The organism is Micromonospora sp. NPDC093244 (genome assembly GCF_040683695.1).
Lineage (GTDB): Bacteria > Actinomycetota > Actinomycetes > Mycobacteriales > Micromonosporaceae > Micromonospora.
Map to the genome: position 1 here is coordinate 933,525 of NZ_JBFBEO010000001.1, position 115,343 is coordinate 1,048,867.

At 71.0% G+C, this 115,343-nt stretch carries 91 protein-coding genes and 1 pseudogene (1 of these 92 only partly in view); 48 read left to right on the forward strand and 44 right to left on the reverse strand.

Annotated features, from left to right (window positions below):
• The 3 genes in view from AB0N27_RS04225 to AB0N27_RS04235 are tightly spaced (at most 31 nt apart) and all read left to right on the forward strand, a layout consistent with a single transcriptional unit that may run on beyond the window.
• A protein-coding gene (locus AB0N27_RS04225) for a hypothetical protein (RefSeq protein ID WP_364362918.1) crosses the window boundary here: on the forward strand, window positions 1–187 show its end. The gene continues 569 nt to the left of window position 1, outside the view; only the last 187 of its 756 coding nucleotides appear in the window; its start codon lies off the left edge, out of view; the stop codon is at window positions 185–187.
• A 30-nt stretch (window positions 188–217) separates the two neighbouring features.
• The gene (locus AB0N27_RS04230) at window positions 218–1,318 is read left to right on the forward strand and encodes a nucleotidyltransferase family protein (RefSeq protein ID WP_364362920.1); all 1,101 of its coding nucleotides are present in this window, start codon (window positions 218–220) and stop codon (window positions 1,316–1,318) included.
• A gap of 31 nt (window positions 1,319–1,349) precedes the next feature.
• Complete coding sequence (locus AB0N27_RS04235; RefSeq protein WP_364362922.1) at window positions 1,350–1,613, forward strand: phosphopantetheine-binding protein; 264 nt, start codon at window positions 1,350–1,352, stop codon at window positions 1,611–1,613.
• A 186-nt stretch (window positions 1,614–1,799) separates the two neighbouring features.
• Here the strand turns inward: AB0N27_RS04235 and AB0N27_RS04240 are convergent, their stop codons facing one another.
• Window positions 1,800–2,969 carry a DICT sensory domain-containing protein gene (locus tag AB0N27_RS04240; RefSeq protein WP_364362924.1) on the reverse strand — a complete coding sequence of 390 codons (1,170 nt, stop codon included), beginning with the start codon at window positions 2,967–2,969 and terminating at the stop codon, window positions 1,800–1,802.
• 380 nt (window positions 2,970–3,349) lie between these two features.
• Here AB0N27_RS04240 and AB0N27_RS04245 point away from each other — a divergent pair, with 380 nt between their 5' ends.
• Entirely contained in the window at window positions 3,350–4,390 is a 1,041-nt protein-coding gene (locus tag AB0N27_RS04245) for a serine hydrolase (protein ID WP_364362926.1), read from the forward strand.
• Between the two features lie 191 nt (window positions 4,391–4,581).
• Here the strand turns inward: AB0N27_RS04245 and AB0N27_RS04250 are convergent.
• A pseudogene (locus AB0N27_RS04250) lies at window positions 4,582–5,165 on the reverse strand (citrate synthase); the annotation flags it as partial.
• A 277-nt stretch (window positions 5,166–5,442) separates the two neighbouring features.
• On the opposite strand from AB0N27_RS04250, the gene AB0N27_RS04255 reads away from it, so the two are divergent.
• The 10 genes from AB0N27_RS04255 (at window position 5,443) to AB0N27_RS04300 (ending at window position 14,243) form a co-directional block, all read left to right on the forward strand.
• Entirely contained in the window at window positions 5,443–6,204 is a 762-nt protein-coding gene (locus AB0N27_RS04255; protein ID WP_364362928.1) for a DeoR/GlpR family DNA-binding transcription regulator, read from the forward strand.
• Window positions 6,201–7,109, forward strand: coding sequence for a 1-phosphofructokinase (gene pfkB / locus AB0N27_RS04260; RefSeq protein WP_364362930.1), 909 nt, complete (start codon window positions 6,201–6,203; stop codon window positions 7,107–7,109). The genes AB0N27_RS04255 and pfkB overlap by 4 nt, the downstream gene beginning before the upstream one ends.
• 58 nt (window positions 7,110–7,167) lie before the next feature.
• Window positions 7,168–8,352, forward strand: coding sequence for a PTS mannitol transporter subunit IICB (locus tag AB0N27_RS04265; RefSeq protein ID WP_364362932.1), 1,185 nt, complete (start codon window positions 7,168–7,170; stop codon window positions 8,350–8,352).
• 5 nt (window positions 8,353–8,357) lie between these two features.
• Entirely contained in the window at window positions 8,358–8,666 is a 309-nt protein-coding gene (locus AB0N27_RS04270; protein ID WP_364362934.1) for a PTS lactose transporter subunit IIB, read from the forward strand.
• On the forward strand, window positions 8,659–9,093 hold the full coding sequence (locus tag AB0N27_RS04275) for a PTS sugar transporter subunit IIA (RefSeq protein ID WP_357983593.1): 435 nt from the start codon (window positions 8,659–8,661) through the stop codon (window positions 9,091–9,093). Before AB0N27_RS04270 ends, AB0N27_RS04275 begins: the two co-directional genes overlap by 8 nt.
• Window positions 9,090–10,130: a zinc-dependent dehydrogenase gene (locus tag AB0N27_RS04280; protein WP_364362937.1), complete on the forward strand. Its 1,041-nt coding sequence runs from the start codon at window positions 9,090–9,092 to the stop codon at window positions 10,128–10,130. Before AB0N27_RS04275 ends, AB0N27_RS04280 begins: the two co-directional genes overlap by 4 nt.
• Window positions 10,131–10,139: 9 nt before the next feature.
• Window positions 10,140–10,415 (forward strand): HPr family phosphocarrier protein, encoded by a 276-nt coding sequence (locus AB0N27_RS04285; protein ID WP_222957770.1) that lies wholly within the window; start codon window positions 10,140–10,142, stop codon window positions 10,413–10,415.
• A complete protein-coding gene (ptsP, locus tag AB0N27_RS04290; RefSeq protein WP_364362939.1) occupies window positions 10,408–12,081 on the forward strand; it encodes a phosphoenolpyruvate--protein phosphotransferase in 1,674 nt (557 codons plus the stop codon). Before AB0N27_RS04285 ends, ptsP begins: the two co-directional genes overlap by 8 nt.
• A 406-nt stretch (window positions 12,082–12,487) precedes the next feature.
• On the forward strand, window positions 12,488–13,456 hold the full coding sequence (locus AB0N27_RS04295; protein WP_364362942.1) for a mechanosensitive ion channel domain-containing protein: 969 nt from the start codon (window positions 12,488–12,490) through the stop codon (window positions 13,454–13,456).
• Window positions 13,457–13,586: 130 nt separating this feature from the next.
• Window positions 13,587–14,243 (forward strand): DUF1345 domain-containing protein, encoded by a 657-nt coding sequence (locus AB0N27_RS04300; protein WP_364362944.1) that lies wholly within the window; start codon window positions 13,587–13,589, stop codon window positions 14,241–14,243.
• 71 nt (window positions 14,244–14,314) lie between these two features.
• Here AB0N27_RS04300 and AB0N27_RS04305 read toward each other — a convergent pair whose 3' ends face one another.
• The 5 genes from AB0N27_RS04305 to AB0N27_RS04325 form a co-directional block, all read right to left on the reverse strand.
• Complete coding sequence (locus AB0N27_RS04305) at window positions 14,315–14,722, reverse strand: DUF2267 domain-containing protein (protein WP_364362946.1); 408 nt, start codon at window positions 14,720–14,722, stop codon at window positions 14,315–14,317.
• A 186-nt stretch (window positions 14,723–14,908) separates the two neighbouring features.
• Window positions 14,909–15,478, reverse strand: a complete 570-nt coding sequence (locus AB0N27_RS04310; RefSeq protein WP_364362948.1) for a TMEM175 family protein — start codon at window positions 15,476–15,478, stop codon at window positions 14,909–14,911.
• A 144-nt stretch (window positions 15,479–15,622) separates the two neighbouring features.
• Entirely contained in the window at window positions 15,623–16,798 is a 1,176-nt protein-coding gene (locus tag AB0N27_RS04315; protein WP_364362950.1) for a zinc-dependent alcohol dehydrogenase, read from the reverse strand.
• On the reverse strand, window positions 16,795–17,697 hold the full coding sequence (locus tag AB0N27_RS04320; protein ID WP_364362952.1) for an SRPBCC family protein: 903 nt from the start codon (window positions 17,695–17,697) through the stop codon (window positions 16,795–16,797). Before AB0N27_RS04320 ends, AB0N27_RS04315 begins: the two co-directional genes overlap by 4 nt.
• Window positions 17,698–18,008: 311 nt before the next feature.
• Window positions 18,009–18,590, reverse strand: a complete 582-nt coding sequence (locus AB0N27_RS04325) for a type 1 glutamine amidotransferase domain-containing protein (RefSeq protein WP_364362954.1) — start codon at window positions 18,588–18,590, stop codon at window positions 18,009–18,011.
• A gap of 241 nt (window positions 18,591–18,831) precedes the next feature.
• Here AB0N27_RS04325 and AB0N27_RS04330 point away from each other — a divergent pair, with 241 nt between their 5' ends.
• Window positions 18,832–19,674 carry an aldo/keto reductase gene (locus AB0N27_RS04330; RefSeq protein WP_364362956.1) on the forward strand — a complete coding sequence of 281 codons (843 nt, stop codon included), beginning with the start codon at window positions 18,832–18,834 and terminating at the stop codon, window positions 19,672–19,674.
• 13 nt (window positions 19,675–19,687) lie between these two features.
• Here the strand turns inward: AB0N27_RS04330 and AB0N27_RS04335 are convergent, their stop codons facing one another.
• The 8 genes from AB0N27_RS04335 to AB0N27_RS04370 all read right to left on the reverse strand — a co-directional run bounded on the left by AB0N27_RS04335 (window position 19,688) and on the right by AB0N27_RS04370 (window position 29,401).
• Window positions 19,688–20,812 carry a hypothetical protein gene (locus tag AB0N27_RS04335; RefSeq protein ID WP_364362958.1) on the reverse strand — a complete coding sequence of 375 codons (1,125 nt, stop codon included), beginning with the start codon at window positions 20,810–20,812 and terminating at the stop codon, window positions 19,688–19,690.
• A gap of 250 nt (window positions 20,813–21,062) precedes the next feature.
• Window positions 21,063–22,322, reverse strand: coding sequence for an iron-containing alcohol dehydrogenase (locus tag AB0N27_RS04340; protein ID WP_364362960.1), 1,260 nt, complete (start codon window positions 22,320–22,322; stop codon window positions 21,063–21,065).
• 81 nt (window positions 22,323–22,403) lie between these two features.
• Entirely contained in the window at window positions 22,404–23,864 is a 1,461-nt protein-coding gene (locus tag AB0N27_RS04345) for an NAD-dependent succinate-semialdehyde dehydrogenase (RefSeq protein WP_364362962.1), read from the reverse strand.
• Between the two features lie 135 nt (window positions 23,865–23,999).
• Window positions 24,000–25,076, reverse strand: a complete 1,077-nt coding sequence (locus tag AB0N27_RS04350; RefSeq protein ID WP_364362965.1) for an ABC transporter ATP-binding protein — start codon at window positions 25,074–25,076, stop codon at window positions 24,000–24,002.
• On the reverse strand, window positions 25,076–26,143 hold the full coding sequence (locus tag AB0N27_RS04355) for an ABC transporter ATP-binding protein (protein WP_364362967.1): 1,068 nt from the start codon (window positions 26,141–26,143) through the stop codon (window positions 25,076–25,078). Before AB0N27_RS04355 ends, AB0N27_RS04350 begins: the two co-directional genes overlap by 1 nt.
• Window positions 26,143–27,054 carry a carbohydrate ABC transporter permease gene (locus tag AB0N27_RS04360; RefSeq protein WP_364362969.1) on the reverse strand — a complete coding sequence of 304 codons (912 nt, stop codon included), beginning with the start codon at window positions 27,052–27,054 and terminating at the stop codon, window positions 26,143–26,145. The genes AB0N27_RS04355 and AB0N27_RS04360 overlap by 1 nt, the downstream gene beginning before the upstream one ends.
• A complete protein-coding gene (locus AB0N27_RS04365; protein ID WP_364362971.1) occupies window positions 27,054–27,899 on the reverse strand; it encodes a sugar ABC transporter permease in 846 nt (281 codons plus the stop codon). The genes AB0N27_RS04360 and AB0N27_RS04365 overlap by 1 nt, the downstream gene beginning before the upstream one ends.
• Before the next feature lie 98 nt (window positions 27,900–27,997).
• The gene (locus tag AB0N27_RS04370) at window positions 27,998–29,401 is read right to left on the reverse strand and encodes an extracellular solute-binding protein (protein ID WP_364362973.1); all 1,404 of its coding nucleotides are present in this window, start codon (window positions 29,399–29,401) and stop codon (window positions 27,998–28,000) included.
• A gap of 355 nt (window positions 29,402–29,756) precedes the next feature.
• On the opposite strand from AB0N27_RS04370, the gene AB0N27_RS04375 reads away from it, so the two are divergent.
• From AB0N27_RS04375 to AB0N27_RS04395, 5 genes are all read left to right on the forward strand, one after another.
• On the forward strand, window positions 29,757–30,500 hold the full coding sequence (locus AB0N27_RS04375) for a GntR family transcriptional regulator (protein ID WP_364362975.1): 744 nt from the start codon (window positions 29,757–29,759) through the stop codon (window positions 30,498–30,500).
• A gap of 87 nt (window positions 30,501–30,587) precedes the next feature.
• Window positions 30,588–31,157: a DJ-1/PfpI family protein gene (locus AB0N27_RS04380; protein ID WP_364362977.1), complete on the forward strand. Its 570-nt coding sequence runs from the start codon at window positions 30,588–30,590 to the stop codon at window positions 31,155–31,157.
• On the forward strand, window positions 31,154–31,975 hold the full coding sequence (locus AB0N27_RS04385; protein ID WP_364362979.1) for an alpha/beta hydrolase: 822 nt from the start codon (window positions 31,154–31,156) through the stop codon (window positions 31,973–31,975). The genes AB0N27_RS04380 and AB0N27_RS04385 overlap by 4 nt, the downstream gene beginning before the upstream one ends.
• Window positions 31,976–32,255: 280 nt before the next feature.
• Window positions 32,256–33,491 carry an MFS transporter gene (locus AB0N27_RS04390; RefSeq protein WP_364362981.1) on the forward strand — a complete coding sequence of 412 codons (1,236 nt, stop codon included), beginning with the start codon at window positions 32,256–32,258 and terminating at the stop codon, window positions 33,489–33,491.
• 304 nt (window positions 33,492–33,795) lie between these two features.
• The gene (locus tag AB0N27_RS04395; protein ID WP_364362983.1) at window positions 33,796–34,944 is read left to right on the forward strand and encodes a glutathione-independent formaldehyde dehydrogenase; all 1,149 of its coding nucleotides are present in this window, start codon (window positions 33,796–33,798) and stop codon (window positions 34,942–34,944) included.
• 30 nt (window positions 34,945–34,974) lie between these two features.
• Here AB0N27_RS04395 and AB0N27_RS04400 read toward each other — a convergent pair whose 3' ends face one another.
• The 3 genes from AB0N27_RS04400 to AB0N27_RS04410 all read right to left on the reverse strand — a co-directional run bounded on the left by AB0N27_RS04400 (window position 34,975) and on the right by AB0N27_RS04410 (window position 39,042).
• Entirely contained in the window at window positions 34,975–35,205 is a 231-nt protein-coding gene (locus tag AB0N27_RS04400; protein ID WP_364362985.1) for a lysylphosphatidylglycerol synthase domain-containing protein, read from the reverse strand.
• 19 nt (window positions 35,206–35,224) lie between these two features.
• On the reverse strand, window positions 35,225–36,613 hold the full coding sequence (locus AB0N27_RS04405) for a ricin-type beta-trefoil lectin domain protein (RefSeq protein WP_364362987.1): 1,389 nt from the start codon (window positions 36,611–36,613) through the stop codon (window positions 35,225–35,227).
• An 83-nt stretch (window positions 36,614–36,696) separates the two neighbouring features.
• Window positions 36,697–39,042: a non-reducing end alpha-L-arabinofuranosidase family hydrolase gene (locus tag AB0N27_RS04410; RefSeq protein WP_364366059.1), complete on the reverse strand. Its 2,346-nt coding sequence runs from the start codon at window positions 39,040–39,042 to the stop codon at window positions 36,697–36,699.
• Window positions 39,043–39,779: 737 nt separating this feature from the next.
• Here AB0N27_RS04410 and AB0N27_RS04415 point away from each other — a divergent pair.
• Window positions 39,780–42,965, forward strand: a complete 3,186-nt coding sequence (locus AB0N27_RS04415; RefSeq protein ID WP_364362989.1) for a penicillin acylase family protein — start codon at window positions 39,780–39,782, stop codon at window positions 42,963–42,965.
• Between the two features lie 155 nt (window positions 42,966–43,120).
• On the opposite strand, the gene AB0N27_RS04420 is transcribed toward AB0N27_RS04415, so the two are convergent.
• The 3 genes from AB0N27_RS04420 to AB0N27_RS04430 form a co-directional block, all read right to left on the reverse strand.
• Window positions 43,121–44,623: an FAD-dependent monooxygenase gene (locus AB0N27_RS04420; RefSeq protein WP_364362991.1), complete on the reverse strand. Its 1,503-nt coding sequence runs from the start codon at window positions 44,621–44,623 to the stop codon at window positions 43,121–43,123.
• 116 nt (window positions 44,624–44,739) lie between these two features.
• A complete protein-coding gene (locus AB0N27_RS04425; RefSeq protein WP_364362994.1) occupies window positions 44,740–45,357 on the reverse strand; it encodes a TetR family transcriptional regulator in 618 nt (205 codons plus the stop codon).
• 127 nt (window positions 45,358–45,484) lie between these two features.
• Window positions 45,485–46,312 (reverse strand): SAM-dependent methyltransferase, encoded by an 828-nt coding sequence (locus AB0N27_RS04430; protein WP_364362996.1) that lies wholly within the window; start codon window positions 46,310–46,312, stop codon window positions 45,485–45,487.
• A 280-nt stretch (window positions 46,313–46,592) separates the two neighbouring features.
• On the opposite strand from AB0N27_RS04430, the gene AB0N27_RS04435 reads away from it, so the two are divergent.
• The 13 genes from AB0N27_RS04435 to AB0N27_RS04495 all read left to right on the forward strand — a co-directional run bounded on the left by AB0N27_RS04435 (window position 46,593) and on the right by AB0N27_RS04495 (window position 71,395).
• Window positions 46,593–47,795 (forward strand): low temperature requirement protein A, encoded by a 1,203-nt coding sequence (locus AB0N27_RS04435; RefSeq protein ID WP_364362998.1) that lies wholly within the window; start codon window positions 46,593–46,595, stop codon window positions 47,793–47,795.
• A gap of 141 nt (window positions 47,796–47,936) precedes the next feature.
• Complete coding sequence (locus AB0N27_RS04440; RefSeq protein ID WP_364363000.1) at window positions 47,937–48,644, forward strand: ThuA domain-containing protein; 708 nt, start codon at window positions 47,937–47,939, stop codon at window positions 48,642–48,644.
• Window positions 48,617–49,717, forward strand: coding sequence for a Gfo/Idh/MocA family oxidoreductase (locus AB0N27_RS04445; protein ID WP_364363002.1), 1,101 nt, complete (start codon window positions 48,617–48,619; stop codon window positions 49,715–49,717). Before AB0N27_RS04440 ends, AB0N27_RS04445 begins: the two co-directional genes overlap by 28 nt.
• Before the next feature lie 100 nt (window positions 49,718–49,817).
• Window positions 49,818–50,003, forward strand: a complete 186-nt coding sequence (locus tag AB0N27_RS04450; protein ID WP_364363004.1) for a hypothetical protein — start codon at window positions 49,818–49,820, stop codon at window positions 50,001–50,003.
• A 143-nt stretch (window positions 50,004–50,146) separates the two neighbouring features.
• Window positions 50,147–51,475: an MFS transporter gene (locus tag AB0N27_RS04455; RefSeq protein ID WP_364363006.1), complete on the forward strand. Its 1,329-nt coding sequence runs from the start codon at window positions 50,147–50,149 to the stop codon at window positions 51,473–51,475.
• Window positions 51,472–51,723 (forward strand): MbtH family protein, encoded by a 252-nt coding sequence (locus AB0N27_RS04460; RefSeq protein WP_364363008.1) that lies wholly within the window; start codon window positions 51,472–51,474, stop codon window positions 51,721–51,723. The genes AB0N27_RS04455 and AB0N27_RS04460 overlap by 4 nt, the downstream gene beginning before the upstream one ends.
• A gap of 1 nt (window position 51,724) precedes the next feature.
• Complete coding sequence (locus AB0N27_RS04465) at window positions 51,725–55,243, forward strand: amino acid adenylation domain-containing protein (protein WP_364363010.1); 3,519 nt, start codon at window positions 51,725–51,727, stop codon at window positions 55,241–55,243.
• Between the two features lie 9 nt (window positions 55,244–55,252).
• A complete protein-coding gene (locus AB0N27_RS04470) occupies window positions 55,253–56,308 on the forward strand; it encodes a MupA/Atu3671 family FMN-dependent luciferase-like monooxygenase (RefSeq protein ID WP_364363012.1) in 1,056 nt (351 codons plus the stop codon).
• Complete coding sequence (locus tag AB0N27_RS04475; protein ID WP_364363014.1) at window positions 56,305–60,987, forward strand: amino acid adenylation domain-containing protein; 4,683 nt, start codon at window positions 56,305–56,307, stop codon at window positions 60,985–60,987. Before AB0N27_RS04470 ends, AB0N27_RS04475 begins: the two co-directional genes overlap by 4 nt.
• Window positions 60,981–64,883 (forward strand): amino acid adenylation domain-containing protein, encoded by a 3,903-nt coding sequence (locus AB0N27_RS04480; protein WP_364363016.1) that lies wholly within the window; start codon window positions 60,981–60,983, stop codon window positions 64,881–64,883. The genes AB0N27_RS04475 and AB0N27_RS04480 overlap by 7 nt, the downstream gene beginning before the upstream one ends.
• On the forward strand, window positions 64,870–68,142 hold the full coding sequence (locus AB0N27_RS04485; RefSeq protein ID WP_364363018.1) for an amino acid adenylation domain-containing protein: 3,273 nt from the start codon (window positions 64,870–64,872) through the stop codon (window positions 68,140–68,142). Before AB0N27_RS04480 ends, AB0N27_RS04485 begins: the two co-directional genes overlap by 14 nt.
• Entirely contained in the window at window positions 68,139–70,196 is a 2,058-nt protein-coding gene (locus tag AB0N27_RS04490; RefSeq protein ID WP_364363020.1) for a beta-ketoacyl synthase N-terminal-like domain-containing protein, read from the forward strand. Before AB0N27_RS04485 ends, AB0N27_RS04490 begins: the two co-directional genes overlap by 4 nt.
• The gene (locus AB0N27_RS04495) at window positions 70,193–71,395 is read left to right on the forward strand and encodes a cytochrome P450 (protein ID WP_364363022.1); all 1,203 of its coding nucleotides are present in this window, start codon (window positions 70,193–70,195) and stop codon (window positions 71,393–71,395) included. The genes AB0N27_RS04490 and AB0N27_RS04495 overlap by 4 nt, the downstream gene beginning before the upstream one ends.
• Before the next feature lie 2 nt (window positions 71,396–71,397).
• Here AB0N27_RS04495 and AB0N27_RS04500 read toward each other — a convergent pair whose 3' ends face one another.
• From AB0N27_RS04500 to AB0N27_RS04560, 13 genes are all read right to left on the reverse strand, one after another.
• Complete coding sequence (locus AB0N27_RS04500) at window positions 71,398–73,416, reverse strand: acyl-CoA dehydrogenase (RefSeq protein ID WP_364363024.1); 2,019 nt, start codon at window positions 73,414–73,416, stop codon at window positions 71,398–71,400.
• Between the two features lie 152 nt (window positions 73,417–73,568).
• Window positions 73,569–73,985 (reverse strand): RidA family protein, encoded by a 417-nt coding sequence (locus tag AB0N27_RS04505; RefSeq protein WP_364363026.1) that lies wholly within the window; start codon window positions 73,983–73,985, stop codon window positions 73,569–73,571.
• Window positions 73,982–74,695 (reverse strand): fumarylacetoacetate hydrolase family protein, encoded by a 714-nt coding sequence (locus AB0N27_RS04510; protein ID WP_364363028.1) that lies wholly within the window; start codon window positions 74,693–74,695, stop codon window positions 73,982–73,984. The genes AB0N27_RS04505 and AB0N27_RS04510 overlap by 4 nt, the downstream gene beginning before the upstream one ends.
• Window positions 74,692–75,714 carry a 4-hydroxy-2-oxovalerate aldolase gene (gene dmpG, locus AB0N27_RS04515; RefSeq protein ID WP_364363030.1) on the reverse strand — a complete coding sequence of 341 codons (1,023 nt, stop codon included), beginning with the start codon at window positions 75,712–75,714 and terminating at the stop codon, window positions 74,692–74,694. Before dmpG ends, AB0N27_RS04510 begins: the two co-directional genes overlap by 4 nt.
• Window positions 75,711–76,622: an acetaldehyde dehydrogenase (acetylating) gene (locus AB0N27_RS04520; RefSeq protein WP_364363032.1), complete on the reverse strand. Its 912-nt coding sequence runs from the start codon at window positions 76,620–76,622 to the stop codon at window positions 75,711–75,713. The genes dmpG and AB0N27_RS04520 overlap by 4 nt, the downstream gene beginning before the upstream one ends.
• A complete protein-coding gene (locus AB0N27_RS04525) occupies window positions 76,619–77,413 on the reverse strand; it encodes a fumarylacetoacetate hydrolase family protein (protein WP_364363034.1) in 795 nt (264 codons plus the stop codon). Before AB0N27_RS04525 ends, AB0N27_RS04520 begins: the two co-directional genes overlap by 4 nt.
• Entirely contained in the window at window positions 77,410–78,927 is a 1,518-nt protein-coding gene (locus AB0N27_RS04530) for a 2-hydroxymuconic semialdehyde dehydrogenase (protein ID WP_364363037.1), read from the reverse strand. The genes AB0N27_RS04525 and AB0N27_RS04530 overlap by 4 nt, the downstream gene beginning before the upstream one ends.
• 19 nt (window positions 78,928–78,946) lie before the next feature.
• The gene (locus tag AB0N27_RS04535) at window positions 78,947–79,195 is read right to left on the reverse strand and encodes a EutN/CcmL family microcompartment protein (protein WP_364363039.1); all 249 of its coding nucleotides are present in this window, start codon (window positions 79,193–79,195) and stop codon (window positions 78,947–78,949) included.
• On the reverse strand, window positions 79,195–79,521 hold the full coding sequence (locus AB0N27_RS04540; RefSeq protein WP_357980863.1) for a BMC domain-containing protein: 327 nt from the start codon (window positions 79,519–79,521) through the stop codon (window positions 79,195–79,197). The genes AB0N27_RS04535 and AB0N27_RS04540 overlap by 1 nt, the downstream gene beginning before the upstream one ends.
• A 20-nt stretch (window positions 79,522–79,541) precedes the next feature.
• On the reverse strand, window positions 79,542–79,832 hold the full coding sequence (locus AB0N27_RS04545) for a BMC domain-containing protein (RefSeq protein ID WP_354824231.1): 291 nt from the start codon (window positions 79,830–79,832) through the stop codon (window positions 79,542–79,544).
• Window positions 79,833–79,852: 20 nt separating this feature from the next.
• Window positions 79,853–80,680, reverse strand: a complete 828-nt coding sequence (locus tag AB0N27_RS04550; protein WP_364363042.1) for a 2-amino-5-chlorophenol 1,6-dioxygenase subunit alpha — start codon at window positions 80,678–80,680, stop codon at window positions 79,853–79,855.
• Window positions 80,673–81,659, reverse strand: coding sequence for a tRNA U-34 5-methylaminomethyl-2-thiouridine biosynthesis protein (locus AB0N27_RS04555; RefSeq protein ID WP_364363044.1), 987 nt, complete (start codon window positions 81,657–81,659; stop codon window positions 80,673–80,675). Before AB0N27_RS04555 ends, AB0N27_RS04550 begins: the two co-directional genes overlap by 8 nt.
• Window positions 81,656–83,695, reverse strand: a complete 2,040-nt coding sequence (locus AB0N27_RS04560; RefSeq protein ID WP_364363046.1) for a hydantoinase B/oxoprolinase family protein — start codon at window positions 83,693–83,695, stop codon at window positions 81,656–81,658. The genes AB0N27_RS04555 and AB0N27_RS04560 overlap by 4 nt, the downstream gene beginning before the upstream one ends.
• Window positions 83,696–83,816: 121 nt before the next feature.
• Between AB0N27_RS04560 and AB0N27_RS04565 the strand changes: the two genes are divergently transcribed.
• Window positions 83,817–84,644 carry an IclR family transcriptional regulator gene (locus AB0N27_RS04565; protein WP_357980875.1) on the forward strand — a complete coding sequence of 276 codons (828 nt, stop codon included), beginning with the start codon at window positions 83,817–83,819 and terminating at the stop codon, window positions 84,642–84,644.
• Window positions 84,645–84,649: 5 nt separating this feature from the next.
• Here AB0N27_RS04565 and AB0N27_RS04570 read toward each other — a convergent pair whose 3' ends face one another.
• The 8 genes from AB0N27_RS04570 to AB0N27_RS04605 are packed head-to-tail and all read right to left on the reverse strand — an operon-like array spanning window position 84,650 to window position 94,686.
• Window positions 84,650–86,272 carry a thiamine pyrophosphate-binding protein gene (locus tag AB0N27_RS04570; RefSeq protein WP_364363048.1) on the reverse strand — a complete coding sequence of 541 codons (1,623 nt, stop codon included), beginning with the start codon at window positions 86,270–86,272 and terminating at the stop codon, window positions 84,650–84,652.
• Window positions 86,269–87,030 carry an enoyl-CoA hydratase/isomerase family protein gene (locus tag AB0N27_RS04575; RefSeq protein WP_364363050.1) on the reverse strand — a complete coding sequence of 254 codons (762 nt, stop codon included), beginning with the start codon at window positions 87,028–87,030 and terminating at the stop codon, window positions 86,269–86,271. Before AB0N27_RS04575 ends, AB0N27_RS04570 begins: the two co-directional genes overlap by 4 nt.
• Window positions 87,027–88,385: an adenylosuccinate lyase gene (gene purB / locus AB0N27_RS04580; RefSeq protein WP_364363052.1), complete on the reverse strand. Its 1,359-nt coding sequence runs from the start codon at window positions 88,383–88,385 to the stop codon at window positions 87,027–87,029. The genes AB0N27_RS04575 and purB overlap by 4 nt, the downstream gene beginning before the upstream one ends.
• Entirely contained in the window at window positions 88,385–89,950 is a 1,566-nt protein-coding gene (locus tag AB0N27_RS04585) for a class I adenylate-forming enzyme family protein (RefSeq protein WP_364363054.1), read from the reverse strand. The genes purB and AB0N27_RS04585 overlap by 1 nt, the downstream gene beginning before the upstream one ends.
• Before the next feature lie 2 nt (window positions 89,951–89,952).
• A complete protein-coding gene (locus tag AB0N27_RS04590) occupies window positions 89,953–91,962 on the reverse strand; it encodes a hydantoinase/oxoprolinase family protein (protein ID WP_364363056.1) in 2,010 nt (669 codons plus the stop codon).
• A gap of 53 nt (window positions 91,963–92,015) precedes the next feature.
• Entirely contained in the window at window positions 92,016–92,846 is an 831-nt protein-coding gene (locus AB0N27_RS04595) for an ABC transporter permease (protein ID WP_357980893.1), read from the reverse strand.
• Complete coding sequence (locus AB0N27_RS04600; RefSeq protein ID WP_364363059.1) at window positions 92,843–93,727, reverse strand: ABC transporter ATP-binding protein; 885 nt, start codon at window positions 93,725–93,727, stop codon at window positions 92,843–92,845. The genes AB0N27_RS04595 and AB0N27_RS04600 overlap by 4 nt, the downstream gene beginning before the upstream one ends.
• On the reverse strand, window positions 93,724–94,686 hold the full coding sequence (locus AB0N27_RS04605) for an ABC transporter substrate-binding protein (RefSeq protein WP_354824267.1): 963 nt from the start codon (window positions 94,684–94,686) through the stop codon (window positions 93,724–93,726). Before AB0N27_RS04605 ends, AB0N27_RS04600 begins: the two co-directional genes overlap by 4 nt.
• Before the next feature lie 145 nt (window positions 94,687–94,831).
• Between AB0N27_RS04605 and AB0N27_RS04610 the strand changes: the two genes are divergently transcribed.
• Window positions 94,832–95,749 (forward strand): MaoC/PaaZ C-terminal domain-containing protein, encoded by a 918-nt coding sequence (locus AB0N27_RS04610; RefSeq protein ID WP_364363061.1) that lies wholly within the window; start codon window positions 94,832–94,834, stop codon window positions 95,747–95,749.
• A 58-nt stretch (window positions 95,750–95,807) separates the two neighbouring features.
• Window positions 95,808–97,847 (forward strand): hypothetical protein, encoded by a 2,040-nt coding sequence (locus tag AB0N27_RS04615; RefSeq protein ID WP_364363063.1) that lies wholly within the window; start codon window positions 95,808–95,810, stop codon window positions 97,845–97,847.
• 56 nt (window positions 97,848–97,903) lie between these two features.
• Here the strand turns inward: AB0N27_RS04615 and AB0N27_RS04620 are convergent, their stop codons facing one another.
• Window positions 97,904–98,968, reverse strand: coding sequence for a carboxymuconolactone decarboxylase family protein (locus AB0N27_RS04620; protein ID WP_364363065.1), 1,065 nt, complete (start codon window positions 98,966–98,968; stop codon window positions 97,904–97,906).
• 350 nt (window positions 98,969–99,318) lie between these two features.
• Between AB0N27_RS04620 and AB0N27_RS04625 the strand changes: the two genes are divergently transcribed.
• Window positions 99,319–100,176: a maleylpyruvate isomerase N-terminal domain-containing protein gene (locus tag AB0N27_RS04625; RefSeq protein WP_364363067.1), complete on the forward strand. Its 858-nt coding sequence runs from the start codon at window positions 99,319–99,321 to the stop codon at window positions 100,174–100,176.
• Between the two features lie 45 nt (window positions 100,177–100,221).
• Here AB0N27_RS04625 and AB0N27_RS04630 read toward each other — a convergent pair whose 3' ends face one another.
• Window positions 100,222–101,157 (reverse strand): hypothetical protein, encoded by a 936-nt coding sequence (locus AB0N27_RS04630; protein WP_364363069.1) that lies wholly within the window; start codon window positions 101,155–101,157, stop codon window positions 100,222–100,224.
• 420 nt (window positions 101,158–101,577) lie between these two features.
• Between AB0N27_RS04630 and AB0N27_RS04635 the strand changes: the two genes are divergently transcribed.
• The 10 genes from AB0N27_RS04635 (at window position 101,578) to AB0N27_RS04680 (ending at window position 115,319) form a co-directional block, all read left to right on the forward strand.
• On the forward strand, window positions 101,578–102,057 hold the full coding sequence (locus AB0N27_RS04635; protein WP_364363071.1) for a hypothetical protein: 480 nt from the start codon (window positions 101,578–101,580) through the stop codon (window positions 102,055–102,057).
• Window positions 102,058–102,062: 5 nt separating this feature from the next.
• Window positions 102,063–102,608, forward strand: a complete 546-nt coding sequence (locus AB0N27_RS04640) for a copper resistance CopC family protein (protein ID WP_364363073.1) — start codon at window positions 102,063–102,065, stop codon at window positions 102,606–102,608.
• A 259-nt stretch (window positions 102,609–102,867) separates the two neighbouring features.
• Entirely contained in the window at window positions 102,868–103,860 is a 993-nt protein-coding gene (locus AB0N27_RS04645; protein ID WP_364363076.1) for a DUF1702 family protein, read from the forward strand.
• Window positions 103,857–109,625, forward strand: coding sequence for a type I polyketide synthase (locus AB0N27_RS04650; protein ID WP_364363079.1), 5,769 nt, complete (start codon window positions 103,857–103,859; stop codon window positions 109,623–109,625). Before AB0N27_RS04645 ends, AB0N27_RS04650 begins: the two co-directional genes overlap by 4 nt.
• Before the next feature lie 3 nt (window positions 109,626–109,628).
• A complete protein-coding gene (locus tag AB0N27_RS04655; protein WP_364363082.1) occupies window positions 109,629–110,051 on the forward strand; it encodes an acyl-CoA thioesterase in 423 nt (140 codons plus the stop codon).
• A 46-nt stretch (window positions 110,052–110,097) separates the two neighbouring features.
• On the forward strand, window positions 110,098–110,631 hold the full coding sequence (locus AB0N27_RS04660) for a flavin reductase family protein (protein WP_364366062.1): 534 nt from the start codon (window positions 110,098–110,100) through the stop codon (window positions 110,629–110,631).
• Between the two features lie 245 nt (window positions 110,632–110,876).
• Entirely contained in the window at window positions 110,877–112,835 is a 1,959-nt protein-coding gene (locus tag AB0N27_RS04665) for a CRTAC1 family protein (RefSeq protein ID WP_364363085.1), read from the forward strand.
• Entirely contained in the window at window positions 112,832–113,881 is a 1,050-nt protein-coding gene (locus AB0N27_RS04670) for an enediyne biosynthesis protein (RefSeq protein ID WP_364363088.1), read from the forward strand. The genes AB0N27_RS04665 and AB0N27_RS04670 overlap by 4 nt, the downstream gene beginning before the upstream one ends.
• Before the next feature lies 1 nt (window position 113,882).
• Complete coding sequence (locus AB0N27_RS04675) at window positions 113,883–114,677, forward strand: 4'-phosphopantetheinyl transferase superfamily protein (RefSeq protein ID WP_364363090.1); 795 nt, start codon at window positions 113,883–113,885, stop codon at window positions 114,675–114,677.
• Between the two features lie 195 nt (window positions 114,678–114,872).
• Window positions 114,873–115,319, forward strand: a complete 447-nt coding sequence (locus AB0N27_RS04680; RefSeq protein WP_364363093.1) for an SCP2 sterol-binding domain-containing protein — start codon at window positions 114,873–114,875, stop codon at window positions 115,317–115,319.
• Window positions 115,320–115,343 lie beyond the last annotated feature (24 nt).

Here is a 115,343-nt window from a genome sequence, read left to right on the forward strand (position 1 = left end):
CAACGCATTCGGGCCGAACGCGATCATCGACTCGGTTCATCCGGAGGAGTCGATCGAGACACTGCGCGAGAAGATGTCTGGTTTCCGCATGATGGCTCAGACCATCTTCTTGGGTGCGGACAATCCCAGTGCGGACCTGTGCGGGTCAATGTTGGAGACTTGGAACAGTCAGCCGACAAACGATTAATCCCCTGGCGACGACTGCGTAGACGGTTGGATGATCATGGCTATTTCAAATGAGGCCCGGCTGCTGATCGACCTGTGCCGGCGCCTGCTTCAGCCCGACTATCAGGCAAGCGAACAAGTAAAACTATCGGGAGACGAGTGGGCGCGGCTGAGCTATCTGGCCGCCTACCACCGGGTGGGTGCGGTCCTCGGTTCCTTCGCTCGATCCCTGAATGCGCCGCTGTTCGTCACGACGCTCCTCGAGACCTATTATCTCTACAATCGCGAACGCAGCTGGCTGTTCGCGCAGGAGATCGCGAGCATCACGAAGCGGATGGCTGCTCACGATCTGGAGGTGTTGGTCCGAAAAGGTGGCTATCTTGCCTACTCCATCTACCCGGAAGCCGCGGTCAGGGAGTTCAACGATCTCGATCTTCTCATTCATGAATCCGATCGAGAGCGGGCTTCGGCAGTTCTCACCGAGCTGGGCTACGCCCAAGGCACGTTGACGAAGGATGCCCGCGTCGTCAAACCCATCGCCCGTCGGACCGAGGTGTTCTGGCGATTGAACGCGTCGTCGGTTCCCATCTTCATCCGCCCGGCGGCCAATGATTACGTCAACCATTACCGCGTCGATCTCCGCTTCGGACTGCTTGAACCGGTCACGGGAAAGAGTCTCCCCATGGAGCACTGGTTCAGCGGGGCCGAAGCCGTCCACGCGTACGGCATGTCGTTCCGCGTGGCGTCTCGCGAGCACTTCTTGATCGATGTGGCCGTCCATCTTTATCGCGAAGCGATAACCCTCGCGTCGATCGACGCGAACAAAGACCTACGCCTGATGCGGTTCCTGGATATCGCGGCGATTTTCGCCAGTGGTGATTCACGGCCCGACGAGGCACGGTTGGGCTCGCTCGTGGAGTCGTACGACCTGTGCCGTGAGGTGTACTACGCACTCCACTTCACCGATATCCTCTTCCCCTCGATCATTCCGCAGGAGCTGCTCGCGCGGCTTCGTCCGGACGATGTGGCCTACCTCGATCAGTATGGCGAGATGGACCATGCCAAAGCCACCTGGCCGATCGACTTCGTCACGAGGCTTTTCGACCCGGAGCGAAACCGATTTGTCCAGTCTCGGAGCGAGCTGCCCAGATGATTTTCTGCGACGCGACTGAGGGGAGAGGGCGATGACGTCCACGGCAAGCGAAAAGGATGCTGCCATCGAGCGGCGGCTGCGGGAGATCCTGGATCGGGACACCGGGATTCCTGATGCGATGGGGATCGACCGGGACACGGATCTCCTCGCCGCCGGTGTGTCATCGCTCGAGACGGTCACCGTGATCCTGTCGATCGAGGAAGAGTGGGCGATCAGATTTGACGAGGGCGCCCTCTCGAGAAGCCTGTTCAAATCTCTCGGCACTCTCTGCGCGGGCGTCAGCGAGCGCATCTGACATCGGCTCACAGCCCGTCATCCATCGTGGACGTACTCGGGCACTTCGGCCTGATGGGCGGGGTGGCGGCGAAGGATCAGGTGGTCTTGATCGTTTCTACCGCCTCGGCGACTACTGTCACGAGTCGGTCGCGGCAGGGTCTGTTGAGTCGGGCCGCTTGCGAGGCGTACGACCACGGCGGGCTGATCATGGCGTTCGGGCTGGTTCGGGTGCCGGGGTGGAGACCCCGGCTCGGCCGACACCGGCTGGCATCGGGGCGGGCTCCGACGCCACTGTGGCCAGCGGCACCCCCTGCTTCACCGCCCACGACAGGGCGTGCCTGACGTCGGCCACCGGCAGGGGTCGGCGGGCGGTCACCGAGACGGCGGCGTGCACGTCGAACGCGACGAACGGGTACGAGCGGGCCAACCCCGCGACGCCCTCCCGGACCCGGTCGGCCACCCCGATCGCCTGATCCTCGCTGAGCGAGGGCAGCACCAAGAGGTACTCGTGCTCGGCCAGCCGGACGGCCCGGTCGCTGGGGCGCAACGCCGCGGTGAGCACGCCGAGCACGGCCTGCGCCTCCCGAGCGGCGCTGCGCCGGCCGAACCGCTCCGGCGCCCCGGCCGGCTCGGCCACCCGGACCGCGACCAGCGCCACCGGCAGGATGCCGGAGGCAGTGGTTCCGTCCAGGCCGGTCCATCGCCGCATCGCTGCGTCGTCAAGCAGCGCGGCTGGCTGCGCGGACACCTCATCGGGCCGTCGGGTGGAGTCGAGCGCAATTCGGGCCCGCTCCGCACGCCGTACCAACAGGCGGACCGCCGCCTCGCCTCGCGCCTCGCCGGGCGTCGCGGGCAGCTCACGGCACCGACCCAGCACGTCGTCGAGCACCAGCAGCGCGGCCCGGGGCAGCCGGTCGCCGAGCTGCCCACGCAACCGGACCATCTCGTGCAGCGCGTCGTCCCGGCGGAAGCTCCACCCGCCGTCGAATAGCCGCCCGGCCTCGAGCGTCGCTGCCCTGGGCTCCACCTCCATGCGGTCGTGCGCCACCAGCACCGCGCCGAACCGCGGCGTGAGCACCAGCACCGACCACTCCCGAGCCAGCGGCTCCGCCTCGTCCAAGAGCACGCCGTACGCGCCCTGCGGCAGCGCGGGCGGAGTGGGACCAACCATCCCGATCACGGTGACCGCCGCGGTCGCCGCGATGCGTTGGTAGAGCGCGCTCTCCCGTTCGAAGTACGGCATCCGCTGAAAGAGCGCTGCGACTACGGTGGGGCCGTCCTCGGCGGGCGCCAAGGCAGCCCGCTCGATCGCGTGCGAGACAGCGACGAGGTTGGCCTTGGTCAACCGCTCGGGTGCGGGTCCACTCAGCAGCACCGCGTAAGCCTAACCGCGAGCCGGGATCGCCGGCATGGACGGCCCCGTCCCCGGCAGCGCTGAGAGGGCTTGCTTGACGGACTCCGCCGAGCGCGATCCGATGACGACGCGGGCGCCGACGGCGGCCACGGCCCGGGCTACCGACAAACCGATACCGCTGCCGACGACGGCCCCCCGCGATGTTGAGGTGGGAGACATGAGTCAAGCGTGGACGCGCCACGGTTGGCGTGTCCAAGACCGGTCAGGTGTCAACTGATGCCGCACCGGCATGAGCGGGTACAGGATCGCGGGGCGGGCCGCCATCAGTTCCCGCCGGGTGGAAGACTGCCGACGGAATCGCATCGTGGCAATCGGCAGCCCGTGCTGTGACACTCCTCGGCATGTCTCTTGTGTCCGTGAACAAGCAGGAACTGCGGCGTGTCGTTCGGGAGTTCGCTGCCCACTGGACGAGTGAGGCCGTGGACATCGAGAGCTACCTCGCCGCGCAGGTCGACGACGAAACTCACCGTGAGGTGGTCGGCCCACTGCTTGCGGCGAGCGGGGCCAGTGGAGTCGTCCGGGTCGGGGGTCAGGAGGCCGCCGTCTGGGGTGACCCGACGGTCCCCGAGATGGCGTTCAGCGTCACCAAGTCGGTCGTCTCCGTCGTGGCCGGAGTGGCGTTCGACGACGGCCTGCTGGTGCCCGACCAGCCCGTCCATCAAGTTGTCGATGTTCCGGAGTTCCGCGGTCCGCGCAACGAACTCATCACCTGGCGGCACCTGCTCCAGCAGTCCAGCCAGTGGGAGGGAGCGCTCTGGGGCAAGCCCAGCAGTGTCGATGCGCAGAGCTTCCGCGAGGGGACCGAGGTGCACGGCACACCGCCGGGCGCGGGCTGGGCCTACAACGACGTACGAATGAACCTGCTCACCTACGCCCTCACGCTGCTGATGCGCAGGTCGCTGTCCGAGGTGCTGCGCGAGCGAGTCATGACCCCGATCGGCGCCTCGGACAGGTGGTCCTGGCACGGCTACCGGACCAGTGTCGTGGAGATCGATGGCCGCCCGACCGAGGTGGTCTCCGGCGGCGCGCACTGGGGCGGGGGACTCTTCATCGCGGCGAGAGACCTGGCCCTGATCGGGCAGCTCTTCCTCAATGGAGGGACCTGGGCGGCGACGCGAGTGCTGAGCTCAGAGTGGATCGACAGGTCGTGGGCCCCTGGCCCGGTCAAACACGAGTACGGCTACCTCTGGTGGCTCAACGACGAGCGGATCCCGTGGCCAGGAGCCCCGAGCACCGGCCGTAGCGCCCGGGGCAACGGCGGACGACACCTGCTCTGGGTGGATCCGGCGCGGGAACTGGTCATCGCCTCCCACTGGACCGAGGATCCGCTCGGCCTTGTTCGTCGGGTGTCGGAGACTGTCAGCGCCTCCCGAGGGTGCTGATTGGTCGCGCTGCTACGAGGTCGACAGCACCGTCGAATCCGGCCGGTGGGCGTCCTGCGATCGTCACTACAGCTACGGTCGCCGCGTGATGCCGGAACAACGTCCAAGGAGCGGCTGGCATCGTCCCGTGATCCATCAGGCTTTCCTTCCTGCCGGACATCGGCGGGATGCGCGGCCCAGTGCGCGCGCTCTCAGCACGTCCGGCAGTTGAGGTCCCACCCTCGGACGTCCTGCGGGGAGCGCGGGTCAGGGCCGACGTAGTGCGCGGACGGGCGTACCAGGCGGCCCGGCTTCTTCTGCTCCAAGATGTGTGCGCTCCAGCCGGCAACCCGCGCGCAGGTGAAGACGGAAGTGAACATGTGGGCCGGCACCTGGGCGAAGTCGAGCACGACCGCCGCCCAGAACTCGACGTTGGTGGGCAGCACTCGGTCGGGGTAGCGGTTGCGCAACTCTTCGAGGGCTGCCTTTCCAGTGCCTCGGCAACCTCGTAACGAGGGGCGGCGAGCTCTTTGGCGGTACGGCGCAGCACACGCGCACGCGGATCCTCAGCCCGGTAGACCCGGTGGCCGAAGCCCATCAGCCGCTCGCCGCGATCCAGGACGCCCTGCACATAGCCCACCGGGTCGCCAGAGCGCTCCACCGTCTCGATCATCTGGAGCACCCGGGTAGGTGCTGAACCGTGCAGCGGACCGGAAAGCGCGCCGATCCCGGCCGAGATGCAGGCCGCCACATCGGCCCCGGTAGAGGCGACCACGCGGGCTGCGAAAGTGGAGGCAAGGTCGCGATTGGCCGCGGTGAACAGCCAGGTCGGGGCCCAGTGCCCCGGCGTCGGGCGACTGCGGATTCCACCACGCCCGTGGCGCCAACTCCCGCACGATGTGTCGGCTGGGGGGCGTCCCCCTGGTGTCGCCGGCGTCGCTGACGCCGGCCGAGGGTCGCGTGCTCGGCCGGCCCCCAACGGTTGTGTGGTTTTCTGTGGACGTCTCTTGACTTCCCCCACAACCGGGCGTAAACAAAACGCAAGCAAAACGAAACGGCGGTAAAACAACATCATGTACGCCGAAGAACGACAGCAGGAGATCCTTCGCATCGCCCGGGAGGTGGGCCGGGTCGAGGTGGCCGGTCTGGCCGACGGGCTCAACGTGACGTCCGAGACGATCCGCCGCGACCTCACCATCCTGGAGCGCGCCGGGGTGTTGCGCCGGGTCCACGGTGGAGCGATCCCGGTCGAGCGGCTCGGCTTCGAGCCGGCACTGGCGGCGCGCGACGCCGTGCTCATCGAGGAGAAGGAGCGCATCGCCAAGCTCGCCCTCAGGGAGGTCCCGGAAGAGGGCGCGATCATCCTCGACGCCGGCACCACCACCGCCCGGCTGGCCCAGTTGCTGCCCGTCGACAGGGAGTTGACAGTCGTGGTCAACTCGCCGGTCATCGCGACGACCCTCGGCACCCATGCCAACCTCAACGTCCTGCTGTTGGGCGGACGCGTCCGGGGCAAGACGCTCGCGACGGTCGACGACTGGGCGCTGTACCCGTTGGCGGACCTCTACGTCGACGTCGCGTTCGTCGGGACCAACGGGATCTCGGTCGAGCGTGGGCTGACCACCCCCGACCCGGCCGAGGCGGCGGTGAAGCGGGCGATGGTTCGTGCCGCCCGTCGTACGGTGCTGCTCGCCGATCACACCAAGCTCGGCAACGACTATCTGGCCCGGTTCGCTGATCTGGCCGACGTCGACCTGCTCGTCACCGACAGCCAGGCCGACCCCGACCTGGTCGGCGACCTGGAGTCCGCGGGTGTCCGGGTGGTCCGCGCATGATCGTCACCGTCACCCTCAACCCCAGCCTCGACCGGGCCGTGGAGGTCGACTCGCTCAGGCGGGGCGAGGTCATCCGCGCCGCCGCGGCCCACCTCGACCCCGGCGGCAAGGGCGTCAACGTGTCCCGCGCCCTGCTGGCCAACGGGGTCCCGTCGGTCGCGGTGCTGCCGTCCGGCGGCGACGAGGGCGACCAGCTCATCCGCCTCCTCAAGGCGGAGGGCGTGGAGGTCCTCGCCGTGCCGATCTCCGGACGGACCCGTTCCAACATCACCCTGGCCGAGCCCGACGGCACGGTCACCAAGATCAACGAGCCGGGTCCGGCGATGTGCCGTGCCGAGTTCGACGAGGTGATCGAGCGTGTGCTCGACCGGGCCGGCGGTGCCGACTGGGTCGTGCTGTGCGGCAGCGTTCCGCCCGGCCTGCCAGCCGACGCGTACGCCGAGCTGTGCCGCACGCTGCGCGCCGCCGGCAGCAGGGTCGCCGTCGACACCAGCGGTCCCGCCCTGCGTGAGGCCGCCCTGGCCGGGGCGACCCTGCTCAAGCCCAACCGCGAGGAGCTGGCCGACGTGGTCGGTGCCCCGCTGGCGGGCCTCGACGATGTGGTCGAGGCCGCCCAGTGCCTGCGGGCCTGGGGCGCCGGCACCGTCGTGGCCAGCCTCGGCGCCGACGGCGCTGTCCTTGTCGACGCCGAAGGGGTCCGCACCGGCTCCTGTCCGGTGGCCCGGCCCCGCAGCACCGTCGGTGCCGGCGATGCCCTGCTCGCCGGGTTCCTCGCCGCGGGCGCGCAGGGTGCCGCAGCCCTCACCGAGGGCCTGGCGTGGGGCGCCGCCGCGGTGCGACTGCCCGGCAGCCGGATGCCCGGCCCCGCAGACCTGTCCCGCCACGACGTCACCATCCACACCTAGCCGGACGAGCTTTCCCCCGCGGCCGTCTGGACCACCCCTTTCAGAAGGAGATACCCCCGTGACCTCCTCCTCCTACACACCAGCGGTGCAGGGCCAGGGCTTCAAAGCCACCGTGCAACGCCTCGGCGGTTACCTGGCCGCGATGGTCATGCCCAACATCGGCGCGTTCATCGCCTGGGGCCTGATCACCGCACTGTTCATCCCGACCGGCTGGATCCCCAACAAGACCCTGGCCGAACTGGTCGGCCCGATGATCAGCATCCTGCTGCCGGTGCTCATCGGCTACACCGGCGGCCGGCTGGTCCACGGCCAGCGCGGTGCCGTCGTGGGCGCGGTGGCGACCATGGGCCTCGTCGTCGGCGCGGACGTGCCGATGATCCTCGGCGCGATGATCATCGGCCCGCTCACCGCCTACCTCCTCAAGCTCTTCGACGGTCTGGTCGAGGACAAGATCCGGCCCGGCTTCGAGATGCTCGTCGACAACTTCAGCGCGGGCATCATTGGCGCCGCGATGGCCATCGGCGGTGTCTACGGCATCGGCCCTGTGGTCGAGTGGCTCACCAAGCAGGCCGGCTCGGGTGTCGACTGGCTCGTCGACAAGGATCTGCTGCCGCTGACCTCGGTGCTCGTCGAACCCGCCAAGGTGCTCTTCCTCAACAACGCCATCAACCATGGCGTGTTCGGCCCGCTGGGCATCGCCGAGGCGGCCGACAAGGGCAAGTCGATCCTGTTCATGATCGAGTCGAACCCCGGTCCCGGCCTCGGCCTGCTGCTCGCCTTCATGGTCTTCGGCCCCCGCGCGCTGCGCCCCAGCACCCCGGCCGCGATCATCGTGCAGTTCCTCGGCGGCATCCACGAGATCTACTTCCCGTACGTGCTGATGAAGCCGAAGCTGATCCTCGCCGTGATCGCCGGTGGCGCGGCCGGCGTCGGCACCTTCATGATCACCGGTGCCGGCCTGGTCGCCACCCCCTCGCCGGGCAGCATCTTCGCCTACCTGGCGGTCACCCCCAAGGGCGACTACTTCGGGGTCATCCTCGGCATCGTGATCGCCGCCGCCGTCAGCTTCGCGGTCGCCTCGGCCCTGCTCGGCTTCGGTCGCGGCGAGCCCCCCGCGGACGCGGTCGGCCCGGACGAGGAGACGGTTGTCCGCCCGGACGAGGAGCGGGTCGTCCGCCCGGACGGGCAGCCCGTCGTCGACCCGGACAACGCCCCCAACAAGCCGGCGAAGCAGGAGGTCTGACCACCATGCCCATCATCAACGGCACTCAGATCAAGAAGGTGATCGTCGCCTGCGACGCCGGCATGGGCAGCAGTGTGATGCTGGCCAGCCAGCTACGGCGGCAACTGGCGAAGAGCGCGGTGACGGTCGAGCACACGCCGGTCAACTCGATCCCGGCGGACGCGGACGTGGTCATCTGCCACCAGGGGCTCGCCGCGCGGGCCCGGGCCAGCGCGCCCGACACGGTGATCGTGCCGATCCAGGTGTTCATCGGCGATCCGGCCGTCACCCGGGTGGTGAACGCGGTGCAGCGCGGTGGTGAGCTGAGTGGCTGATCTGCTGGCCCGAGACGCGATCCGGCTCGACGAGCGGGCCGGATCGCGGGACGAGGCGATCCGCCGCTGCGGGGCCGTGCTCGTCGAGATCGGCGCGGTCGCCCCGGCGTACGTGGACGCGATGCTCGCCCGCGAGCAGAGCGTCTCCACCTACATCGGGGAGGGCGTCGCCATCCCGCACGGCACGCTGAACAGCAAGGAGTCGGTCCAGCGCGATGCCCTGGCGGTGCTGCGCTTCCCGGACGGCGTCGACTGGGACGGCTTCGACGTGCGGGTCTGCGTCGCCATCGCCGCAGCCGGGGACGGGCACGTGGACATCCTGGCCCAGCTCGCCTCGGTGCTGATGGACCCGGACCAGGCGCAGCGGCTACGAGAGTCGACGAGCGCCGATGACGTGATCACCATCCTCGAAGGGAAGCCACTGTGAAGGTCGTCCGATTCCACGCGCCAGGTGACGTCCGCATCGAGGACGCGCCCGAGCCCACGCCAGGCCCCACCGACGTGAAGATCCGCGTCCGGGCCTGCTCCACCTGCGGCACCGACGTGAAGATCTCCCGCTTCGGTCACCACCACATCGCGCCGCCTCGGGTCATGGGCCACGAGATCGCCGGCGAGATCACCGAAGTCGGCGGCGACGTCACGGGCTGGCGGCCGGGGGACAGGGTCCAGGTCATCGCCGCCATCCCGTGCGGTACGTGCGCCGAGTGCCGGCGCGGCCGGATGACCGTGTGCCCCAACCAGGTGTCGATGGGATACCACTTCGACGGCGGGTTCGCCGAGTACGCGATCGTGCCGCACAACGTCCTCGCCGTCGACGGGCTGAACCGGATCCCCGAGGAACTCAGCTTCGCCGAGGCGTCCGTCGCCGAGCCGCTCGCCTGCGTCCTCAACGGCCAGAACCTCGCCGGTGTGGGGGAGGGCGACGACGTGGTCGTCGTGGGCTCCGGGCCGATCGGCTGCCTGCACGTCCGTCTGGCGCGGGCGCGCGGCGCGGCCCGTGTCTTCCTCGTCGACCTCAACCGCGAACGCCTCGACCTGGCCGCCAACCTGGTGCGACCGGACGCGGCGATCTGCGGCGCCGAGACCGACGTCGTCGACGCGGTGCTCAAGCTCACCGAGGGCCGGGGCGCGGACGTCGTCATCACCGCAACGGCCGCTGGCGTGGCCCAGGAGCAGGCGGTGCAGATGACCGCGCGGCAGGGCCGGATCAGCTTCTTCGGCGGACTGCCGAAGGACAAGCCGCTCATCTCCCTGGACTCCAACCTCGTGCACTACCGCGAACTGACGATCGTCGGTGCCAACGGCTCCAGCCCGGAGCACAACAAGGAAGCGCTGCGACTCATCGCCAACGGCTCCGTGCCTGTCGCCGATCTCATCACCCACCGCCTGCCGCTCGACCGTGCCCTCGACGCCTTCGGCATCGTGGCGCGCGGCGAAGCGATCAAGGTGACGATCGAACCGTAGGAGGATCCGTTGCCCACCAGAACAGTCCTCGTCGGCTCCGCCAGCGGGCTGCACGCCCGCCCGGCGGCGCTGTTCGTCGCCGAGGCGGCAAAGCAGCCGATGCTTGTCACCATCCGCACCGGCGACAAGAAACCCGTGCCGGCCCGCAGCATGCTCGCCGTGCTGTCGCTCGGCGCCAAGAAGGGCACCGAGGTCACCCTGGAGGCCGACGGCGACGGCGCGCAGGACGCCGTCGACACCCTGGCTGACCTCCTCGAACGTGATCTGGACGCCGCCGATGCGTGAGCTTCGGGGGATCGGGGCCAGCCCCGGTGGTGCGGCGGGGCCGGTCTACCGGCTGGCCCCGCCTCCGGCCCTGCCGCCGTTGGCGCAGACCATTGATCCCGAGGCCGAGAAGGCAGCCGTGCGGGCGGCCGTCCTCGCCGTCGCCGTCGACCTGACCCGTCGCGCCGACACCGCCCTGGACGCGACCGCAGCCGAGGTCCTGCGCGCTCAGGTGATGATGGCGCAGGACGAGACGCTCATCGACGCGGCCGACATCGCCATCGACGGCGGTGTGGACGCGCCGCACGCCATAGCCGACGTGCTCGCCGTGCATCGGGCCGCCTTCGAGGCGGCGGGCGGGTACCTCGCCGAGCGGGTCAGCGACCTGGACGACCTGCGGGACCGCCTCGTCGCCGCGTGCCTGGGGCTACCGATGCCGGGCGTGCCGGACCCGGGCCATCCGTACCTGCTCATCGCCCGCGACCTGGCGCCCGCCGACACCGCAGGCCTCGAACCGGGCCTGGTGCTGGGTCTGGTCACGGCCGAGGGCGGGCCGACCAGCCACACCGCGATCCTGGCCCGGACCCTCGGTATCCCGGCCGTGGTCCGCTGCGCGGGCATCCTGGACGTGACCGACGGCGCGCTTGCCACTCTCGACGGTGCGAGCGGCCTTGTGGTGGCCGGCGTCTCCGCTGAGACGGTGACCACTGTCAATGCGGACCGACTCGCGGAGATCGAACGCCGCGCCCGCTCCCAAGGCCCGGGGCGGACCGCAGACGGCCATCCCATCGCGCTCCTGGCCAACATCGGCTCCGCCCGCGACCTCACCGGCGAGGTTGAAGGCGTTGGCCTGTTCCGCACCGAACTGCTCTACCTTGACCGCAGCGATCCGCCGTCGCACGAAGAGCAGGTCGCCGCGTATCGCGACGTCTTCGCCGCGCTGCCCGGCCGCAAGATCGTCGTGCGCACCCTCGACGCCGGCGCCGACAAGCCGCTGCCGTTCCTGCGTCTGGCCGATGAACCCAACCCTGCGCTGGGCATCCGCGGTCTGCGGGTCGCGCGGCAGACACCCGCCGTGCTCACCACGCAGCTGGCCGCGATCGCGGCGGCGGCTGCGGCGGCGGACGCCGACGTCTGGGTGATGGCGCCGATGGTCGCCACGGCGGCGGAGGCGGCCGCGTTCGCCGAGTCCTGCCGGGAGCATGGTCTGTCGACCGCCGGCGTGATGATCGAGGTGCCGGCCGCGGCCCTGCGCGCCAGCCAGGTGCTGCGCCACGTGGACTTCCTCAGCGTCGGCACCAACGACCTCAGCCAGTACACGTTCGCCGCTGACCGCATGTGCGGCGACCTCGCTGACCTGCTCGACCCGTGGCAGCCCGCGCTTATCGCGCTCCTCGCCTCCTGCGCGGCAGCCGGTGTGGAGGCGGGCAAGCCAGTTGGTGTGTGCGGAGAGGCCGCCGCGGATCCCGATTTCGCAGTGGTCTTGGCAGGCCTGGGCATCACCAGCCTGTCGATGGCGCCCCGCAGCATCCCGGCGGTGCGCGAGTCCCTGGCCGCGCACACCCTGGACGAGTGCCGCCAGATCGCCGAGGCGGCCCTGGCCGCCCCCAGCCCAGAGGCAGCCCGGGCGGCGGCGGCCGGCGCCTCGCGTCAGCTCCGGAGCGGCGACGGCATGTCCGTGCGGTGAGCCGGTCACGCTCATCCGACGACTCGTCATGATCGCAGTACCGCTCGTGCTCGTCCGGGAGGTACGCGTCGACGTACACCAGGGCCTTGACCTGCTCGTCGCCCAAAGCGGCGTTGGTGAGCACGCCCGAGAGGAGATCAGGCGGCGTGTCGACATCACCTCACACCGAGAGTCGGAGACGAGACGCGCTTGCCCGCACCTGGGGTCTGCTTCCCAAGAACGGCAACGTGGATCGCCACGGTGCAGCCTCCGGTTGTTCGCCGATGTTGGCCGCGTACCACCGGACAGGGTGGCACCCTGAGGCGGTGGACTGGGCAGGGAGCCGCGGGAAGCTGACATCGCGGACTACGGTGAACAGCCTCTGATGCGAACCGCGTTGATCGTAGTAGCTGCGCTGGTTGCGGCGGTGGTTGTGGACCTGGTCTTCGGCGTGCTGGTCCGCCGCTTGGCCCACGGCGGTTACAAGTGGCTGCTGGAGCCGCTGCGGCTAGCCTGCCGCCGCCCGGCGGCAGCGTTCCTCCTGGCCGGGGTGCTGTACTACGCGCTGCCGACGGGGCCGGCCGGGTGGCAACGTACTCTGCGGCACACCGCCGCGATAGCGCTTGTCGCATCCGGGGCATGGCTGGTAATCAGGGCACTGCACGTCGTCGAGTCGATAGTGTTCCACCGACTACCGGCCGACGAAATCGCCAGCCGGCGGATCCGGCGAGCCCGCACCCAGATCCGTCCCGTGCGGCGACTCACCGTCGCCGTGGTCACGATCGTCGCGATCGGCCTGATCCTGATCACCTTCCGGCCGGTACGCCTTTTCGGCGTCTCCGTACTGACGTCGGCGGGAGTGGTTGGCGCCTTGATCGGCCTGTCCGCCCGAACCGCGCTCGGCAACGCGTTCGCCGGTGTCCAGGTCGCCTTCGCCGACGGTCTGCATGTCGGCGACGTGCTGGTGATCGACGGCGAATGGGGCCGGGTTGAGGAGGTGAAGCTGACAAACGTGGTGATTCGGCTGTGGGACGAGCGGATGCTCATCCTGCCGACCACGTACTTCACCGAACGGCCGTTTCAAAACTGGACCCGCAACGAGTCTCGGGTCGTCGGCAAAGTCCAGATCCATGTCGACCACACCGCCGACCTCGACGACCTGCGCTGGGAGGCGCGCCGGCTGGTCGAGTCCTCACCGCTGTGGGACCGCCACCAGTGGGTGCTCCAGATGGTCGACTCCACACCTCAGACGGTGGTCATCCAGGTACAGGCCTCGGCTGCCGACGGTGCCAGCGCCTGGGACCTACGCTGCGACCTGCGCGAGGGACTCGTCGCCTACCTGCGCGACCATCATCCCCAGTGGCTGCCCCGCACCCGCAGTCAGTACCAAACCTGACCCGCGGGCCCTTGCGGGTGATGGACATTCGCTTTCGGTGAGCCTCCACGATTCCGGATATCGACAACCTGATCCGGTAATCGCTTCGGGTATTCCCCAGATGATCCGTATGAGCTGAAACGCTTGACGCATGGAGCAGCAATCGGGACGACCGGCGCGGGGACGACTGCTGTCGGTCAGGCGTTCCCTGTGGTCGTTAGCCGTCGGTGTCGTCGCAGGGACCGCCACCGCGCTGGTCGGGGCGCCGGAATTGACGCCGCTGGTGATCTGGACGATCGCGGCGGGCACGATCCTCGTCTGGGCGTGGCGGGCCTGCTGGCCGGCGAGCCCAGGTCGTACCGAGCAGCTTGCCGAGGCGGAGCAGCAGTCCCGGTCCACCGATGTGGCGATCCTGATCGCGTCCGGCATCAGCCTTGTCGCCGTGGCCGAGGCGCTCATCCGCGCCTCGAACCAGCAGGACATCAAGGCTGTCACGCTGGTGATTCTCAGCGTCGTCGCGGTGGTCCTGGCGTGGGCACTGGTGAATACGGTCTTCGCACTGAAATACGCCCGGCTCTACTACCGCCACGACGGCGGTATCGACTTCAAGCAGGAAGATCCACCGGCGTACGCCGACTTCGCGTACGTCGCCTTCACGGTCGGCATGTCCTACGCCCCGGGCGAGAACGAACCGACAAGCAACCGCGTGCGCCGGATCGCGCTCGGGCATGCGCTGCTCTCCTACACCTTCGGAACTGGCATCCTGGCCGTCGCCGTCAATCTGGTCACCAATCTGGGCCAATCGTGACCCCCGCGCGCGTGTTCCGGCTCTCCGTTTCGGCCATTCCGCACTCCTCGGGCCCCGCCTGCAGGTGTGGCCTAGGTGCCGATCCGGCGGGGCTGGAGCTGTCCCGACCCCGGCCCGGTCAACTGCCAGAACTCCTGCGGCAACTGGTCGACAAAGTCCCCGTACTCCTTTGCGCTGGCGGCCTCACGGAGGGTATCCAGCACCGCTCGCGCTCCGTCGGTGGCCACCTGGCGATCCACCCCTGCCCGGGACTGCACCCGTTCCAAGAATTCGGTGAGGCCGAACCGTTCCGGGTCTTCGGTGGGCCTGGACACCAGGCCGCGTAGCTCTTCGGGGAGTTGCGAGGCGAGGTCCCTCGCCTGGCCACCGGTGACCCGTCTTGCCACGGTCTCAAGCGTGGCGCGGGTGATCGGTTCGGCCTTCTCGGGCGGAACCTTCGGTCGTGCTGCCACAGACTGAATGAACTCGCTGTAGTTCACCTCGGATCCCCTCTCGAACCGGATTGCGGCGGGTACCCGCCGCCGTCGGGGTGAAACGGCGGCTCGTCCGCCCTCAGGTTGGTGGCGGAGGACCGTGGGTGATACGTCGGGTCACTGGCGACTGGTACAGGCCGGCGCTGGTGATGGCGTAGAAGACGGGCAGAACGAGGAAGATGGCCAGCCCGATCAACGGCGCGACGAGGTAGCCGACCACACCCGCGAGGATGTACAGGACGACCCCGGTGAGGGCACGGACCCGCTCGGCGCGAAAGAAGGCGTCCTTGAAACCTGTTCCTTCAGCAGGTCGGGGTTCCGGGCCAGATAGTGGAAGAACGCCAGCCACGCCGCGCACAGCATTGCGCCGATCAACGCGTAGAAGGCAACGGCCACCCGCTGGTCCGTGTTGTTGTGTTCCTGCAGCGCGTCCGACACGACGATGGTCGGGAACGGCAGCAGCGCCGTGCTGAACAGCACGAAGAGGTTCACCCAGTGAAGCCCGCGATCGGCCTGCTTGATGCGGTTGAACGTCGCCTTGTGGTTGAGCCAGACGACGGCCACATACGAGTAGGACGCGAGATATGCGATGTACGAGGGCCACTGCTCCAAAAGGCCGGACAGGAGGCGGCCAGGGGGAACGTCAGGTACCCGGAGGTCCAGGACCAGCAACGTGATGATGATGGCGAAGATGGCGTCGCTGAACGCCACCGCGCGGCTGGTGTCTGACCGGGTGCCTAGGTCTGCCTCTGGCACGCTCATCGGCTGCGCCTACCCTGGGCCGCCTGTGGCAAACGGCCGGACATCCAGATCGGGAATGCCGGACGTCCTGCGGACCGGGCGCCTCCGGACCGGACGACGCATCCGGCCACCGGGCACGTCCCGGTGGCCGGATGCGGATCGCGGTCAGGGTTTGAGGACGACCTTCTCGCAGTTGTCCTGCTTGTTCTTGAAGATCTCGAAGCCGCGTTCTGCCTGGTCGAGCGGCAGGGTGTGGGTGATGACCCGGGTCGGGTCGATCTCCCCGCGTTCGATGCGCTGCAGCAGCGGCCTCATGTAGCGCTGCACGTGGCATTGACCGGTACGCAGGGTCAGCGCCCGGTTCATCCATGCCCCGGCGGGGAACTTGTCGAGGAAGCCGCCGTACACGCCGATGACCGAGACGATGCCGCCGCTGCGGCAGGACAGGATCGCCTGCCGCAGCGCGTGCGGGCGCTCGGTCTCCGAGCGGACTGCCTGCTTGATCCGGTCGTAGGCGTGCACGTGTGCGGCACCGTGGCTGGCCTCCATGCCGACCGCGTCGATGCACTTGTCCGGTCCCCGCCCACCGGTCAGTTCCAGCAGCCGGGACCGCACGTCCACCTCCTCGAAGTTCACAGGCGTGTGGCCCGCCCGTTCGGCCATCTGCAGCCGGTACGGCTCTTTGTCGATGGCGATGACCTTCGCGGCGCCGAGCGCCCGGGCGCTGTCCATCGCGAACTGGCCGACCGGGCCGGCGCCCCACACCGCCACCACGTCGGTGGACTGGATGTCGCACATCTCGGCGCCCATGTAGCCGGTGGGCAGGATGTCGGAGAGGAACAGCACCTGCTCATCGGTCAGGTCCGACTCGATCTTCAGCGGACCGACATCGGCGAACGGCACACGCGCGTACTGCGCCTGACCGCCCGCGAAGCCGCCGGTCAGATGCGAATAGCCGAAGATCCCGGCGACCGGGTGACCGAACATCTTCTCCGCGATCCCGGCGTTGGGGTTGGAGTTCTCGCAGCAGGAGTACAGCTCGGCGGCGCAGGCGCCGCACGCGCCGCAGGCGATCGGGAACGGCACGACGACCCGGTCCCCGACGCGCAGCCGGCCTGGGTCGACGCCCCGACCAACCTCGATCACTTCGCCCATGAACTCGTGGCCCATGACGTCGCCGTCCTGCATCGTGGGCACGTACCCGTCGACCAGGTGCAGGTCCGAGCCGCAGATGGCGGTGGAGGTGATCCGTACGATGGCGTCCCGGTCGTTGAGGATCCGCGGGTCCGGCACATCACGGACCTTGACCTTGTTGCGGCCCGCCCAGGTGTTCGCCCTCACGCGCCTGCCCCCTTCGCCCACTCGGAATCCGACAGCGGCTGCGCCGGACGCTGCGGGAACTCCTTGCGGGCCCGCTTGCCCCGCGGGGCACCCTCGGACCGGACCACCTGCCCGGTCTCCAGTACCTGCTTGAGCCGGCGCAGGTCGTCGTCGAGCTGCTGGTGCGGCTCCTCACCGAAGTACTTGGCGACCGCCTTGCCGACCGCGCCGCCCGGGACGTCGTACGACATGACGATGTGCACCTCGGTGCTCACACCGTCCGGGGCGGGCACGAACCGGACCGTACCGGCGTTCGGCACGTCCGCGTTTCCGGTCGACCGCCACGAGATCCTCTCGCCGGGTGCCTCGTCGACGATCTCCGCATCCCACTCGACGTTCTTGCCGAACGGAGCGCTGGCGGACCAGTGGCTCGTACGGTCACCTGTGGCGCGGATCTGCTCAAGGTGCGCCATGAACGTCGGGAGGTTGTCCAGGTCACGCCAGAACGCGTAGACCTTGGGCGGGGGTTTGCGGATGGTCGTCGTGGCTGTCAGCTCCATGGATCCTCCTCCGTACAAGCCTCGTACCGCCATCGCTGAGCCGATCCTTTTCGCGCGGGTGGCCTGCACGGCGGTCAGCAGGTCCACCACCGTGATCCCGACGACGGCGCCAGTGACACCGACGAGGCGACGACGGCGACGCCCGCTGCGGTGGGCGATGGCCACCCCGAGGGAGGCCAGGTCCATCGCGTCGCCTGCGACCCGGGTCCACGCCCAGATGCTCTTTCGCCGGCTCGTCAGTAGCCCGGCCGCGTGTACCAACTCTCGCGCCCCGACCAGCGGCACCACGGTCCGGGTCGTCGGGGAGTCGTCCACTCCGCTGATCCGGCGTACCGTGTCCGGTGCCGCCAGCTGTGTCACGCCCAGACCGAGACTTATCCAGCCGAGCCGGCGCCCTCGCCGCTGCACGTCCTGCCTGGCTCTGGATGCCCCTCGGGTTGCTAGTTGAGTCACGGGTAGCCCTCCGTATCCGGTTGCACCCGGCCGAGCGATTCGGTCCACGACGGTCCGGGGCCCGACCCGTAGAGGCGCGGTTACCCCTCGGAAACCACCTCAACCCGTCCATCGGTCGCGGTATGGGAGGCGATCCCTGTCCTGCTGCTCAGGACGACGTCGGCCGGCGTGGGGGCCCAGGCCCCGGGCTGATCCTCCCGACCCTGAGCCCCGCCCAGTCAGGCCGTCGCCATCTGGCGGACGTGCTCGCCCTGGCCGAACACCTCGACCATCTTGGCGCAGAAGGCCGGAAGGTCGCTGGGGTTGCGGCTGGTGACAAGGCCATTGTCGACCTGTACCTGTTGGTCCACCCAGTTTCCGCCCGCGTTGCGGATGTCGGTGCGCAGGCTCGGGAATGAGGTGACGGTCCGGCCGTTCACCATGCCGGTTTCGACCAACGACCAGGGGCCGTGGCAGATCGCCGCCACCGGCTTCTGTTGCCGAAAGAACGCGCGGACGAAGTCCATCGCCTGTGGGTTCATCCGGAGCCGGTCGGGGTTGACCGTCCCGCCCGGCAACAGGAGGGCGTCGTAGTCGGCCGCATCGGCCTCGGTCACGGTCCGGTCCACCCGATAGTGGTTGGCCGGGTTGATGTCCTGGTTCATCGACTGGATCTCGCCGGAATTCAATGAGATCAGGTGGACCTCGGCGCCCGCCTGCTCCGCGGCGGACCGGGACTGGGTGTACTCGACGTCCTCCACCCCGTCGGCGGCGAGGCAGGCGATTCGTTTGCCGGTCAGTGGCTGTTGGCTCTGCGCCATTTGGGCGGCCTTTCCTTCACGGCGCCGCCCCGTCGGCGGCGCATCGTTCGCTCGTGATCGCCTTCCCGGCGTTGGCACCGGGAAACTGGCCACCGAACACCACTCGAGGGTGGACAAAACCGCAGGTACGCCCGCCGCTCAGAGAGAGCCCACGCGGAGAAAGGTCGCGCCACGAGAGTGCTTCATGACGCAACGGGTAACGCACTCAACCCACAGGTACCCAGGTTCCGGAAAGGTCGCCATGACCCTCCCCGCTGCACCGATCGAGCTGCCGTCCGGCCAGACCATGCCCGTCCTCGGCCAGGGCACGTGGTACCTGGGCGAGCACCCCGAGAGGCGGCGGGACGAGATGGCCGCCCTACGCACGGGGATCGACCTGGGCATGTCCATGATCGACACTGCGGAGATGTACGGTGACGGCGCCTCCGAGGAACTCGTCGGTGAGGCGATCGTCGGACGACGCGCCGACGTCTTTCTGGTCGACAAGGTGCTGCCGTCCAACGCCAGCCGACAGGGAACCGTGCAGGCCTGCCGCCGCAGCCTGCAACGACTCGGCGTCGACCACATCGACCTCTACCTGCTGCACTGGCGTGGCACGAATCCACTCGCGGAGACGATCGAGGCGTTCGCCGAACTCGTCGACGCCGGTGACATCGGGCAGTGGGGCGTGAGCAACTTCGATCTTTCCGACATGACCGAGCTGATCGAGGCGGGCGGGAACGACTGCGCGACCAACCAGATCCTGTACAACCTCACCCGCCGGGGTCCCGAGTACGACCTGCTGCCGTGGCTACGTGAACACCGGATCCCGGTGATGGCGTACTCGCCGATCGAGCAGGGCCGACTGCTCGGCCACGACCAGATCGCCGAGGTCGCCGCCCGGCACGGGGTGACGCCCGCTCAGGTGGCGCTGGCCTGGGTGCTGACGCAGAAGGGGGTCGCGGCCATCCCCCGATCGTCCAGGTCGGAACACGTCCGGGAGAACGCGGAAGCGCGCGACCTGCGGCTGACCGAGGAGGACATGACGGCACTCGACACCGCGTTCCCACCGCCGGCCGGCCCGCAACCGCTGGAGATGTTGTAGGTCCAGCGTCTGCTTACCTACCGCTGTGGCTGCCGTCCTTCTCGTCCCGCCAGCCGCCTGGTTCGGGATGGTAGCCGTAGGCGGCGGCTCGGACCGTCTCCTCGTTCTCCAGCCCGGAGCCGATCGCGCCGCCGACCGTGGCGAGCGAGCTGGCGATCCAGGCGAGCGTCAGATAGTCGGTGACATGTACCGGCCGCCCCAAGACCTGTTCCAGCACGGAGGTGTCGATCAGCAGCGCCCCGACGAGCACCGTTCCCACGAACAGCACCACGTAGGACACCGCCGTGGCCAGAGTGAGGGTGAGGATCGTACCCAGGTTGAACAGCCGTGCCAGCTCAGCCGGTGTCTCGTGGCTTGGTTTCTCCCACAGGTCGTGCGCGACGATCAGCCAGACGACCAACGCGGTCAGCCCGAGCAGCATGATCACGGCGAGCCGGAGTCCGCCGAGCGCATCGCCCATCTGCCAGATGGTGTCCGTCGTGAGCGCAAACGCGGCCGTGCCGAACGCGCCGACCAGCAGCTTGGACAGGCCCAGCAGGGCCCGTCCCGGGCGGTTGGCTCGCACCATTCCAGCCAACAGCCGCACCCGGCCAATCAGCCCCGAGGCGACGTAGCGCCGCTCACCGGCGTCGGCCTCGCCAACCACTCGGTGGGTGGCGGGGATGCGGCTTGTCATCTCGGCCGGCGCCCAGCCGGCCGGCGGCACCCGCTGGTCGGGAGCGTCGGTCAGCAGTCGGCTCACCAGATCTGGAACGGCCGTGCGGACCGCTCGCAGTTGCGCCAGTCCCAGCGCGGGCAGGGAAATCATCGCAACCTGGCGCCGGGCGGAGATCTGCGCGACCAGCGGCACCCGCTCGGCATGCAGCGGCAGGTCGGTCAGGCAGATTGCGAGATCCCACCGGTCGTCGGTGCGCCGGCTGGCAAGATCGTCGAGCAGGGCCTCGGCGCCGCCGTCGCGGCGCGGTGCCACGTCTCCCCAGCCTTCCCGGACAGTCCACCGCACGTCCGCGCTCACCCGCTCGGTCAGTCGGTCGGCCAACTCGGCGGCGAGCTGCGCGGCCACGCGGGCCGGGTGGTCCGGCGGGGTTGCCACCAGTCCGACGACGATCTCCGGACGGTGCTGTTCGCTCTGAGCCATTGGTGCTCCTCACCGATAGCCGGGCTCGGCCGCTGACGGCGAACAAACCGCGGGTGACGCGCCATCGCGGCAGCTCCACGGCGACTGAGGTAGTGGGAGAGTCCGGCCGCCGAGAGGAGCACCCAACGACCAGCCCGCACAGTGCCACCGTGACGCCCTCATCGAACTGAGCGCTCGCCCCCGCAGCCTAAGAGACCACCCGACGGGGTGTAGCGGATTCAATGGAAGGCGCTCCGCCAGCTCAGCCGGTTCATCGAGACGTGGAGCGACGCCCACTATCTCTGCTCGGAGTCAGGACGTGTCGGGTCCGGTCCCCGGCCCAGGCCGCGTCGAGGATCGCGGTCAGGCTGGCAGTGTCGGTCGGGCCCGGATGGTTCTGGATCAGGCGGGTGACGCCACTGGCCATCTCCGCGAAGCGCGGGAGGTCGGCGCGTGCCACGCCGATGTCCGCCAGGGTGGGAGGGATGCCGATGTCGGCGAGGAGCCCGTCGAGCCAGGTGAGGAACGTATCTGCGGCCTCGGCATCCGAGGCGTCGGTCACGTCGAGCCCGCACACCCCGGCGAGGATGGCCAGCCGGTCGCTTATGGCATCCCTTGCCGCGTCCAGCGCGTAGGGCAGGAGCAGCCCGACGCCCAGGCCGTGCGGCGTGTGCGTGGCTGCGCCGATGGGGTACTGGAGAGCATGCGGGGCCGCGTTGCCCGCGTGGGAGAACGCGAGCCCGGCCAGCATGGACCCGTAGGACATGTCCGCGCGCGCGTCCGTGTCGCCTCCGTCCCGGACAGCACGACGTAGGCTACGGGCGATCCGCTCCGCAGCCAGGAGCGCGTAGTGGTCGGTGATCGGGTTGCGGCCGAGGAAGACCTGCTCCACCGGGTCGCGCGGCCCGTGGGCCCGGGGTCGCGCGGTGTAGCTCTCCACCGCGTGACAGAACGCGTCGATGCCGGAGTGCGCGGTGACGCTCGCCGGGCAGGTGTAGGTGAGTTCGGGGTCGACGATGGCGAAGTCGGGCACGATGTGGACGCTGGAAACCCCCACCTTCAGCTCGCGGTCCGGGTCGGTCAACACCGAGACCGGTGTGAGCTCGGAGCCGGTGCCTGACGTCGTCGGGACCGCGACCAGAGGAAACGTCGGGCCCGGCACCTTCGACTCGCCGTAGAAGTCGCGTGGCGTCCCGCCGTGGCGCCTGATGACGCCGACGATTTTGGCGAGGTCGATCACCGTGCCACCCCCAATGGCGAGGATCACGTCGGCGTCCACCTCGGCGGCGACCGAGACGGCCACCGCGACATCGGCGAGTGGCACGTCCGGAGTCGCGTCGGAGAACACCTCGACGACGTCGACCTTCTCCCGCACGGCGGCCACGATCTCGGCCACACCCGGCTGCCCCAGGAGAACCTGGTCGGTAACGATGAGGACCCGGGAGCCGCTCTCGGCCACCACCCGTGGGATGTTCTGCGCGACCCCTTCGCCCACTATCAGTTGGCGTGGTCCGCGGACGGTCTCAAGCATGTCAGTGCCTCTCCGGAACGTCGGCGTCGTGGGTGCATAGGGCGCAGTGATCCTCGGTGGGCGCCCGGAGCAGCAGGCCGGTCACGGGAGGTCGATCGCCGCGTAGGTGAGGTCGAGGTACTCGAGGATGCCCTCGTGCGACCCCTCCTTGCCGATCCCTGACTGCTTCACGCCTCCGAACGGAGCTGACGGGTCCGATATCAGTCCGCGGTTGACGCCGACCATCCCCGTCTCCAGGCCCTCGACGAACCGGAGCGCCCGGTGCAGGTCACGGGTGAAGACGTACCCGACCAGGCCGTGCTCGGTGTCGTTGGCCTTCGCCAGCACCTCGTCGTCGGACGTGAACGAGATGATCGGTGCCACCGGGCCGAAGATCTCCGCCTTCAGCAGCCGCGCGTCTTCGGGTACGTCGACGAGGACCGTGGGCGGGTAGAAGTGGCCCGGCCCGTCCGGACGCTCGCCACCCACCAGGACCCGTGCGCCGCGCTCGACCGCGTCGGCGACGAGCTCGTCGATCGTGGCGACCGAGGCCTCGTCGATCAGCGCCCCGACGTCCACGCCGTCGTCGAGACCATGGCCCACCGTCAGCGCGCCCATCCGCTCGGCGAAGCGCGCCGTGAACTCCTCGCGCACCGGCTCCTCGACGTAGATCCGGTTGGCCGCGACGCAGGACTCCCCGATGTTGCGCATCTTGGCCACCATGGCGCCGTCGAGGGCGACGTCCAGGTCGGCGTCCGCACACACGATCAGGGCCGCGTTGCCGCCCAGTTCCATCGAGGTACGCAGCACGTTGTCAGCGGCCTGTCGGAGCAGCACACGCCCGACCTCGGTCGACCCGGTGAACGAGAGCTTGCGGGTCCGACCGTCGGCCAGCAGCGCGGAGACCACAGCGCCGGAACGCTTGGTGGTCACCACGTTGACGACCCCCGGGGGTACGCCCACCTCCTGCATGATGCGGGCCAGGAACAGCATGGTCAGTGGCGTCTGGGCTGCCGGCTTGGTGATCGTCGTACAGCCCGCCGCCAGCGCGGGGGCGATCTTGCGGGCGCCCATGGCCAACGGGAAGTTCCACGGCGTCACGAAGACGCACGGTCCGACCGGCTTCGGCACGGTGAGGATGCGATATCCGCCTGCGGGAGCGGTGCTGTAGCGCCCCTCGACGCGTACCGCCTCCTCGGCGAACCACCTGAAGAACTCGGCGCCGTACGCCACCTCCGCCCGAGCCTCGACGAGCGGCTTGCCCATCTCGAGCGTGATCAGCCGGGCGACCTCCTCGGATCGTTCGGTAAGTGCCCGGTACGTCGCGGTCAACAACTCCGACCGTTTCCGCGGCGGGGTCGCCGCCCACTGCGCCATCGCCGTAGTCGCCGCGTCCAGAGCGGCGAGCCCGTCGACGACGTCGGCGTCCGCCACCTCGGCGATGGTCTTTCCGGTGGCCGGGTCCTCGACGGCAAAGGTGGCTCCGCTCGCGGCGTCGCGCCAGACGTCGCCGATGCGCAGCCGGCGGTGCTCGGGGGCCAGGACGTTCGTCGGGTCAGTCACTACGTCGCCTCCTGGTGCTCTTCCTGGTGATGTCCGGCGAGCCCCAGCGACCGCGCGGTGCTCGTGGCCGGACGGGCCGCCCGCCCTCGTGGGGCAGGGTTGCCGAGTGGGTCGAGGGTGGTTCTCCCGGCGCGGTTACCGCCCAGCCTCGGACAGCGACAGCCCGGTGCCCGCGTCGAACAGGTGCGCACGGTCCAGGTCGACCGCGACGTGCAGCCGCTCGCCGGGCGTACCGGTGACCGTGGGTCGAGCCTTGACCTTGAGGATCTCCGTCCCCACCCGGACGTCGACCACCGTCCGGTCACCGAGCGGCTCGAGCCCGTAGAGCTCCCCGGACAACGACGCGTGCCCGCGCTGCTCGACGGAGAGGTCCTCCGCGCGTAGGCCCAGCAGCAGCGCACGACCGTCCTCAGCCGTGGTCCAGTGGGGTCGCGGCAGCGTCCAGCCGTCCGCGCCGACCAGACGATCTCCCTCGGCGCGGCAGGCCAGCAGGCTGATCGGTGGGCTCCCGACGAATCCGGCGACCCACCTGTTGGCGGGACGCTCGTACACCTCGGTCGGCGTTCCGACCTGTTGCACCCTGCCCTCCTTGAGGACCGCTACCTGGTCGGCCATGGACAGGGCCTCGACCTGGTCGTTCGTCACGTAGACGAATGTCGCTCCGAGGCTCCGGTGGATGCGTGTGAGCTCGGTGCGCATCTCGACGCGGAGCTTGAGGTCGAGGTTCGTCAGCGGCTCGTCCATGAGAAACGCGCGCGGACGACGGACCAGCGCCCGGGCCAGGGCGACACGCTGCATCTCACCGCCCGACAACTGCGCGGGACGACGTTGCAGCAGCCGTTCGATGTGCAGCAGGCTCGACATCTGCTCGACGGCGGCGGCGATCTCGCTCGACGAACGGCGGCGGGCCCGCAGCGGCGAGGCGATGTTCTCGTACACCGTGTGTCGCGGATAGAGGGCGTAGCTCTGGAAGACCATGGCCAGGTCGCGTGCGGCCGGGGTGTCACCTGTCGCGTCCCTCCCGTCCAGCTGCACCGACCCGGCGTCGAGCTTCTCCAGGCCGGCGATCGCCCGCAGGGTCGTCGTCTTGCCTGCCCCGGAGGGCCCGAGCACGACGAAGAACGAACCGTCCGGCACGTCAAGCGTCACCCCGTCCAGGGCCTGGACCTTGCCGAAGGACTTGCGCAGCCCGTGCGCCGTCACGGTTCCCATCAGGCCACCAGCTCTTCCGTGCGCACGTCGTAGACCGCCGGGGTTCCGCCGGTGTGCCGCAGCCCGACTTTCGCGTCAGCGGCGAAACGGACGGTCGGTGGCATCCGAACCCGTACGTCGCGCTGGCCGCTGTGGTCGACCACGTAGATGATTTCGTCGCCCAGCCACTCCGCCGAGACCACGCGGGCCGGGACCGACAGTTCGGCCCCCGGTGCGGTGACTTCCAGCGCCTCCGGTCGGACGCCCGCGACCAGGCGGCTGTCGCGCGGCAGGCCCGGCGGTGGCGTGAGGACGAGTCCGCCCTGACTGCGCAGCTTCCCGTCGGCCACCTCCACCTCGATGAGGTTCATCGGCGGGGAGCCGATGAACGCGGCGCAGAAGAGGCTCGCCGGACGCTCGTAGACCTCGAGCGGCGTGCCGATCTGCTCGACGCGGCCCTTGTTGAGGATGGCGATGCGGTGACCGAGCGACATCGCCTCGACCTGGTCGTGGGTGACGTAGACCATCGTCGCCCCCAGCTCTCCCTGGAGGTGCTTGATCTCCGTGCGCATGTCCGCCCTCAGCTCCGCGTCCAGATTGGTGAGGGGTTCGTCCATGAGGAATGCGCGGGGCCGTCGCACCAGGGCGCGAGCGAGCGCGACACGCTGCTGCTCCCCGCCGGACAGCTGGCGTGGTCGCCGGTCCAGGAGCGGACCGAGCCGCATCAGCCGGGCGGCCTCGGCGACCCGCGCGTGCACCTCCTGCTTGGGCAGCCCCTCGGCCCGCAGGGGGAACGCCAGGTTGTCGCGGGTCCGCAGATGCGGGTAGAGCGCGTAGAACTGGAACACCATGGCGATGTCGCGCTCGGCGGGCGGCAGGTCGTTGACGAGGGTGTCACCGATGCGGATGTCGCCTGTCGTCTGCCTCTCCAGGCCGGCGATGGCCCGCAGCGTGGTCGTCTTGCCGCAACCCGAGGGGCCGAGCATCACGAACAGCTCGCCATCGTCGATGGACAGGTCCACGTGGTCGACCGCGACCGTCCCGTCCGGGTAGCGCTTGTGCAGGGCTGTCACCTCGATGCCCGCCATCAGCGTCGCACCGCCCCGAGCGTCACGCCGGCGATGAGGTGCCTGCGCACCAGGTAGGCGAAGACGAGCACCGGTAGGGCGAACACCACGGAGGCGGCGGCCACGAGACCCCAGTCCGTGGTGGTGCCGCCGATGAGGCCGGCGATTGCCGGTGGGGCCGTCCGCACACCGTCACTGGAGGTGAGGAAGATGGCGAACACGAACTCGTTCCACGAGAAGATGAGGGCGAAGACGGCCGTCGCGGCGATGCCGGGCACGAGCAGCGGCAGGGTGTACCGCCAGAACGCCTGCAATCGGGTGTAGCCGTCGAGCATCGCGGCGTCCTCGTACTCGGCGGGCACCTCGTCGATGAACCCCTTCATCATCCAGATCGTGAACGGGACGTTGAACGCGGCATAGATGAGGATCAGGCCGAGCTTGGAGTCGATGAGTCCGACCTGGCGATACATGAGGAAGATCGGAATCACGACCACCACGGGCGGCATGAAGCGGGTGGACAGGATGAAGAACAGTTGGTCCTTCTTGGCCCTCACGGCGAAGCGTGAGTAGGCCCAGGCCGCCGGGACGCCCAGCACGGTGGCCAGCACCGTGGAGACCCCGGCGACCACTACCGAGTTGAGGAACGCGACGGACAGGGCCGAGCGGCCGCCGTCGGGGGCGACGAACACGTCCTTGAAATGGTCCATGGTGACCGTGAAGCCGAAGAACTTGGCCGGGATGGCGTAGACGTCCCTGTTCTCCTTGATGGACGTCGTGATCATCCACAGCACCGGAAAGAGCATCACGACGGCCAGCACGGTCAGCAACGCGACCTCCAGCCCGGATCGGCCCCGGCCGCCGAGGCGGCGCGCGGGGGGCGCCTCATCCCGGGCGGGACCTGTGGACACGGCCTCGTCGACGGAGACGGCCATCAGCCCTCCTTGAGCTTGTTCAGGTAGCGCAGGTAGAGCTGCGTCAGGATGATCACGACGAGGACCAGGAGGATTCCGTACGCCGAGGCGGTTCCGGTGTTGAAGCCCAGGAACGCGACCTTGTAGATGTGGAACGACATCGTCTCGGTGGAGACGCCCGGGCCGCCGTTGGTGAGGATGTAGACGAGGTCGAACAGCCGGAAGGCCTCGATGGCCCGGAACATCACGGCAATGAGGAGCAGCGGCCACACCAGCGGAAGAGTGATGGTGCGGAACCGGAACCACTCGGACGCCCGGTCGATCGAGGCGGCCTCGTACAGGTACTTGGGCACCGCGGTGAGGCCCGCGAGGGCGATGAGCATGATGAACGGCGTCCACTGCCAGGTGTCCACCACAATCAGGGAAAGCAGTGCCGTTCGCTGCCGGGTGAGCCACTCCACCTGCCCCAGACCGACCGAGCCGAGCATGCTGTTGACCACGCCGAACTGAGCGTCCAGCATGAATCGCCAGAACAGCCCGACCACGACCGGCGACAGCATCATCGGCACCAGGAACAGCGTGGTCAGCACTCCTCGCCCGTGCGTGCGTCGCGAGATCAGGTAGGCGATGCCGAAACCGAGCACGGTCTGCAGACCGACCGCGCCGACCACGTAGATCAACGTCGTCAGGGCCCTCTGGTGGACCTGCGCCGAGGTCAGGATGGCCGTGTAGTTCCCGAACCCGATGAAGTTCGCAGGGCCGCCACGGGTGGCCGAGTAGTCGGTGAAGGACAGGTACAACGCCCACAGCAACGGGAACACCGACATGGCGAGCAACAGCAGCATCGCGGGGGAGATGAAGGCCACGGCGAGCCCGCGATCGCTCAGCCGGCGGGATCGACCCGGCGCAGGGGGCGTCGCTGACGCCACAGGCCCGGCGTGATCGGTCGTCAGGGGGACGTCGCTCACAGCCCGCCGCCGCCCTTGCGGTTGCTGGAGTCGAGCACTCCCTGCTGCTCCTTGGCGATGTCGTCGAGCGCGTCCTTCGGCTTCTTCGCGCCGTTCAGGGCGGCGTTCACGTTGGTGTTCTCGATGTCGACGAGGCGCGCGTACTCGGGCACGTTCCACATGTCCCGCATTCGCGGAACCGAGTCGGCGTACACCTTGTTGAACGGGCCGGCGTCGAGGAACTCGGGTGACTGGATCGCGTCCGTACGCGATGGCACGCCACCGGCGGCGGCCCACTTCTTCTGGATGTCAGCCCGCTCGAACCACTTCATGAAGTTCAGGGCTTCCGCCTGGTTCGCCGCGCCGGAGTAGGCCGACACGTGCATCCCCATGCCGCCGAGCGGGACCAGGTCCGTCTTCTGGGTCGGCAGGGTGGCGAAGCCCAGCTTGTCGAGGATCTGCTCACGGGTGGTGCCGAGTGTCGACTGCTTCGGATCGAGCAGGCCGCCGCTCGCGGCGATCCAGTTGAACGCGATGCACGCCTTGCCCTGGGCGACGGCCGCGTTCACCTCGTCGATGAACCAGTTGCCGGAGCCCTTGGCGGTCAGCGGCTTCATCTTGTTGACCAGGACGTCCATCGCCTCCTGGCCGGCCGCGTCGTTGAGGACGCCCTGGATCTTGCGTGCCTTGGCGTCCCAGAGGTTGCCGCCGTAGACGCCGTTTACCGTGTTGTAGGTGACGGCCGCCGCGTCGGAGCCGTTGGCCTGGTGGAACGCCAGTCCGCTCACGCCTGGGTTGTCCGCCTGGCACTTCGCGGCGACCGAGATCATCTGGTCCCAGGTCTGCGGCGGCTTGTCGCCGATCAGGTCCTTGCGGTAGATCATCGTCCAGGTGTCGCCGAGCAGCGGGAGTCCGTACAGGCTGGCGTTCTCGTCGCGCTTGCCGGTCTCCGCCTGGGGGAACTGGCCGTAGGCCGCCAGGAGGTACGGGTTGTAGGCGTTGACGTCGATGTTCTGCTTGACGAAGTCGGTGAGGTCGAGGATGTTGCCGTTCGTCACGGCCTCGCCGATGTGCTGCGAGTCCAGGATCGCGATGTCGAAGTCGGTCTTGCGCGCGGCGAACTGGGTGAACATGGCGTCGTGCCAGTTCGCGTTCGGCACAGTGTTGACCTTGATGGTCGCGTTCGGCCGTTCCTTCTTGTACTCCGCGTTGGCGAAGGCCTCCAGTGCCTGGGCGGGCGGCCAGTCGAACCAGATGAAGCTGAGGGTCAGCGGGTCCTTGCTGAGTTCCGGGACCGCAGCCGGCGCCTTGGGGGCGCTCGCCTTCGCGTCGTCGTCCTTGCCGTCGCCGCACGCCGCGGTCGTGGCGACCAGCAGCATGGCAGCCGCCGCCAGCCGCACCTTCCGGCCGGGAGTGGACATTCGTCCTATTCGCTGTGGATGCCGCATCTTCTCGCCTGCTTTCTGGCTGGGGACTTCCAGGAGCCTCGCTATGCGCTTCGCCGAGCAGTTGCTTGGTCGTTCAGGCGTGTTGCCGAGCTGTCGCGGGGCCGACCCACGTACCGGCGTCACGAGTACGCCGCGACGTACGGGGTCGTCTGCCGCGGCGACGTCCTTCAGGTGGTCGACGTGGCGACGGCGGGCGGTTCCGCGATGGTGGCCGATGAAGATCATCCGCCACTTTTCCTATACGATCTGCTGGGGGCGTCAGCATGCCGCAGCATTGTGACTGATGTCAACGGGTTCGCGAGGACGCACGAGAGGACCTCAGGTCACGATGGACGACGAAGCGATGATCGCGCGGGGCCGTAGGGCCGTGACGGGCGGAACGCCGCCCGGACGATCTGGCGGCCGGCTCGCCGACGAGGTGTACGACACGCTGCTCGGGCAGCTGATGTCGCTCCGGATCGAGCCCGGCTCCCGCGTCACGATCGACGTCCTGGCGCGGGAGCTGGGGGTCTCGCAGACGCCGATCCGGGACGCGCTGAACCGCATGGAGGCCGAAGGGCTTGTCGTACGTGTGCCCCACGCCGGCTACCGCATCCCTCCCCAGATCACCCGTCACCGGTTCGAGGACATGCTCGAGGTTCGCCTGCTCCTCGAGCCGGCGGCGGCGCGCAGATCCGCCGAACGCGCATCTCCGGAGCAGGTGGCGGGTCTGCGACGGATGCTGGAGGAGATGGCGGAGCTGGAGGGGGGCAACGGGCTGATGGCCTATGGCGCCTTCGGGCTACGCGACGCCGCTTTCCACGATCTCGTCGCCCTGAGCGCGGAGAACCAGGTCATCCGCGAAGCGCTCGCCCGCCTGCACAGCCATGTGCACCTCTTCCGGCTTCACCACGACACCCAGGTCACCCACCTGGCGATGGCCGAGCACGAGGACGTGGTGGCCGCGATCGCCGCGCGGGACCCCGACGCCGCCGCCTACGCGATGCGACGGCACATCCTGCGGTCCGGCGAGCGTTTCCGCCGATTGTTCGACGAGGTCGGGGACGGGCGCCCAGTGGCGGTCGAGTCTTGACGGGCGGGCAGGCCCGAGGAATGCTAACCCCACCGGATCGGATCGGATTGGATCTACCTCACCGCCCCCAGATGCGAGGAGAAGCAGGTGCCCAGAGCGCTGCTCCTGACCGGCGACGCCGCCGAGGAACTCGACACCATGTATCCCTACTACCGCGTGCAGGAGGGCGGTTGGGACGTCGACGTCTCGTCACGGACGACGCGTGACGTGCAACTGGTCATCCACGAGTTCGACCCCAACTCCGACGCCTACGTGGAGAAGAACGGCCGGAAGCTGCCGGTCGACGTGCCCTGGGCCGAGGTCGACGTCGAGCGCTACGACGCCCTCATCATCCCCGGCGGACGTGCCCCGGAGTGGATCCGGGTGGACGCCGACGTCAGGCGCATCACGGAGCACTTCTTCGCGCGCAACCTCCCCATCGCGCTGGTGTGCCACGGCGCGCAGGTACCGGCGGTGTACGGGCTGCTCAAGGGTCGAAAGACGGCGTGCTTCCCCCCGATCACCGGTGACATGGAGAACGCGGGCGCGACGGTCATCGACGCTCCGGACGTCGTGGACGGCAATCTCGTCTCCTGCCGGGGGTGGCCCGACATGCCGCAGTTCGGCAGGGCGATGATGGAGGTCTTCTCGAAGTCGGTCGACCCCGCGTCGGCGTGAGCGCACCTCGGACGGTCACGGTCGACGGATCCCCCGTCCACCTTCTGGAGAGCGGCACCGGGCCTGCGGTGCTGATGCTGCACGGCTCCGGACCCGGCACGACCGGGTCCGGCGCCTGGGCGGCGACCGCGCGGGCGCTGGGTACGTCCTGGCACCTGGTGGCTCCCGACCAGGCCGGGTTCGGCCGTACACCCGTCCCGGCGGGCTCTCGCGGTGGGCTCGGCCTGTGGACCGAGCAGGCCGCGGGCCTGATGGACGCTCTCGGTGTCGAGCAGTACGCCGTGGTGGGTCACTCCATGGGCGGTGCCGTGGCGCTCGCGTTGGCGGCCGCGCGCCCGGAGCAGGTCACCCGTGTGGTGGCGGTCTCGACGATGGGCGCCCCCGGGGCGCCGCTGTCCGCCGACCTCGACGCGATCTGGGCTGCCCCCGCCGGCCCGCTCGGGGCACGGGACATGCTGAGTCGTCTTGTCCTCGACCAGGCGCTCGTCACCGACTCGGCCATCGCCGCGCGGGCGGCTGCGATGCGGGCGGGAGCGTCCGCCTACGCGTCGTTGTTCCCTCCACCCAGGGCGCGGTGGGTCGCCGACCTCACCCTCTCGGCCCAGAGGCTGGCCGCGGTGAGCGCGCCCGTGCTGCTCGTGCACGGCGCCGAGGACCGGGTCACCCCGCTCGCGACGACGGCCCAGCCCCTGCTCGAACACCTGACCGATGTCCGCCTGCACGTGTTCGGCCGATGCGGACACGTGCCGGCGGTCGAACACCCGCACGAGTTCCGGCGCCTGCTGTCGTGCTTCCTGAACCCGGGCGGGGGTCACTGACCGCCGCGACAGGTCCGCAGCCCGTTCTCCCGTAGACCGGCGCGGGGCCGGACAAATTGTGTTGCCGGCGGTCGCCGCACCCCGTACCGTCTCGGCTCATGTTCACCCCCTGTGACGTTTAGCTGTCGCGCTTCGACACGCGGGTGGAGTCTGTCCGCTCTTCGGCGGTTTCTGGTGCTCCGCACCCATTCCCTGCGACGCCCCGGGCCTCGCGGTGCCTGCGTGTCGGTCAGCCCGTGACGGCGCGCCGGACAGGCGCACTCATCGACCGGAGTGCACAGTGGACACTTTCACATCGACGCTGCCTGAGCCCCTGTGGCGCCGGCACGACTTCCGACTGTTGCTCGGAGGGCGGCTGGTGTCGCAGCTGGGCGACTCGCTCCAGTTCCTCGCTCTACCTCTCCTGGTCATCGCCCTGACCGGATCCTCCACGCAGGCCGGGATCCTGCTCGGCCTGCAAACCGTGGTCCACCTCGTCTTCGGGCTGCTCGCGGGCGCTCTGGTCGACCGGTGGGATCGCAAGGCGACGATGATCTGGTGCGAGATCGGCCGTGGGTCGCTCACCGCCACGATCCCCGCCGCCGCCGTGTTCGGAGCGCTGGGGATGCCGCAGCTCTACGCCGTGGCAGTGCTCAACGGGGTGCTCAGTACCGTGTTCGGGGCGGCGAACAGTTCGGCGTTACCGAACATCGTCCCCAGCCGCGACCTCCCCGCCGCGCTGGGGACGCTCGGCGCGATGTCCAACGCACTGCGCATCGCCGGCGCGGCTGTGGCGGGCACCGCGTACGCCGTGAGCCGGATGCTCCCGTTCGCGTTCAACGTCGTCTCGTTCCTGGCGTCGGCAGCGTCCCTGCGGGCGATCCGCACGGACTTCCAGCAGGTACGGGTCACGGCACCGACCTCTCCGAGAGCGCTGCTGGCCGACATCGGTCGCGGTCTGGCCTGGCTGTGGCGCAAGCCGGTGATCCGGACGCTGGCCCTGCTCGATGCGGCGGACAGCCTGCGGTACGGCGCCGGCTATCTGCTGATCATCATTCTGGCCCAGGAGCTGCATGCGAACCCGACCCAGGTCGGCGCGGTGTTCGCCAGTGCCGGCGCGGGCGCACTCCTCGGCAGCGTCATGGCGCCGACGCTCGCCCGCCGGTTCCCCCTCGGGGCGCTCTCGATCACGATGCTGTGGGTTGAAGCGTTGGCCTTTCCGTTCTACGCCGTGGCACCGACCTGGTGGCTGCTCTCGCTGGTGGCCTTCGCGGAGTCGGTGGTGTCGCCGGTCTACACCGTCGCCCTCGACTCCTACCGGCTCGCCGTCACGCCCGATGCTCTGCGCGGCCGAGTCACCAGCGCGATCGAGACCCTCACCACCGGAGGCGCCGCGATAGGCACCATGGCCAGTGGCACGTTGATAGCTCTGCTCGGCACGACGACGTTGACGCTCGTCCTGGCCGGGTGGCTCGCACTCATCGCCCTCGTCGCGACACTGAGCAGGACCGTCCGCACAGCCCGGGCGACCGAGTGACGGCACGATCCGGGCCTGCTCAGCGGTGAGTCAGGAATTATCTCCGGTCCGGAGGTTTCTCCATCGTCCAGATGGAAAGGTGAAGAAATAAGCTATTCGCTCGAAGCTGGAAATTCATCGCAATCAGGTGCGGCCAGGAGTCGCGGCTCGCGAGACCGGCGGCGGTCACCGCCATGAGGCGTATACCTCACGGTCACGAATATGACAGTGAGGTATACGCCTGCACGAGAGGTGTGACCCGGCCCCGCCCCGCGCCCGACGCACCCGCTCCACCGCCTGCTTCCCGACCGATCAGGAGTCTGCTGTGAAAGCTGTCGTCTACCGGGGTCCGCACGAGGTCGCCGTCGAGGACCGGCCGGATCCGAGCATCCAGGCGCCGACCGACGCGGTCGTCCGTCTCACCACCACGAACATCTGCGGCTCCGACCTGCACATGTACGAGGGCCGCACCTCGGTCGAGGAGGGCAAGATCCTCGGTCACGAGAACATGGGCATCGTCGAGTCGGTCGGCGCGGCGATCACCCGGATCAAGGTCGGTGATCGGGTGTCGGTGCCGTTCAACGTCGCCTGCGGCACCTGTCGCAACTGCCTGCACGGCTGGACCAGCTACTGCCTACGGACCAACCCGATGCAGGGGATGGACGGCGCGGCGTACGGCTACGCCAACATGGGTCCCTACGACGGTGGTCAGGCCGAGTTCCTGCGGGTGCCGTACGCGGACTTCAACCTGTTGCGCCTGCCGCCGGGCACCGAGCACGAGAACGACTTCACGATGCTGTCGGACATCTTTCCCACCGGCTGGCACGGCACCGAACTGGCCGGTCAGGCTCCCGGCGACACGGTCGCCGTGTTCGGTGCCGGTCCGGTCGGGCTGATGGCCGCCCACAGCGCGCTGATCAAGGGCGCCGACCGGGTCTTCGTGGTCGACAAGGAATCCGACCGCCTCGCCATGGCGGAGAAGATCGGGGCCATCCCGGTGAACTTCGCCGAGGGTGACCCGGTGGAGCAGATCATGGACGCCACGAACGGCGTCGGCGCGGACTGCGGGGTGGAGGCCGTCGGGTACCAGGCCCACGACCCCTCCGGCGAGGAGCACCCGGAGATGGTGCTGGACAACCTGGTCGACGTCGTCCGCTCCACCGGTGGGATCGGCGTGGTGGGGGTCTACGTGCCGCAGGACCCGAACGCCCCCGACAAGCGGGCGCAGCAGGGCCGTATCGGGTGGCAGTACGGCACGTTCTTCACCAAGGGCCAGCGGATGGGTACCGGCCAGTGCCCGGTGATGCGCTACAACCGTCAGTTGCGCGATCTGATCATCAACGGCCGGGCGCGGCCGTCGTTCCTGGTCTCCCACGAGCTGCCCCTGGACCAGGCACCCGAGGCGTACGGGCACTTCGACCGCCGGGACCAGGGCTGGACCAAGGTCCTGCTGCACCCGGGCCAGGGATCCTGACCGGGCGATCGATTCGCCACGGGTCGGCGGTCACAGCAGCCGTCGGCGGGTCGGGAGCCGCAGGGCCAGGTAACCCGGCGCGATCGGGAGCCAGAACGTCACGAGGCGGTAGATCAGGGTGCCCGCAACGGCGGCGTCCAGCGGCACCCCGTAGAGCAGCAGGCCGGAGACGAGTGCGGCTTCGGTGGCGCCGAGCCCGCCCGGGTGGGCATGTACGTCTGGTCCGGGTGGGCCCGGCGTGACGCCGCGCCCACCCGTCATCGTCGACCGGTAATGATCATTACGCGAGACGCGAGAGCCGGAACTGCTGGTTGGTCTGTCCGTGGCAGTCGTAGAGCTGGATCTGTGCGCCGTTGGTGGTGCTCCAGACGTCCAGGCAGCGGCCGGACTGGACGTTGCTGATGGTGCCGTTGGAGTTGACGTTCCACTGTTGGTTGGTCTGGCTGTGGCAGCTGTAGATCTGTACCGCGGCGCCGTTGCCGGTGCCGGCGGCGTCGAGGCACATGTTGCCGTAGACCTGGAGTTGTTTACCCGAGGTGTAGGTCCAGGCCTGGTTCAGCTGCTTGTTGCAGTCGTAGAGCTGGACTCGGGTGCCGTTTGTGGTGGAGGCGTTGGGTACGTCGACGCACCTGCCGGACTGGGTGCCGACGATCTCGCTGGCCGTGCCCGGCGGGACGGTGGGGGTCGGTGTGGGCGTGGTTGGCGTCGGTGTCGGGGTGGTCGGCGTCCCGGGCAGCAGCGGGCACGTGCTGCGGTAGGTGACCACGCCACTGGAGTCCAGCAGCGGGCAGAGGAACTGGCTGTACCGGGTGTCGTTGTCGAGGAACATCTTCACGAACGGCAGCATGGTGCGGACCATCACCGGGTTCGACCGTCCGACCATGAACCCGTGGTCCGCGCCGGCGACCTCCACGTAGACGCTCTCCGTGGTGGCCGGGATGCTGTTGTACAGGCCTGTTGCGTAGGACGGGGTGACGACCGTGTCCGCCTGCCCAGCGAAGATCATCGTGGGCACCTGGTCGTTGGCCAGGTTCGACGACGGCGAGTAGGGCGCGATGCCGACCACCGCCTTCAACGACGGACGCCGCATGGCCGCGCTCAGCGCGCCGCCGCCGCCCATGGAGTGCCCGGCGACGGCCAACCGGTTGGGGTCGACCCGGTCCCGCACCGGGCTCTGCTGGGTCAGGTAGTCAAGCGCGGCGAGCAACTGCGTGCCCCGGGCCGTGTCGAAGTCGTTGCGGCTGTTGGTCTCGATGCCGATCACGACGAAGCCGTGCGAGGCGAGCCACGGCCCCATCCAGGCCAGTTCGGCGGAGAACAACGCGGTGTAGCCCGGCGAGATCGCGATGGCCCCGAAGGTGCCCTGGCTGGTGTCGGTCGGGTAGTAGATCCGGCCGCCGTTGAAGCCGTACCCGGTGGGGACGCTTACCGAGGTGTTGGCGAAAGGGCCGTTGACCGCGGTGACGCTGGTCCGGGTCGGGTCCGGGCCCCGCTGGTACGGGTTGTCGGCGGCCGACGCCGATCCGGTCGCCACGGTGATGGTGAACAACCCGACCACGGCGGCGAGCCCGGCCGCGGCGAGCGTGAACAGTCCTCTCCGGCGCCGGGGGGACACCCGGGCCGTGCCGGCGTCTGCCGGGGGCGGGGGAGGGTTGGCGTGTCCTGGCACTGTCGTACCTCCTGGTGGTGGATGGATACGGGGCGGGCGGACTCGGTCTGCGCGAGCCCGCCCGCCCCGGCGGTTTCCGATCGTCAGCGTTGCAGCGTCAACAGGCCCGGCCGGTACGGCAGGAGCCCGTAGTCGCCACCGGAGCTGGGGGAACGGCCCTGGTAGAGCAGTTGCAGGTTGCAGGCGTCGACGGTCATGGTCTGGTCAGCGTTGGTCCGCAGCAACTCACCGTGGCTGATGTCGTTGGTCCAGGTGGCACCGCTGTTGGCCTTGCCCGCGAACGGGTTGCTCTCGGACGTGGCCTGGGGCGTCCACGTGCCACCCAGGCTGCTGGCGGTGAACGAGCGGAAGTAGCGCCCGTTCGAGCCGATCGCTTCGACGATCATGAGGTACTTGTTCAGGCCCTGGAGCTTGTAGACCTGCACGGCCTCGAAGAGGTTGTTCGTCGAGTCGGTCATGATCGTCGTGTAGTTGGAGCCGAAGCTGCCCGGGAAGTTTCCGATCGGCATGCTCGCCCGGTAGATCCGACCGTTGTCACCGGCGAAGAACAGGTACATGTTCTGGTCGTCACCGATGATCGCCTGGTCGATGGGGCCGGTCGAGGAGTTGGAGATGCTGCCGGTGAACAGCGTCTGTGCCGATGACCATCCGTTCGGGTTGGTCGGGTCGCTGGAGGTCCGGTACGAGAAGGCCGTGCCGCCCCACTGGTAGGCCAGAACCCAGATGTTGCGCGGGGCGAAGTAGAACAGCGACGGCGCGACGGTTGCCGAATTCATCGCGTTCTGGCTGGCCGAGCCCATCTGCGAGTAGTTGCTGAAGAGGCCGAAGTTCATCGAGCCCCACGTGGTGCCGGTGTCGTGCGTGGTGGCGTAGACGAGCTGCTGACCGTTGTACGGCGCGACTGTGAAGTCCTTCAGCGACACCCATCCCGACCTCGGCTGGGCCAGCGCGCCGGTCGACGACCACCGGTACGACGAGGGCAGGTCACACGCGCCGCTGGTCGGCGGCGGCGTGGTCGGCGTCGGGGTGGGCGTCTGGGTGCCACCGCCGAGGGAGGCCAGCCGGAACTGCTGGTTGCTCTGTCCGTTGCAGTCGTAGAGCTGGATCTGTGCGCCGTTGGTGGTGCTCCAGACGTCCAGGCAGCGGCCGGACTGGACGTTGCTGATGGTGCCGTTGGAGTTGACGTTCCACTGCTGGTTGGTCTGACTGTGGCAGCTGTAGATCTGTACCGCCGCGCCGTTGCCGGTGCCTGCCGCGTCGAGGCACATGGTCCCGTACACCTGGAGTTGTTTGCCGGACGTGTAGGTCCAGGCCTGGTTGCTCTGCTTGTTGCAGTCGTAGAGCTGCACACGGGTGCCGTTTGTGGTCGAGGCGTTGGGCACGTCGACACACCTGCCGGACTGCGTGCCGACGATCTCACTTGCCGAGCCGGGCGGGACGGTGGGCGTCGGACCCGGCGTGGTGGGCGTGGGGGTGGTGCCGGGGCCGGCGCTGTTCAGCGCCTCCAGGGTCGCCGTGTAGGCGGCCTTCTTGTTGCCGCTGCAGTCGAAGAGCAGCGGCGTGCCGCCGGAGCGCCACGAGTCGCAGTCCCGTACCCCCCAGACGGTGAGCCCGTTGCAGCGAGCCACGGCGAGGCAGTCGTTGACCACGCTGCGGTACGTGTTGGCCTGGGTCGTGCCGGAGCCCTCGATGTCCAGCTCGGTGATCTGCACGTCCACCCCGAGGGCGGCGAAGCTGGACAGCGTCGTGCGGTAGTTGCTGTTGTACGGCGAGTTGGCGTTGAAGTGCGACTGGAATCCGACGCAGTCGATCGGCACGCCTCGGGACTTGAAGTCCCGCACCATGTTGTAGACGGCCTGGGTCTTGGCCCAGGTCCAGTTGTCGGTGTTGTAGTCGTTGTAGCAGAGCTTCGCGTCCGGGTCCGCAGTCCGCGCGGCACGGAACGCCGCCTCGATCCAGTCGTTGCCGGTGCGCTGGAGGTTCGAGTTACGACGGGCGCCGCTGTTGCCGTCCTCGAACGCCTCGTTCACCACGTCCCACGAGTAGATCTTGCCCTTGTAGTAGCCGGCCACCCGGTTGATGTGGTTCAGCATGGCGTTGCGCAGCGCGGTGCCCTCCATGCTCTCCATCCAGCCTGGCTGCTGCGAGTACCAGGCCAGGGTGTGGCCGCGGACCTTCCACCCCCGGGAGAGGGCGTGGTTCACGATCCGGTCCGCGTTGCCGAAGGTGAAGTTGTTCTGCTGCGGCTCGGTCGCGTCGATCTTCATCTCGTTCTCGGGCGTCACGGCGTTGAACTCGCGGTTCAGGATCGTCGTGTAGGCGCTGTCGCTGAGCTTGTTGGCGGCGACGGCGGCGCCGAAGTACCTGCCGGACTGGGCCGCGGCGGCGCCGAGGGTCGTCTCGGCGGCCTGGGCGAGGTTGGGCAGCAGCGACACCACAAGGGCCGCAACTATCGCCGCTGTTCCGGAAATAATGAGTGTTCGTAGTCGGGTACGCCCCGTCGAGCGGGTCCGGGAAACCATGCTGATCCTCCAGTGGTGGATGGGAAGTGGCGTCGCTGACCGAGAGGGGTGGATCCCGCACGGATGGCAGCGACCACAGTGCTGAGTCCGCCCGACCGGACCACGGACCCACCTCGGCTGCCCTCCCGGAGACGAGTCGTCCCAGGGTGCCTGACCAGCAGATCGAGATGGCGATGAGTGGGCCGGGTCGCTCGTCGGGGGGCGGGTGCGGGCGGGGCTCTCCAGGTGGTGGACGTGGTCACCTGGTGGTGAATGGACCTGATGGTCGGGGGTGGGGCGCCTCCAGGAGCCAGATGATCTTGTTAGCGTTCACACTCATCGATGGCCCTAGGTTCGCAGAAAATTCCGGGCCTTTCAACCGGTAGTTTCGGCTGTGTTACAGGCAGGAAGGTTGGCGATCCCGAGGTTCGGGGGTCAGCCACGACATCGCCCCCCGCCCCGCGCCGGAAGGTGGCGAAACGTCGGCATTGGCGACTGGTGAACGACGGCTATCCCGGACGGCGGCAGTGCGTCGATCATTGCCCGGAGATAGATATGAGTCATTCTCACCTCCGGGTGGAACGCCCGGGCGCGGAGGGCGAGACGTCGGCACCGGTAGCCGGGCGTACCGAACGGCCCGACTCCGCGTCCCCCGGAGGATCGCCATGCCCCGTCCCGCTCTCCGTGCCCGGCTCGCGGCGCTCACCGCCGCAGCCCTGACCGCGAGCGTCCTGACCGTCACCCCGCCGTCACCGGCGCTGGCCGCCAGCACGTTCGCCGCAAACGACTACTGCCTCGGCCAGTGCTCCGACATCCTGCCCCCCGGGCAGAACGGCAACGCCACTCTCGTCGACATCCTGGCGCACCAGGCGCTCGGCACCCGCCCGGCGCACTCCAGCGACCAGCTCGACGAGTACGCGAACCTCGTCTACAACTACGCCGGGCTGACCGACGAACAGATCGCGCACTTCTACAACGACGCCTCGTTCGGCGTACCCGCCGCGCAGGTGGAGAGCACCGTCTCGCCGCGCGCGGACGTCACGATCGTGCGGGACAAGGCCACCGGAGTCCCGCACATCACCGGCACCACCCGCGCCGGCACCATGTTCGGCGCCGGCTACGCCGGTGCCCAGGACCGGCTCTGGGTGATGGACCTGCTGCGGCACGTCGGCCGGGGCAACGTCACCTCGTTCGCCGGTGGCGCCCCCGGAAACCGGGAACTGGAGCAGAGCGTCTGGGCCAACTCGCCCTACACCGAGGCGGACCTCCAGGCCCAGGTGGACGCGCTGCGCACCAAGGGCGCGCGGGGTCAGCAGCTCTACACCGACGTGGTCGACTACATCGCCGGCATCAACGCCTACATCGACAAGTCGATCGCCGACGACAACTACCCGGGCGAGTACGTGCTCGCCGGCGCCGGCAAGCCGAAGCACTTCACCATGACCGACCTGATCGCCACCGCCGGTGTCGTCGGCGGGCTCTTCGGCGGAGGCGGCGGCAGCGAGATCCAGTCCGCGCTGGTCCGGGTGGCCGCCCGCGCCAAGTACGGCGCCACCGAGGGCGACCGGGTGTGGGCGGCGTTCCGGTCGCAGAACGACCCGGAGACCGTGCTCACCCTGCACGACGGGCAGAGCTTCCCGTACGGTGCGACGCCGCCCGGCGCGACGAGCGCGGTGCTGCCCGACGCCGGCTCGGTGGTCGCCGAGCCGCTCGCGTACGACCAGACCGGCGGCGCCGCCGCCCGCACCGGCACCAGCACCACCACCGAGGGGCTGATCGGCGGGCTGTCCAACCTGCGCGCGCACGGCATGTCCAACGCCGTGGTGGTCTCCGGACGGCACACCACCACAGGCAATCCGGTAGCCGTGTTCGGCCCGCAGACCGGCTACTTCGCCCCGCAACTGCTGATGCTCCAGGAGTTGCAGGGGCCGGGGATCAGCGCACGCGGCGCCGCGTTCGCCGGGCTGAACCTCTACGTGCTGCTCGGTCGGGGACAGGACTACGCGTGGAGCGCGACCTCGGCCTCCCAGGACCTCACCGACACGTACGCGGTGCCGCTGTGCACCACCGACGGCAGCGCGCCGACGCTGCGGTCCAACCGCTACCTCTACCACGGGCAGTGCCTCGCCATGGAGGCGCTGGAGCAGCGCAACTCCTGGTCGCCGACGATCGCCGACTCCACCCCGGCCGGCTCGTACACCCTGCGCGCGCTGCGCACCAAGTACGGGCTGGTCTCCTACCGGGGCCTGGTGAACGGGCAGCCGACCGCGTTCACCAAGCTCCGCTCGACCTACCGGCACGAGGCCGACTCGGCGATCGGCTTCCAGGCCTTCAACGACCCGACGGCGATGGGCAGCGCGGCGGCGTTCCAGGCGTCCGCGGCGAGCGTCGGCTACGCGTTCAACTGGTTCTACGTCAACTCGACCGAGGCGGCGTACTACAACTCCGGCTCCAACCCGGTCCGGTCGTCGACGACCGACCCGAACCTGCCCGCGAAGGCCGAACCGGCGTACGAGTGGGTCGGCTGGAACCCGGACACCAACGACGCCACGTACGCCCCGCCGTCGGCGCACCCGCAGTCGGTGAACCAGGACTACTACGTGAGCTGGAACAACAAGCAGGCGCGGGACTTCGGGGCGGCGGACGGCAACTTCAGCTTCGGCTCCGTACACAGGGGTCAGTTGCTCGACGGCCCGGTGCGCGCCGCGATCGCCCAGCGCAAGCTCGGCCGCGCCGACCTCGTCAAGATCATGGCGGACGCGGCGGTGACCGACCTGCGCGGTCAGCAGGTCCTCGGCGACCTGCTGCGGGTGCTGGACAGCGCGCCTGTCACCGACCCGGCGCTGGCCGACGCGATCGGCAAGCTGCGGGCCTGGCAGCAGGCCGGCTCCCGGCGGGTGGAGACCGCACCCGGGTCGAAGGTCTACCAGCACGCCGACGCCATCCGGATCTTCGACGCGTGGTGGCCGCTGCTGGCCTCGGCGGAGTTCCGCCCCGGCCTCGGGCCGGACCTCTACGGCGCGCTCGTCGACGCCATCGAGGTGAACGAGGCGCCGTCGGGCGGCCAGAACGGCGGGCGTGACGGCGCGGTGAGCTGGGCGCCCCAGGGCCAGGCCCACAAGGGATCGTCGTTCCAGTACGGCTGGTGGGGCTACGTCGACAAGGACCTGCGTACCGTGCTCGGCGACCCCGTCGCCGGTGGACCGGGCCGCGCCTACTGCGGCAACGGCAACCTCGGCGCGTGCCGGCAGTCGCTTACCGACACGCTCGGCCAGGCCGCCGCCGTGCCGGCGACCACCGTCTACCCGGGCGACAAGTCCTGCGGGGCAGGCGACCAGTGGTGCGCCGACTCGATCGCCCAGTCCGGCCTCGGCGGCATCACCCACCCCCTGATCGCCTGGCAGAACCGCCCCACCTACCAGCAGGTCGTCTCGTTCCCGGCACGCCGGGGCGACGCCGTCACCAACCTGGCCCAGGGACGCCCGGCGAGCGCGTCGAGCACCCAGTTCCTGACCAGCTACACGCCGGACAAGGCGGTCGACGGCAGCCTCGGCAGCCGGTGGGCCAGCAGCTACAACGACAACCAGTGGCTCCGGGTCGACCTCGGCGCGGCCCGCACGGTGAGTCGGGCGGTGCTGCGCTGGGAATCCGCGTACGCCACGTCGTACCGGATCGAGGTCTCCGGCGACGGCAACTCCTGGACGCCTGTGTTCACCACCACCGCCGGCAACGGCGGCGTCGACAACGCCACCTTCGCGCCGGTCAGCGCCCGCTACGTGCGGGTGTACGGGGTCAAGCGGGCAACCTCGTACGGGTTCTCGCTCTACGAGTTCGAGCTGTACGGACGGTGACCTCAACCCCAGGGGCCGGCGGGAACACCCGTCGGCCCCTGCGCGGCGGGACGGGCTCGGTCGCATCGCCTCAGCGCCGCGAATCCGTTCGCGTCAGCGCCGCACCGAGTCGGCGAGATGGGCCTGGTAGCGCGGGCAGGTCGCCATGTCCTCGGTCACTGTGGAAGGCCGAAGTGGCGGGTGAGGGACGCGCGCAGCGTCTCGGTGTCGCCAGCCGACCAGGCGACGAAGCAGTCGGGGCGTACCAGCATCGCTGTCGCGGTGGTGCCCTCCAGCGATCCGGTGACCACGTCGACGCGGTCCCGCCAGGGCGCGGCCGCCTCGGCGTAGGGGCCTGTGGAGTCCAGCAGCAGCAGCGGACGGGCGGCGCGGGTCAGTTCGGCGAGACGGACCTTGCCGCTTTCGCCGTGCACGACCACGTCGGGCGCGTAGCGGCCGGCCAGCGGGTCGGCGGGGTCGGCGGGGTAGCGGACGTCCGCGCCCGACATCAGCGCCGCGATGTGCCCGGTCACCTCCGGGATGCGCAACAGTTCGGCGAAGAGTTCCCGCAGGCCGGTGATCTCGTCGCCGGGGCCGATGAGCGCCGACTGCGCCTGGGTGGACATGACCACCCGTTCGGCGACGGGGCGGCGCTCGGTCTCGTACGTGTCGAGCAGGTCCTGCGGTGCCCGGCCGCGCACCGTGGCGGCGAGCTTCCAACCCAGGTTGGCGGCGTCCTGCAGGCCCAGGTTGAGGCCGGGGCCGCCGATCGCGGGGTGCACGTGCGCGGCGTCGCCGACCAGCAGCACGCGGTCCGCCCGGTAGCGGGTGGCGATGCGGGTGTTGCCGGCGGTCAGCCGCCGCAGCAGTCCGGGGCCGTCGGGCGGACCGAGAGGGATGTCGGTGCCGAGTACCCGGGCGACGCTGGCCCGTAGCTCCGCCAGGGTCATCGGGGCCTCGTCGCCCGTCGGCGCGTCGGGCCACTCCGTCGTGCTCAGGATCGCCGGGCGACCGGGGAAGGGAGCCCAGGCGATCAGGCCGCGCGGGGTGCGGGTGTGCTGGAACGGCGGGACGACGCCGTAGTCGGGGGCGCGCAGGCCGCCGGTCCCGGGATCGAGAAAAGACGGGGGGACGGTCACCGTGGCGGTACGGGAGACCGACCGGTCGTTGGTGACGCCGGGAAAGTCGATGCCGGCGAGGCGGCGCACCGCGCTGTGGCCGCCGTCGGCGCCGACGAGGAAACGGGACGTGAGCCGCGTACCGTCGGCCAGTCGGACCTCGACCGCGTCGGGGCGTTGGGCAAGGTCGACGACCTCGTGGCCGCGACGCAGGTCGACTCCGAGCTCGACGGCCCGGGCGGCCAGGGCTGCCTCGAGCTGGGCCTGTGGCACCCCGAGCGCGTAGTGCGGGTTCTCCGTGAGCACCGTGAGGTCCAGCGGGAACGCCCCGAAGACGAAGGCGGGCTGGGGGAGCGGCGGGGTGCTCTCGCCGGTGAGCCGTGTGTAGAGGCCGCGTCGGTCGAGCAGGCGGACGACCTGGCCGACGAGGCCGTTGGCGCGGGGCTCGCCGGTGGGTGCGGCGTGGCGTTCGAGGACGACCGGGTGTACGCCGCCGAGGGCGAGTTCGCAGGCGAGCATGAGGCCGTTGGGGCCGGCCCCGACGATGAGGACATCAATCATGATCGTGATCCTTTTCGGACGTGCGTCATCGCCACGGCGGGCGGCGGCGCGCGGCCGGCCCGCCGCGGGGTGTACGCGGCTGAGGATGCGGGTGCTGTCGGCGTCGAGTGCGTGCTTCAGCGGCGCGGCGGCGGAAGGCCGGCGGCGACCTGGGCGAAGGCGTCGGTGATGAGGCGCTCGATCGGGGTGGGCGGGTCGGCGTCGAGGTAGTGCTGCATGGCCACGGTGACGGCGGCGCTGGCGGCGGCCGCGACGAGTCGCGGATACATGTCGGTGGCGAGGTCGGTGCCGGTGCGGTCGGCGACCGCGGCGGCGAGTTCGGCCTCGGCCGTCGCGACGGCGCGCAGTCGCTCGCCCTGTAGCGCGGGCTCGGCGAGCATGGTGCGGATGCCTGCCGCCCACTGGGCGTGCCCGGGAGACGGCATCGCCTCGACCTCGGGGCCGGGCGTGAACTGCTCCAGCGCGGCCCGGGTGAGCGCCGCCCAGAGCGGCTCGTCGGCGGGGCGTTCGCGCAGCGCGGCAGCGGTGCGCAGGCTGCGGTCCAGGTGGCGGGAGGCGATCGCCTCGGCCTTGCTGGAGAAGTAGTTGTTGAAGGTACGCGGGGAGACGCCGGCCGCCTCGGCGATGTCCTCCACGCGGACGTTGTCGTAGCCGCGCTCGACGGTGAGGTGGATCGCGGCCCAGCCGAGCGCCGCCCGCGTCTCGGCCTTCTTGCGCTCCCGCAACCCCGTCATGCCACCACGCTAGCACCTATTGCGTAGCACGCAAAGATGCGTGCCACGCAAAATGTCGAGCGGCGGGCGGGCCGGCGGGAGGGCCGGCGGGGCGGTCCCCGCCGACGGCCTCACCGCAGGGCGGGGCCTACGGTTTGCGGGCGAGGAGCCCGACGAAGGTGTGGTAGGTGTCGGTCTGGGTCGGGGCGGGCGCACCCGGCTCCGGACGCCACTCGGCCAGCGGCACCAGGCCCGGCTCCAGCAGCGTCAGCCCGTCGGCGAAGGAGGCGATCTCCTCGTCCGTACGCCAGCGACCGGTGCCCAGCGACTCGTTGAAGACCCGCTCGACCTCGCGGGCCTTGCGGGAGCCCTCCGGGTCCCGCTCGCCCGGGTCGCGGAAGTGCGAAATCGCCACGTAGCTGCCAGAGGGCAGCGCGTCGATCAACTCTGCCGCCACCGCCCGCGGATCCTCGTCGTCTCCGAGGTGGTGCAGGATCGCGAAGAGCAGCAGCCCGACCGGCCGCTCGAAGTCGAGGAACCGACGTACGTCCGGGTGGTTGAGGATCTCCTGTGGTGCCCGGATGTCCGCCTGGATCACCGTCGCGGTGCCCTCCGCGGCGAGCAGGGCGCGCCCGTGGCTCAGGACGATGGGATCGTTGTCCACGTACACGACCTGGGCCTTCGGGTTGTGCTCGGTGGCGACCTCGTGCACGTTGCCCTGGGTGGGCAGCCCCGATCCGATGTCGAGGAACTGGTCGATGCCCGCCTCGGTGACGAGGAAGCGAATCACCCGACGCAGGAAGGCGCGGTTCGCCTGGCCGGCCGCCGGCCCGTCAGGTGTGATCCGCAGGGCGTGTTCGGCGACCCTTCGATCGGACTCGAAGTTGTCCTTGCCGCCCAGGAAGAAGTCGTAGACCCGGGCCACGCTGGGAATACTGGGGTCGATGCCGGGGGGTGCCGCCTTGTCACCGGTCACAGGCGTCTCCATTCGATGCGGGTCAGCGCCCGCCGAAGCTGCGGGCGGTGCCGGGGTTGCGGCGAGTGTAGCGACAGGGAGGGATGGATTTCGGCCCCGACTGGTACCGCTCCCAAGGGATCGCCCGTGACCAGGCCATGTCGTCACGCGACACGCCGGAGAGGCGGCGGTCGATGTGCCGACGGTCCGGGCCCTTCCGGAGACCGTCGTATCGACTCGACGTCCCCGCCGGCCGTGGTACCAATACCCGAGTAGACGAGACCGGCAGAATCGGGCGGCCATGTCGACAAGGGCAGCGGCGCTGCTTCGTAAACCGGGGCAACCGCAGCGACCGAGTCTCCTCGAACTCTTCTTCGATCTGGTGTTCGTCTTCGCCCTCAACCGGGTCTCGCACCGGCTGGTCGAGGACCTGACCGAGCGGCGGATGGTCCCCAGCGAAGTCGGCGAATCGCTGCTGTTGCTGCTGGCCTTCATGGTTCTGTGGTTCGTCACGGCCTGGGTCACCGACATCTACGATCCGCGGAGGCCGCAACTCCAGTTGCTTGTCTACGCGGCGATGCTCGGCGCGACGATGATGGCGGTCGCGGTGCCGCAGGCGTTCGGTGACCGGGCCCTTGCCTTCGCTGGCGCGTATGTTGCCGTCCACATCGTCCGTGGGCTGGTCATCGTGCCGTGGCTGCGCGGCCACGAAGCCCAGCGCCGAGCGGCAGGGGTGCTTTTCTGGTTCTCGATATCCGCCGTGCCCTGGATCGCCGGAGCGATCGTGGTGGATCCGGTACGCGGGTGGTTGTGGACGCTCGCGATCGGCATCGACTGCGTGGCGCTTCTGCTGTTCTATCCCGCGCCGTGGACCCGGCCCATCCGACGTCAATGGCCCGTCCTGGCCGAGTACCTTTCCGAGCGCTACCGGCAGTTCTTCATCATCGCGCTCGGCGAGCTGATTCTGACGACGGGTTCGGCGTACAGCGACACCTCCTTCGGCCAGGGTGGGGCCGCGGCCGCGTTCGCGGTGTCATTTGTCACGACCATCCTGCTGTTCCGGGTCTACCTTTTCCGGGCGGGCCAGTTGTTGCCCGCCGCGATCCGGGTATCCGGTGAACCCGCCCGTCTCATCCGGGAGGCCTTTCTGGCTCACGTGCTCATGGTGGTCGGCATCGTGGCCGTCGCCGTCGGATACGAGATCGTGATCGATCACCCGTTCGGCGACACCGACACCGGGTGGATTCTCGTCGTCCTCGGCGGACCGACGCTGTTCCTGATCGGCCGGTCCCTGGTCGAGCACGCCGTGTTCAACAGGGTGTCCCGCTCCCGGATCATCGGCGCACTGGCGCTCGTCGGCGCCGCGCCCGTCATGACCCTCCTGCCCCCACTGGCCGCCGCCGTCACCGCCGTCGTCGTCCTCGCCGGCATCGCTACCTCCGACACGATCCGTGCCCACGGAAAGCCACCCGAACGGCCGTACCCACCCTGGTTGGAGCACTGAGAACGCGTCGATCCTGGCCCCCGGTGGTTCCGGCGGCAACGACGAGTACGGTTTTCGATGCTCGACGAGCACAGGCATCGGCGGTCCGTCGCCGGGCGGGAGCGGCCAGCCCACCGACGGCGGACGGGGGAGGGAGCGAGCATGACGCAGCGGAGAGCACTAGTGGTTCGAGGCGGGTGGGAGGGGCACCGGCCGGTCGAGGCGACAGACCTGTTCATCCCGTTCCTCGAGGGCAACGGCTACACGGTACGCGTCGAGGGGTCGACCGAGATCTACGCCGATGCCGCCGAGATGGCGGACACCGACCTCGTCGTGCAGTGCGTGACGATGTCGCAGATCACCCCGGAGCAGGTGGCGGGCCTCAGCGCGGCCGTCGCCGCCGGAACGGGCTTCACCGGCTGGCACGGCGGCATCGTCGACTCGTTCCGCGCGTCGTCGGACTACCTGCACCTGGTGGGCGGCCAGTTCGCCACCCACCCGGGCAAGGAGCCGTGCGAGCGGCACGGTGGGGCCGAGGACAACTTCCTGCCGCACACGGTGGCCATCACGGACCTCGGTCGCGAGCACCCCGTCACCACCGGCGTCGAGGACTTCGACCTGGTCACCGAGCAGTACTGGGTGTTGCACGACGACCTGATCGACGTCCTGGCCACCACGACCCACCCGACGCGGGCCTGGCATCCGTGGCAGCGGCCGGTCACGTCCCCGGCGATCTGGACCCGGCTGTGGGGTGCCGGGCGCATCGTCGTGACCACCCCGGGGCACAGCCTCGACGTGCTGGAGCACCCGAGCGTCCGTACCGTCATCGAGAGGGGCATGGTGTGGGCGACCCGCATCGCGTCGGCGTAGTAGGTCTCGGGGTCATCTCCCGCGCGTACCTGGACACGCTCGCGAACCACCCCGCGGTGTCCATCGCCGCGGTGGCCGACCTCGACGCCTCCCGGTCGGCAGCTGTCGCCGCCATGATTCCCGGCGCCGAGGCGCTGAGCGTGCCGCGCCTGCTCGACAGACCGGACGTGCAGACCGTCCTCAACCTCACGATCCCCGCGGCGCACGCCGAGATCTCGCTCGGCGCGATCGACGCCGGCAAGAACGTGTACGTCGAGAAGCCGCTCGCCGTGACGTTCCAGGACGGCGGAACCATCATCAGCCGGGCCGCGTCGGCAGGCGTCCGCGTCGGGTGCGCTCCGGACACCGTTCTGGGTACGGGCACGCAGACCGCGCGGGCGGCGATCGACGACGGGCTCATCGGGCGGCCGTTGTCCGCGTCGGCAGTCATGGTCACGCCGGGGCACGAACGCTGGCACCCCCAGCCCGACTTCTACTACGCCCCGGGCGGCGGCCCGTTGCTGGACATGGGGCCGTACTACATCTCGGCGCTCGTGCACCTGCTCGGGCCGGTCCGGGCGGTCGTCGGGGCCGCCAGCCGGCTACGCGCCGAGCGCGTCATCGGCTCGGGCCCCCGCACCGGCCAGCGGATCCCCGTGCAGGTGGACAGCCACGTGACAGGTGTGCTCGAACACGCCGACGGCGCTCTCTCCACCATCACGACGAGCTTCGACGGCGTCGCGACGAGCGCCGCGCCGATCGAGGTGCACGGCGAGACCGGCACCCTCGCCGTACCCGATCCGAACGTCTTCGACGGTGAGGTCCGCCTGTTCGCGCTCGGCGGCGGCGAATGGCGGGTCCTCGAACCGCTGGCCGGGTACGTCGGGGCTTCCCGGGGCGTCGGTCTGATCGACCTCGTCCGGGCCGACGGTGAGCGTCCGCCGCGCGCCGGTGGCGACCTCGCGCTGCACGTCCTCGACACGATGACCGCCCTGCTGCGCTCGGCAGCCGAAGGGCGACGGATCGAGCTGACGACTGTGGTACGACGGCCCGCGCCCGTCCCGCTCACCCCTGTCGAGGACTGGACGGCATAGGCAGCCGGCGGCGGGGCCGCTCTGACCGCACGATCCAGAGTTCGTCAAGTCGGGCGCCGCGCTCGCGTCGGCCGAGGGCGACCATCCCCGGGCGGCCCGGATGGTCGCCGTCGCGGACGACGCGTTCACGGCGTTGGGTCAGGTGCCCGATCCCGACGACGCGGCAGACCTGGCCGCCGTACGGGCGGCCGCGGTCGAGGCGCTCGGTCCGGCCGGCTTCGCCGAGGAGTACGCGCAGGGTCAGCGTCTCGACCCGCGTACGGCGTTCGACGACGGGGACCACTGACCCGGCACTGATCCACGAATGCGAATGATCAACGGGTACGGACATTGACCGTTGTCATACACGTCGTTAGCCTCGGGGAAGCGATCATGTCGGGCGGGTGAACGTTGTCAGCCCGGCAGTGACTTCGGGGGGCTGGCCCGTTCATGCGCAGATTCAGCATCATCTGGGCAGGGCAGCTCGTCACGTTGATCGGAAACTCGGTCCTCCGGTTCGCCTTCGTGGTGCAAGCCTGGACGTCCGGCCAGCGGGCCACAGCCGTCGTGCTCCTCTCGGTCCTCGCGGTGGTGCCGCAGGTGCTGCTGAGTCCCACGGCGGGGGCGCTTGTCGACCGGCTGCGCAAGCGGACGGCGCTGCAACTCGCGGACATCGGTGGGCTGGCGGTCGTGGGCGCGCTGGCGGCCCTGCACTTCTCCGGGCACCTTCAGCTCTGGCAGATCTACGTGGCCGTCGCGCTCCTCGGCGCCGCCGCCGCCTTCCAGTACCCGGCGCTCTTCTCGGCGATCCCCCTGCTGGTCGCCAAGGACCAGCTGCAACGCGCCAACGGTCTGCTGGGGACGGCCCGCAGCACGGCGGAGATCTGCGGACCCGCCCTGGCCGGGGTGCTTGTCGCCACCTCCGGGCTCGGGACGATCCTCCTGGTGGACCTGCTCAGCTTCGTCCTCGCCCTGCTCACCATCCAGGCGGCCGGCCTGCACGAACAGCCCCGCGACGGCGCCACAGTCGAGGCTCGCCGCAGGCTCGGCGCCGAGTCGCTTGACGGCCTGCGATACCTGTTCGTACGGCCCAGCCTGCGTGGCCTCGTGATCGTCATCTTCGTGGTCAACCTGGTGATGGTCTTCGGGTACGCGATCGTGCAGCCGATGATCCTGGCCCGCACCGGCAACGACGCGTCCGCGCTGGCGAGCGTCATGGCGAGCATCGGCGTCGGCGGGATCCTCGGTGGCCTGCTGATGGGTGTGTGGGGCGGCCCGAAGGCACGGATCCGGGGCATGCTGCTGGGCGTGGTCGGCATGTGCCTGACCTCCCAGGTTCTGGTGGCCGCGTCCCGCGACGTCCCCGCCTGGTGCGCGGCCATCCTGGTCGGGGCACTGCTCATGCCGATCGTGAACGGCACCATGCAGGCGATCATCCAGACCAAGGTGCCCCCGCAGCGGCAGGGCCGCGTCTTCGGTGCGGTGATGTTCGTGTCCCAGATCTCCGCGCCGCTGGCCATGGTCTGCTCCGGCCTGGTCGCCGACCGGGTCTTCGAGCCGCAGGCCGCCGCGGGCACCGGGCTGGTCGGCCTGCTCCAGCCGGTCGTCGGGAGCGGCCCCGGCAGCGGAATGGCGACGATGCTGCTGATCGCCGGCGGGTGCGGGATGGCTGTCGCGGTGTGGGGGATGACCAACCGCCAGGTACGCGACATCGACGTGATCCTTCCCGACTGGGACGGCGTTGCCGAGCAGAAGGAAGAGAGGAAGGTGCCGACATGACGAGCAATCCGTTCGAGGACGAGAACGGCGAGTACCTGGTGCTGGTCAACGACGAGAACCAACATTCACTGTGGCCTGCCGACATCGACGTGCCGGCCGGATGGCGGACCGTTCACGGGGCGGCCGGCCGGGCGGACTGCCTGTCCTATGTCGAGACCCACTGGTCGGACATCCGCCCGGCGAGCCTTCTGGGGGACCGCTCCGGAGCCGACCCGGTCTCGTCGGATACCGCGTCCACGGGCTCCTGAGGTGGACGCCCACTGCGTACACGAGGTCTTCGAGCAGCAGGTCGCCCGTACCCCTGATGCGACAGCGTTGGTGTACGGCTCGGAACGGGTGACCTATGCCGGCCTGGACGCCCGGGCGGACCGCCTGGCCCGGTGTCTCGCCGATGCCGGCGCGCGGCCCGGCGCGGTGGTCGGGGTGCACCTTGAGCGCGGCGTCGACCTGGTGGTCGCGGTCCTCGCGGTGTTGAAGGCCGGGGCCGGATACCTGGTGCTCGACCCCGCCTTTCCACCGTACCGGCTGCGCGGCATGGCGGAGGATGCCGGCGTCGCCCTGGTGGTCGCCGCCACCGACGCGGCCGTGCGGCGGCTCGGGAACGGGGCGCGGTTCGTCGGCGTCGACGCGGACCAGGGACGGAAGCTGCCCCGGGGCGCCGGTCGGGCCCGGCCCGGAGACGTCGCGTGCGTCATGTTCACCTCCGGCTCGACCGACAGGCCCAAGGGCGTCGCGGCGCCGCACCTGGCGATCGTCGGCACCCTGACCGGGCAGGAGGACCTGCCGGCCGCGCCCGACGCGGTGTGGCTGCAGTGCGCGCCGGTCTCCTGGGACGCCTGCGTGCTGGAACTGTGGGGCGCGCTGCTGCACGGCGGCACCTGCGTGCTGTACCCGGGGCGCCGCGTGGACCCGGTGGTGTTGGCCCGCCTGGCCGGCGAGCACGGCGTCACCACGATGTACCTGTCCAGCAGCCTGTTCAACGTGGTGGTGGACGAGTACCCGGCCGCGCTCGACGGCGTCCGCGACCTGCTGGTGGGCGGCGAGGCGCTGTCGCCGGCGCACGTCGGCCGGGCCCTGGACCGCTTCCCCGGGCTGCGGCTGCGCAACGGGTACGGACCGGTCGAGGCGATGATCTTCGTGACCACCCATCAGGTGATCCGGGCCGAGGCGGAGGGCGCCTCGGTGCCGATCGGCCGGCCACTTGCCGCGAAAGACGCGTACGTGCTGGACGAGCGGCTGCGTGTGGTGCCCGACGGCGAGGTCGGTGAGCTGTACGCCGCCGGGGCCGGCCTGGCCGACGGTTACCTCGGCCGTGCCGGGCTGACCGCCGACCGGTTCGTCGCCAACCCGTTCGGCGGGCCCGGTGAACGGATGTACCGCACCGGGGACCTCGTGGTCCGCCGGGGCGCGGACGGTCCGCTGGACTTCGTGGGACGCGCCGACGCCCAGGTCAAGATCCGGGGCTTCCGCGTCGAACCGGCCGAGATCGAGGCGGTGCTGACCAGGCATCCGGCTGTGGAACGGGCCGCCGTCGCGGCCACCGACGACAGGCACGGCGAGCGGCAGCTGGTGGCGTACGTGGTGCCGGCAGAGGGGTGCGAACGCCCGCCCGGGCACGACGACCTGCGGACCCACGTGGCCGGGATGCTGCCCGAGTTCATGGTGCCGGCGGTGGTCGTCGCGGTGGACGCGTTGCCGCTCACCGCGAACGGCAAGCTCGACCGCGCGGCCCTGCCGGCGCACCCGCCGCTCGGGGCGGACGAGTCCGGGGCGTCGCGCCCGCCGGGCACCGACGCCGAGAAGGCGCTGTGCGAACTCTTCGCCGAGGTGCTCGGCGTACCGTCGGTGGGGGTCGACGACGACTTCTTCGACCTGGGCGGTGACTCGCTGCGGGTGGCGCGACTGCTGAGCCGCATCCACACCGTGCTGGGCGCCGAGATCGGCGTACGGGCGATGTTCGAGGCGCCAACCGTGGCCGCGGTGGCACGGCGCCTGGACGAGATCCGCGGCTCCGCGACGGAGCAGCAGCCGCCGTCGACAGGGACCGGGAACGCCGGGCGCGGTACGCCTCTGTCGTTCGCCCAGCGGCGGCTCTGGTTCCTCGACCAGGTCGACGCGGGAATCGCGTACAACATGCCGATCCTCGTCCGGCTCCGTGGCGAGGTCGACACCGCCGCCCTGGGGGTCGCGCTCCAGGATCTCATCGACAGGCACGAGGCGCTGCGGACGGTGTTCACAGTCGACGACGGCGAACCCGGGCAGCGGGTGCTGCCGGCGGGGCGGGCGCGGCTCGACGTCGCGGTGGTCCGGGTCGCCGACGACGCCGAACTCGCCGAGCGGGTCGCGTCTGCCGCCCGGTACCGGTTCCGGTTGAGCGCCGAGCTTCCGATCCGGGCCGTGGTGTTCACAGTCGACGACGACCAGCCCGGAGCGGCGCTGCTGCTGGTGATGCACCAGATCGCCGCGGACGGCTGGTCGCTGGCGCCGCTGCTGCACGACCTGTCCGGCGCGTACGCGGCCCGCCGGGTCGGCGCGCCGCCCGCGCTGCCGGCGCCCGAACGGCACGCCGTGGGCCTCGACCAGCGGGCGCGGATCGGCGACCCGGCCGACCCGGGCAGCGTGGCCGCCCGGCAGCTCGCCCACTGGCGCTCGGTCCTTGCCGGCCTGCCGGGCGGGCTGGCCCTGCCCCGGCTCGCCGACCGGCCGGCCGCCCCCGGCCCTCGGGCGGAGACCGCGGTACGGCAGGTGGACCCGGCCGTGCACGCCCAGCTCGTCGAGCTGGGCCGGCGGCATCGGGCCACGCTGTTCATGGTGCTGCACACGGCGCTGGCCGTCGTGCTGAGGCGGGCCGGCGCGGGCGACGACATCGCGGTCGGCGCGCCGATCGCCGGACGGACCGTCGCCCCGACCGACGCGGTCGGGTTCTTCGTGAACATGCTGGCGCTGCGAACGGACCTGTCCGGCGACCCGACGCTCGCCGAGCTGCTGGTTCGGGTCCGGGAGGTCGACGTCGCGGCGTTCGCCCACCAGGACGTGCCGTTCGAACAGGTGGTGGCGGACCTCAACCCGCCGCGGTCGCCCGGTCGGCACCCGCTGGTGGATGTCGTGCTGGCGCTGCAGAACAACGCGCGCAGCAGTCTCGCCCTGACCGGCGTACGGAGCGGGGTGGAGGTCATCCGCACCGGCGCGGCACGGTTCGAGCTGCTGGTGGACGTGACCGACGACTACGGGCCGGACCGTACGCCGGCCGGGATCGCGGTGACTGTCGAGTACCAGGCTGAGATCTTCGGCCGGCCCGTGATGGAGTGGCTGGCGGACGCCCTGCTGCGGGTGCTCGACACGATGGCCGGGGCGCCGTGGACCCGGCTCACCGACCTCGACGCCCGGCTGGCCCTGCCGGCGGGCGCGGACGCGGCGGTTCCGCCGCCCCGGCAGCCGTCCGGCCGGCCGGTCCACGTCGCGCCGCGTACCGAGTTGGAACGGCGGCTGGCGGCGCTCTGGGCCGACGCGCTCGGCGTCGAGCGGGTCGGGGCGCACGACAACTTCTTCGCCCTGGGCGGGAACTCGCTGCGGGCGGTGCGTGTCGCCGCGCGGATCGCCACAGGGGAACGGCTGCCGGCGACCGCGAGCCACATCTTCGCCGCCCCGACCGTCGCCGAGCTGGCCCGGGCGTTGACCGACGCCCCGACGGTCGCCACGACCCCGATTCCCCGCCTGCCCCGCATCCCACGGGTCCGCTCCGGTCGGACCTACCACGGTGAGGAGTGACCGACGCCCATGGACCTCAGCGTGATGTTCTTCGGCGCCGACGACTGCGACGGCGCAGGCGGCCATGCCGCCAAGTACGACGACATCCTGGAGATCACCCGTGCCGCCGACTCGCTCGGGTTCACCGCCGTGTGGACCCCCGAGCGGCACTTCCAGCAGGTCGGGCAGGTCTTCCCCAGCCCGCCGGTGCTCTGCGCGGCGCTCGCCGCTGTCACCAACCGGGTCGCCGTACGGGCCGGCAGTGTGGTGCTGCCCCTGCACCACCCGCTGCGGGTCGTCGAGGACTGGTCGGTCGTGGACAACCTGTCCCGGGGCCGGACCGGCATCTCGGTGGCCACCGGCTGGCACTCCACCGACTTCGTCCTGGCCCCCGACCGGTACGCCGACCGGCGGCAGCGGGCCCTGGCCGACATCCCGCTGCTGCGCCGGCTCTGGGCGGGCGAGGCGGTCGAACTGCCCGACGGCACTGGGCGTCCGGTGGCGGTACGACCCCAGCCCCGACCGGTGTCGCCGAGGTTTCCGATCTGGTTGACCACCTCCGGCAGCCCGCAGACGTGGGAGGCCGCCGGACGGCTCCGGACGAACGTGCTCGGCGCGACCATCGGGCAGACCCGGGAGGAGCTGGCCGAGAAGATCCGGCGCTACCGGACGGCGTACCAGGCCGCACCCGAGCAACTGGGCACCACCGACCGGGGCACTGTCACGTTGATGGCGCACACGTACGTCGGGGCCGACGACGACGAGGCCACCCGGCTGGCGAGCGGGCCGCTGCGGGCGTACCTGCGGTCGTACGTGGCGCAGACGGCAGCCAACCGGGCCGGCGACGGCCGGGCCGCGGCGCTCACCGCCGAGCAGACCGACGCGCTCGTGGAATTCGCCAGGCAGCGCTACCTGAGCTGGGGGAGCCTGCTCGGCTCACCGGAGACCTGCCGCAGATCCCTGCTCGACCTGCGCGACCTCGGCTGCGACGAGGTGGCCTGCTTCGTCGACTTCGGCCTCGACCGGTCGGACATCCTCGCCGGGCTGCACCGGCTCGCCGAACTGCGAAAGGACCTGACGGCATGACGGTGCGAAGCAGTGGCCCGCCCGGTACGTCGACCGCCGCCCGGTTCGCCGCGCTGAGCGGCGAGCAGCGGGTCCGGCTGCTGCGCCGGCTCGTCGAGGCGGACCGGCTCGCCGAGATCCCGGCAGTCGTGCCACCGCGTGACGACGGCGGCCCGGTGCCGCTCAGCCTCGCCCAGGAGGACCTCTGGGTCTACGAATCGCTCTATCCGGGTACGGCGGCGCTGAACCTCTGCTGCGCGTACCACTTCGACAGGCCGGTGGCGGCTGCCGACCTGGAGCGGGCGTTGACGATCGTGCGGGAGCAGCACGACATCCTGCGCACCACTATCGTCGGCGACGTCGGCGACCTACGCCTCGAATTCCTGCCCGCCGACCGGTTTGTCCTGGAGCGGATCGACGTTCGGGACCGCGGCACGACCCTGCCCGAGGAACTCGCGGCGTTCAGCCGCCGCCCGTTCGACCTGACCGGCGACGAACTGATGCGGGGATGCCTCGTCACCGTCGACGACACCCGATCGTCGCTGGTGCTGGCGCTGCACCACATCGTCACCGACTGGTGGTCCTTCGACGTGCTGCACGGCGAGTTCGTCGAGGCGTACCGGGCGGTGCGGGACGGCGTCGCGCCCCGCCGGGGGCGTCCGCGGATCCAGTACGCCGACTTCGCCTCCTGGCAGCGTGAGCAGGAGGCCGCCGGGGTGTTCGACGCGCAGCTCGGGTTCTGGCGCGAGCGCCTGGCCGACCCACCCGAGCCGCTGACGGTCGGTGGCACCGGGGCCGTCGCACCGGCGACCGGCAGCGTGATCCGGCAGATCCCGTTCCACATCGACGCCGGCACCGAGGCGACCCTGCGGGCGTTCGCCAGGGAGCGCGGCGCGACCGCGTACGGCGTGCTGATGACCGCGTTCGCGGTGCTGGCGTATCGGCTGTCCGGGCGGGCCGACTTCGTCATCGGCACCCCGACGGCCAACCGCTCGGCCACGGGTCTCGACCGGGTCATCGGCTACGTGATGAACGCCCTGCCCACCCGCTGGCGGATCGGACCCACCGACAGTTTCGCCGACCTGCTGGGCCGGTTCACCGCCGGGTTTCCCCGGATGCTTGCCAACGCCGACGTGCCGGTGGGCCGGATCGTGAGCGCGGTCGGCGCGCAGCGCACACACGGCCGCTCCCCGCTGTTCCAGTGGGTGTTCATGCACCTGAACCGACAGGAGAGCGTCCGCGCGCTGCGGGAGATCGCCGAGCCGGAGCGTGTCCACACCGGTGGCGAACACGACCTCGTCGGCATCACCAGGGACACCGAGGACGGCATCGAGGGCACGTTCGAGATCCGTACCGACGTCTACCCGGCCGAGGTGGTGCGGAGCTGGGCCGAGAGCTTCCCGGTCCTGCTGGCCGGGCTGCTCGCCGCACCGGAGGTGCCTGTCGACGCCGTCGCCCTGCTCGGCGGGGACGAACGGCGACGACTGCGCACGGCTGGCGACGGTGACCGGGTCGACCTACCACCGGCGTCGATCGCCGACCTGGCCGCCCGCCGGGCCGCCGAGACACCCGACGCGATCGCCGTCGAATCGGACGACCTTTCCCTGACGTACGCCGAACTGCTCGACCGGGCCGACCGGCTGGCGGGCCGCCTACGGGAGCACGGCGTCGGCGCGGAGAGCGTGGTGGCGCTGGCACTGGGCCGTACCGTGGCGACCGTCGTCGCCGTGCTCGCGGTGCAGCGGGCCGGCGGCGCGTACCTGCCCATCGACCTCGACTATCCGGTCGACCGGATCCGGTTGCTCGTCGACGACGCCGCGCCGGTGCTGGTGGTCACCGACGGCGCGGCGGAGTTGCCGGAGACAGGCGTACCCCTGCTGGTACTGGATCCTGCGGACCTCGCCGGCGAACCGGCCGGCGCGGCCGTCCGGACGGTGCCCGCCGCCGCCGGCTACCTGATGTACACCTCCGGCTCGACCGGCCGGCCCAAGGGCGTGGTGGTCACCCACAGCGGCATCGCGAGCCTGGCCGAGGCGTTGGTACGCCGGTTCGAGCTGACCCCGGAGAGCCGCGTCCTGCACCTCAGCTCGCCCAGCTTCGACATCTCCGTCGGTGAGCTGTGCATGGCCTTCGGGTCCGGCGGGACCCTGGTGATCCCACCGTCGGGGCCACTTGTCGGTGCCGCCCTCGGGGACGTCCTGCGCGAGCGCCGGGTCACCTGCGTGCTGCTTCCGCCGGCCGTGCTGGCAAGCGTTCCCGCCGACGAGTACCCGCAGCTGCGGACGGTGTGCGTCGGGGCGGACGTCTGCCCACCGGAGCTGGTCGCGGCGTGGGCGTCGCCGGGTCGCCGGTTCCACAACGCGTACGGGCCGACCGAGACCACTGTGGGCGTGACGGTGAGCGATCCGCTCGCGGCCGGCGACGGCGCCCCGCCGATCGGCCGCCCGATCACCAACACGACTGTGCACGTGCTCGACGCGCGGCTGCGCCCGGTGCCGGTCGGGGTTCCCGGCGAGTTGTACCTCGCCGGCGAGGGCCTGGCCCGGGGGTACCTGGGCCAACCGGCGGCCACCGCCGAACGGTTCGTCGCGGACCCGTACGCCCGGCGGCCCGGTGCCCGGATGTACCGCACCGGTGACCTGGTGCGGTGGCGGGCGGACGGCCAACTGGACTTCCTCGGCCGCACCGACGAGCAGCTGAAGCTGCGCGGATTCCGGATCGAGCCGGCCGAGATCGAGGCGATGCTGGCCGGGCACGCGTCGGTGGCCCGTGCGGTGGTGCTGCTGCGTGAGGACACCCCGGGCGACCGCCGACTCGTCGCCTATCTGGTGCCGCGCCCCGGAGCGCGACTCGAACCGGACGAGGTCCTGGCGCACGCGCTGGCCGCACTGCCCGTGCAGATGGTGCCGAGCGCGTTCGTCACGCTCGACGCCCTTCCCACCACGGCGCACGGCAAGCTCGACCGGGCCGCGCTGCCCGCTCCCGTCATCCCGCCGAAGCCCCGGTCGGCCCGGCCCGGCAACGCCGCCCAGGAGGTGCTCTGCGGGCTCTTCGCCGAGGTGCTGGGGGTTCCGCAGGTCGGCGTGGACGACGGCTTCTTCGAGCTCGGCGGGGACAGCATCATGGCACTGCTGCTGGTCAGCCGAGCCCGGGCGGCCGGGTGGGAACTCACCCTGCGTGAGGTCTTCACGGCCCGGACGCCTGCCGGTCTGGCGGTGCTCGCCCGTACCGGTGTGGTCGCCGCGGCACCCGAGTGGTCCGGTCCGGGGCGGTTCCCGCTCACACCTGTCATGTCCTGGTGGTGCGAGCACGCCACCGAGCCGGCCGCGTTCGCCCTGTCGGTGCACGTCCCGGTCCCGGCCGCGCTCGACGCCTGGCGCATCGACGAGGCGCTGCGGACCCTGACCGACAGGCACGACGCCCTGCGGCTGCGGCTGCTGCGGCCCGCGCCCGACGACTGGGCTCTGGAGATCTCGCCGCCCGGCTCGGTCCGGATCGACACTGTGGTGCGGGTGGACGCCGGCGCGATGAGCGAGGCCGAGCGCGCGACGGCCATACGCGAGGCGGCGGCCCGAGTGCGGCTGGCGCCGGAGGCCGGCCGGCTGCTGGCGGCGGTGTGGTTCGACAACGGTCCCGGGCAGGACGGACGCCTTCTGCTGACAGTGCATCACCTGGCCGTCGACGCGGTCTCCCTGCACGTCCTGCACCCGGAGTTGGTGGAGTTGTTGACAGCCGAACGGCCCGGCGGGTCGGCGCTGGCCGGCCCGGCTCCGGGTACGTCGCTGCGGCGCTGGTCGGAACTGCTCCACGCGCGGGCCGGCGCGGTGGCCGACGAGCTTCCACGATGGACCGAGGTGCTGACCGGGCCGGACACCAGGCTGCTGCCCGACCGGGCCACCACCGGCCGGCGGGCCACGGTGTCGGTCAGCCTGCCGGCGGCCGAGACCGAGCCGGTGCTCTCCCAGATCCCGGAGGCCTTCCGCTGCGGGCCCGACGACGTGCTGCTGACGGCGCTGCTCGCGGCCGTCGTACGGTGGCGGGGCAGCGGTACCGGCCTGCTGCTCGATCGCGAGGCGCACGGCCGGGACGCGCCTGTGGACGGGGTGGACCTCGCCGGCACCGTCGGATGGTTCACCACCCGGTACCCGGTCCGGCTGGACGCCCCGGCGGCGGCGACCGAGGCGTTCTGGCAGGGCGGGGCGGACACCGGCACGGCACTCAAAGAGGTGAAGGAGCAGCTCCGCGCGGTGCCGGCCGGCGGGTTGGACTACGGCCTGCTGCGGTACGTCAACCCGGAGACCGCCTCGACGCTCGCGAAGCTGCCCGAGCCGGACGTCGGGTTCAACTACCTGGGTCGTTTCGAGTCGACGGCCGGCGGCGTCGAGCTGCTCGGTGTGGTGTGCGCCGAGGCGCTGCCGGTGACCCACGCGCTGGACGTGGACGCCGTCACACGGGTCGGGCCGGACGGCCCGTACCTGCTCACCACCTGGTCGTACGCGAGCGGCGCGCTCGGTGAGGCGGATGTACGCGAGTTGGCCGGGCACTGGAGGTCCGCCCTGCTGGTGCTCGCCGACCACGCGTCGACCGCCGGTGCCGGCGGCGTGACCCGCTCCGACTTTCCGCTTGTGGATCTCAGCCAGGAGCAGCTCGACGCCCTGGTGGACGACCTGGACGCCCCGGACGGGGGCGGTTCGTGGTGAGCGGCGGCGCCCTGGCCGACCTGCTGCCCCTCACACCGGCTCAGGAGGGTCTGCTCTTCCACGCCCTGGTCGACGATTCGGGGCTGGACGTCTACCTGGTGCAGGTCCGGTTCCGGATCGACGGCCCGGTGGACCCGCACCGCCTGCGGGAGGCGGTGGCGGCGCTGCTCGTGCGGCACCCGAACCTGCGGGCCTGTTTCCGGCACAAGGGCCTGGCCCGGCCGGTGCAGGTGGTGCCGCGCGAGGTGTCGGTGCCGTGGACCGAGGTCGACCTGACCGGACGCGACCCGGCCGAGGCGCGGGAGGAGCTGCGGCGCCTGCTGGCGGTCGACCGCGTCCGCCGGTTCGAGATGACCCGCCCGCCGCTGCTGCGGTGCGCCCTGGTCCGGTTCGGCGCGCAGCGGGCCGAACTGATCGTGACGCTGCACCACATCCTTGTCGACGGCTGGTCGATGCCGATCCTGGCCCGGGACCTGGCAGCGCTGTATGCGGGTCGGAGCGCCGAGCTGCCGTCCGCGCCGCCGTTCCGGGAGTACCTGGCCTGGCTTCGTGGCCTCGACGGCGAGGCCGCCACCGGAGCATGGCGGGACGCCCTGGCCGGCCTCGGGCAGCCGACGCTTGTCGCGCCGGGCCCGGCGTCCCGCACTCCGGTCCAACCCGCGACCGTCGAGTGTGAACTGTCCGCAGCGCTTGTCGCCGCGGTACGCCGGCGGGCCGGCGGGGCCGGGCTGACGGTGAACACCATCGTCCAGGTCGCCTGGGCGCTGGTGCTCGCCCGGATGACAGGTACCGACGATGTGGTCTTCGGCGCGGTCGTGTCGGGTCGCCCTCCGGAGCTGACCGGTGTGGAGACGATGGTCGGCTTGTTGATCAACACCGTGCCGGTCCGGGTCCGGCTGCGTCCGGGCGAGCGGGTAGGCGACCTGCTGGCCCGCGTGCGGGACGAGCAGGTGGCGCTGACCCCGCACCACCACGTACGGCTGGCCGAGACGCAACGCCTGGCCGGCGTGGGCGAGCTGTTCGACACGATGCTGGCGTTCGAGAACTTCCCGCGCGGCGCGACCGACCCGGACGAGGCAACCGGGCCACGGCTGGTCGAGGTGTGGGACGCCACCCACTATCCGCTCACCGTCACGCTGGTGGCCGCCGACGGCCTCTGGCTGCGGCTCGGCTACCGCCCCGACTGCTTCGGCGCCGCCGAGGCGGATCTGGTGGCGCGGCGGCTGGTCCGCGCCCTCGACCTGCTGGCGGGTGATCCGGACGCACGCGTGGACGGGATCGACGTGCTGCCGGCGACCGAGCGGCGCGACCTGCTGAGCGCCTGGAACGACACCGCGCGCCCGGTGCCCGGCGGCAGCGTGCCCGAGCGCTTCGCGGCCCAGGTGGCAGTCACTCCCGACGCGGTGGCTGTCGAGTCCGCCGGCGGCGTCCTCACCTATCGCGAGCTGGCCGCCCGGGCCGATGCCCTGGCCTGTCGGCTCGCCGCGGTGGGCGTCGGCCCGGAGTCGCCGGTCGGGCTGCTGCTGGGCCGGTCGACGGAGCTGGTGGTCGGCCAGCTCGCGGTGCTGTTGGCCGGGGGGCACTACGTGCCGCTCGATCCCGCCCAACCCCGGTCCCGGCTGGTCCGCCTGATGCGGGACGCCGGAGTACGGATCGTCCTTGCCGACCGGGTGCCGGACTGGCTCCCCGACGACATGCGCGCCCTCACCGCACACAGCACCGACGCGACCGCACCCCTGCCCGACCCGGCGGCGTCCCACCCCGACCGCGCCGCGTACGTGATGTACACCTCCGGCTCGACAGGCACCCCGAAGGGCGTGGTCGCGACCCACCGGAACCTGCTGGCGTTGGCCGCCGACCGGTGCTTCGCCGGCGGCGCGCACGCCCGGGTGCTGCTGCACAGCCCGCACACCTTCGACGCGGCCAGCTACGAACTGTGGGTGCCGCTGCTGACCGGCGGCACTGTGGTGGTCGCGCCACCCGGACCACTGGAGCCGGACGCCCTCAAACGGATCCTCACGGACAGCCGGATCACCGCGCTCTGGCTCACCGCCGAGTTGTTCCGGACCGTGGCGCACCTCGCCCCCGACGTCCTCGCCGGGCTCGCCGAGGTGTGGACCGGCGGGGACGTCGTCGACCCCGACGCGGTGCGCCGGGTCCAGCGGGCCGCGCCCCGGCTGCGGGTGGTGAACGGGTACGGCCCCACCGAGACCACCACCTTCGCCACCCGCCACCCGATCCGCCGCCCACCGGCCGCCGGCCCGGTCCCCATCGGCCGTCCGCTGGACAACACCCGCGCGTACGTGCTGGACGCCCGGCTGCGCCCGGTTCCGGTAGGCGTCGTGGGGGAGCTGTACCTGGCCGGCGCCGGCCTCGCCCGCGGCTACCTCGGTCAGCCGGCCCGGACGGCCGAGCGGTTCGTCGCCTCGCCGTACTCGCCCGAACCGGGTGCGCGCATGTACCGCACCGGCGACCTGGTGCGCTGGAACACCGACGGCGAGCTGGAGTTCGTCGGTCGGTCCGACGACCAGGTGAAGGTCAGGGGCTTCCGGATCGAGCCGGGCGAGGTCGAGGCCGTCCTGCGCTCCGGCCCGGGCGTCCACCACGCGGTGGTCGCCGCCACGTCCGGACCGGACGGAGGTTGGCAGCTCGTCGCGTACCTCGTCCTGGACGGCGACGGCGACCTCGCGGCCGTTCGCGGGTACGCGGCGCAGCGGCTGCCCGCTCACCTGCTGCCGAGCGGATACCAGCGCATCGACGAGGTGCCCCTGACCCGGCACGGGAAGCTGGACCGGGCCGCCCTGCCACAGCAGGCGAACCAGGTCGGCCCGCCGACCGCGACGACGCCGGCCCCGGCACGGGAGGCGAAGCTGTGCGAGCTGTTCGCCACAGTGCTGGGCGTGCCGGCGGTGGGGCCGGACGACAACTTCTTCCTGGCCGGCGGTCACTCGCTGCTCGCGATGCGCCTCGTCGCGGCCGTCGAGGGTGCGCTCGGCAGCCGGATCCCGATCGGCGCGCTGTTCGACGCGCCGACCCCGCGCGCTCTCGCCGGCCGGCTCGACGCCCCCCGAGGCGACCTCGGGCTCGCGCCCCTGCTCACGCTGCGCGGCGACGGCGACCGTACGCCGCTGTTCTGCCTGCACCCGGCGATGGGGCTCGGCTGGTCGTACACGGCGTTGCTGCCGCACCTGCCGGGCCGACAGGTGTACGCCCTGCAGTCCACAGTGCTCGGCGGGCGCATCCCGCCGCCGCTGAGCATCGAGGAGATGGCCCGGGAGTACCTGCCCCGGATCCGGGCGGCGCAGCCGAGCGGGCCGTACCTGCTGATGGGCCGGTCGTTCGGCGGCCTGCTGGCGTACGAGCTGGCCGGCCAGCTGCGGCGTGCCGGGCAGCAGGTGGGACTGGTGGCCGTGCTGGACGCCGTACCGGTCACGGCGCTCGCCGACCCGACGCCCGCGCAGCCCGACGACGACCTGCTGGAGCAGGAGATGTTGCGCATCCTGCTCCAGGCGGGGCCACCGGAGCTGCTCGACCGACCCGGCCCACTGCGCCGCGCCGAGGTGTTCGCGGCGGTGCGGACCGCCGACGGCCCGCTGCGGGGTGCCACCGAGGAGCGGCTCACCGCGCTTGTCGAGCTGGGCGGCCATCATCTCCGGCTGACTCAGAGCTACCAGCCGTCGCCGTACGACGGTGAGGTGCTGCTCTTCTCGGCCACCGCCGAACCCGGCGGCCTGACCTCGGAGGCGAAGGCCGCCGCCTGGCGCCGGACCGCCGGAAGGGTCCGGGTACGCGACCTCGACTGCGCCCACCGCGACGTGCTCCGGCCGGGTCCCGTCGCCGAGATCGCCGCCACCATCGATCCGTTTCTCGAAAGGGCCGACCATGCTGCGCGCTGACGTGAGCGACCGCGCCGACGAACCGGTGGAGTACGAGTTTCCGGTGTCACCAGCACAGGCCAGCCTCCTCGTGCTGGAGCGGCTGCACGCGGGCAGCGCCCAATACCATGTGCCTGTCGCGTTCGCCGTTCACGGCCCGTTCGACGTCGACGCCTTCACCCGCGCCCTCGACGCGCTGGTGGCCCGGCACGAGTCGCTGCGCACCGTCTTTCGTACCGTCGACGGCGAGCACCGTCAGGTGGTGGCCGCCGAGGCGACCGCCGACGTGCGGGTCGACCGGGACGTGTCGCCGGCCGAGGTCGACGCGGCGATGCGTGCCGAGGCGGCCAGGCCGTTCGACCTCGCGGGCGGCCCGCTGCTGCGCTGCCGCGTGTACGCCCTCACCGACGGCGGCCACCGGATCCTGGTGACCGTCCACCACCTGGTCTGCGACGGCTGGGCGATGGAGATCATGCTGCGCGAGCTGGCCGACAGCTACCGGGCCGAACGCGACGGCGACGGCGCGCCCCCGCAGCCGCTGCCGATCCAGTTCCCCGACTACGCGGCCTGGCAGCGGGACCGCCTCGCCACCGGCGGATACGCCGACTCGGTGGCTCAGGTACGGCAGATGCTGTGCGGAGCGCCGACGGTGCTCGCCCTGCCCGGCGACCGGCCCCGCCCCGCGGTGCAGACCCCGGCCGGCGGGGTGGAGTCGTTCCTCCTGCCTGTCGGGCTGCGGGAACGGCTGGCGGGGCTGGCCCGTACCCGGCACACCACGCCGTTCGTGGTCCTGCTGGCCGCCTACACCGCGTTCCTGAACCGGCTGTCGGGCCACGACGACCTGGTCGTCGGCATCCCGGTCGCCGGCCGGGACCACCCCGACGTGCAGGGCATGGTCGGCCTGCTGACCAACACCCAGGTGCTACGTGTCGACCTGGCGGACGGGCCGAGCTTCACCGACCTCGTGGACCGGGTTCGGGACCTGCTGCACGACGCCCGCGACCACCAGGACGCGCCGTTCAGCGCCGTGGTCGACGCGGTGGCACCGCAGCGTCAGCCGAGCCACGACCCGGTCGTGCAGGTGGTGTTCGCCTACGACGACGAGACGGTGCTGGAACTGGACCTGCCGCCGGCCCGGGTCGAGCGGGTGCCGCTCGTGCTGGACGTGGCGAAGTTCGACCTCCTGCTGTACGTGGAGCGCTGGGGATCCGACCTGGTCGGGCAGTTCATCTACCGCAGCGACCTGTTCGATCCGGCCACCGTCAGGCACTGGGTACGCGGCTTCCAGGTGCTGCTGGACGACCTGCTCGACGCTCCGGACCGGCCGACGGCCGCCGCCGAGATGCTCGACGCGCCGCAGCGGCACCTGATGCTGCACGAGTGGAACAGCACCACGGCGAAAGTGTCGGCCCGCCTCGTTCCGGACCTGGTGGCCGACCGCGCCGCCGAACGTCCCGAGGCGACGGCTCTGGTCTGCGGCGACATCGTGCTGAGCTACCGCGAGCTGCTGACCCGGGCCGACCGGTTGGCGGCCGAGCTGGTGACCGCAGGGGTGGGCCCGGAGCTTCCGGTCGGACTGTGCCTGCCCCGGTCCGCCGAGATGGCCGTGTGCGCGCTCGCCGTGCTCCGGGCCGGCGGCGCGTACCTGCCGCTCGACCCGGACCAGCCGTCGGCGCGGCTGCGCGAGATGCTCGCCGGTGCCAATGCCCGACTGGTGCTGCTGGGCGTCGGCACCGCCCGGCGCTCCGGGGAACTCGGCCTGCCGGCGCTCGTGGTGACGGCAGGCGCGGCCGACGTGCTCAGCCGCCCGGAGCCGGGCCCCCGGATCGGCACGGGAGCGCCGGGCCCGGACAACGCGGCGTACATCCTCTACACGTCCGGCTCGACAGGCACTCCCAAGGGCGTGAGCGTGCCCCATCGGGCGCTGACCAACCTGGCCACCGCGGTGCGTCCACAGTTCCCGGTCACCGTGACGGACCGGGTCCTCCAGTACGTCGCGTTCGGCTTCGACGTCGCCGTGTCCGACCTGTTCTTCACCTGGGTCGCCGGAGCCGAACTGCACATCGCCGGTGAGCACGAACGGCTCGGCGAGGCGCTGTACCGACGGCTGCGGGACTCCCGCATCACGTACGTCTTCCTGCCACCCACGGCCGCGATGTCGCTGCCCTGCTCGCCGGATGCCCTGCCCGACCTGCGCACGATCGCCGTCGGCGGCGAGCCCTGCCCGGCGGAACTCGTCGACAGGTGGGCCGTGGCCGGCCGCCGTCTGCTCGACGCGTACGGGCCGAGCGAGGCCACCATCTACGCCACCACCGCGGAGCTGCGCCCCGGCGAGCCGGTGGTGATCGGACGCCCGGTGGCGAACGGCCGCGCGTACCTGCTGGACCGGCGGCTGCGGCCGGTGCCGGTCGGTGTGGTGGGCGAGATCTACCTGGCCGGAGCCCACCTGGCCCGGGGGTACGCGAACCAGCCCGGGCTCACCGCCGAGCGCTTCGTCGCCGACCCGTTCGGCCGGCCGGGGGAGCGGATGTACCGCACCGGGGACCTCGGCAGGTACGACGCCGAGGGGACGCTCAGCTACCTCGGCCGGTCCGACAACCAGGTGAAGATCCGTGGTTTCCGGGTCGAGCTGGGGGAGATCGAGGCGGTGCTGGTCCGCCATCCGGCGGTGTCGGCGGCCGTCGCGGCGGTGCTCGGTGACGGCGCCCTGCGCCGGCTGGTGGCGTACGTGGTGGGCGTGGACGGCACGCCGCCGGTCGTCGGCGAACTGCGCGGCTGGCTCGCCGAGCGGCTGCCCGGCTACATGGTGCCGGAGAGCGTGGTGACGCTCGCCGAGCTGCCGACCGGACGGACCGGGAAGGTGGACCGCTCCCGGCTACCGGCACCGCCGACCACCCGACCCGACCTGGCGCACCGGTATGTGGCGCCGAGAACGGGGACCGAACTCCGGCTGACGACGGTCTGGCGTCAGGTGCTGGAGCTGGACCGGGTCGGCGTCCACGACAACTTCTTCGAACTGGGCGGCAACTCCCTGCGGCTGCTGGGGGTGCTGTCCGCGCTGCACGAGCAGGGCGACGCCGGGCTGAGCATGGTCGACCTGTTCCGGTACCCCACAGTCGCCGCCCTCGCCGCACACCTGGACGGTCCCGGCGATCCCGGACCGTCAGCCGACGTCGACGCGGGTCGGCGTCGGGGCCAGGACCGGCGGGCCCGGCTCATGACCCGTACGGCGCGAGCCCGGCCGGCCGGTGACGACACAGTGGAAGGTGGCCTGACATGACCGAAGCGCCAGCAGTGGCGATCGTGGGGATGAGCGGGCGATTCCCCGGCGCGCGGGACCTCGGCGAGTACTGGGAGAACCTCCGCTCCGGCGTCTGCTCGATCGCCACCTTCGACTCCGAGGAGCTACGGGCCGCGGGTGTCGACCCGGCCGAGCTGACCCATCCGGCGTACGTGCCCGCGAAGGGGCACCTGGCCGGCGCGGACCGCTTCGAGGCGGAGATCTTCGGCTTCAACCGTACGGAGGCCGCGATCCTGGACCCGCAGCACCGGCTGCTCCTGGAGACCACCTGGAGCGCGTTGGAGGACGCCGGCTACGACCCCCGCCACGTGCCCCACCGGACGGGCGTGTACGTCGGCGGCAGCCCCACCGACCACATGCTCGCCGCCGCGGTGGATCGCCGGCTCGCCGCCGAGCTGGGGCCGCTGCAACTGCGCATCCTCACCGACCGTGAGTTCCTGGCGCCCTGGGTGTCGTACCGTCTCGGGCTGGACGGTCTTAGCCTCAGCGTGCAGACCGCCTGCTCCACCTCGCTGACCGCGGTGCATTTGGCCGCGCAGGCGCTGCTGCTCGGCGAGTGCGACGCGGCCGTGGCGGGCGGGGTCTCGGTGGACTCGGTGCACCCGCGCGGCTACCTGTACCGCGACGGCGGCATCTTCTCGCCGGACGGGCGGTGCCGGCCCTTCGACGAGAAGGCGGCCGGCACGGTCAGCGGCAACGGCGTCGGGGTGCTGGTGCTGCGGCGGCTGGCGGACGCTATCGCCGACGCGGACCCGATCCACGCCGTCATCCTGGGTTCGGCGGTCACCAACGACGGCGCGACGAAGGTGGGCTTCACCGCGCCCGGCGTCGACTCGCAGAGCAGGGCGATCGTCGAGGCCTGGTCGGCGGCGGACCTCGACCCGCGCGCCGCCCAGTACCTGGAGATGCACGGGACCGCCACCGAACTGGGCGACCGTGTCGAGCTGGCCGCTACCGCCGCCGCTGTCGGCGCCACCCGACCTGGCCGGCCCTGCGGGATCGGCTCGGTCAAGTCGAACATCGGGCACCTCGACGCGGCGGCCGGGGTGGCGAGCCTGATCAAGGTCGTGCTGATGCTGGGCCACCGGAGCATGGCGCCCACGGCAAACGCCAGCGGGCCGCATCCGGACCTGGCGCGGATGCCGGGGTTCGAGCGGGTCACCACGCTGAGCCCGTGGGACCGGCCGGACGGCGGCCAGCGGCTGGCCGGGGTGACGGGACTGGGCATCGGGGGCACCAACGTGCACGTGGTGCTGGCCGAGGCGCCCGAACCGGACCGCCCGGTTCCGCCGGACCGTGCCGAGCTGCTGCCGATCTCCGCGCGGACGGACACTCAACTGCGCCGCGCGGCCGCCGAGCTGGCCGCCGCGCTGCGCGCGCCCGCGCCGCCGATCCTCGCGGACGTCGCGTACACCCTGCGCAGCGGGCGCAGCGCGCACGCCGCGCGGGCGTACGTGGTGGCCGGCAGCACGGCCGAAGCGGCCGACGCGCTGGACGCCCTGGCCGAGGGCAGGCGGGTGACGGACGCCGGGCAGGCCGAGGAGCTGCGGATGATCGGCGAGTCGTGGGTCCGGGGCGCGGACGTACGGTGGCCGGCGCCGGCCGACGGGGCGTGGCGGACGCACCTGCCGACCTATCCGTTCGCCGGGGAGAGCCTCGGCGCGTTGAGCCTCACCACTGCGGCCACCACGCTCCCGGTGCCGCAGCCGGTGGCATCGCCACCTCCCGGCGAGCCTGCCGGTCCCGCCCGGCCGGTCACCGAGGCCGCCGTGACCGAGCTGCTCGTCACCGTCCTCGGGCTGACCGGACCGGACGACCTCGACAAGTCGTACTTCAACGTGGGCGGGGACTCGCTCACCGCTGTCCACCTGATCGGTCGGCTCGGCGACGACCTGGGCATCCGGGCGCCCATCGAACTCTTCCTCGAACCGGTCAGCCTCCGTGAACTCGTCGCCCGGCTGACCGCGATGGGCGGCGGCGCGGACGACGACCTGCTCGCCGCCCTGCTCGACGAGGCGGAGTCGTCGCAGTGACGGGAGAGCCGGAGACTGTCGACCTGCTCGACCCGTACGTGCACGCCACCCGGGATCTGACCGACAGGTGGCGGTGGCTGCGCCGCCACGACCCGGTGCACTGGCATCAGTCGGGCGCCGCGACGGGTTTCTGGGTGGTCACGCGCCACGCCGACGTGCTGCGGGTGGTCCGGGACAGCGACACCTTCACCTCGATGCGCGGCAACATGCTCGGTACGCTGCTGCGCGGTCGTGACCCGGGTGCGGGCCGGATGCTCGTGGTCACCGATGGTCGGTTCCACACGGGTCTGCGCAGTCTGCTCGCCGGCGGGTTCGGTCCGCGGGCGTTGCGGCCGGTGACCCACTCCATCACGCGTGCCACCCGTGAACTCCTTCGTGGCCTGGTGGAGCGCGGCGGCGGGGACTTCGTCGCCGAGGTGGCCGCGCAGGTGCCCCTTCAGGCGATCTGCGAACTGCTCGGCGTACCCGAGGTGGACCGGCCGCGCGTCCTGGAGTTGACCGGAGCGGCGATGCTCGGCGAGTCCGCCGACCAGGCAGGGCTGGAGGCCCGCATCGCGCAGAGCGACATCCTGCTCTACTACACCCGGCTGGCCGCCGCGCGCCGCGACGCACCCGCCGACGACGTCATCAGCCTGCTGGTCGGCGGCACCGTCGACGGTCGCCCACTGACCGACGAGGAGGTGCTGCTGAACTGCTACAACCTCGTCATCGGCGGGGACGAGACGGCCCGGCTCGCCCTCGCGGGCGGACTGCTGGCCCTTGCCACACACGACGATCAGTGGGTACGGCTGATGACGGACCCGGCCCTCGTCGACAGTGGCAGCGAGGAGATCCTGCGCTGGACCACTCCTGCCGCGCACGTGGGCCGTACAGTGACCGCCGACACCGAACTGTGCGGCCGGGCGCTGTCCGAGGGCGACGTGGTGACACTGTGGATGGTGTCGGCGAACCGCGACGAGGAGGTCTTTCCCGCCCCGGACACCTTCGACCTGGCGCGGCGGCCCAACCGTCATCTGACCTTCGGGTACGGCCCGCACTTCTGCCTGGGCGCCCAGTTGGCCCGCGAGGAGATCCGTGCCCTGCTCGCCGAACTGCGGGCGACAGTGCGGACCGTCGAGGTGACCGGGCCGGTCCGGCGGCTGCCGTCGAACTTCATCAGCGGACTGACCACCCTGCCTGTCGCCCTGACACCTCGGTGAGGTCATGCCCCTCCAGCCGCTCCCCCTTCGAGTTCGAGGTGGTCGTCGGCGCGTGTCTGCTCGTCGTCGGCGGCCATGGCCTCCTGCCGCAGGGGTTCCTCGCGCAGGATCGCGGCGTGCAGCCACGGATCCGGGATGGCGAAACCGTCGACGAGGGTGCGCAGGTTTGGGCGTAGCTCCTTGAGTAGAGCGTTGACCACGCCCGTGATGGCCTTGGAACGGGCCGGTGTCAGACGGCCGTGCTCCAGGAACCAGCCCTTGTGGGCCTCGATGACGCTCAGCGCGTACAGGTCACAGACCCGGGACAGCAGCGCCCGGACCGCCGGGTCGGCGGTGTCCTCGATGCCGGCGACGAACGCCTCAAGGGTGATCCGGTCGATGTGCGCGGCGGCCAGGGTCAGGACGTGGTCCTGGACGTCGTTGAAGATGTCGAAGGGGCGGTCCTTCTTCGTGGTCGCGCCGCCCCGCAGGCGGCGGACCGCGCCGTCCAGGAGGTGCCTCTCGCGGTCCTCGAAGGCCTTGAGCTGCCAGCCGCGGTCGGTGACGGCGACCTCCTCGTCGCGACCTGGCACGGCGCTGATCAGCCGCTCGATGAGCGACCGCGCGGCGGTGCGTTCGAGCACCATCTCGCGGACCTGCTCGGCGACGAAGGAGGCGCGCCCCCAGCCGTCCAGCGAGCCGAACTCGTCCCGGTGGCCGGTGAGCAGCCCCTTGGCCACCAGTTGCAGCAGCACAGTGTTGTCGCCCTCGAAGGTGGTGAAGACGTCGGTGTCGGCCTTGAGGCTGGGCAGCCGGTTCTCGGCCAGGTAGCCGGCGCCGCCGCACGCCTCGCGGCACATCTGGATGGTGCGTGTCGCGTGCCAGGTCTGCGCGGCCTTGAGACCTGCGGCCCGGGACTCCAGCTCCCGCTGCCGGTGTTCGTCGACCGGCCCGTCGCCGCCCTGCACCTCACTGAGCGCGGCGACCAGCTCGGTCTGGGCGAAGTGCAGCGCGTACGTGGTGGCCAGCGCGGGCAGCAGCTTGCGCTGGTGGGCCAGATAGTCGTTGAGCAGCACCTCGCGCTCCGCGTCGGGCGTGCCGAACTGGCGCCGGATGTCGCCGTAGCGCACCGCGATGGTCAGCGCCGACTTCGTGGCCGCCGACGCGGCGCCGCCCACGCTCACCCGGCCGCGGACCAGGGTGCCGAGCATGGTGAAGAAGCGCCGGGAGTCGTTCTCGACCGGGCTGGAGTACGTCCCGTCCTCGGCGACCTGACCGTAACGGTCCAGCAGCATGTCCCTCGGCACCTGCACGTGGTCGAAGGTGAGCCGCCCGTTGTCCACGCCGAGCAGGCCGGCCTTGGGCCCGGCGTCACCGATGCTCACGCCGGGCATCGGGTTGCCCTGCGCGTCGCGGATCGGCACCAACCACGCGTGTACGCCGTGCCGCTCACCGTTCGTGACCAGCTGCGCGAAGACGACAGCCATCCGCCCGTCGCGGGCGGCGTTGCCGATGTAGTCCTTGCGGGCCGCCTCGTGCGGCGTGTGCAGGTCGAAGGTCTGCGTCTGCGGGTCGTACGTGCAGGTGGTGCGCAGCTGCTGGACATCCGAGCCGTGCCCGGTCTCGGTCATGGCGAAACAGCCGAAGATCTTGCCCGAGACGATGTCCCGGAGGTACGCGTCGTGGTGCCGCCGGGTGCCCAGGGCCGCGACCGCGCCGCCGAACAGGCCCCACTGCACGCCCGCCTTGACCATCAGCGACAGGTCGACCTGCGCCAACATCTCGCTGGCGATGATCGAGCCACCGATGTCGGAGCTGCCGCCGTACTCGGCGGGGAAGGCGGACGCCATTCCCAGCTCGGTGGGGAGTTCGCCGAGCAGTCGGGTGATCCGCTCACGTGCCTGGTCACCGGTCTCGCCGTACACCGGGAGGAAGCGCTCGTCGAGGTGCTCCCGGTGCGCGTTGCGCACCTTGGCCCACGGTCCGTCGAGTACGTCCTGAAGGCCTGCGAGATCGATACGGTCAGACGCGTGATCGGGCATTGTCACCCCTCCGGATGGCGGACATTTGGGTGCAGTCTGGACCCGATCAAGAGTACGGCCCCCAACCGTGGTCCTGCCGGGCAGACCGCGGTGAAACGGGACACCATCGCCGCCCGTCCCCGGTCATCGGTGCGGGGCGGCCGGCCGGGACGTCACCCGAGCGGCAGCACCGCGACCCCCTGCATCTCGATCAGCAGGTACGGGTGGGGCAGTTGGTGCACGGCCACGGTGGTGCGCGTCGGCCCCGTCTCGTCGAAGAACTCCCCGTACACGGCGTTGTAGCCACCGAAGTCGTTCATGCTGACCAGGTACGTGGTGACCTGCACCAGATCGGACAGGTCCGCGCCGACGTCGCGCAGGATGTCGCGCATGTTCTCGATCACGGCGCGGGTCTGCACGACGATGTCCAGCGACGCGGTGCCCAGCGCGTCCACAGTCGCACCGGCGATCGTGTTGTCGGGGCGGCGGCTGCTCGTACCGGAGACGAAGACCAAACCGCCCGCGACCTTGACATGCGGGAACCGGCCGCGCGGGACGGCCTTGCCGGTGACGGTCCGGGCCCCGCTCATGCCGACGCCCGCAGCGACGCCGTGCCGATCTGCTCGACGGTGACCCGCACGTGCGCGCCCGGCGTCAGCGGCACAGCGGCGGTCGCCGCGCCAGCCAGCAGCACCCAGCCGTCCCGCAGTTCCCCGGCGAGACGGGCCGCCTCGGGCAGGGCGCGACGCGGGTCGCCGAGTATCGCCGCCGTCGAGCCGACCTGCGCGACCCGCCCGTCGACCTCCAGCAGTACGCCGAGGTTGTCGACACCGTCCGGCACCGGCCGCCACGGCCCGACGACGAAGCCCGACGCGGACGTGTTGTCGGCGATCACCTCCGGCAGGGTGAACCGGAAGTCCAGGTAGCGGGAGTCGATGAGCTCGATGGCGGGAGCGACCGCGACGACAGCTCCGCCCTCGACGAGGAACGCGACCTCCGGCTCGACCTTCGGATGGATGCGCTCGGACAGGCTCACCGTGCCGCCGTCCGGTACGCGCATGGCGTCGGTGAGCCGGCCCCAGATCACCTCGTCGACGCCCATCTGTGCCATCTTGGCGCGGCTGGTCAGGCCCAACTTGAGCCCGACCACCGTCTCGCCGCGGTCCAGCCGCCGCGCCACCAGGGCCTCCTGCACCGAGTACGCGGTGGCCACGTCGAGGCCGGCGTCGGCCCCGAACTGCGCGACCGCCGTACGCGACACGGCGGCCTCGTCGAGACGGCCGGCGAGGGTGTCGATCACTGGATGTCCTTCCCGGCGTCCCGGACCAGGTCCAGCGCCACGTCGACGATCATGTCCTCCTGGCCGCCCACCATCCGGCGGCGGCCCAGCTCCAGCAGAATCGTGCGCACGTCCACCCCGTAACGGTCGGCCGCGCTCTCGGCGTGCCGCAGGAACGACGAGTAGACCCCGGCGAAGCCCAGCGACAGCGTCTCCCGGTCGACCCGTACCGGCCGGTCCTGCAACGGGCGCACCAGGTCCTCGGCGGCGTCCATCAGCGCGAACACGTCACAGCCGTGCTGCCAGCCGTTCAACTCGGCCACCGCGACGAACACCTCGAGCGGCGCGTTGCCCGCCCCGGCACCCATCCCGGCCAGGGAGGCGTCCACCCGGCGCACCCCGTGCTCGACCGCGACGAGGCTGTTCGCCACCCCCAGCGACAGGTTGTGGTGCGCGTGGATGCCGATCTCCGTCCCGGGGTCGAGCACCTGCCGGTACGCGTCCGCCCGCTGCGCCACGTCCGTCATGGTGAGCCGGCCACCGGAGTCGGTGATGTAGACGCAGTGCGCCCCGTACGACTCCATGAGTTTCGCCTGCCCCGCCAGGGTGACCGGGTCGGCCATGTGCGACATCATCAGGAACCCGGCGACGTCCATGCCGTTCTCCCGGGCCCACGCGATGTGCTGAGCGGAGATGTCCGCCTCGGTGCAGTGCGTCGCCACCCGCACGCTCGTGACGCCGAGATCGCGGGCGGCCCGAAGATCGGCGATCGTGCCGATGCCGGGCAGCAGCAGCGTCGTCAGCTTCGCGCGGGTCAGCACCGACGCGGCCGCACCGATCCAGTCGGCGTCGGTCGCGGCACCGTGGCCGTAGTTGACGCTGGACCCGGCGAGGCCGTCGCCGTGCGCCACCTCGATCGCCGCCACCCCTGCGGCGTCCAGCGCCGCCGCGATCTCCGTGACCTGACCGACCGTGTAACGGTGCCCGATGGCGTGCATGCCGTCGCGCAGTGTGACGTCCTGGATGTAGAGGTCGGTCACGACGAGACCATCCGTTCGGCGGTGCGCAGCGCGGCGCTGGTCATGATGTCGAGGTTGCCGGCGTACGCGGGCAGGTAGTGACCGGCGCCGGAAACCTCCAGGAACACGGAGACCTGCACGCCGCAGAAGTGCCCGCCGAGCGCCGGAACGTGCGCGTCGACCTCGGTGAACTGCACCTCCTGCTTGAGCCGGTAGCCGGGCACGTACTGCCGCACCGCGGCCGCCATCGCCTCCACCGACGCGGCGATCGCCGCCCGGTCGGCGCCCGCGTCCGGGCACAGGCAGTAGACGGTGTCGCGCATCAGCAACGGCGGCTCCGCCGGGTTCAGTACGATCACCGCCTTTCCGTGGCCCGCCCCGCCGACCACCTCGATGGCGCGGGCCGTCGTCTCGGTGAACTCGTCGATGTTGGCGCGGGTGCCGGGCCCCGCCGAGCGGGAGGCGATCGAGGCCACGATCTCGCCGTACGCCACGGGCGTGACAGCCGCGACGGCCGCGACGATCGGCACTGTCGCCTGCCCGCCGCAGGTGACCATGTTGACGTTGCGCTCACCCAGGTGGGCGTCGAGGTTCACCGGGGGTACGACGTATGGGCCGATCGCGGCCGGTGTCAGGTCGACCACCCGCGTGCCGTGCTGGCGCAGCACCGCGTCGTTGTGCCGGTGCGCGCCCGCGCTCGTCGCGTCGAAGACGATGCCGACGTCCGCGAACTCCGGCATCGCGACGAGCCCGTCGACACCCCCCGCGGTGGTGGCCACGCCGAGCCGGCGGGCCCGGGCCAGGCCGTCGGAGTTCGGATCGATGCCGGCCATCGCCACCATCCGCAGCGACTCCGACAGCCGCAACACTTTGATCATCAGGTCGGTGCCGATGTTGCCGGAACCGATCACCGCCACGCCGGTGCTCATGCGTCGCCCTTCGAGAAGCAGGCCCGGACGCTGCCCAGGCCGGAGATCCGGGCCTCGTACGCGGCGCCCGGGGTGACCGCCACCATCGGCCCGAGCGCGCCGGACAACACGGTGTCCCCGGCGCGCAGCGGACGACCGTTCGCGGCGAGCGTCGCCGCCAGCCAGGCGACGGCGTGCAGCGGGTTGCCGAGGCAGGCCGCCCCCGCCCCGACGGAGACCGGTTCGCCGGCGTGCTCCAGCACGGCCCCGCACAGCCGCAGGTCGACGTCGCGTACCCGGCGCGGGGTGGTGCCGAGCACGTACCGGCCGCTTGACGCGTTGTCCGCGACCGTGTCCACGATGGAGATGTCCCAGCCGGCGATCCTCGAGTCGACGATCTCGATGGCGGGCAGCAGGTGATCGGTGGCCCGCACCACGTCGGCGACGGTGACCTGCTCGTCGGGGATGTCGCGCCCGAGCACGAACGCGACCTCCGCCTCGACGCGCGGTTGCAGCAGGTCCCGCGGGTCGATCTCGGCGCCGTCGGGGACGGCCATGTCGCCGAAGAGGACGCCGAAGTCGGGCTGGAAGACACCTAACGACTCCTGCACCACCCGCGACGTCAGGCCCACCTTCGCCCCGACCGGACGGCGGCCCTCGGCGAGCCAGGATTCGACCTGCGCCTGCTGCACGGCGTACGCGGCAGTCAGGTCCCCGGCCGGCAGCAGGTCGTCGCGCAGCGGCTTGCGGGCGACCCCTGTGGCGTACGCGTCCCGCAGTGCCGCGGCCGCGCCGTCGATGTCGGCGCTCATCCGAGGTCCACGCAGACGTTCGTGAGTTCGGAGTAGAAGTGCAGCGAGTGCGCGCCGCCCTCGCGGCCCACTCCGGACGCCTTCACCCCACCGAACGGGGTGCGCAGGTCCCGCAGGAACCAGGTGTTCACCCAGACCAGGCCGGCGTCGAGTCGCGCCCCGGCCCGGTGCGCGCGGCCCACGTCACGGGTCCACACGGTGGCGGCCAGGCCGTACTCGCTGTCGTTGGCGAGCGCGAACGCCTCGTCCTCCTCGTCGAAGGGCGCGATGTGGCAGACCGGTCCGAAGATCTCCTCGCGGACCGTGCGGGCGTGCTGCCCGAGCCCGGTCAGGACCGTGGGCTGCACGTACGCGCCGCCGTCGCGGTCGTCGCCGAACGCGGGCACGCCGCCGCCGGCGAGCACTGTGGCGCCCTCGGTACGGGCCAGGTCGTAGTGGCCGAGCACCTTCTCCCGGTGTTTGCCGGAGATCAGGGGCATCGTCATCGTCGCGGCCTCCGACGGCCAGCCGTACGCCAGCTCCCCGGCACGCTTCGCCAGCCGGGCCGCGAACTCGTCGAAGACCGGCCGCTGTACGTACAGCCGCTCGGTGCACAGGCACACCTGGCCGCCGTTGGTGAAGCTGGACCGTACGGAGCCTTCGACTGCCGCGTCCAGGTCGGCGTCGGCGAAGACCAGCCCGGCGTTCTTGCCGCCCAACTCGAAGGAGACGGCCTTCACGCCGTCCGCGGCGGAGCGCATGATGGCCGAGCCGGTCGCGGACTCGCCGGTGAAGGTGATCGCGTCCACGCCTGGGTGGCGGGTGAGCAACTCGCCCGCCGAACCGGGGCCGAAGCCGTGCACCAGGTTGAACACGCCGTCGGGCACACCGGCCGCGGCCATCACCTCGGCCAGAACGGTCGCCGACGACGGTGTCTCCTCGCTGGGCTTGACGACCACCGCGTTGCCGCACGCCAGCGCGGGCGCCACCTTCCAGGTCAGCAACAGCAGCGGCAGGTTCCACGGGACGATGATCGCGACCACGCCTACCGGCTTGCGGACCGCGTAGTTCAGCGCCCGCCCGCCACCCGCCGTGACAGTCGTGAACGACTCCGTCGGAGTGGACGTGATGATGTCGGCGAACGCCCGGAAGTTCGCGGCGCCGCGCGGGATGTCCAGCGTGCGGGCCTGCGTCACCGACTTTCCGGTGTCCGCGACCTCGGCGGCGACGAGGTCGTCGAAGCGGCGCTCCAACTCGTCGGCGACGCGGCGGAGCACGACGGCCCGCTCACCCTCGCCCATCGCGCCCCACGGCCCGCGCAGCGCGGCCCGGGCGGCGTCCACGGCGGCGTCCACGGTGGACGCGTCGGCTTCGGCGACGTGCAGGATCGTCTCGCCGGTCACCGGTGACACCTTTGCGAACGGGGTGCCGCCGGTGACGAATTCGCCGCCGACGTAGTTCGGCAGCAGCAGATCTCCGCTCGGGTGGCCGTCGATCAGGCCGCTCGGCCAGCGGGTGGTACGCCCGGATGTCATGGGCAACGCCTCTCGGTCCCTATCGTTTGGTCGCGGAGTCGGCGACGAGCGCCACGACTGCCGCGTCGGCCGTCGGCACGCCCGTGGCCGCGGCGGCCGCCTCGTCGGTGGCGACCAGCACGACGGTGCCGACGCCCACGTTCAGCGGGTCGATCGCGACGAGGTCGGCTCCGTCGCCGCGGGGCCGGACCAGCACCAGCCGGCGGCCCTGCAGCGACGGCAGGATCTTGTCCGGCCAGACTTTCGCGACGACCTCACCGAGGAGCATCAGCCCTCTCCCCGCAGGCTCGCCATGACCTCGCGGATCCGGGCGGCCTCCGGATCCTCAAGCAGCGCGGCAGTGGTGGGGTGCGGCTTGGGGTAGACCTGCGAGCTGCGCAGGTCGCCGTGCGCCCGGACGGCGGCCTCGCCCGCGGCGACGGCCTGCCGGACGGCAGCGAGGCTGCCCTGCACGGCGACGGCCAGGTAGCCGCTGGTCACCCGCTCCACCGCTACGCAACGGACGTCCGCTGTTTTGATCATGGCTTCGATTCCGGCGGACAGGGCCACGACGCCCCGGGTCTCGACGATGCCGATGGCGATGTCAGAAGGCATGTGCTGTTCTCCTTACCGGATCAGTTGCCGACGAGGCGGGGGTCCACGGCGAGCGCCGACACCGCGTCGCAGGGGCTGGCGAAGACGATCGAGTGCACCGTTCGGCTCTTGGCCTTGGCGGTTGCCTCGCCGATGTCGACGGCCTCCTCGACGGTGGCCAGGTCGCCGCGCAGCGCGACGGCGACGATGCCGCCGCCGAGACGGACGACGCGGGTCACCTCGACCTCGGTGGCCTTCACCATCGCGTCGACCGCGTCGAAGATGGCGGTGTAGCCCTCGGCCTCGACGAAGCCGGCAGCCATGTTCCGCATGAGTTCTCCTTCTCCAGTGTTCAGGGCAGATTCCAGGACAGGACGGCGCCGCCGGTGCCCCAGAGCGGTCCGTACGCGTGCAACTGCGCCGGACCGGCGGCCGCCCCGGCACCGGCGGCGAACGCCAGCGCGCGGAACTGGCTGTCGGCCTGCGCCTGGCGGGCGAAGTCCTCGCGGATCTTCAGCACCTCGTCGACCTTGCCGGCGGTCAGCAGGTCCAGCACCCGCCGGTTCCAGCGGTCGTGCGCGGGGTCGCCGATGTGGTCCTCGTGCGGCTCGATCCACTGCTGGATCAGGCCTGACGACATGCCGGTGACCACGACGACGGCGGCGCGTACGCCGGCTTCGCGGGCCGCGGCGGCGCCCGCCGCGCCGACGTCGGCGAGCGTCTGCGCGTCGGCGTAGAGGTTGCACGACACCTGCGACCAGCGAAGCTCGCGGTCCGGGTCGAGCAGCGCCGAGGTGATGATGGTGCCGGTGTCGATCGGGAACCCGTCGTAGCGGGTACGCCGGGCCTGCATGCCGCCCTTCTGCACGTGATCGGCCCACCGCTCGGTGAACGGCACGTCGAAGCGCAGGTCGTAGCGGAGCAGGCCGTAGTCGTAGGCGTACCAGTTCTCGTCGACGTGCTCGCCGCGCGGGTTCGGGTCGCACTGGAACTGGTGGCCCAGGACGGTGAACCACTGCGTGGACAGCAGCAGCACCACGTCGGGCTTGAGGCGGCGCAGCCGGTCGCCGACGTCGCGGGCGGCGCCGGCCAGGTCGGCCCAGCACCGGGCGGGCTTCTCCGCCAGCAGGTGCGGCATGCCGGGCAGCAGCGCACCGGCGACGATCCCGGTGTCAGCCACGGTGTCCTCCCTCGGGGGTCCACTCGACCACCGCGTTGCCGGTGCCGATGATCGTGCCGTAGCCCAGGACGTCACCGGGCACCTTCGGCCAGCCCATCGCGGCCAGCATCCACGTGAGGCTGCCCGCCTTGGTCTCCGACGAGGTCGCCTCGATGTGTTCGCTGATCAGCTCCCGCAGCGGCGCGGTCGGACCGCGGCGCATCGCCTCCAGCAACTTCATGTCCCAGCGGTACTGGTGGTTGTTGTACGGGTGCTCGCGTTCCATGTCCTCCGGCAGGTCCGGCTCCTCGTGCCAGTGCAGGTGCGACAGCGAGTTGGAGGCCAGCAGCACGGCGCGGCGCCCGGTGCGCTCGACGGCCCGGCGGGTCGCCTCACCCAGCACCTCCATCTCCTCCAGAGACGCGTCGGAGTAGAAGTACGGGTTGTTGTTCGCCGACAGCGACACCACCGGGATGTCCCAGGCCGGGTTGACCAGGTGCAGCGCGCCGATGGTGGCGTAGTCCACACGTACCCGTGGGTCGCGCAGTTTGCGGGTGACCAGGCCCAGGTCGCTGGCCTCGTCGGCGATGGCCTCACCGAGCTCCACGTCGGAGCGGAAGTCGTAGGAGTAGCGGAACAGGTGCGGGAAGATCGGCTCGACGGAGACACCGCGCGGGTTGGGCACGCAGTTCACGTGGTGGCCGACCATCGTGATCCAGTGCGGGGCGTGCACGATCAGCACGTCCGGGCGGTGCACCTCGCGGATGCGCTGCCGCAGCCGCTCGTACGCCCAGCGCAGCACCTCCCACCCGCCGGTGGAGCGTGGCTCGTTCTGCGGCGGGTTCTCGGCGTAGATCAGGTGTGGTGGGTGCGGGCTGAGCACCCCCGCGACGATGCCGGCGCGGGCGGACGGCACCTCCGGCAGCCGGTCCGCGATGTCGGTGCGGCGGGCACCGCCCGTGCGGGCGGGCGCCACGGGAACCCGGAAGACTCTGCTCATGCCTGTCCCTCCCCGGTCGTGCCCCGGTCGGCCAGCACCCGCACGAACGTGCGCTCGTCGGGTTCGGCGCCGAGGATCTGCAGCCCGTCGTCGTCGAGGGCCAGTTGGTCGTCGGCCAGGCCGGCGTCGTGCCGGACCCAGGCCCGCAGGGGTGCGGGGTGCACGCCGTGGATCTCCACGAGGACGCCCTCGGCCAGGCCGGTGCCGGGGGCCACGTAGGCGAGCCGCTGCCGGCCGCGCTCCCCGGCGTACGGCCTGCTGTCGCTCGTGGTGACGCGCAGCCATCGCCGCTCCCCGCGCATCTCCCGCCGGGCAGCCGCGGTCGCGGCGGTGTCGACGCGGCCGTCGTCGTCGAGCCGCAGGCCGTAGCGGCGCTCGGCCTCGGCGGCGCTGAGGTATCCCTGCGCGACGTCGTCGGCGACGTCTGCCGGTTCCCGGTCGAGCGGGTCACCCCAGCCTCCACCGCCTGCGGACTCCATGACGAGGACGTCACCGGCGCGCATCGGGAAGCCGGCGACCTTGCCGGGGGTCTCGAAGTCGACACGCTCGCCGCTCGCGCGGACCACGAACGTGACGGTGGGGGCACCGGGGCCGCCGTGGTGCAGACCGTACGGCGGCACAGTGGTGCGGTCGGTCTGTACGGAGTAGGCGCCGGTGCTGGCGAGCAGTCGGGTTTCGCGTCGGCTGCCGAGCCCGCCTCGGCGTACTCCGTCGCCGCACGAGCCGAGGCGCAGCTCGGACGCGTCGACGAGGATGGGGATCTCGGTCTCCAGCCGTTCGACGGACTGGATTGTGGAGATGTCCCCGAGGTCGACGGGGTTCATCGCGCTCGGCCCGTCGGATTCGAGGAACCCGCCGTTGCCGCCGGCCGGGTAGTCGTAGTACAGGTAGGGCCGGCCGGTGCGCTGGTCCACGCCACCGATGAGGTTCTGGAAGGTGGTTCCGAACTGGTCGGCCGCGATGAGGTCTGGCGCGACCTGGCTCAGCGCGGCCATGACGGCGGAGATGACGCGCTTGCGCACCTCGCTGTGGGCGTTGGCGGGCGCCGGATAGGCGACGTGTACGACGGTGCCCGGCTCGGTGTGCACCCGCAGCGGACGGAAGGCGCCGTGGTTGACCAGGCCGCCGGGATCGAGCGCGCTCTTGACGGCGATGAAGACGCCAGCGACGGTCATGGCATGCGAGGAGTTGACGACTGCCGCGACCTGTGTGGACGATCCGCGGAAGTCGGCGTCGATCTCGTCGCCGTCGACAGTGAGCACGCAGCGCACCAGCGCGGGATCGTACCGACCGTCGGTGTAGAGGTCGAGGTAGTCCTCGTAGCGGTAGACGCCGTCGGGCAACTCGCGGATGCGGTCGCGCAGCCGCTGCTCCGTGCGGTCCATGTTGGCGGCGACGCTGTCGAGCAGGAGTTCGGCGCCGTAGCGTCCGACGAGTTCGCGCAGTCGCCGCTCGGCGGTGTGGCAGGCGGCGATGCAGCTCTCCAGGTCGCCACGCCGTTCGTCGGCCATCCGCACGTTGGCGAAGAGGATGGCGTACGCGGCGGCGTTGGGGCGCCCCTGCTCGATCAGTTTGATCGGCGGGATGCGCAGGCCCTCCTGGAGGATCTCGGTGGCCTGCCCGGAGACGCTGCCGGGGGTCATCCCGCCGATGTCGGCCCAGTGCATGCGCACACAGGGGAAGAGGAACAGCTCGCCGTCGACGAAGACCGGGGTGATCAGGGTGACGTCGTTGAGGTGGCTGCCGCCCCGGTACGGGTCGTTGACGATGTACAGGTCGCCGGGACGCATCTCGTCGGCGAAGTCCGCGAAGATCTCGGCGACGGAGGCCGGCATGGCGATGACGTGCCCGGGCATGTCGCGCCCCTGGGCGACCATCTGGCCCTTGGGGTCGAACAGTGCGCAGGAGAAGTCCTGCGCGTCGGCGATGACGGGGGAGTGCGCGGTGCGGAAGATCGTCTGGCGCATCTCGCGCACGATCGAGATCAGACCCTCGGTGACGATCTCGAGGTCGATCGGGTTCAACGTCTTGGTCATGCGACGCCTCATGTGTTCCGGCTCGTTGTGCCGAGCGGTTCGGCCTTGACCTCACGTGGACCATAATGTGGTCCGTGGTTTATATTGTGAAACACTATCAACCGAGAAAGTGGGAAGCAAGATGTCGCAGGCCGCAGAACCCTCTTCAGCTGCGGAGGAACCCGTCGCCCGGGAGTCCGGCACCCAGGCGCTCGACCGCGCCCTCAGCGTGCTGCTGGCCTTCCGCGGTGGCAGCGTCGAACGCAAGGTGAGCGACGTCAGCCGAGAACTCGGGCTGCACAAGTCGACAGCCAGCCGGCTGTTCCGGGCCCTCGCCGACACCGGCTTCCTGCAACGCAACGACGAGACCGGCGCCTACCGGCTCGGCGTCACAGTCTTCGAGCTGGGCGCCTGTTTCCTCGCCGGGCTCGACATGCACGCCCTGGCCCGGCCGTTGCTGCACCAACTCGCCCAGGACGAGGGCGAGTCGGTGAACCTGTCCATCCGCGACGGCTCGGACGCCCTGTCGATCTACATCGAGCACGGCACCCGCAACGTGCAGCTCGTCTCCCGCCTCGGCCGACGCATCCCCCTGTGGTGCAGCGCGGCCGGCAAGGCCCTGCTGGTCGACCTCGACGACGAGCAGATCCGGGCCATGTTCGCCGGCACTCGGTTCACGCCGCTGACCCGGAACACCATCACCGACCTCGACACGTTCGCCAAGCGGATGCACCAGGTCCGAGAGCAGGGGTGGGCACTCAACGACGAGGAGAGCGAGGAGGGCCTGCGCGTCGTCGCCGCGCCCGTACGCGACCGGCTCGGCCACGTCACCGCCGCGATCAGCGTCTCGGGGCCGATCTTCCGCCTCGACGAGGCACGCGTCGCCGAGCTGGCCGCCGCCGCCGTCCGCACCGCTGACGAACTGTCGCGTCAGATGGGCCACGGCGTCGGCGCGATCTGGGGGGACTGACCGGCTCAGAAGTGTTCCTGCACGGCACCGGGGTGCACCCGCACGTGCAGCAGGGCAGGGCCGGTGACCGGCAGCACCGCGTCGAACGCGGCGTCGGCACCGGCCTCGTCCGTCACCGTCCAGGCAGGCACACCCAGTGCCCGCGCCACCGCGGCGAGGTCGCGCTCGGGAAAACGGGCAAGCGACGGATCCACCCCCCGTGGTCGCAGCTTGCGCACCTCCGCGCCGTACGCGGCGTCGTCCAGAACGATCAGCAGTACCGCGGCACCCGTGCGGGCGAGCGTGTCCAGCTCACCCAGCCCGGTGAGCAGACTCCCGTCACCCTCGAACGCCACCACCGGCCGGTCCGGGCGGCCCACCGCGGCGCCCACCGCGAACGGCAGCCCCACACCGATGCTGCCGAAGTCCCACGGGGCGATCAGCGCCCGGTCCGTCGCAGGCGAATCCAGCAGCAGGTTCGGCCAGCCGCCGAAATGCCCGACACCCACCACAGTGGTGCGGCGCGTCGGCAGCCGCCTGGCGCACACCCGCAGGAACGCCCGCGGGTCGATCCGGTCCGCCGCCCGCAACGGGACCAGACCGGCGAACGGGTCGGCCGCCGCCACCTCCCGCGCCAGCTCCGCGGAACGCCACTGGGGCCGCTGGGTCGGCGGCAGTGCCGCCGAGACCGCCGCCGCCACCGCCGCCGCGTCGCCCACCACGCCGGCGTCCACCGGCCAGCGCGCACCCAGCGCCGCCCCGTCGGTGTCGACGCACACCACCTCGGCCCGGGCGAACAACCGACCGTGATCCGCCGTCCACCGGTTCAGCCCGGCACCGAACGCCAGCACCAGATCCGCCTCGCCCAGCACCCGCCGGGTCAGCGGCCGGGCCAGCCCACCCGCCACCCCCAGGCAGTACGGGTGGTCCGCGAAGAGGCCCGCGCCCATGAGCGTGGTGGCCAGCACCGCTCCGCTGCGATCCGCCAACTCCCGTACCGCCGCCTCGGCTCCCTGCGCGCCCCGACCGGCCAGCACCACCGGGCGTTGCGCGCTCCGCAGCCGCTGCGCGAGCATCGCCACGTCGTTCGCGTGCGGCGCCAGCGGCGCCGGCGGGCGCGGCTCGGCCACCGCGACGGGCGGCGGCACGTCCTCCGCGACGTCCTCGTCCTGCAGGTCCATCGGCACATTCAGCACCACCGGCCCACTTGTGGAGCGGGCCAGCCGGAACGCCGCCGCGACGTCACGGACCGCCCCCGCCGCGTCCACCACCGGCACCACGCGGCCGGCTGTCGCCAGGGCGAACGGCTGCTGCGGGAAGTTCTGCACGTGCCCCGGATCCCCGGGCGGCGTGTCGCCCGCCACCAGCACCAACGGGGTACGCGCCTGGCGGGCGATCGTCAGCGCCGCACCCGCCACAGCAAGCCCTGGCCCCTGGGTCACAGTGGCCACGGCGCACCGCCCTGTCGCGCGGGCGTACCCGTCGGCCATCATCACTGCGGCGTTCTCGTTGCGGGCCGCGACGAACCGTACGCCGTGCCTGTCGACAAGGTCGCTGACGAGGAACATGTTGGCGTCGCCGAGCAGGCCGAACACCGTGTCGACGCCGTGCGCGACGAGCGCGTCCGCCAGCACCTGGTAGACCTTCACCGATGTCCGCCCTTCGGGTAGGGGCCGACCGGCCGCAACGCGACGCTCAGCGCACCCAGGTAGGAGTCGTTGGCGGCGGCCTCGAACCGCGGCCCGGCCAGGCGCGCGGCCCGCTTCGTCATGGACCGGCCCACCGGCGAGACGGCCAGCAGCCGCTCGACCACCGCGTCACACGCCGCGCCCAACCCGTCGGCCGGCACCGCCGCCGTGACCAGGTCGTGGCGCAGCATCTCCGCCGGGCCGATCCGCTCTCCCAGCAGCAGCCAGCGCTTCGCCCGGTCCGCCCCCACCAGGTCGGCCAGGATCGCCATGCCGCTCCACGTCAGCGGGATGCCGAAGGTGACCTCCGGGAACGTGAAGAAACAGCTGTCCGCCGCCACGCGCAGGTCGGCGGCGAGCCCGAGCACCGCCCCGGAGCCGATCGCCGGGCCGTTGAACGCGGTCACGGTCGTCTGCTCCAACCGGTACCAGCGCTCCACCAGCTCGGCCGTGCGGCGCTGCACCTGCATGGTGGCGGCCGCGTCCAGACCGGCGAGCTCGTCCAGGTCGGTGCCAGCGCAGAACGCCGGCCCCGCACCGGTGAGCACCACCACCTCCACCTCGGAGTCGCGTCCCACCTCGTGCAACACGTCCTCGAACCCGGCCAGCATCGCCAGGTCGAAACTGTTGCGCCGATGTGGACGGTTCAGCGTGATTCGGGCCAGCCGGCCCGCCCGGTCGAGGAGCACTGGCGACGAGGCGGACGGTGCGCTGGTCATGGCGACTCCGAGGTGAGCAGGGCGCGGTCCACCAGGGCCGCGGCGTGACCGACGTACGACAGCGGGTCCAGCAGCCCGGCGACATCCTCGCCGGGCAGGGCGGCGGCGACCTGCGGGTCTGCGCGCAACACGTCAGCGAAGGGGCGGTCCTGCTCCAGGCTGTCGCGCACCACCCGCATCACCAGGTGGTGCGCCTCCTCGCGGCCCAGCGCGCCCGCCAGCCGCAGCATCACCGCCTCCGACAGCACCAGCCCGCCGGTGAGATCGAGGTTGGCGCGCATCCGGTCCGGATTCACGCCCAGGTCACCGAAGACCTCCACCAGGCGCTCCAGGACACCACCGATGAGGATGAAGCACTCCGGGAGCAGCTTCCACAGCGTCATGCCGACGCCCATGTCCCGGTCGTCCTGCGCCACCATCGTATGCAGGGCCAGCGGCACCTGCGCGCGCAGCGTGCCGGCCGCCGCGATCACCGCCTCGCAGCGGATCGGGTTGCGCTTGTGCGGCATCGTGCTGCTGCCGACCTGGGTCGTGCGCTGCGGCTCGTACGCCTCGCCGACCTCGGTACGCCCCAGGAAGTACACCTCGCGGGCCAGCTTCTCGCCGCTGGACGCCACCATGCCCAGCACCATGAGGCACTCGGCGAACCGGTCCGAGGTGGCGTGCCACGGGGTGTCCGCCACGGCCAGGCCCAGGTCGTCCGCGACGGCCCGCTCCAGCGCGAACGCCTGCGGCCCGTACCCCGCCATCGTGCCCGCCGCCCCGCCCATGCTGGTCACCAGCAGCCGGGCGCGCAGTTCCCGGAGCCGGTCCCGGTGGCGTTGCAGCTCGCTCTGCCACACCGCGCAGCGCAGCCCGAACGTGGTCGGCAGGGCCTGCTGGCCGTGCGTACGCGCCGGCATGGGTGTGCTGCGGTGCCGCAGCGCCAGCCGGCGCAGCAGCCGCACCAGCTCGTCGAGTTGGCGCCCGACGACGTCCAGGCCGGCGCGGGCACGCAGCACGAACCCGGTGTCCATCACGTCCTGGGTGGTGGCACCCAGGTGCACGTAGCGTCCCGCGTCACCGGGGCAGGCGGCGGTCAGGGCGCGCACCAGCGGCACCAGCGGGTGGACGGTGTCCTCGGCGTCGGCGACGAGCGCCGCGGTGTCCAGCTTCTCCAGCCGTGCCGCAGCGGTGATCGCCTCCGCGGCCGCCCGGGGGATGATCCCGAGCGACGCCTGCCCGCGGGCCAGCGCGGCCTCCACGTCCAGCCAGGACTGCATGAGCTGCCTGTCGTTGAACACTCCGCGCATCTCGGCGTTGCCGAAGAAGCTGGTGACGGTGAGCGAATCGAGGAAACACGACCCGAGCTGCATCAGTTCTCCCCCTCGAGGAGCGCCAGCGCGGCGCGCCGATCGACCTTGCCGGACGGCAGCAGGGGCAGTGCGGCGACCGCGCGTACCCGCGTGGGCTGCTTGTGTCGGGCCAGCCTCGCGGCGACGGCGGCGGCGACGACCTCGGTGTCGAGCCGGGTGCCGGGCGCGGCGACAAGAAGTGCGCCGACCTCCTCGCCCCAGCGCTCCGACGGCACGCCGAGCACGCACGCCTGGCCGACGGCGGCGTCGTCGAGCAGCGCGGCCTCCACCTCGGCCGGGCTGATGTTCTCGCCGCCACGGATGATGAGTTCCTTGACCCGGCCGGTGAGCGTGAACACCCGCTCGGCGGTCATCGCGCCGAGGTCGCCGGTGCGCAGCCAGCCGTCGGTGGTCAGCGCGGCGGCGGTGGCGGCCGAGTCGTCGACGTAGCCGGACATGACCGACTCACCGCGCACCAGCAGCTCGCCCGCCTCGCCCGGCGGTACGGCGTCACCGGTGCCGGGCCGCACCACTGCCGCGTCGAGGCCGGGCACGATCCGGCCGACGGTCCGGCCAACCGGTGCGCAGCTGCCGTCGCCCGGGTCGACGCTGATCGTGGGACCTGCCTCGGTCTGACCGTAGACGACGGCCGTGCGGTCCAGGCCCAGCACGCGCGTGGTGCGCTCGCGCAGCGCGGGCGGGCACGGCGCGCCACCGAGGAAGCCGACGCGCAGCGACGACAGGTCCCACCGGCCGGGCTCGCCCTCGACCCGGTCGGCGAGCATCGTGGCCATTGTCGGTACGGCCTGCAGCACTGTGCAGCGGTGCCGCTCCACCAGATCCAGCACGGTCTCCGAGCGGAACCGGCGCGTCGACACCCAGAGCGCCCCCGTGACCAGCGCGAGCACCGCGCCGCTGCTGAGCCCTGCGGCGTGCGCCAGCGGCAGCGGTGAGGCGAGGGTGTCGGACTGGCGCAGCCCGGCCGCCCGGGCCGTCCACTGCGCGTTGCGCACCAGGTTCCGGGCGCTGAGCGCCACCATCTTGGCCGGGCCGGTGGAGCCGGAGGTGAACTGGATGTTCAGCACGGCGTCGGCGTCACCTGCCGGTTCGGGCGGCGCGTCCGACCAGCCGGCCAACGTCGCCAGCGCGCCCCGGCCGCCGTCGTCGCCGAGCGCGTGGACACCGTCCGGCGCGTACGGCGATCCGGCCAGGGCCGCTGCCGCGTCGGCTGTCGCGTCCCGGTCGCGGATCCGACCGGCCGCGAACAGCCGGCGGGGTCGGGCGCGGGCCACCGTCTCGGCCAACTCCGCGGCGGTGAGACCCGGGTGCAGGGTCACCAGAGTGGCGCCGCGCCAGGCCGCCGCCGCGAGCAACGTCAGCCAGGCGAGGCTGTTCTCCGACCACACGGCGATCCGGTCACCGCGGCCGATCCCGTGGGCGGCCAGAACCGCGGCGCCCCGACCCGCCAGCTCGGCGAACTCGGCGTACGTGACCGGGTGGTCCAGCTCCGCGAACGCGTACAGCGGCCGGTCCGGGTGCCGGGCCGCCCCGTCGAGCAGGACGGCGTCGAGGGCGAGTGACGGCATGGTCAGTCCCGGGTGAGCAGCAGGTTGCCGTGCTCGTCGGCGGCGCCGCGCCAGCCGGCCCCGACGACCGTCGTACTGCCGTTCTCGCGCACCACTGCCGGGCCGGTCACCACGACACCGGGCGCCAGTTCGGCGCGCCGCCACACCACGGCGTCCACCCAGCCGTCCGGCCCGTACAGCCGGGTGTGGCCCGGTTGGGCCTCGCCGCCGGACGGCGCGGCGAAGCGCACCTCGGGACTGGGCCCGAAGGCGGTCAGCCGGCAGTTGACGATCTCGACCGGGTGGCCGGTGCGCACGTAGGCGTACCGCTCGGCGTACGCGTCGTGGAACGCCGACACCAGATCCTCGGCCGTGGCGGGCAGGTCGGCCACCGCGACCGCCAGGTCGTGGCTCTGTCCGCGGAAGCGCATTCCCACGGTCAGCGCGAACGACACCTGGTCGGCCTCGACGCCGTCCTCCGCCTTGAGCTGTGCCCGGGCCGCGTCCTGCAACTCCGCGACGACCGCCCGTGCCGAGGCCAGCCCCGGCTCGTCGGCGGCCACCAGGACGGTACGGACGTAGTCGTGACGGGCGCGGGCCGTGACGAACCCCAGGGCCGAGAAGTTGCCAGGCACCGGCGGCACCAGCACCCGACGGATGCCCAACTCGTCGGCGAGCGCGGTGGCGTGCATCGGCCCGGCCCCGCCGAACGGCATCAGCACGAAGTCGCGCGGGTCGTGCCCGCGTGCGACGGAGATCTCCTTGATCGCGCTTGTCATCTTGATGGTGGCCAGGCGCAGGATGCCGTGCGCCAGCTCCATGTCGTCAAGCCCGAGCTGCCCGGCGAGCGCCGTCGCGGCCTCCGCCGCCGGCGCGGGATCCAGCTGTACCTCACCGCCCAGGCTCTCCTGCGGGTCGAGGTGCCCGACCAGCAGGTGCGCGTCGGTGGTGGTCGGCTCGGTGCCGCCGCGGCCGTAGCAGGCGGGGCCGGGCGTGGAACCGGCGCTGCGCGGCCCGATCCGTAGCTCGCCGCCGAGGTCGCGCCAGGCGATGGAACCGCCGCCCGCCCCGATCGTGTTGATCTCCACCTGGAATGTCCGGTTCGGGTACCCGGCGATCGTCCCGTCGCTTGTCATCAGCGGCGCGCCGCCCTTGATCAGACAGACGTCGGTGCTGGTGCCGCCGATGTCGCAGGTGATCACGTTCGAGTATCCGGCCAGGCCCGCGACGTGGACGGCGGCTGCGACACCGCCCGCCGGCCCGGAGAGCGCCAGGTTGATCGGGAGGCGGCTGGCCTCGTCGGTGGAGACGACGCCACCGCTGCTGGTCATGATGGACAGCGGCTGCACGTACCCCGCACCCGCCAGGGCGGTGCCCAGCCCGCGCAGGTAGTCGGCCACGGCGCCCCGGACGCTGGCGTTGAGCACGGTGGTGGCGAACCGTTCGTACTCGCCCTGCTCCGGTACGACGTCGGACGAGACGGTGCAGACCAGGTTGGGGTGGCGCTCGGCGAGCCGCAGCGCCGCCGCGCGCTCGTGGGCGGGGTTGCGGTACGAGTGCAGCAGGCAGACCGCTACGGCTCCTGGCCCGGCGGCCGCCACCCGATCCAGCACCTCGTCCAGGTGACCGGGGTCGAGTGGCTCGGTGACCTCGCCGTCGGCGGCGATCCGTTCCCGCAGGGCGTGCCGCAGCGAGCGGGGCGCCAGCGACGGACGTGCCGCCTCCTTGACGCTGTAGAGCCTTGGCCGATGCCCGAGGCCCATCTCCAACACGTCGCGGAAGCCGGCAGTGGTGACCACGCTTACCGGGTCGCCGGAGCCCTCCAACAGCGCGTTCGTCACACGCGTGGTGCCGTGCACGAACCGTTCCACCGCGTCCAGCGAGACGCCGAGCTTGGCCAGCCCTTCGAAGATCGCGGCGGCGGGGTCGTGCGGCGTCGACAGGGTCTTCGCCTCGGCGAGCCGTGCGGTGGCCGGCTCGTAGACGATCACGTCGGTGAACGTGCCGCCGATGTCGACGCCGATGCAGAGCATGCGGGAGTGCCTTTCGTGGGAGGGGGACCGTGCGGCGGTGACGCGCGAGGGCGTCAGAAGGTGACGCCGTAGCGGCGCAGGGTGCCCCGCGCGACCGTCCGCAGGATCCAGTCGAAGAGGTAGCCGAGCAGGCCGAGGGCGAGGATGCCGACGAAGACCCACTCGGTCTTGGCGTAGTTGCGGGCGGTCCAGATCAGCGAGCCCAACCCGCTCTGCGCCGCGACGATCTCCGCCGAGACGATCGTCAGGAACGAGTTGCCCATGGCGAGCCGGGCACCCGTGACGACGTGCGGCACGGTGGACGGCAACACCACCGACACGAGGCTGCGCAGCGGGGAGGCGCCCAGGGCGCGGGCCGCCCGCAGTCGCAGATCGTCGACGGCCAGCACCCCGGCCAGGGTGTTGAGCGCGACGATGAAGACGGTGGTGTAGAAGATCAGCGCGACCTTGGACGCCTCGCCCGGGCCGAGCCAGATGATCGCCAGCGTGACGAAGGCGATCGGCGGGACGAACCGGAAGAACTGGATGTACGGGTCGAGCATCAGTCGCAGCCAGGGGATGCACCCCATGAGCAGCCCCACCGGCACGCCGATCACGACGCCGAGAGCCCAGCCGGTCAGGATGCGCGTCGACGAGGCGCTGACGGAGTCCCACAGGGTGCCGTCACGGACCAGATCGACCGCGCCCTGCCAGGTCAGCATCGGCGACGGCAGGAAGAACGCTGTGTAGTTGCGGCTCACCAGGTCCCAGACGGCGATGCCGAGGGCCACGGAGAGCAGTGACAGCCCGATCCGGGTCAGTCGGGGCCGGGCGCTCGCCCGACGCGCCGGGCGGCGCGGCTCGACGGGGGTGGGCGCCGGGTCCGTACGCACGTCGACGGTCATCGTCCCGCCCTTTCCTGGTGGCCGGCCGGCCGGCCGTCGTGCCCGTCGTCGAGCCCCTGGGCCCGCAGGGTCCGGGCCACCTCCTCGCCGATGTCCTCACGCAGCTGCCGGAACAGGGCGGCGCTGGCCGGATCGGTGAGGTCGCGGGGCCGGGGCAGATCGCAGGGGTACACGTTTTTGATGGCGGCGGCGGGGCCGGCCGTCATGGTGACGATGCGGTCGCTGAGCAGGATCGCCTCGCCGATGTCGTGGGTGACGAACAGGATGGTGGCGCCTGTGTCGCGCCAGATCCGGTCCAGCTCGACCTGCATGACCAGCCGGGTCTGGGCGTCCAGGGCCCCGAACGGCTCGTCCATGAGGATGACTGAGGGCTCGTTGGCGAGCACCCGGGCGAGCTGGGCCCGCTGCCGCATGCCGCCGGAGAGCTGACTGGGAAACCTGTCGGCGCTGTGGCTGAGCCCGACCATCGCCAGGTAGCGGTCCTCGACGGCGGTGCGCTGTGTCTTCGGCATGCGCCGCATCCGGGGGCCGAACGCGACGTTCTGCCGGACGGTCAGCCAGGGGAACAGCGCCTCCGCGCTCTGGAACACCACACCGCGTGCCACGTCCGGCCCACTGACCGGGGCGCCGCCGCAGGTGACCTCGCCGCCCGCCGGTGTGACGAACCCGGCGACCGCGTTGAGCAGCGTCGACTTGCCGCAGCCGCTGGGTCCGAGCAGGCAGACGAACTCGCCCGCCGCGATGTCGAGCGTCGCGCCGCGCACCGCGTCGAAGTCGCCGAAGCGGATGTCGACGTCGCGCAGGGAGACGGGGTCCCCGCCCCGGCCGGTCGAGGACGACCGGCCGGTCGGGATGGCCGTACGCGTGCCGTCGGAGGTCACACCAGGCCCCTGACCATCACCGTCGCAGGGTCCGCCGCCTTCTGCACGATCTTGCTGTCCTGCTGGAACTTGGCGATCTCGGCGTAGCGCTGCAGATCCTCGTCGGTGAAGTCGCGAACCTTGCACTCCACGCCTTCCAGGAGGGTCTGCGCCTCGGCTGCGGGGACCTTGATCGCCTTCTCGGTGACCGTGCCGGACTTCGCGGGATCGGCGGTGAGCTGCTCGCACGCCTTGCCGACGGTGTCGACTACCTTCTTGGCGGCGTCCTTGTTCGCCTCGTACCAGGCGCCGTCGACGCCGATCACGAGGTTGTAGACGTAGCCGATGTCGCCGCTGGTGAGTAGCACCTTGCCGCCGTTGGCGACGCCACGGGACGGCCACGGCTCCCACATGATGTAGCCGTCGACGTCGCCGCGCTGCAGCAGCGCCGGCATCTCGGCCGGGGAGGCCTTGACGAACTCGACAGCGTCGCGGCTGATGCCTTTGGACGCGAGGACCTTGTTGGTGGCGTACTCGTTGACGGTGCCGGGCACGACGCCGTACTTCTTGATGGCGGCCACGTCCGCGATCCCGGAGCGGGCGACGAGCTTGATGAAGCTGGGGGACTGGGAGAACACCGCCAGGCCCTTGATGTCGCCGCGGGTGGCCCGGTTGAGCAGGCTGGACTCGGTGCTGGCGGTGAACTGGCCCTGCTTGGCCAGGATCGCGTCGAGGCCGCCGGTGCCCTCCTGGAACTGGGTCACCGTCACGTTGACGCCCGCCTCGGCGAACAGCTTGTCCTGGTCGGCGAGGTAGATCGGCGAGTACGCGGGGTCGACGCCCACGCCGAACGTGACGTTGGCGGACGGTGCGGCGGCGGAGCCACCGGCCTCGTCGGCCGTCTGGTTCTCGGCGCATGCGGCCCCGGAGACCGTTATCAGCAGAGCCGCGGCCGCGACCCGCAACGTTCGCATCTTCATGGCTACCTCAGTCCTCGACCGGCTCATATGGTGGTCCGTGTTGCTTAATGTGGGACGGTACTGTGTGGCCGAGCACACCGTCAAGAGATCACGACCCCCTGACCAGCAGTTCGTTACCGTCCAGACTCACGACCGAGGGCTTCCCATGATGCGTCGCGCAGGCGCCGAACTGCCCGGCGACCGTTCCGGCCCCGCCTCGCTGCGCCACTGGCGGCGCACTGTCGAACGGCGCTGGAGTAGCACCGACGCGGTGCTGTACGCCCTCGGCGTCGGTGCGGGACAGCACGACCCCACCGCCGAACTACGCTTCACCACCGAGAACTCCGCGGGCCACCCACACGCGGCACTACCGACCTTCGCGGCCCTGCTCGCCGCCGACCCACCCCCGCTCGGCGACCCGGCGGCCGTCCGCCACGCCGAGCAGTCCCTGGTGCTGCACCGCGAACTGCCCGCCGCCGGCACCGCCCGCACCACCGCCGCCGTCACCTCGGTGTACGACCAGGGCAGTGGCGCCCTGGTCCGCGTCGTCTCCCGGATCCGCGACGATCGGGACCGCCCGCTGGCCACCGCCACCGCTGGCTTCTTCGTCATCGGTGCTGGCGGCTTCGGCGGCGTCCGGGCTCCCACGCCCGCCCGGCCGGCCCTCGCCGGACCACCCGACCACGAGATCAGTTACCCGGTGCCAGCCGACCAGGCCCTGCTCTACCGCCTCAGCGGCGACCGCAACCCGCTGCACAGCGATCCAGCGGTCGCCGGGCGCGCCGGCCTGCCCCGGCCACTGCTGCACGGGCTCTGCACGTACGGCTACGCCGGGCGCGCCCTGCTGCACACGGTCGCCGGATCGGACCCGGCCCGGCTGCGCCGCGTCGACGCGCGCTTCACGGCACCCATGTATCCCGGCGACACACTGACGATCCGCATCTGGCGCCGCCGCCACGGCGCCGCCTTCCAGGCCGTGGACGGAACCGGCCGGCTGGTCCTCAGCCGGGGCATCGCTCGGGTGCTGCCACCGCCGCCCGGGGGAGTGTCACCACACCTTGCTGAGATCCGTTCACGAGCGTAGGAAGAACACCACCCACCACCCTCGCCCCGCACCGAGCCATCGTCCACCGTCGAAGGAGATGCGTGTGACCACCCCCGTACGGCTCCGTTCCGCCGTGTCCGTGCTGGTGACGGCGGTCGCCGTCCTGCTTGCTCCGGCTGCTGCCGCGGCGCCGCCCGCCAGTCCCGGCGCGACCGGGCAACCGGGCTGCGACCCGATCGACCCGACGGCCTGCCTGCTGCCGTTCCCGAACGACTACTTCACCGTGCCGGACCGGACCAGCCCCACAGGCAAGCGGGTGCGGTTCGCGGCGTCCGCGATGCCCGCCAACGTTCAGGGTGCGCCGATCGACCCGACGGAATGGAACAGGCAGGACGGGTTCAGCCCCGGTTCGCCGATCCTGGTGCGGGTGCCCGGCCTCGACGCCACGGCCACCCGGATCGCACCTGTCACCGACATCGGTCGCTCGCTGGCGCCGGACGCGCCGATCGTGCTGCTCAACACGCGGACCGGCGAGCGCACCCCCTACTGGGCCGAGCTGGACGCGCACGCCGCCGCCCAGCCGGACCGGCAGTCGCTGATCATCCGGCCGGCGGTGGCGCTTACCGAGGGCACCCGGTACGTCGTGGGCCTGCGCGGCATGCGCGACGGTACGGGGGCGTTGATCCCGGCGCCGAAGGCGTTCACGGCGTACACCTGGGGTGTCGGCCTCGGTCATCGGGATCCCCGCGTCCCGCAGATGAAGCGGATCGTCGCCGATCTGAACCGGAGCGGCGTCAAGCGGCACAGCCTCTACCTGGCCTGGGATTTCACAGTCGCCAGCCGACAGGGCCTGACCGGGCGGATGCTGGCGATGCGGGACAGCGCCTTCGCCGACCTCCGCCGGGCCGCACCCTCGTTCACCGTCACCCAGGTGACCGACTACGCGCCCGAGCAGGACCCGTTGATCGCCCGGCAGGTGACCGGAACCATCGGGGTGCCGTCCTACCTGACCGGCGACGGCGGGCCCGGCTCCCGGCTGCACTACGGCCCGGCCGGCGGCGACGGGACGCCACCGACGCCGAACGCCCTGCCCACGCCGTCCGGTGCGACGACGGCCGCGGACTTCGTCTGCAACATCCCGCGCAGCGCCTCGGCCGCGAGGCCCGCCCACCTCTCGCTCTACGGCCACGGTCTGCTCGGCAGGCCCACCGAGATCAACGCCGGCAACGTCAAGACGATGTCGAACACGCATGACTTCACCTTCTGCGCGACCAGCTGGATCGGCATGGCCGCCGCCGACGTCCCCTACGTGGCGGGCGCCTTCACCGACCTCAGCGCCTTCCCCGCCGTGGCCGACCGGTTGCAGCAGAGCTTCCTGAACTTCCTCTTCCTGGGCCGCGCGATGATCCACCCCGGCGGGTTCGCCGCCCACCCGGCGTTCCGGGACGACAGCGCCCGACCGCTCATCGACGTGGCCGGTGGGCTGCACTACGACGGCAACAGCCAGGGCGGCATCAACGGCGGTGCGCTCACCGCCATCGCCCAGGACTGGACCCGGTCGGTGCTCGGCGTACCGGCGATGAACTACTCCACGTTGCTGCAACGCAGCGTGGACTTCGCGCCGTTCCAGTCGGTCCTGGACGGCTACTACCCGGACCGGGTGGACCAGCAGCTGATCCTCGCGCTGCTCCAGATGCTGTGGGACCGCTCCGAGGCCAACGGGTACGCCCAGCACATGACCGACAAGCCGTTGCCGAACACCCCGGCTCACCAGGTGCTGATGCACGTGGCCTTCGGCGACCACCAGGTCTCGCCAGCGGCGGCCGAGGTACAGGCGCGCACCATCGGCGCCCGCCTGCACACCCCGGCGCTCGCCGACGGCTGGTCAGCGGACGTGCGGCCGTACTGGGGCATCGCGCCGATCCGCAGGTACCCGTACACCGGCTCGGCGATGGTGGTCTGGAACAGCGGCGCGGCGTACGCCCCACCGCCGACAAACCTCGCCCCTGCTGGGCCGGAGTACGGCGACGACCCACACGAGTTCCCGCGTGCCCAGCCCGGTGCGCAGAAGCAGAAGGCGGTCTTCCTGCTCACCGGAAAGGTCATCGACGTCTGCGCGCGTACACCCTGCCCCTGAGGTGTGAGCGTGCCGTGTCCACCCGCCGAGACGCGGCGGTCGCAGGCCCGACGGCATCACCCGCCATGGTCGTCGTTCCCCATGTCCTGACGGGCCGCGATGTGGCGGGCGGCGGTCAGGCTCGCCCACGACGTGATCTCGATGAGCGCCGCGTCGTCCGCGCCTGTCGCCCGTACGCCAGCCACGACGGGATCGGTGATGCGGAACGACGAGACGGCGGTGAGCAGCGCGAGGCGGGTTGCCGGGCGGTCCCGGGCCGGCAGGGCGTCGAGCCGTTCCTGGAGCCACGGCGCCGTTCCCGCGTCGCGACCCGGTTCCCGCAGGGCGGCGCGGACCATGTCGCGTGCCGCGGTCGTGAGCCGCCGCTCGCCAGCCTCGTCGATCGCGTTGGCCGCGCGGGCCAGGGCACTGGCGATGGTGGGACTGCTCTCGGCCCAGCGCAGGTCGTCGGGCAGCTGCGCGGCGGGCAGGAGGTCGTCGGTGTCGAGCCCGGGCAGGGGAGCCGAGGAGGCCAACCGGCGCATCACCCGGGCGGCTCCTCGCCGCACCACATCGCGTGCGATGCCGTGCACCGGCGGCAGCGGCGACTCCTGGAGGAAGACGTTGACCATGCGGTTGATGTACTGGAACGTCAGGACCGTGCCGACCAGCTCCGGCGCCTGGGCGCGGAGGAAGGGAGCCGGGCCGGGAGCTTCGGCGGATGTGACAGCCCAGCCGGCGAGCGTCCGCAACCGGGGGTCGGCCACCTGCTCGAGACGGCCCGCCGCGATGGCCTCCGGGTCTCTCCCGCGTACCAGCCCTCGCAGCGTCGTGCTGTGCACCTCAGCGCAGTACGGGCAGTTGTTGGCAAGTGACACGGCAGCCGCGACGGCCTCCTTGTCCGCGCGGGCGACCACCCCGGGCACCACGAGCACCTCACGCAGGATCGACCAGCTGGCCGCCAGCACCGACGGTGCGGGGGAGTGCAGGGCGAGGGGAGGGGCGAGCATCCCGAACTCCGCCTCGATCCGCCGGTACACGGTGCCCACGAGACCGGTGGCCGAGGCGAACGGCACCGGCCGCACGTACCGGAAGTGCGAACGGCCGGCGCGGCGTGTCGCGCGCGCGAACAGTGTGGTCATCCCGATCCCGTCTCTGCGTCAGGCGGTGGTTGAGGGTCGGTGCCTGTGGAAAGCACCGCCGCCACACCGGCTCGTCCGGCGCAGCGGCGGCGCTCGCTCAGGGCACCGCCGCGACGTCCCCGGCGGCGGTGGTGCGGACCGCGAGTGCCGGTGCCCACCCGCGCCGTGCGGCTCCGGCGTCGAATTCGGTCATGCCGACACCCTCGCATCGGGTGTCGGGGCGTCCACCTCGCGCGTTGCCGGACGGGGGACGGACACGCCCAAGGGGTCCGTGTCGTCTCGATGCACACATGCCGAACCGCGCACGCTGGAGGATCCGCCGCCGTCCGGTCCGATGTGAGAGTGGTGCGGTGACGACGAACGCCCTCGATCGCTGGCCCGATGCCCGGACCGCCGTGCACCAGGCCACCACGCGCTTCATCGCGCTTGTCAAATCGTGCCCGACACCGGCGAGCACCATGGTCACCAAGGATTGGACCGTGTCGGACACGGCAGTGCACGTGCTGTCCATCGCGATGCTCTACGTCTCGCTTGTCGACGCCGACGTCGAGCCGCCGCCGGTACCCGGGCTCGCCGGCGCGCTGGAACAGACGACAGTGGACACCGTGTCGTCGCTCAACGTGCTCGTCATGCGGCACCTGACCGAGCGGGACGCCGACGTGCTGTGCCGGGACCTGTCGGACACCGTCGAGCGCCTGCTCCGGGCCAGCGCGCACACCGATCCGGGCAGCGTCGTGCGTTGGCTCGGTGGGGCGTCGGTCACCGTCGCGGGCCTGTTCGCTCACCTGACGAACGAACTCCTCGTCCACGGCTGGGACATCGCCCAAGCGACGGGCCGACCGTGGCCGATGCCGGAGGCCGAGGCAGCGCTGTTCTTCGACCTGTTCTTTCTCGACATGGTGCGGCACGACCACGGTGTCCTCATCGACACCGGCGCGCGCCAGCCCGCGCGCCCGGTCGCGGTGGCGTACCGGTCGGCGTACACGGCGCAGACCACCACAGTCCTGAAGGACGGCCGGTTGACCATCGCTCCGCCCGACGCCCCGCTCGACGCGCGCATCACCTACCGTCCGGCGCGGTTCAACCTCATGCTGTTCGGGCGCATCAGCATGCTCTCGGCGGTGCTGCGCCGCGACGTGGTCATCGGTGGGCCCCGGCCGTGGCTGCTGCCCGGCTACCTCCGGGTCGTCCACATGCCGAACTCCTAGCCGGCCGGCGGTGGTTGTCCACCCCCGCCGGCCGACGTCTCCTGGTCAGTTGTTGTACGGCATCGTGGGGAACCATCCGTGCCCGAACATGGCGGGCAGCCGGACGTCCCAGTAGACGACTGTGAAGACGCCAAGGGCGATCAGCAGCGCGCCGGTCACCGCGACGGTGCGGGCCGGGTCGCTGGACAGCCAGGCGATGGCGCGTCCCCGGCTGAGCAGCACGATCAGGCTGAACAGGGCCGCCACGATGACGATGTTGCCCAGCGACTGGAGGATGAAGGCCCCGGCGCCGTACAGCGGGTTGCCACTGTCGACGGCCCAGTGGAACAACTTGTTGAACAACGGATACGGTCGCCCGATGAGGAAGGCGCCGACGAGCGCGCCGAGGGTCACCACGCGGGCTACCGGGCGTCGGGCGAAGGGGTCGGGGAGGATGCCGAGCGCGGCGAGCCCCAGGTAGACGAAGGCCAGACCCACCAGGCCGAACACCACAATCGACTGCCAGAGGCGTACGGGTATGCCGCCGGCCGTCTCGGTCGACAGTTGCGGCAGCCGATCGCCGATGAGCACTCCGACGAAACCGTAGACACCGGAGACCGTCACCATGCCGAGAGTCAGCCAGCCCACCGGCTTGAGCATGCTGCGCAGGCCGCTGCGGGTGGGGGAGTCGGCGCTGGCCTGGCTCATCGGGCCGATGGACGCCGCCATCGCGATGTTGCAGGCGGTGAACGTGCCGGCCAGACCGGAGACGAACGCGAACGCGAGGCCGGCAAGTGTGCCGCCGATGGCGGTGGCCTTGGCGTCGTGGCCGAGCAGGGTGTTGGCGACGTTGTCGCCGATGACGTGGTCGACGAACTCGAACGACCAGAGGATGGCCAGGAGCACGCCGGCCACGACGCTGCCGAGGATGATCCGGCCCCGGCGCTGGGGCCCGCTGCTCGGCGGCACGGTGATTGCCTGGCGGTGATCATGCAGAGTCATGGACGCCATTGTCTGGCCGAATCGGGTCGGTGGACTGTTCCAGATTGCTCCTGCTCCGGGCGGGCCGGCAATCCGGGATAAAAGCGTACGACCGCGCGTGCGTAATCACCCGTTCTGCCACGGTGCTGGGCAGTCCGTCGAATCTTGCGTGCAGCGCGCCGACGGGCACGCAAGAAATGCTTGCACAAGCTGCCTGGTGACCGGTATTGCAACTCGCGCCGACCAATACGACGGCCGCTCGGTACGCACCGGAGCAATTTACGAGATGGGTCGCCGCCGGTACGATCCCATCGTTGAGTCGGCGCCGTCGGGTGCCTTCAAAATGGTGCGGAGGGGCATGTGGCCACGCTAGCGAGAGACAACCAGCGTTCTGTCAGTTGGATGAACGGGGCGGGTCATCGACTCACTCTCGGGGTGTTCATGTTCATTGTGTTGGCCCACTGGGCCGAGCACCTCGTGCAGGCTGCGCAGATCTGGGCTTTCAACCAGCCGCGACCGCAGGCGCGGGGCGTTCTCGGCCAGTTCTATCCGTGGCTCGTCTCGTCCGAGCTGCTGCACTACGGCTACGCGATCGTGATGCTGATCGGTCTGTTCGCCCTGCGCGACGGATTCGTCGGGCGGGCCCGGACGTGGTGGACGGTGGCGCTGGCCATCCAGTTCTGGCACCACATCGAGCACCTGCTGCTGCTGATCCAGGCGCAGACGCACAACTACCTGTTCGGCGCCGCGGTGCCGACCAGCATCCTTCAGTACTTCTACCCCCGGGTCGAGCTGCACCTGTTCTACAACACCGTCGTCTTCGTCCCGATGGTGGTGGCCATGTACTTCCACCTGCGCCCCAAGCCCGCCGAGCGGGAGCTCGCCACCTGCACGTGCGCCCGCGAGCTGGTCCGGGTCTGACGGCGATGAACGGAACCACCCGGTGGGGGCGGCTCGCGGCGGCGGCCGGCGCGGTCGTCGTCGTCGCGATCGGCGTGCTGATGTACGCCGGGAGCCGGGGCGCCGACCTCGGGCCGGTCTACCCGGCCGACGGCGCGGCCCTGCGCGAGCCGCCCCGCCAGGTGTCGCTCACCTTCGACGAGGCGGTGCGGCCCGCGCAGATCCACATCGGGGTCTCCGACGACGGCGGCCACCTGGTGCCGTCCGGCGCGCCTGTGGTGTCCGGTGCGAAGATCGACAAGTCGGTGACCATCCAGGCCGATGGTGACTACGTGCTCGCCTATCACGTCGTCCTGGCCGACGGCCGTACCTTCACCGGCACCAACCGTTTCCGGGTGTCCTCGTCGATCGCCTCCCCGGAGGCGCCCGCCGACGCCGCGCAACCGGCCGCCGGCGGCCACGACCACTTCGGCAGCGATCCGCTGAGCGTCGTGCTCACCGTCGTCGCCGCGGGATCCGTCATCGCGCTGCTGGTCATGCTCATCCACCGGCCCCAGCCCCGCCGACCCTAGGCCGTGTGCCGGGTCCCCCAGCTGGCCCACGGCATCTCCCGATGGCGACCGGCCGCATTGTGAGGAATGGTCCGGGTGCGGTATCGCATCCGGACCGTTTCCGCCTTCGCGGATTTCGGCCCGGATCCGACCGTTAGACCTGGCCGGCGCTCGGCAACACCAAAGAAGACACTTCACCGACGTCTTGCCAGGCTCAGGGAGATGGCGAGGCGTACAACGCTTTCCAATGTCGGCCTAGTGGCACAGGAGTAGCCCACCGATGAACGCTCTTCGAGTGATTCGCCGCAAGGTAATGACACCCAACCGATCCGCCACCAGGATGGATGTCCGCGGATTCCACGTCAAGAGCCCCGAGGCGCGCACGCTGCTGGAGACAGTCGGTGGCACATTTCTTGACGGCTTCGGAATTGCCGCCCAGGCTCGGACACCGGCTGACGCCGAAGCGCCGCTGGCGGCCATACCCCCTCGGTTCCGTGGTTTCGCCAACGAGGGCGCCGCCATGGCTTTCGCTATCCGCGACGGCATGCGCCCCGGTGGGCGCAATGTCGAACGCTATCTGGCCGGCTCCGGCGCCGACCACATCTACATGGCGTACGTCGGCGTCGGGTGGGCCATGGCGCGACTGCCCCGGATCTGCTGGTCGAGGCTGCACGCGCCCGATCCGCTGCTGCGCTGGCTGGTGCTCGACGGCTACGGGTTCCACCAGGCCTACTTCCGCACCGAGCGGTACGTCTACGACAGGTACGAGGACAGCTCGATCCCGTGGCGTGACGGGACCGCGCAGGACTACGCCGCACGGGCCATCGACCAGGGCATCGGTCGGGCGCTCTGGTTCATCGGCGGCACCGACGTCGACGTCGTGGTCGGCCTGGTCGAACGCTACCCCCGCCAGCGGTGGGCCGACCTCTACAGCGGCATCGGGCTCGCCGCCACCTATGCCGGTGGCGCCACGGAGGCCGAACTGACCGCCCTGTGGGAGCAGGCCAAGGACTATCGACCCCAGCTGGCGCAGGGCGCCGCCTTCGCGGCAGGTGCCCGTGCCAGAGCCAACCTGGTCTGCCCGCACAACGAGACGGCCACCCGGATCCTCTGTGGCCAGCCGGTGGCGCTGGCGCAGAAGGTCACCGATGAGGCGATGGTGGACCTTCCGGGCGACGACCAGGTACCGGCGTTCGAAGTCTGGCGCCAACGGATTTCGGATGCCTTTGCTCGTTCCGGACACTACGAACAAACCGCCACGGAGCAAAAATGACCCGGATCGCTATTGTCGGTATGGCCTGCCGTTACCCCGATGCCAACAGCCCACGCGAGTTGTGGGAGAACGCCGTCGCCGGGCGACGCGCGTTCCGCCAACTGCCGTCGGAGCGGATGAACCTCGACGACTACTGGTCGGCCGACCCGGACGCACCCGACCGGTTCTACGCCCGGATGGCCGCCGTCATCGAGGGTTACGAGTTCGACCGGCTGGCCTTCAAGGTCGCCGGCAGCACGTACCGGTCGACCGACCTGACCCACTGGCTCGCCCTGGACGTCGCGTCACAGGCGTTGGCCGACGCCGGTTTCCCAGGCGGCGAGGGGCTGCCCCGCCAGCGTACGGCCGTCGTCGTCGGCAACAGCCTGACCGGTGAGTTCTCCCGCGCCGGTCAGATGCGGCTGCGCTGGCCGTTCGTCAGGCGTACGGTCGCCGCCGCGCTGCGCCGCGAGGGCTGGGACGACGATCGGCTCGGCGCGTTCATCGCGAAGCTGGAGGGCGTCTACAAGGCACCCTTCCCCGAGGTGGACGAGGACACCCTCGCCGGCGGTCTGTCGAACACGATCGCCGGCCGCATCTGCAACTACTTCGACCTCAACGGCGGTGGCTTCACCGTCGACGGCGCCTGCTCGTCGTCGCTGCTGGCGGTGGCCACCGCCTGCAACAACCTGGTCGACGGTGTGGTCGACGTGGCGGTGGCCGGCGGGGTCGACCTGTCGATCGACCCGTTCGAGATGATTGGTTTCGCGAAGACCGGGGCGTTGGCCCGCGGCGAGATGAAGGTCTACGACCGGGGAGCGAACGGGTTCTGGCCCGGCGAGGGCTGCGGCATGATCGTCCTGATGCGCGAGGAGGACGCCCTGCGCAGCAACCAGCGGGTGATCGCCACAGTGGCCGGCTGGGGCATGTCCTCCGACGGCAAGGGTGGCATGACCCGGCCGGAGTTCAGCGGCTATCAACTGGCGATGCAGCGGGCGTACGAGCGCGCCGGGTTTGGTGTCGAGACGGTAAGCATGTTCGAGGGTCACGGCACCGGCACCTCCGTCGGCGACGCGACCGAGCTGCGCGCGTTGTCCGAGGCGCGGCGGGCGGCCGGCGCCACCGGGACGCCGGCCGTGGTCGGCTCGATCAAGGCGATGATCGGCCACACCAAGGCCGCCGCCGGTGTGGCAGGCCTGATCCGAGCCGCGATGGCCGTGCACCACCAGGTCCTGCCGCCGGCGTTGGGCTGTAGCGATCCCCACGACCTGCTGACCGCACCGGACGCGACGCTCCGGGTGTTGCGTCAGGCCGAGCCGTGGCCGGCCACCGGCCCGGTCCGCGCCGGCGTGACCGCCATGGGCTTCGGTGGCATCAACACCCACGTCGTGCTGGAGAACACCAAGCGGCGCAACGGATTCGATGTGCGGACCCGCGCCATGGCCACCGCCATCCAGGACCACGAGCTGCTGCTGATCGACGCGGCGTCGGCCACCGAACTGTCGGACCGGCTGCGGGAGCTCGTCGACTTCGTACCGGTGATCTCGTACGCCCAGCTCGGCGACCTGGCCGCGACCCTGCACCAGCGGCTGCGTGACCTGCCGTTCCGCGCGGCCGTGGTGGCCAACTCGCCCGCGGACGCCACCAACCGGCTGCGGAGCCTGCTGGAGAAGGTCGAGGCCGGCGAGACGACAAGCTTCAGCGCGGACGGACGGACCCTGCTCGGGTACTTCGCCCGGCGGGGTCAGGTCGGCTTCCTGTTCCCCGGCCAGGGTTCCGGGCAGGGGACCAGCGGCGGCGCGATGCGACGCCGTTTCACCGAGGCGGACGCGGTGTACGCCAAGGCCGCCCTGCCGACCGACCGCGACACCGTGGCCACCGAGGTGGCGCAACCCCGGATCGTCACCGGGTCGATCGCCGGCCTGCGGGTCCTGGCCTCGCTCGGGCTGCACGCCTCGGTGGCCCTCGGTCACAGCCTCGGTGAGCTCACGGCCCTGCACTGGGCCGGGGCCCTGGACGAGAACGCGCTGCTGCGACTCGCCGCCGAGCGCGGCCAGGCCATGAGCGAGCACGGCGTGACCGGCACGATGGCCAGGATCAGCGCCCCGGCGGTCGAGGTCGAGCAGATCATCGACGGCACGGACGTCGTCATCGCCGCCTACAACAGCCCGCAGCAGACGGTCATCGCCGGGCGCGTCCAGGCCGTCGAGGCGGCCTGTGTCCGGGCCCGCGAAGCCGGCTACGTCGCCGGGCGGCTGCCGGTGTCGCACGCGTTCCACTCGCCGCTGGTCGCGAAGGCGGCCGGGGTGTTCGCCGCGGCGCTCGACGGTCAGACCTGGGCGCCGCTGACCGGCCGGGTGATGTCCTCGGTGACCGGTGAGTTGCTGCCGGCCGACGCGGACCTCACCGGGCTGCTGCGCAACCAGATCACCGACCCGGTGCTGTTCCAGCAGGCTCTCGCACGGGTGGGCAAGGAGGTCGACCTGTTGATCGAGGTCGGTCCCGGCCGGGTGCTCACCGGGCTCGCCACGGCCGCCGACCTGCGCGCGGTGGCCCTGGACAGCGACGACGAGTCGCTGACCGGCGTGCTGCGGGTGGTCGGCGCGGCGTTCGTGGTCGGCGCCGCCGAGGTCGACTCGAGCCTGTTCCACGGCCGGCTGCTCAAGCCGTTGGAGATCGGGGCCAGGCAGTCGTTCTTCGCCAGTCCCTGCGAGGCGGTCCCGGCACTCGACATCGACGTACCGGTCCAGCCGGCCGTCGCGGTGCCGTCGGTCCAGGCCCCGACGGACTCACCGGCGGGCGGCGCGGGCGCGGTGGTTGTCGACGATGCCGCGACCTCCAGTCTGGAGCTGCTGCGGCGGCTCGCCGCCGAACGGGCCGAGCTGCCACTGGACCTGGTGCGTCCGGAGAGCCGGTTGCTCGACGACCTGCACCTGAGCTCCATCACCGTGGGTCAGATCGTCAACCAGGTCGCGACCCAGCTCAAGATCCCGGTCGGGCAGACACCGCCCAACTTCGCCACCTCGACGGTACGGGAGCTGGCGGACGCCTACGAGGCGATGGCCCGCGACACCGAACCCGCCCAGGCGGCCGCTCCGGTGGCGCCCGCCGGAGCGGCCCCTTGGGTCCGCCCCTGGTCGGTGGACCTGGACGTCACACCGATTCCGCCCCGGACGGCAAGGGACACCGACGGCGAGTGGCAGGTCTTCGCGCCGGCCGGTCACCCGTACGCGCAGGACCTGAGCGCCGCCCTGGCGCGGGCCGGGGTCGGCGCGGGCGTGCTGGTCTGCCTGCCACCGGACTGCGCCGAGCAGGACATCGAACTCGCCCTGCGCGGAGCCAAGGTGGTCCTCGCCGGCCCGCCGAACCGCCGTTTCGTCCTGGTCCAGCAGGGCCGGGGCGCGGCCGGGTTCGCCAAGACGCTGCACCTGGAGTCGCCGCAGACCCGGGTGACGGTGGTCCACCTGGCCGACGCGGATCAGGCGGTCGGACGGGTCACGGCGGAGACGGCCGTGACGGAGTCCTTCACCGAGGTGTTCTACGACGCGGACGGCACCCGCCGCACCCCGACCCTCCGGGTGCTGCCCTTCGAACCGGCCCGGACCGTCCAGGCCCTCGCGGCGCAGGACGTGCTGCTGGTCACCGGAGGCGGCAAGGGCATCACCGCCGAGTGCGCCCTGGCCATGGCCCAGGACAGCGGGGCCAGCCTCGCGCTGCTGGGCCGATCCGACCCGGCGGAGGACGCGGAGCTGTCGGCGAACCTTCAGCGAATGGCACAGGCAGGTGTCACAGTCCAGTACGCCCGGGCCGACGTCACCGATCCCGAGTCGGCCAGGCGTGCGGTCGAGACGCTTACCGCGACGCTCGGCCCGATCACCGCGGTGCTGCACGGCGCCGGCCGCAACGAGCCGGCCTCGCTGCTCACCCTGCAGGCGGACACCATCGGCCGTACGCTCGCGCCGAAGGTGGGCGGCCTGCGCGCGGTGCTGGCCGCGGTCGACCCGGGACAGGTACGACTGCTCGTCACGCTGGGCAGCATCATCGGCCGCGCCGGACTGCCCGGCGAGGCCCACTACGCCACGGCGAACGAATGGCTGGACGACGCCACCGCCGAGTTCGGCAGGCAGAACCCGCACTGCCGCACGCTCTGCCTCGAGTGGTCGGTGTGGTCGGGCGTCGGCATGGGCGAACGGCTGGACGTGGTCGAGAAACTCGACCGCGACGGAGTGAGCGCCATCCCACCGGAGCAGGGGATCGCCGTGCTCCGTCGGCTGCTGGCCGACCCGGACAGCCCGAACACCGTGGTAATCAGCGGCCGGACCCACGGCATCGACACGATGCGCTACGACGAGCCGGAACTGCCGCTGCTGCGATTCGTCGAACGCCCGGTGGTGCGCTACCACGGGGTCGAGCTGATCTGCGAGGTGGAGCTGAGCGACGGAACCGACCTGTACCTGGCCGATCACCTGCTCGACGGCAACCAGCTCTTCCCGGCGGTCTTCGGCATGGAGGCCATGGCACAGGTCGCGACGGCGGTCACCGGTGCGGTCAACGCGCCGGTCATCGAGAACGCGGAGTTCCTCCGACCGATCGTCGTGCCGCCGCACGGCAGCACCCGGATCCGGATCGCGGCCGTCGTCACCGGCCCGGACACCGTGGAGGTCGCGCTGCGCAGCGAGGAGACCGGGTTCAACGCCGACCACTTCCGGGCCCGGCTGTGCTTCACGCCGACACCTCCGGCGGCGGGAGCACCCGAACCTGTCGAACCCGGCCTGCCCGAGGTGCCGCTCGACCCGGCGACCGACCTCTACGGTCCGGTCCTGTTCCAGGGGCGCCGGTTCCAGCGCCTGCGCACGTACCACCTGGCCGCCGCGCGCGACGTGGACGCCACGGTGGCGGCGGACGCCGCGACCGACTGGTTCGCCGCCTACCTGCCGTCCACCCTGCTGCTCGGCGATCCGGGTGTGCGGGACGCGATGATGCACGGCAACCAGGTCTGCGTACCCGACGCGACGTTGCTGCCCCAGGGCATCGAGCGGATCGTGCCGGCCGGCCCGGCCATGTTCGACGCCGACTCCCTGCGGTTCCGCGCCACCGAACGCTCACGCGACGGCGACACCTACGTGTACGACATCGCGCTGCGCGACGCGGCCGGCACCGTCGTCGAACGGTGGGAGGGCCTGCGGCTGCGGGCCGTACGCAGGCAGGACGGCTCGGGCCCGTGGCACCCGGTCCTGCTCGGCTGCTACCTGGAACGGGCGATGCGGGACGTGCTGGGTTCCCCGGTCTCGGTCGCGGTCGAACCCGCGCCGGCGGGGCCGGCCCAGTCGACGACCACGATCGCGGTCGGTCGGGCACTGGGTACGCCGACGAAGGTCCGCTACACCAGGGACGGCCAGCCCCGGGTCACCGGGGAGCGGAACGTGTCGGCCAGTTCGGCCGCCGGTCTCGCCCTGTGCGTCGCGGCCGCGGACCAGACCGGCTGCGCGGTCACCCCTGTGACGCGCCAGACCCCGGCGGAGTGGGCCGACCGGCTCGGTTCCCGGATCGAGCTGGCACGTCAGGTCGCCGAGGCCGCCGGGGAACCGCTCGACGCCGCGGCGACGCGGATCCAGGCCGCCCTGGACTGCCTGCCCGCCGCCGACGAGTGGCACCTGGTTTCGACCGAACCGGTCGGATGGGTCGTGCTCGGATGCGGTGACCGCCAGGTCGCCACCTTTGTCACCCGGGTGTCCGGCGCACCGGAAACGGTCGCCGTGGCCATTCTCAGCGGAGGGCGTGAATAGGCAGTGACGAAATACTACGAGTATCGCCACACCGTGGGGTTCGAGGAAACCAACATGGTCGGCAACGTCTACTACGTCAACTATCTGCGGTGGCAGGGCCGGTGTCGGGAGATGTTCCTCAAGGACCGGGCGCCGGAGGTCCTCGAAGATCTCCAGCAGGACCTGAAGTTGTTCACCCTCAAGGTGGACTGCGAGTTCTTCGCCGAACTGGCGGCCTTCGACGAACTGTCCATCCGGATGCGCCTGACCGAGTTGGCGCAGACCCAGGTGCAGTTCGGCTTCGACTACGTGCGGGTGGACGGGAGCGGGGAGACGCTCGTCGCGCGCGGCAGTCAACGGGTCGCCTGCATGCGGGGCCCCAACACCCGCACGACTCCGGCCCGCGTGCCGGAGGCGCTGGCCAAGGCCCTGCAGCCCTATGCCTAGACGGCCCCCGGAGGCGAATGTGGAAAGGCTCCAGCCAACCCAGGACGTGGTCCACGAGAAGGCGTCACTGCGCCGGGTGTTCGGCGCCTTCGCCACAGGCGTCACGGTGGTGACGGTGGGTGGAGAGATCGCGCACGGCATGACCGCCAACTCCTTCACGGCGGTCTCGCTCGACCCGCCGCTGATCCTCGTCTGCGTCGGGCGCGACGCCCTCATGCACGACGTCCTGGAGCAGCGGCCGGCCTTCGCGGTGTCGATCCTGGCCGCCGACCAGAGCGCGCTGGCCAGGTACTTCGCCGACAAGCGGCGGCCGGTCGGCCGGGATCAGTTCAACGCGGTGCCGTGGTCTCCGGGGGCGTACAGCGGCGCGCCGCTCATCGACGGGTCGCTCGCCCATCTCGAATGCGAGCTGGAGCAGCACCACGAGGCGGGCGACCACACGATCTACGTCGGTCGGGTGCTGTCCCTGTGGCGCCGACCCGGCGACGACGCACTGCTGTTCCTCAACGGCCAGTTCCTGCGTACCGACGAGTCGCCGGAGACGGTGCCCGCCCAGCCGGGGCCCACCGGCGCCGCGTAGGACCGACCGGCACGACCGGGCGGCCACGGCCGTCGACCTGTTCACAGAACTCCGTCCCATTGAAAACCGCGGACCCGGCTCGGCCATTTCGGTGGCCCGCCGGGTCCTCGGCGTGTTCACCACCGGACCATTGCGCATTTCGCGAGAAGACGCCCCGCAGCGCAGAACCCACGATTTCCTCGGCAGGAACCGCTGCCGCCGTCCGGCGTCGGCTGACGCCTTTTCCGTCGAGATGAGAGGATCCAATGCGATCGAGCCCAGTCGCGGTGGTCCGCAGACTCGCCCCAGCACTATTCGTCCTCGTCCTGTGCACCACGCTGTTCGTGGTGGCTCAGCGGCCCTCAATTTCCGCAGCCGACGAGGCCGCACTGGCCTCGCAGTTCCGGTTCACGGAAATGCCGATCGCGCTGCCGGAGAACCTCCCCCAGAAGTCGGTGCGGGTGGTCAACCCGAGGTACAAGCACATCCGGTCGTGGATCTCGTCGGTCGGCGCCGCCATCTCCATCAACGACCTGGACGGTCGCGGTGTGGCAAACGACCTCTGCCTCGTCGACACGCGAACCGACGCGGCGATCGTCACCCCGGCCCCGGCCGGCGGCGAGAACTACCAGCCCTTCGTGCTGAACCCGGCCCCCCTGCCGATGAACGACGTCATCGCGCCGATGGGCTGCGTCCCGGGCGACTACAACGGTGACGGCTGGAACGACCTGTTGGTCTACTACTGGGGGCGCACCCCCGTGGTGTTCCTGCACCGGGGCCAGCAGGGCCCGCTGACCCTGGCCAGCTACCAGCCCACCGAACTGATCGCGCCGTCCACCGGCCCCGGCGGCACCTACCAGGGCAAGCAGTGGAACACCAACGCCGTGGCGGTCGCCGACTTCGACGGCGACGGGCACCCCGACCTCGGAGTGTTCAACTACTTCCCGGAAAGCGGAGTGCTGGACCCCCACGGGCAGCCAAACGTCCAGATGAACCACTCCATGTCCCGGGCCACAAACGCCGGTGGCGCGCACATCCTGCGCTGGACCGGGGCGACCGCGACGTCGGTGTCCTTCGAGGAGGAGCCGGCCATCAACCCCCGCTTCGCCACCGGCTGGACGCTTGGCGCCAGCTCCGCCGATCTCGACGGCGACCTGCTGCCCGAGCTCTACCTGGCCAACGACTTCGGTCAGGACCGGATGTTCCACAACCGGTCCACCAAGGGCGACATCAGGTTCGAGTTGGTGGAGGGCGAGCGGGACGCGCTCACGCCCAAGTCCCTGGTCGTCGGGCACGACTCGTTCAAGGGCATGTCCATCGAGTTCGGTGACCTGAACGGCAACGGCCAGTTCGACGCGTTCGTCAGCAACATCACCACTCCGTGGGGTCTGGAGGAGAGCAACCTCACCTGGATCAACACCGAGAGCAGCGAGGCCGGCGCCAAGGCCAAGCTGGAGAAGGGCATCGCGCCGTTCCGCAACGAGGCCGCCGACCTCGACATGGCCTGGACCGGCTGGGGCTGGGACTCCAAGATGGCCGACTTCGACAACAGCGGCCACCTGGCCGTCGTACAGGCCTGTGGGTTCGTCAAGGGCACCATCAACCGGTTCAACTGGCTACAGGAACTGGCCATGAGCAACGACCTGTTGCTGGAGAACCCGGACATGTGGCCCAAGGCCGAGCCGGGCGACGACATCGCCGGGCACGAGCCCATGGCGTTCTGGGTGCGCGACGGCGACCGGTTCGTCAACATCAGTGCCAAGCTCGGCCTGGACGTGCCGATCCCGACCCGGGGTGTGGCGGTCGCCGACACCGACGGCGACGGCGGGCAGGAGTTCGCCATCGCCCGCCAGTGGGGTGCGCCGGCCTTCTACCGCAACGACAGCGCGGACCGTGGTGACTTCGTGGGCCTGCGCCTGCACCGACCGGCCACGGCCGGCGCCGCGGCCGGACCGGTCGGCACCCCGGCGTACGGCGCCAAGGTCGTGGTGACCACGGCCGACGGCCGCCGGCAGGTCGCCCAGCTCGACGGCGGCGGCGGCCACTCCGGCAAGCGGAGCTTCGACGTGTTCTTCGGTCTCGGCGACCAGGGCTCGCAACCGGTGTCGGCCGAGATCAGCTGGCGGGACCTTCAGGGGAACGCCCGGGTGCAGAAGGTCGACCTGGCCGCCGGCTGGCACGACCTGATGCTGACCGACCAGGTCAAGGAGGTAGCAGCGAAATGACGGCGACGGACAGCGTCTCGACAGGTGACGGGCGCGGCAAGAAGCACCTATCCAGCACCATCACCCTCCCGTCGCCGGCCAGGGACGTGCCGGTGCCGCCGGCGCTGCGGCGCGCGGAGGACAGGCGAGCCGGCCGGCCACCACGGGTGGACAGCCGGGACCCGCGCTACCTGGCGCTTCGGAACTTCGCCATCTCGATGAGCATCTTCAACATCCTGGGCTACACGGTTCTCGGGTTCGAGCAGCCGTGGGCCTGGCCGTTCTTCGCCCTGGCCATCGGTCTGGGCCTGGAGATCGTGATCGCGCTCATCGCCGCCTGGGCCACGCGGAGCACACCCGCCTTCGCCGGACACGGCGCATGGGGGTTGTTCACCTTCCTCCTACCGGCGTACATCACCACACTCGCGGTCAACATGCTGCTGTACGCGAACGACAGGTTCTGGCCGATCGCCCTCGCCGTGGTGATCGGTGTCGGTCAGAAGGCCGTCCTCGTCGCACCCATCAAGGGGCGGATGCGGCACTTCATGAACCCGTCGAACTTCGGCATCACCATGAGCCTCGTCCTGTTCTCCTGGGTCAACATCGCCCCGCCGTACCACTTCACCGAGCATGTTCCGGACGTGTTCCGGATCGTGATCCCGATCGTCCTGCTGACCGCCGGTACGGTGCTGAACGCCGTACTGACCAAGAAGGTCCCGCTGATCCTGGGCTGGGTCGGCACGTTCGTCATCCAGGCCCTGGTGCGGCACTGGGTCTGGGACGTCAACCTGTGGGCGGCGCTGGTGCCGATGACAGGTGTGGCGTTCCTGCTCTACACCAACTACATGGTGACCGACCCCGGTACCACCCCGAGCAAGCCGCTTCACCAGTTCATGTTCGGCATGAGCGTGGGCGTCGTGTACGGCGTGCTGATGCAGTTCAACATCGTGTACACCCTGTTCTTCGCGACCACATTGGTCTGCCTCGGCCGGGGCGCCATGTGGTGGCTGAAGTGGCTGCGGGAGCGCCGCCGGCCGGCGGTCGCCGCGCCGGCACCCGCGAGCTGACGTGACGACCGGTGTCTCGGGCGGTGACACCGGCGCGGCGGTCCGCCCCACGGACTGCTGTGTGTGGCGCATCGACCCGACGGACGCGCCCGACTGGTGCGAGGAGTTGCTCAGCGAACCGGAACGGGCCCGCGCCGAGTCGTTCCACAACGTCGTGGCGCGACGACGGTTCACCTCGGCCACCGCGCTCGTCAAGGTCGCGGTGGCCGGGTGGGCCGGTTGTGATCCCTTCGATGTCCGGCTCCGGCGGGAGTGCCCGGACTGCGGACGGCTGCACGGCCGCCCCGAGGTCGTGGGAGGCACACCCAACGTCTCCCTCTCGCACTCGGGCGACCGGGTCGCGGTCGCGCTGTACGCACACGGACCGGTCGGGGTGGACGTGGAGCAGGTGGACCCCGACGTGGACATGGACAACATGCTGGGATTCGTGTTCGGCGAGGCCGAGCGCCGGGACTTCAGCGCCATCGAGGACCCCTCGGCCCGACTCCAGGCCTTCTACCACTGCTGGACCCGCAAGGAGTCGGTGCTCAAGGCGACGGGCGACGGTCTACGGCTCCCGATGTCGAACGTGACAGTGGGGGCGTCGCACGGACAGGTGCGGCTGACCGGCTTCACCGACCGGCCGGAGCTGGTCGAGACGGCACAGATCGTGGACCTGCGGCCCGAACCGGGATACGTGGGGGCGGTGACTGTGCTGTCGACCCGGCCCGTACGGGTCTGGGAGTTGGACGGGGCGGACGCGTTCGCCACCGCTGCCGAACTCGTCCGCGACCGTTCACGGATCGCCGTGCGATAGGGCGGTCCTTCCGTTCGAGACGGGACACGAGTGCCGGGCGCCCAGGCGTCCGGCACTCGTGTTCGTGCGGACGGCACGGTGGGAGAGGGCCGACCACGGCCGGCGGTGCCATGGTCGAGGGCAACCGCCTCGCTCCCACCTTCGCCGATGACGGGCGGTGCAACCCGTGGCGCACCCCGACAGGAGATTCGACGGATGAGCCCAGTCGACACGAGCCCGCTGCAGGACCGGCTCGCGTTTGCCCGACAGGTCAAGGCCGCCTCCACAGGCGAGCTGCTGGCCCTGATGCAGTCACCACGCCGCGCGTCGATCGTGCACGACATCGTCGAGGACCTGCCGGCGGTCTTCCGGGCCGACCGGGCCGGCGACCTCGACGCGGTGGTGCACTGGAAGGTGACCGGGCGTCCCGACGGCGGCACCGACACGCTGGAGCTGGTCATCACGCAGGGAACGCTCACGGCGTCGCTGGAGCCCACACGCCCGGCCCGTCTCACCCTGACCCTCGGTCCGGTCGACTTCCTGAGGATGGTCACCGGCAACGCCAACGCCAAGATCCTGTTCCTGCGGGGCCGTATGAAGGCCCGCGGCGACCTGGGTCTCACCACGCGTTTTCCCAGCCTGTTCGACACGCCGCGGCCGTAAAGGAAGGTACGTGGACAACTTCGA

Bases quoted from the DNA above. Each gene is read 5' to 3' on its own strand.
- AB0N27_RS04230 (WP_364362920.1), top strand. From the start codon at position 218: ATGATCATGGCTATTTCAAATGAGGCCCGGCTGCTGATCGACCTGTGC.
- AB0N27_RS04235 (WP_364362922.1), top strand. From the start codon at position 1,350: ATGACGTCCACGGCAAGCGAAAAGGATGCTGCCATCGAGCGGCGGCTG.
- AB0N27_RS04245 (WP_364362926.1), top strand. From the start codon at position 3,350: ATGTCTCTTGTGTCCGTGAACAAGCAGGAACTGCGGCGTGTCGTTCGG.
- AB0N27_RS04255 (WP_364362928.1), top strand. From the start codon at position 5,443: ATGTACGCCGAAGAACGACAGCAGGAGATCCTTCGCATCGCCCGGGAG.
- pfkB (WP_364362930.1), top strand. From the start codon at position 6,201: ATGATCGTCACCGTCACCCTCAACCCCAGCCTCGACCGGGCCGTGGAG.
- AB0N27_RS04270 (WP_364362934.1), top strand. From the start codon at position 8,358: ATGCCCATCATCAACGGCACTCAGATCAAGAAGGTGATCGTCGCCTGC.
- ptsP (WP_364362939.1), top strand. From the start codon at position 10,408: ATGCGTGAGCTTCGGGGGATCGGGGCCAGCCCCGGTGGTGCGGCGGGG.
- AB0N27_RS04300 (WP_364362944.1), top strand. From the start codon at position 13,587: ATGGAGCAGCAATCGGGACGACCGGCGCGGGGACGACTGCTGTCGGTC.
- AB0N27_RS04310 (WP_364362948.1), bottom strand. From the start codon at position 15,478: ATGAGCGTGCCAGAGGCAGACCTAGGCACCCGGTCAGACACCAGCCGC.
- AB0N27_RS04325 (WP_364362954.1), bottom strand. From the start codon at position 18,590: ATGGCGCAGAGCCAACAGCCACTGACCGGCAAACGAATCGCCTGCCTC.
- AB0N27_RS04330 (WP_364362956.1), top strand. From the start codon at position 18,832: ATGACCCTCCCCGCTGCACCGATCGAGCTGCCGTCCGGCCAGACCATG.
- AB0N27_RS04335 (WP_364362958.1), bottom strand. From the start codon at position 20,812: ATGGCTCAGAGCGAACAGCACCGTCCGGAGATCGTCGTCGGACTGGTG.
- AB0N27_RS04340 (WP_364362960.1), bottom strand. From the start codon at position 22,322: ATGCTTGAGACCGTCCGCGGACCACGCCAACTGATAGTGGGCGAAGGG.
- AB0N27_RS04350 (WP_364362965.1), bottom strand. From the start codon at position 25,076: ATGGGAACCGTGACGGCGCACGGGCTGCGCAAGTCCTTCGGCAAGGTC.
- AB0N27_RS04355 (WP_364362967.1), bottom strand. From the start codon at position 26,143: ATGGCGGGCATCGAGGTGACAGCCCTGCACAAGCGCTACCCGGACGGG.
- AB0N27_RS04360 (WP_364362969.1), bottom strand. From the start codon at position 27,054: ATGGCCGTCTCCGTCGACGAGGCCGTGTCCACAGGTCCCGCCCGGGAT.
- AB0N27_RS04370 (WP_364362973.1), bottom strand. From the start codon at position 29,401: ATGTCCACTCCCGGCCGGAAGGTGCGGCTGGCGGCGGCTGCCATGCTG.
- AB0N27_RS04375 (WP_364362975.1), top strand. From the start codon at position 29,757: ATGGACGACGAAGCGATGATCGCGCGGGGCCGTAGGGCCGTGACGGGC.
- AB0N27_RS04400 (WP_364362985.1), bottom strand. From the start codon at position 35,205: ATGACGGGTGGGCGCGGCGTCACGCCGGGCCCACCCGGACCAGACGTA.
- AB0N27_RS04415 (WP_364362989.1), top strand. From the start codon at position 39,780: ATGCCCCGTCCCGCTCTCCGTGCCCGGCTCGCGGCGCTCACCGCCGCA.
- AB0N27_RS04420 (WP_364362991.1), bottom strand. From the start codon at position 44,623: ATGATTGATGTCCTCATCGTCGGGGCCGGCCCCAACGGCCTCATGCTC.
- AB0N27_RS04425 (WP_364362994.1), bottom strand. From the start codon at position 45,357: ATGACGGGGTTGCGGGAGCGCAAGAAGGCCGAGACGCGGGCGGCGCTC.
- AB0N27_RS04435 (WP_364362998.1), top strand. From the start codon at position 46,593: ATGTCGACAAGGGCAGCGGCGCTGCTTCGTAAACCGGGGCAACCGCAG.
- AB0N27_RS04440 (WP_364363000.1), top strand. From the start codon at position 47,937: ATGACGCAGCGGAGAGCACTAGTGGTTCGAGGCGGGTGGGAGGGGCAC.
- AB0N27_RS04450 (WP_364363004.1), top strand. From the start codon at position 49,818: ATGGTCGCCGTCGCGGACGACGCGTTCACGGCGTTGGGTCAGGTGCCC.
- AB0N27_RS04455 (WP_364363006.1), top strand. From the start codon at position 50,147: ATGCGCAGATTCAGCATCATCTGGGCAGGGCAGCTCGTCACGTTGATC.
- AB0N27_RS04460 (WP_364363008.1), top strand. From the start codon at position 51,472: ATGACGAGCAATCCGTTCGAGGACGAGAACGGCGAGTACCTGGTGCTG.
- AB0N27_RS04470 (WP_364363012.1), top strand. From the start codon at position 55,253: ATGGACCTCAGCGTGATGTTCTTCGGCGCCGACGACTGCGACGGCGCA.
- AB0N27_RS04475 (WP_364363014.1), top strand. From the start codon at position 56,305: ATGACGGTGCGAAGCAGTGGCCCGCCCGGTACGTCGACCGCCGCCCGG.
- AB0N27_RS04485 (WP_364363018.1), top strand. From the start codon at position 64,870: ATGCTGCGCGCTGACGTGAGCGACCGCGCCGACGAACCGGTGGAGTAC.
- AB0N27_RS04490 (WP_364363020.1), top strand. From the start codon at position 68,139: ATGACCGAAGCGCCAGCAGTGGCGATCGTGGGGATGAGCGGGCGATTC.
- AB0N27_RS04500 (WP_364363024.1), bottom strand. From the start codon at position 73,416: ATGCCCGATCACGCGTCTGACCGTATCGATCTCGCAGGCCTTCAGGAC.
- AB0N27_RS04505 (WP_364363026.1), bottom strand. From the start codon at position 73,985: ATGAGCGGGGCCCGGACCGTCACCGGCAAGGCCGTCCCGCGCGGCCGG.
- AB0N27_RS04520 (WP_364363032.1), bottom strand. From the start codon at position 76,622: ATGAGCACCGGCGTGGCGGTGATCGGTTCCGGCAACATCGGCACCGAC.
- AB0N27_RS04525 (WP_364363034.1), bottom strand. From the start codon at position 77,413: ATGAGCGCCGACATCGACGGCGCGGCCGCGGCACTGCGGGACGCGTAC.
- AB0N27_RS04530 (WP_364363037.1), bottom strand. From the start codon at position 78,927: ATGACATCCGGGCGTACCACCCGCTGGCCGAGCGGCCTGATCGACGGC.
- AB0N27_RS04535 (WP_364363039.1), bottom strand. From the start codon at position 79,195: ATGCTCCTCGGTGAGGTCGTCGCGAAAGTCTGGCCGGACAAGATCCTG.
- AB0N27_RS04540 (WP_357980863.1), bottom strand. From the start codon at position 79,521: ATGCCTTCTGACATCGCCATCGGCATCGTCGAGACCCGGGGCGTCGTG.
- AB0N27_RS04545 (WP_354824231.1), bottom strand. From the start codon at position 79,832: ATGCGGAACATGGCTGCCGGCTTCGTCGAGGCCGAGGGCTACACCGCC.
- AB0N27_RS04555 (WP_364363044.1), bottom strand. From the start codon at position 81,659: ATGAGCAGAGTCTTCCGGGTTCCCGTGGCGCCCGCCCGCACGGGCGGT.
- AB0N27_RS04560 (WP_364363046.1), bottom strand. From the start codon at position 83,695: ATGACCAAGACGTTGAACCCGATCGACCTCGAGATCGTCACCGAGGGT.
- AB0N27_RS04565 (WP_357980875.1), top strand. From the start codon at position 83,817: ATGTCGCAGGCCGCAGAACCCTCTTCAGCTGCGGAGGAACCCGTCGCC.
- AB0N27_RS04575 (WP_364363050.1), bottom strand. From the start codon at position 87,030: ATGACCAGCGCACCGTCCGCCTCGTCGCCAGTGCTCCTCGACCGGGCG.
- purB (WP_364363052.1), bottom strand. From the start codon at position 88,385: ATGCAGCTCGGGTCGTGTTTCCTCGATTCGCTCACCGTCACCAGCTTC.
- AB0N27_RS04585 (WP_364363054.1), bottom strand. From the start codon at position 89,950: ATGCCGTCACTCGCCCTCGACGCCGTCCTGCTCGACGGGGCGGCCCGG.
- AB0N27_RS04590 (WP_364363056.1), bottom strand. From the start codon at position 91,962: ATGCTCTGCATCGGCGTCGACATCGGCGGCACGTTCACCGACGTGATC.
- AB0N27_RS04595 (WP_357980893.1), bottom strand. From the start codon at position 92,846: ATGACCGTCGACGTGCGTACGGACCCGGCGCCCACCCCCGTCGAGCCG.
- AB0N27_RS04605 (WP_354824267.1), bottom strand. From the start codon at position 94,686: ATGAAGATGCGAACGTTGCGGGTCGCGGCCGCGGCTCTGCTGATAACG.
- AB0N27_RS04610 (WP_364363061.1), top strand. From the start codon at position 94,832: ATGATGCGTCGCGCAGGCGCCGAACTGCCCGGCGACCGTTCCGGCCCC.
- AB0N27_RS04615 (WP_364363063.1), top strand. From the start codon at position 95,808: ATGCGTGTGACCACCCCCGTACGGCTCCGTTCCGCCGTGTCCGTGCTG.
- AB0N27_RS04620 (WP_364363065.1), bottom strand. From the start codon at position 98,968: ATGACCACACTGTTCGCGCGCGCGACACGCCGCGCCGGCCGTTCGCAC.
- AB0N27_RS04630 (WP_364363069.1), bottom strand. From the start codon at position 101,157: ATGACTCTGCATGATCACCGCCAGGCAATCACCGTGCCGCCGAGCAGC.
- AB0N27_RS04635 (WP_364363071.1), top strand. From the start codon at position 101,578: ATGTTCATTGTGTTGGCCCACTGGGCCGAGCACCTCGTGCAGGCTGCG.
- AB0N27_RS04640 (WP_364363073.1), top strand. From the start codon at position 102,063: ATGAACGGAACCACCCGGTGGGGGCGGCTCGCGGCGGCGGCCGGCGCG.
- AB0N27_RS04645 (WP_364363076.1), top strand. From the start codon at position 102,868: ATGAACGCTCTTCGAGTGATTCGCCGCAAGGTAATGACACCCAACCGA.
- AB0N27_RS04650 (WP_364363079.1), top strand. From the start codon at position 103,857: ATGACCCGGATCGCTATTGTCGGTATGGCCTGCCGTTACCCCGATGCC.
- AB0N27_RS04665 (WP_364363085.1), top strand. From the start codon at position 110,877: ATGCGATCGAGCCCAGTCGCGGTGGTCCGCAGACTCGCCCCAGCACTA.
- AB0N27_RS04670 (WP_364363088.1), top strand. From the start codon at position 112,832: ATGACGGCGACGGACAGCGTCTCGACAGGTGACGGGCGCGGCAAGAAG.
- AB0N27_RS04680 (WP_364363093.1), top strand. From the start codon at position 114,873: ATGAGCCCAGTCGACACGAGCCCGCTGCAGGACCGGCTCGCGTTTGCC.